This window comes from Microbulbifer zhoushanensis (assembly GCF_021729055.1).
GTDB classification, from domain to species: domain Bacteria; phylum Pseudomonadota; class Gammaproteobacteria; order Pseudomonadales; family Cellvibrionaceae; genus Microbulbifer; species Microbulbifer zhoushanensis.
This window is the reverse complement of sequence record NZ_JAJSAO010000003.1, coordinates 346,029-461,371: the sequence shown is the minus strand read 5'-3', so window position 1 is coordinate 461,371 and position 115,343 is coordinate 346,029. Positions and strand designations below refer to the sequence as shown.

The following is a 115,343-nucleotide window of genomic DNA, read 5'->3' as shown; positions in this document are numbered from 1 at the left end:
ACAAAAAAGGGGAGCCGGTTACCCGACTCCCCCTTTTGTACCGTCTTGCCGCTTCTATGGCTAGCCAAATACGCCCTTGAAGAAGAAGAAAAACAGGATGGCGATACCGGCGCCGGCGGGCAGGGTAACTACCCAGGACGCGGCGATCGTGGTGATCATGCGCAGGTTCAGCGCGCCGATACCCCGCGCCAGGCCAACGCCCAGCACCGCGCCCACCAGGGTGTGGGTGGTGGAAATCGGCAGGCCGGTACCCGAGGCCAGTACCACGGTGGCGGCGGCCCCCAGCTCGGCGGCGAAACCGCGGCTCGGGGTCAGCTCGGTGATCTTGCGGCCGATGGTGGCCATCACCTTGAAGCCATAGGTGGCCAGGCCCACCACGATACCCGCACCACCGAGCAGCAGGATCCAGGAGGGCATGGTGGCCTTGGCGGTGACCGCGCCCATCTGCACGGTATTGACCACCGCCGCCAGCGGGCCGACGGCATTGGCCACGTCGTTGGAGCCGTGCGCGAAGGCCATGGCACAGGCGGTGAAGATCATCAGGATGGCGAAGACCCGCTCCACGTTGGCGAAGCGGTTCTCGCGCTCGCGCTCCGGGTCGCGCTTGATGCGCTTGAGCATCACGATACCAAGGCCCATTACCACCAGGCCGACGAGGGCGGCGATGCCGGCGTCCTGCAGGAAGTTCAGCTCGATATTGAGATCCTTGAATACATGCTTCAGGCCCTTGGTCAGGGTGACCATGGCGATCATCCAGCCCACGGCGAACATGTAGATGGGGATATAGCGCTTGGCGTTGCCGAACGGGTCCTCGGTGTTGAGGATCAGGCGCTGCACACTGCGGAACAGCAGGAATGAGATGGTGCCGGCGAGTACCGGTGACACCACCCAGCTGGCGACGATGCTGCCCACCTTGCCCCAGGCCACGGCGTCTACCGAGATACCCACGGCGGAGAAACCGACAATGGCGCCGACGATGGAATGGGTGGTGGACACGGGCCAGCCCAGGATGCTGGCGATCAGCAACCAGGTGCCCGCGGCCAGCAGTGCCGAGAGCATGCCGTAAACCAGCAACTCCGGTTGCTCGGCGAAAATGTCCGAATCGATGATGCCCTTGCGGATGGTAGAGGTAACTTCTCCACCGGCCAGGTAGGCGCCGGCAAACTCGAACACCATGGCGATCAGGATCGCCTGTTTGATGGTCAGGGCGCGCGAGCCCACGGACGTGCCCATGGCATTGGCAACGTCGTTGGCACCTACGCCCCAGGCCATGAAGAACCCGAAAACGCAGGCGAGAATCAGCAGGATGCTGCCGTACTGGCTAATAACTTCCACGGTACTACCCCCCTTAGCGTGCTAACAGCAATTGCAGGCGATTACCCACGCTGTGGGATTTGTCGGCCAGGTCGCCAATCCACTCGATGACGCGATACAGGAAGATCACGTCCACCGGCGGCAGGTCTTTTTCGATATCGAACAGTGCGGCGCGGATTTCCACTTCTAGCTTGTCCGACTTGCGCTCCAGGTCATCCAGCTCCTCGGTCATGCGCTGGGCGATGTCCACCTCGCGCCCGGCAAAGCCGCTCTCCAGCAGCTCGTCGAGCTCGTTGATGGCGCGCAGGGCCTGGGCCGAGGTGGCCACGGCGCTGTCGACAAAGGTCTTCATCTGTACCTGCAGTGGCGCGGGAATCTGCATCTTGCGGCCGACGGCCAGCCCGGCGATGTCCTGGGCGGTATTGGCCACCTCGTCCTGGGCGTGCAACAGCTCCAGCAGGTCCGAGCGGGATACCGGCATAAACAGGCTGTCCGGCAGGTGCAGGCGCAGGTCGCGCTTGATGTCATCGGCCTGGTTCTCACTGGTGGAAATGCGCTTCTGCACTTCCTCCGCTTCGACCAGGTCGCCCTTCATCAGGGCCTCGAAGAAGGGAACCAGGTCTGCCGAGGCCTCGTGGGCCTTGGCCATGTGCTCCTTGATCGGCTTGATCGGGGAGCGGCCAAACAGGTTGGCGATATTGGACAGGGGCATGGGTAGCTCCTTGGCTCAGGGTGCGAAACGGGCGGCATGGTACCCCAACTTGGCCCGTGCGGGGTAATCCGGTACTTTCAGGGGGATTGGTGCACTGTCACGGCGGCGGCTTGCCGCTACAATGCGCGATCGGGCACAGACAAGAATATAGATGAAGGGGTTGTCCCATGGCGTCGGGAAAAGTGGCGGGAAAAATGGCGGACCGGATCCTGGACCTGCGGGGGTTGCTGGAGGACCTGGTGGAACAGGGGCTGGTGAGCCGCGAGGACGCCAACCGCCTGATCGGCACGCCGCGCAGCGCCGAGCAGGCCCAGATGCACCCGCTCAGCTATATCGCCAGCTGTGAACTGGAGAACCGCCAGGTCCCGGGCAAAGTGCTCTCGGCGACAGTGCTCACGGACTGGCTGGCGGAGAGTGCCGGCCACAGTGTCTACCATATCGACCCGCTCAAGATTAACGTGGCGTCGGTGACCGAGGTGATGAGCTTCCAGTTCGCCAAGCGCCACGAAATCCTCTGTGTGGAGGCAAACAAGGACAGCCTGCTGGTGGCCACGGCCCAGCCCTTCACCGCCGGCTGGGAGGACCAGCTGGAACACACCAGTGGTCGCAGCGTGCGCCGGGTGGTGGCAGACCCGGCGGACATCCAGCGCTACTGTGTGGAGTTCTATTCGCTGTCCCGCTCCATCTCCGGCGCCAGTGGCCTCAAGGGCAGCTCCGGCGCCGGCAACTTCGAGCAGCTGCTGGAACTGGGTAACCTCAAGGACCCCGAGGCCAACGACCAGCATATCGTCAATATCGTCGACTGGCTGCTGCAGCATGCCTTCGACCAGCGGGCCAGTGATATCCATATCGAGCCGCGCCGCGAGATGGCCCGTATCCGCTTCCGTATCGACGGGGTGCTGCACCCGATCCACGAGTTTCCCGACCAGGTGAATGCCGCCGTCACCAGCCGCCTGAAGATTCTCGGCCGGATGAATGTGGCGGAGAAACGCAAGCCCCAGGACGGCCGGATCAAGACCAAGCGCCCCGATGGCAGTGAGGTGGAGCTGCGCCTGTCCACCCTGCCCACGGCCTTCGGCGAGAAGCTGGTAATGCGGATCTTCGACCCCGAGGTGCTGGCCCGCTCCTACAGCGACCTGGGCCTGGGGGGCGAGGACCTGGCGCGCTGGCAGGCCATGCTGGGGCGCCCCAACGGCATCGTACTGGTTACCGGCCCCACCGGCTCGGGCAAGACCACCACCCTGTATACCGGCCTCAAGCAACTGGCCACCAGCGAGGTGAATGTCTCCACCATCGAGGACCCGATCGAGATGGTGGAGGAGACCTTCAACCAGACCCAGGTACACCACAGTATCGGCCTGGACTTTGCCGCCGGCATCCGCACGCTGATGCGCCAGGACCCGGATATCATCATGGTGGGTGAGATCCGTGACCTGGAGACTGCCCAGATGGCGGTACAGGCGGCCCTGACCGGGCACCTGGTGATTTCCACCCTGCATACCAACGACGCGCCCACCGCCGTTACGCGCCTGCTGGACCTGGGCCTGCCCCACTACCTGCTGAAGTCCACCGTGCTGGGGGTAATGGCGCAGCGCCTGGTGCGTACCCTGTGTCCCGCGTGCAAGCAGCCGGATACGGTGAGCGAGGAAGACTGGCTGGCGCTGACCCGCCCCTGGAAGGCGCCGCGCCCGGAAACCGTTTATCGTCCCGAAGGCTGCCTGGAGTGTCGCAATACCGGCTATCGCGGTCGCCAGGGCATCTACGAGATCCTGCCGTTCAGTGAAGCCATCCAGGCCCTGGTGACCCATGACTGCGACCTGCAGCAGGTACGCCATCGCGCCATGCGCGAGGGCATGAACAGCCTGCGACTCTCCGGGGCGCGCAAGGTGGCGGCGGGGATCACCACCGTTTCCGAGGTGCTGCGGGTGGCACCGCCGCCGGATATCGCCTTCTGATACATGCCCGCACAGGGATTTCTGCAAGACTTTCTACCTGAAGCATTCTAACGATGAGACTTCCCATGGCCGATGCCCGACTGTGCCCCGACGCCCTGCAGCCACTGTTTCGCGAGCGCTGGCAGCGCTGGGCCGACGCCGCCGGCGAGTCCGCCCTTGCCCGGGCCGAGGAGGCCATGGCGGACAGTGAGACCCTGCAGCAGGCAGTCTGCCGGGCCTTTGTGGGGTCCGACTTTTTCCTCGACCAGTGCTGCCGCGTACCCGAACTCCTGCCGGAGCTGCTGGGCCGGGACGACCTGGGCCTGGACGAATCCGGGCTGGATGACGCCGCCGACGACGCAGGGCTGGACCGGAACCTGCGCCGCCTGCGCAATCGCGTGATTGCCGAGGTGATCTGGCGTGACTTCGCCGGGGAGTGGGATATTCCCCGTGTCTGTGGCCGCCTGACCGACCTGGCAGAAACCTGCACCCGGGTGGGCCTGGCCTGGCACCACCGCCAGCTGGCGGCGCGCTATGGTGAACCGCGGGACGGCGACGGCAATGCGCAGTCGATGGTGGTGCTGGGGATGGGCAAGTTGGGGGCGCGGGAGCTCAACCTGTCCTCGGATATCGACCTGATTTTCGCCTACCCGGAGCCGGGGGAAACCGACGGTGAGCGCCCGGTGGAAAACCAGAAATTCTTCCAGCGCCTGGGCCAGAACCTGATCCGCTCCCTCGACGCGATCAGCGCCGATGGCTTTGTATTCCGGGTGGATATGCGCCTGCGCCCATACGGGGACAGTGGGCCGCTGGTGAGCCACTTCGCCGCACTGGAGGATTACTACCAGACCCAGGGGCGCGAGTGGGAGCGCTTCGCCATGGTGAAGGCTCGACCGATCGCCGGCGACGAGGAGATCGGCGCGGCACTGATGGAAATGCTGCGGCCGTTCACCTACCGGCGCTATATCGATTTCAGCGCCATCGACGCCCTGCGCGAGATGAAGGCGCTAATCCAGCGGCAGGTGCGCGCCCGCGGCCTGGCGGACAATATCAAGCTGGGGCGTGGCGGCATCCGCGAGGTTGAATTTATCGTGCAGTCGTTCCAGCTGATCCGTGGCGGTCGCGAGCCGGCATTGCGGGAGCGCAACCTGCTGCGCCTGCTGCCACTCCTGGAGAGCGAGGGGCACCTGGAGCAGGGGGTGGCGGAAGAGCTGGCGGATGCCTACCTGCTGCTGCGCCGGGTGGAGCACGGGCTGCAGGCGGAGCGCGACCAGCAGACGCAGACGCTACCGCGCGACGACGAGGCCCGTGCGCGGCTGGCATTCGCCCTGGGTTACGGCGACTGGGAGGGGCTGGAGCAGGCCCTGCTCGAAGCGCGCACAACCATCCAGCGCGAGTTCGACCAGGTGATCGCACCGCCCGAGGAAATTGCCGAGGCGGATGCCGCAGAGGAATGGCAGAGCCTCTGGGGAACCTGTACCGCCGACGACAGCGAGGAAGTGAACCTCGCCAGCCTGCGCGAGGCAGGCTTTACCCCGGAGCAAGAGGCCCTGGAGTTGCTGGCGGACCTGGGAGGTGCCCGTATCGTTGCGGCCCTGCCCACGGCGGCGCGGCAGCGCCTCGACCAGTTTATGCCGCTGTTGCTGGCGGCGGCAGCAGAGGAAGCCGAGCCGCTGCTGGCGCTGCGGCGGGTGCTGCCGCTGGTGCGTGCGGTGCTGCGCCGCAGCGCCTACCTGGTGCTGGTCAATGAAAACCCGCCGGTACTGGCCCAGCTGCTGCGCCTGTGTGCCGCCAGTCCCTGGATTGCCGAGCAGCTCGCCAGGCACCCGATCCTGCTGGACGAGCTGCTGGATTCCCGCCGGCTGCTGGCGCCTGCCTCGAAAGAGGATATTGCCGACGAGCTGCGCCGGGAAATGCTGCGCGTGGATCGCGATGATCTCGAGGCACAGATGGAGGCCCTGCGTCACTTCAAGCAGAGCCAGAGCCTGCGAATCGCCGCCCAGGAAGTGAGCGGCGCCCTGCCACTGATGAAGGTCAGCGATTCCCTGACCTGGCTGGCGGAGGCGATCCTGCAGCAGGCGCTGCAACAGGCGTGGCACCAGGTGACGGAAAAGCACGGTGTGCCCGCTGGTGCCTCGGTGGAGGACATGCGCTTTGCGATCATCGCCTATGGCAAGCTGGGTGGGCTGGAGCTTGGGCATGGGTCCGACCTGGATATCGTGTTCGTGCACGATGCCGACGGCCAGGGTATGACCGATGGTGAGCGCAGTATCGACAGCCTGAGCTTCTATACCCGCCTGGCCCAGCGCCTGATCCATATCCTGCAGACCCGCACCCTCAGTGGCCCGCTGTACGAGGTGGATACCCGCCTGCGGCCCTCCGGTAACTCCGGCCTGCTGGTGACCTCGCTGGCGGCGTTCGAGAAGTACCAGCGCGAGAGTGCCTGGACCTGGGAGCACCAGGCCCTGGTGCGGGCGCGCCCGGTGGCGGGCAGTGAACGGCTCTGCCATGACTTCGGGGAGCTGCGCAACGCGTTGCTTTGTGAGCGGCGCGATGAGCAGGAACTGCGTAAGGAAGTGGTGGCCATGCGCGATAAAATGCGCACCCATCTCGATAAGAGCAACGATCAGGAATTCGATCTCAAGCAGGGCCCGGGCGGTATTGTCGATATCGAGTTTTTGGTTCAATATTCCACATTGGCCTGGGCGCACAAGGCGCCCTCGATCGTGCGGTTCACCGATAATATCCGCATTCTCGAAAGCCTCATTGAGGCAGGCCTGATGTCGGCCCACCAAGCCGGACAAATGATCGACGCCTACAAAGCCTACCGATCTGAGGGTCATCGCCTGGCATTACAACAGCTGCCGGGAGTTGTTAACGGTGACCAGTTCGAAGCGGAAAGAAAGACCGTTCAAACAAGCTGGCAGCAAATTCTCGGCTGATTGTCCTCGCCGGGGCCCGTTGCTGCTGCGCAATGATTAAACTGTTTTTCAGCAATCCGGATTTTTGGATTTGTAGGAGTTACCCATGTCTTTTGCCGATCGCGACGGCCTTATCTGGTTCGATGGTGAGCTGGTTCCCTGGCGGGATGCCCGGGTCCATGTCCTCACCCACACACTGCACTACGGAATGGGGGTTTTCGAAGGTGTGCGCGCCTACCAGACCCCAGGTGCCCAGGCGGGGGGCGGCACCAGTATCTTCCGCCTGCACGACCACACCCGTCGCCTGTTCCGTTCTGCCAAGATCATGAACATGCCGATGCCCTTTGATGCGGAACAGCTCAATGAGGCGCAGCGCACTGTTGTGCGTGAGAACAACCTGCGCGAGGCCTACCTGCGCCCGATGGTGTTTTACGGCTCCGAGGGTATGGGGTTGCGCGCCGACGCGCTGCAGACCCACGTAATTGTCGCGGCCTGGGAATGGCCGAGTTACATGACACCGGAAGCGCGGGAGCTGGGGATCAAGGTCAATACCTCCTCGTACACGCGCCACCATGTGAATATCAGCATGTGCAAGGCCAAGGCCAACGGCAATTACATCAATTCCATGCTGGCCCTGCAGGAGGCGGTGCGCAACGGCTGTGAGGAGGCGCTGCTGCTGGACCCGGAGGGCTATGTGGCCGAGGGCAGCGGCGAGAATATCTTTATCGTCAGTGACGGTGTGCTCTACACCCCCGAGCTGACCTCCTGCCTGGATGGCATCACCCGCAGCTCGGTGATCGAGCTGGCCCACGAGTGCGGTTACCGGGTGGTGGAAAAGCGCATCACGCGGGATGAGGTGTATATCGCCGACGAGGCGTTCTTTACCGGCACCGCTGCTGAAGTGCTGCCCATCCGCATGCTGGATGGCCGCACCATCGGTGCGGGCCGGCGGGGGCCGATTACGCGGCAGCTGCAGGAACTTTACTTTGATGTGGTGCAGGGACGCAGCCCGGCCCACGCCGGCTGGCTTACCGATGTGGCTGATACGCCGGCGCCGCTTGAGGCAAGAATCGCCTGAAGCCAGCGGCGCGAATTGCCAAGAAGAGTGTGCTGCTGATTTCAGCGCAAAAAAAGCCCGGGATTGCCCGGGCTTTTTTTTGTCTGCGGGGTTGGCTTCGCTAAGACGTGGTGTCGGGCCTGCCGACACAGTAATAGTGGAAACCGGCAGCGCGCATATCTTGCGGTTCGTACTGGTTGCGGCCGTCGAAAATCACTGGCTCGTGCAGGGTGTCCCTTACCGTGGCGATATCCAGCGCCTTGAACTGCTGCCATTCGGTGGCCACGACCAGGGCATCGGCACCCTCGAGTACCGCATCGCGGGAATCACACAGCTCCAGGTCTTCCCGCTCGCCGTAGATGCGGCGGCATTCGTCCATGGCCTCCGGGTCGAAGGCGCGCACCCGCGCCCCGCGCTCCCACAGGCCCTCCATCAGGACGCGGCTGGGAGCCTCGCGCATATCGTCGGTATTGGGCTTGAACGAAAGGCCCCACAGGGCGAAGGTCCTGCCTTTCACATTGCCGCCGAAATGGGCGTCAATTTTGTCCAGCAGGTAATACTTCTGGCTGTTATTGCGGGATTCCACTGCCGACAGTATTTCGGTGGAGAGCCCCAGCTGCCCGGCGGAGTTGATCAGCGCCTTGACGTCCTTGGGAAAGCAGGAGCCGCCGTAGCCGATGCCGGCATAGATAAACTGGTAGCCGACACGGGGGTCCGAACCGATGCCGCGGCGCACTGCCTCGATATCCGCCCCGACCCGGTCGGCGATATTCGCCATCTCATTCATGAAGCTGATCTTGGTGGCCAGCATGCAGTTGGCCGCATACTTGGTCAGCTCGGCGCTCTTCACATCCATCACCAGGATCTTCTCGTGGTTGCGGTTAAAGGGCGCGTAGAGCTGGCGCAGCTTGTGTTCGGACTCTCTCTCGGAGGTGCCGATGATGATGCGGTCGGGGCGCATGCAGTCGGCGACCGCGGATCCTTCCTTGAGGAATTCCGGGTTGGAGATGACATCAAATTCCAGCTCGGCCAGTCCGCGCTCGGCGAGTACTTCGCTCACTGCGGCGCGGACCTTGTCCGCGGTGCCAACCGGCACGGTGGACTTGTTGATGATGTACTTCTTGCTGTCCATGTGGGTGGCGATAGTGCGGGCTACCGTGAGCACATGGCGCAGGTCGGCGGAACCGTCCTCATCGGGAGGGGTACCCACGGCGATAAAGATCAGCTCACCATGGGCAACACCCTCCGCGGCTTCAGTGGAAAAGGACAGGTTGCCATTGGCAATGCTCTCTTCCACCAGCGGTGCCAGTCCCGGCTCGTAAATCGGGATTTCACCCCGGCGCAGCCGCTCCACCTTGTCTGCATCGATATCAATGCAGGCCACGTTATTGCCGGACTCCGCCAGCACGGCGGCCTGCACCAGCCCGACATAGCCGGTGCCGAATACGGTTACTTTCATCCTCGAGACGGTGTCCTGTTCAGGTCAGTGTCATGGCAGCCCGGTGATTGGCAAGGTGCCTCAGGCTACCGCTGCGTCGGTAATATCCGGCCTGCTCACTTCCCGGTTGGCCCGGGTCCGGGCGTCGCACAGCTGGTGGCGTACCAGTACGATCGCCAGCGGAATCCAGTAGAAGAACCAGATGTAGCTGGGCTTCACCAGTGGCTGCTGGGCATAGATCAGCATAGCCAGCACGCCGAATCCAAACCACACCAGGTAGAGGCCGGGTACCCAGCTTAGCAGCTGCTCGCGGCGCAGGCCGGTCCAGGCCACTGCGACCAGCTGCCAGAGGCAGGCTGCCACGCCCAGCAGGCCGGCAAAGCGAGCCACGTCCAACAGGTAATTGTGCGGGTGCGGCAGCACCTCGTGCACCTCGATGAATTGCTTGTGCACCAGCCCGCTGCCGACCCAGGGAGATTGTAGGAAACCTTCCAGGCTCTTGGACCAGAGCTCCAGGCGGATGGAATAGGCGTTGCCGCGGTGCAACAGTGGCAGGTCGCCGTAAAGCAACAGGTAGGCGGCTGGCAGCGCTGCGAAGGCACCGAGCAGGACCAGTACCCGCAATACCACTGAGCGACTGACCACCGCTGCCAGGCAGATGGCAAAGACGGCCATAACGATGGGGATCTTGGTCTGCGACACGACGATATAGACACACCCTAGACCCAGGCCGGTCCAGGACAGCCAGCGCCAGCGGCGGGAATCCAGTGACAGGCCGTAGCAGCAGAACAGGACATGAAAGCCATACAGCATGGCTGTCTTGTCGATATTGTTCTGCATCGAGATACCGCCGATGCGATACAGCTTGCTGAAACCGCCATCGAGGCCGTAAACCACCAGCGACGCGGCGCAGGACACTGTGCCCAGCACGATCAGCCAGCGCAGCCACTGGTGCAGGAGTTCGTCCATCTGGTCACCACGCCGCTCCATTACCAGGTAGAGGGCGCAGTAAAAGAGCACAAAATAGACCAGCACCTTGAAATAAAAAGAGACCTCCCGCTCGACGGTGGCACTGGCGGGGTCGGCCCAGAGCGTCGACAGGGCCAGGACCAGCGGCACGCTGATAAAGCAGGCAAACTGCCAGGAGCGCAGGAAACGCCAGTCACGGCGCCAGGCCAGCAGCAGGATGGTTGTGGGTAACAGGGTCAGGTAGAAGATGGTCTGGATGCGCCCCACCTCGGGCAGCAGGTGAAAGCCCACCAGCATCAACAGCAGGCTGGCACCGGCGACATGGAGCAGCCCGGATACCCAGCGGGATTCGGGCTGGCGATAGAGTCCGTGGAGGGAAGGAATGGTATTACTTGATCCAGACATAGTTGTGGCTGTGTGGCAAATTCATGGCGGACTCGACAATGTACTGGGCGTACAGGGTGTTATTGATCTCGCGGTGAAAAAATTCCCGACAACGACTGGCCCATTGGCGGCGCTTGTCGTCGTCGGAGTGGAATTCGATAATTCGGTTGAGGAGGGATTCCTCACTGTCGAAATAGACCAGTGTTTCCGGGGGCATGAATTCGTCAAAGGCGCCGGCGGCATGGGTGAATACCAGTACGCCGTTGCCCGCCAGTTGTGCCATCCGTGCCGAGGAATACCACTGGTAACCCTCCTGGCGGTTCAGGTTCAGCCCCATCTTGCTGTTGGCCAGGATTCGGTCGTAGTCGCGCCCCCACAGGGTCGGCTCGCCGAACATGCCGGGCGTGCGAAACCTGAGGTCGGGCGGCAGGTGCTCTTTCAGGTACTGCGCAATCTTGCCGCGCTCCGTGTGCGCCTGTGACTTGCTGCAGAACAGCAGGTCCACTTCCAGGTCGCTCCGCTGGCTGCAGTCGGCCGTCTCGACCGAGGGGTCTACGGGATTGGGCATATGCCACAGGCTGGCCCGCCTGCCCTCATAGCGCTTCAGGTCATCGACGCCGGTGGAAACGAACATGGCGTCGGCGATTTCACAGCGTTTGGCGATATTGTCCGAATTGCGGGGCACGAACAGCGGATCGTTATTGCAGGCGGCGATCACTGTCTGCGGCCGCATACGGCGGATTTCGGCAAAGGTTTCATTGTCGATCAGGTCGCAGTGGCCGAGGATCACCAGGTCCGGCTCGAATCCCTCCACCGACTGCAACAGGCGCTGGTTCACCTTCTTGCGACTCACCAGCTCACGGATGCGCAGCGGCGCTTCGAATGCGGCGACGTCCCGGTCGCTGAAGGCGAGTACGTTATGGCCGGCCCTGACCAGGCCGGTATACAGTTTGAGGGCCCAGCTGACGGACGTATGGCCGTACTTGCGTTGCTGGTGATTGTCGACGTGAATAATACGCATAGGGGTGGATAGCCGTCGGCGTTGTGGCGAGCCGTTTTACGGTAATGGCGGCGCTCGAACCACGAGCGGGCCAGTCCGGGACCGGGACAATTGGCGAAATTCAGGGCAGCGATTATAACGGGCTGCCCGAGAGCAAGTCCACGCTGTGCCCGGCCTGTGCCTGGCTTCAATACGACGGGGGTATCGGTTAGCATGAGCGCCCGCGCCCGGTGCGGCGCAGTACCTATATTCATTAAGTCGGGGTTTCCCAATTGCGGCTGACAGTCTGGCGTTTTCTCGATGGTAACCGCGCGCACGAGAAGCAGAGTGCTGCCCTGGTCAGCGGCCTGCGCGACTGTGCCGGCGACGCGGTTGATTGCCACGAAATTGGCGCCGTCGGGGTGTTTTCGCTGTTGCGTCACGGGCTGCCCGCCCACCTGGCGGAATTGCCGCAGCCGGACCTGATCATCGGCGCAGGCCATCGCAGCCACCTGCCGATGCTGATGGCGCGTCGCCGGTTCGGCGGCCAGGTGGTGGTTATCATGCGCCCGTCACTGCCCCTGCGCTGGTTCGATTTTGCCATCATTCCCGAGCATGACCGGCCGCCACCACTGGCCAATGTGATTCTCAGCCAGGGGGCACTCACCGAGCCATTGCCCGGTGACCAGGTCCGCCCGGGGCGGGGGCTTATCCTGCTGGGTGGTCCCAGCAAGCACTTTGCCTGGGATGCAGGTGGTGTTCAGGCGACGGTGGAGCAGTTGCTGCAGGCCCCGCTGCAATGGGTAATTTCCGATAGCCGCCGCACGCCGGACGGCACGCTTGAGGGGCTCGCCGGTAGTGGGGCAGAACTCTGCCACTGGCGCGACTGCCCCCCGGGCTGGCTTGTGGAGCAACTGGCGCAGGCTGAGCGCATCTGGGTGACCGGCGACAGTGTGTCGATGCTGTTCGAGGCCTTGCAGAGTCAGGCGCAGGTGGGGGTAATCCCGCTGCCCAGCCGCCGGCGGGCCAACAAGGTCCGCGCCGCAGTGCAGCGGCTGCTCGACCAGGGCCTGGTAACCGACTGCACGGCCGATGCCGGCCAGCCAATTGAGAATGCACGCCCCCCCCTGGGCCAGCAGGTAACCTGTGCGCGCGCGTTGCTGAGGCGCCGCAGCCACCCGATTGATTGAGGCCGCCGCTGCCACCTGAAGACCAGACCAGCGATTCGAGCCGGCGGCACCGTCCCGGAGATAACATGATCCTGATTACAACCCAGTGCTTTCCGCCCCGTCGTGGGGGCATAGAGGTTCTTATGGAGGGCCTGGCGGACAATCTCGGTCGCGCGGGGCGGGAGGTGCTGGTGCTCGCCGACCGTGTCGAGGGCGGCGAGGTGCCGCGCAGCGACACTTACCAGCTGCGGGTCTATGGCGGCTGGAAGCTGTGGCGGCGACGTCGCAAGGCGCAGGCGGTCCGCTCCCTGGTCAGGAAAGGCGGCATCGAAGGGGTGTTTGCCGATTCCTGGAAGAGTGCCGAGCTCCTGTCTGGCCTGGGAGTGCCACTTGCGGTGTTGGCTCACGGCATGGAATTCCCTGCCAACCCCGATGCTGCCAAGCGCGCGCGTATTCGCAAGGCCCTCTCTGGGGCAGGTGTAGTGATCGCCAACTCCGCCTATACCGCCGACCTGGTCCGGCCCTATCTCAGTGCAAAGACGCGCCTGGTGGTGATCAATCCGCCAATTGGCCCGCAGCCCGCGGCCCTGCCCGACCAGCTCGAGACGGTGGACGCAGTCATTGGCGGGCGGGGGCCGGTCCTGCTGACACTTGCACGGCTGGAGCCACGCAAGGGCGTGGACGCGGTGATCCGCGCGCTGCCGGAACTGCTCCGCCGTCACCCGGACCTGCTCTACATTGTGGCCGGCAGGGGTGAGGATCGCGCGCGGCTCGAGGAGCTCGCGGTATCCGAGGGCGTTGCCGACAATGTCCACTTTGCCGGAGGCGTCAGTGATGAGGAAAAGGCGGCGCTGTTTTCCCGTGCCGACCTGTTTGTGATGCCGGCACGCCGGGAAGGTGATTCGGTAGAGGGCTTTGGCATTGTCTACCGTGAGGCCAACTGGTACGGCGTGCCGGTGCTGGCGGGGCGCGATGGGGGCGCTGCAGATGCGGTAGTTGATGGCGAGACGGGCCTGTTGTGCGATGCTGCTGACCAGGCTGACGTCACCGCCCATATCCTGTCCCTGCTGGAGGACGACGCTAAGCTTCGCCGGATGGGCGAAAATGCCGCAGGGTTGGCACGGGGTATTGCTCAGTGGCAGGCCTCGGTCCGGCGTTTTCTCGAGGCGCTGTAGCCGGGGCGATTAGTCGGCTCAGCTGCGGGAGTACTTGTCGGCGAAGCGGACAATGTCATCCTCGCCCAGGTAGGAGCCGGACTGCACCTCGATCAGCTCCAGGGGGATAGTGCCCGGGTTCTCCAGCCGGTGTTTCACTCCCAGCGGGATGTAGGTGGACTGGTTTTCGGTCACCAGTAACTCTTCCTCCCCGCAGGTCACCCTGGCAGTGCCGGATACGACGACCCAGTGCTCGGCGCGGTGATGGTGCATCTGCAGGCTTAGCTGTGCCCCCGGGTTAACCACGATCCGCTTTACCTGGAATCGCTGGCCCGAATCCACCGAATCGTAGAACCCCCAGGGCCGGTAGACCTTGCGGTGTATCCGGGCTTCCGGGCGGTTGCCTGCCTTGAGCCTCTCCACTACTTTCTTGACTTCCTGCACGCGATCCTTGGCGGCCACCATGATTGCATCGTCACTCTCGACCAGCACCACGTTGTCGAGACCGATCGCCGCGACCAGCTTACTGTCACTCTGGATAAAGCAGTTGCGGCTGTCCTCGATCATCACGTCACCCTTGATCGTGTTGCCGTTGCCGTCCTTGTCCGAGACCTCCCATAACGCCGACCAGGAGCCCACGTCGCTCCAGCCGCAGTCCATGGGAACTACCATGGCGTCGCGGGTTTTCTCCATTACCGCATAGTCGATCGATTCATCCGGGCATTCGAGGAACGCGGCGCGATCCGGCCGTACAAAATCCACATCCACATGGGCAGAGGCCATGGCCCGCTCACAGGCACTGAGAATATCCGGTCGATGTGCCTGCAGCTCCTCGATATAGCGGCGGGCGCGGAAAAGAAACATGCCACTGTTCCAGAAATAGTCCCCGCTGCGCACATAACCCTCTGCCGTTACCCGGTCCGGTTTCTCGACAAATTGCTCGACCGTGAATGCCCTCCCGCTGGCGGGGCCGCGGCGAATATAGCCGTAACCGGTCTCCGGCCCGGTGGGAACAATCCCGAATGTCACCAGTTGCCCGCGCTGGGCACAGGGGCGCGCGCGATCAATCGCCCCCTGGAAGGCGGGGATATCCCGGATGACATGGTCCGCTGCCAGCACCAGCAGCAGGGGGTCCTCGTTGCCCGCCGCCAGGCATTGCAGTGCCGCCAGCGCCACCGCCGGCGCCGTATTGCGGCCGACCGGTTCCAGCAGGATGCCACCGTGGGGCTGGCCCGCGGCGCGCAACTGTTCGGCCACCATAAAGCGGTGCTCTTCCCCGCATACCAGCAGCGGCGGTTCATGCTCCAGCCCGGCCAGCCTGGCACAGGTTTCCTGCAACATGGTCTGTTCGCCAAATAGTGGAAGAAACTGTTTCGGGTATAACTGGCGGGAGAGTGGCCACAGTCGTGAGCCCGAGCCTCCGGCCATGATTACTGGCACGATCATTTTCCGACCTGGTCCCTGCAAACGCACTGGACAGGAGGCGCCCGCACTGTTGCCGGGATCGCCACCCCTGAACTGGTAAGTATGGACTTGGCCGGGGGGAGGGGCCATCAGGGAGGCGGTGGGACCGGTCCCGGGGCCGGCAAGGAGGGGGGACCGTGTGGTCAGGGCCTAACTGTGGCGTTCCGCCTCTTTCCAGGACAGGGATTTGTCCGACACTTCCCAGTGTATGCGGCGCCACATACGCTGGATGCGCCGCTGGATGTAGTGCCTGTTGGAGAATTCAAACCACTCCGGGAAAGGCAGCAGGGTGGCCCGGCCGAGTCCGTCAATCAGGACCAGTTCCGGAGTCCCGTCCCGCATGCGCACCACCAGGTTGTGGGGCAGGATGTTCTTGGTCAGGACGCGGGTTTCCCACAGCCACTGGGCAAACTGCTCCAGGGCGGCGGTAATCGGTGCGTCCAGGCCGTGCTGCTGCAGGTAGCTTTCCAGCGTGGGGGCCGGATTGCCGCTGTCGTCGAGGATCAGCTGGGAAACGGCAGCGGTGCCCTCGCTGGTGTCCACCAGCCCGTACCAGCGGGCCAGGTGACGCCAGACCGGGCTGTTGTCGCCCACACGACGCAGGGCGCGCTGCCGGTAGCCCGCGAGTTCACGGAGGTTGTCGTCGAAGCGGTCGTTGCCGGCCAGGCGCTTGTACCACGGAGCGCGGTTGCGCAGTTCGTCGATACGACCGGTACGCATGACCTTGACGCACTTCCCGGCATCGGACGGATGGCGATAGCAGTGGCGGTTGCCGCCGCTGGCGAATGGCTTTTGGCCGCTGAGGTCAATCATGTTGCGTCCCGCCCCGATTCGGCCAGTAGTCCACGGTAGAGCGACAGGGTCTTCTCGGCCTGGGTAGCGAGGGTAAAGTCCCGTTGCAACACCGGCCGGGCGTCGCTTTCCAGTAGTTCCAGCGTCTTTTGCCGCAGTCCGGCGATGCTGCCGTTTGCCACCAGCCCTTCGGGGAAGCAGGCGCTCAGGGATTCCGCCGGGCCGCCGATGTCGTAGCCGATTATGGGGGTGCCAATCGCCGCCGCCTCGATAACGGTTCTTCCGAAGGGTTCGGGGCGTTTTGACAGGTTGTAGACCAGGTCAGCGGCGCTGTACCAGTAGCGGATATCGCTGCGCTGTCCCACAAATGACACCCGCCCATCGAGCCCCAGCGCCCGGGCTCGCTGGCGCAGCTCTTCCGCGTAATGTTGTTTGTTGGGCTCGGCGCCACCCAGGATTACCCCGTGCAGGTCGTGCCGGTCCAGCTCGGCCAGGAGCTGCAGGAAGTCTTCCTGGCCCTTCCAGCGGGTCAGGCGGCCAGGCAGCAACAGCCAGCGCCGGTCGCGCAATGCCGGGAACTCTGCCTCGACCGATTCGCGCCAGCCCTCGGGTGGCTGGAGGCCGGGGTGAAACTCAGCGGTGTCGACGCCGCGGTAGATAATTTCCGGGGGGCGCTGCAGGTAACGGCTGTAGTGCTCCACCAGGTAGTCGCGGACACACCCGGAGATAGCGATTACCTGTTCGCTGCGGGCCATAATGGCGCTGTACCGGTTGACGGAATAGAGACCGTGGGCCGTGCTTACCAGGCGCGGGCGGTTTCCGGCCGGCAGCTTCTTCCAGGCAAAATAAGTGAGCCAGGCGGGTATCCGGGAGCGCACGTGCAGTATGTCCGGCTGTTCGGCGCGGATCAGCTCCCGCAGCGGGCGCACTTCCCGCAGGCTGAGCAGGGACTTGCGGTGGATGGGGCGGGACAGGTGGCGGGAGCCCTCCAGTTCCAGCTGCTCCACCATCCGGCCGCCACTGGAAACCACGACGGATTCGTGCCCGGCCGCCACCAGTGCGCGCGCCAGGTCCAGGGTTCCCCGCTCAACGCCACCGGAATTCAGCGCTGGCAGCAACTGCATGACTTTCATCGGGGCCTCGTTATTCTGGGTGAGCAGGGCTGGCTGGCGTTTGCAGCCTGGCACTTCCCTGTCCGTACGGTCGGTACAGGGGGGGGATGCGCCGCCATCCGCAGTGCAAAGCCGGGTATTATAGACATCCCCGGCAATGGGGTATAGGCTGCCAACTTCCCGCCCGGCAGGTGCTGTCCCGGGGCATGGTCAGTGACTGGAGTTTACGTTGCATCCCCATCTCGATATCTGTATCTGCACTTGCCACAGGCCCGAGTTACTGCGCCGCGCGCTCGCCAGCCTGGCCGCGATGGAGCTGCCCGAGTCACTGGAGGTCTCGGTTACGGTAGTCGACAACGATCCCGCCGAGAGCGCCCGGCCGGTGGTGGAGGAAGTCGAGCCCTCTTTCCCGCTGCCACTTGTGTATGCCGCCGAGTCCCGTCGGGGAATTCCCTTTGCCCGCAACCGCTGCCTGGACGAGGCGCAGGCAAAGGGGGCCGATTACCTGGTATTTATCGACGACGATGAGTGGGTTGCCGGCGACTGGCTGCAGAAACTCTATGGTTTCGCCCACGACGCCGGTGGCAACACGGTGGTGTGTGGCAGCGTGATCAGCCTGATGCCCGCCGCGGCCCCCGATTACTATTCCATGTTCTTTTCCCGCAAGCGTCGCCGCACCGGTGAGCGCCTGCCGTACTGCGCCACCAATAACGTGTTGATGCCAATGGCTGAAATTGCCAGGCTGGGTCTGCGTTTCGATGAAAACCGGCCGTTTGCCGGCGGTGAGGATGTCCTGTTCTTTACCGAGGCCAACCTGCAGGGCATGTCGATATTTCACTGCGCCGAGGCGGTGGTGTACGAGGATGTGCCGGAATGCCGGGCCACCATCCGCTGGCTGTCGCGGCGCAAGTATTCGGTAGGTATTACGCTGGCGCGCCAGAAAGTGCTCGCCGGGCGCAGTCGCGGGATGGTTTTCGCATCAGCGATGGTGCAGCTGCTGAATGCCTCGCTGGTATGTGTGCTGGGTGTCGCTATCAGCCGGCAGCGTGCGCGCGCCTGGCTGCGTGCCTGCCGCTCCGCCGGTATGGCCTGCGGTGCCCTCGGGGCAGAATCGCAGTTTTACCGCGGCGTGAATTCCTGACTTCCCTCCCGGCCGGGGCAGTCCATCCCCCGGCCCTGTTCAAGTCTCAGCGGTAGGGTTCCCGCACGGCGTCTGTCGCGGTGGGCGACGTGCCGGTCGCGGACAGTTAAAATGCCGCTTTTCCAGCAAGTTCAACCCGGGATCCCGACACCTGCATGCAGTTCCTCTACACCTGGCTATTACGCCTCGCCCTGCCGTTTATCCTGCTGCGCCTCTGGTGGCGCGGGCGCACCATGCCCGCCTACCGGCAGCGCTGGCGCGAACGCCTGGGACGGGTGCCGCGCAGGGCCAGCCGGCGCCCGCTGGTATGGGTGCATTCGGTTTCCGTGGGGGAGACCCTCGCCGCGGTGCCGTTGATCGAGCAGCTGGCAGCCCGCCACCCTGACTGGCAGTGGCTGGTCACCACCACCACCCCGACCGGCTCCGAGCGGGTCGAGTCTGCGATGCGACCACTGCTGGGCGGACGCCTGCTGCATTACTACCTCCCCTACGACCTGCCCGAATATCACCGGCGCTTCCTGTCGGCGCTGCGGCCGCGGATGCTGGTGATCATGGAGACCGAGCTGTGGCCGAACCTGCTGTCGGCCTGTGCCAGGCGCAAGGTGCCGGTGGTGCTGGCCAATGCGCGCCTGAGCGACAAGTCGGCACAGGGCTACGCGCGCTTTGCCCGCCTGGCCGCAAAGATGCTGGGTCACCTGACCCGTGTGGTGGCCCAGTACCCGGAGGATGCGCGGCGCTTTGTCGAGCTGGGCCTGGATGAGGCGCGCATCGTTGCGGTGGGCAATATCAAGTTCGATCTCAATATCGACCTGGGCCTGTCCAGCGAGGCCCAGGCCCTCGCGCACCAGTGGCGCGCAGCCGGCCCGGGGGGCACGCGCCCGGTTTGGCTGGCGGCGAGCACCCACGATGGTGAGGAGGCCACGGTGCTGGACGCCTTCGCCGAAGTGCAACGGCGTTTTCCGGACCTGCTGCTGGTACTGGTACCGCGACACCCGCAGCGCTTCGACAGCGTGGCACAGCTGGTCCGTGATCGCGGTTTTTCCCTGGCGCGCCGCAGTGATGGTGGGGTGCCTGCCGGCTCGGACCAGGTGCTTCTGGGTGACACCATGGGAGAGTTGCTGCGGTTTTACGGTGCCTGTGACGTGGCATTTGTCGGTGGCAGCCTGGTGCCGGTGGGGGGGCACAACATGATCGAGCCGGCCGCCTGGGGCGTGCCGGTGATCTGTGGTCCGCACCTGCATAACTTCTCCCGCGTGGCTGCGATGCTGCGCGAGGCCCGGGCCCTGCAGGTGGCGGAAAACGCGCCGCAGATGGCTGCGCAGGTCGTAGCATGGCTGGAGGATGAAGAGGAAAGACGCGCTGCAGGCGCCCGCGGGCGGCAGGTGGCGGCGGAAAATACCGGGGCCCTGCAGCGGCTGGTCAATGAGGTGGATGCCGTCGCAGGTCCCTGATCAGGTCGGCGGCCGGGGAATGGCGCGCCGACCGGGTTTTAGTTGGGGGATGTGCCGGGCTCCTCGGCAGACTCCTCGATCGCGGCCGGGCTGGTCGGCTCTACGGTGTCCTGGCTGCCGCCCAGCGGCATGGAGGCGCCCTGGCGTGCGATGGCGCGCGAAACGGCGCTGCCCGGGTTCAGGCGGGTTTCCAGGTCCTGCAGGTCCTTGGGTGCCAGCAGGCCGGCAGCGCGCTTGAGACGCAGGGTATTGAGGATGTAGCTGTACAGCGAAGCGGAATAATCCCGGCGGGCCTGGAACAGGGTCTGCTGTGCCAGCAGCACGTCGACCACATTGCGCGTGCCCACCTCATAGCCGGCCTGGGTGGCGTCCAGGGCGCTGCGGGCGGAAATGATGGCCTGCTTGCGCGCGTTAACACGGGATACGTCGGTGACCACCGAGCGGTGCAGTGTGCGGGTATCCTGGATCGTACTGCGCTGGACGAGGTTGCGCAGGTCCTCGGCCTGGAAGGACAGGTTGCGCGCCTCGCGGCGGCTGGCGCTGATACGGCCACCGGAGAAGATCGGCACGTTCAGCGTCACCGCCGTGATCGTGGTCTCCCGAGTGGTGTCGATGGGCAGGTCGACGGTGGGTTCACCGGCGACGGTGGTCGAGGAATCCCCCTCACGGCGGAAATCCTGGTAGCTCACCGAGCCTGTGAGCGTGGGCAGGTGTTCGCTGGCTGCCGCGCGGGCATTGTAGCGCGCGGCTTCGGCGTTCAGGCGCGCCGCCTTCAGGTCGAAGTTGTTGGCCAGGGCGAAATCCACCCAGGCGCTGCGATCCACCGGCTCCGGCGGTGCCACCGAAAAGGTCTCGCTCAGCGGGGCGATATCGTCGTGGTGCTGGCCGGTCAGTACGGACAGGGCGTCGAAGGCGCTGAGCAGGATGTCCTGGGCGTCGTAGAGTCGGGCCACGGCGGAATCGTGGGCGGCGCGGGCATCGTAGACATCGGTAATCGCGGTCAGGCCCACCTCGAAACGCTGCTGGGTCTGCTCGAGCTGCTGGGCCAGGGCCTCCTCTTCGGCGCGGGCGGTTTCCAGGTCGTCCACTGCCCGCAACACATCGAAGTAAGCGTCTGAAACCCGTAGCATCATTGCCTGTTGGTTGGCACTGAATTCTGCAGCAGCCTGTTCGCTGACTTTCTTGCCCTGCTTGTAACCGAACCAGGCGCTGGCATCGAACAGGGCCTGGTCGAGGCGCGCCGAGTAGATGCGCTCGTCCACGTCCGTGTCGCTGCTGTTGGGAGTGGCGATGACCCCGGTAGGTCCAAAGGTGTAGTCAAACTGGGTGGCAGTGGTGTCGGTATTGTTGGCCTCTGCACTACCGTTGATCTGCGGCAGCAGTGCGGAGCGGCCCAGGTTCTTGGCCTCCAGCCCGGCTTCATAGGCGGCGCGGTCCGCGGCCAGCTGGGGGTCGTTTTCCAGCGCCAGCTGGTAGATCTCCCACAGGGTATCCGCCTGTGCCTGCATTGAACCGAAACTGATAATCGCTGCGGCGAGCACTTTTTTCAGCGGGCCCGCAACGCGGCCTGCCCTTGAGAATTCTTTCGTTTTCATCTGTCTCAACTTCCTGTGGCGGGTCTCAAAGCTGCAAACTCACTGCCAGTCTCCCCACTGGCGGGCGCATTTTGCGGGTGGTGCAGCGCCATGGGGAATGCCGAAAGCGCCTGTCTGTACGGCCCGCGAGCCCGGTTTTAGCAGTCGCGAGAGTGTACCTGTGCACAGAGTGAGCGTCGAGGCGACGCTGGCAGCATTTTGGTATATCTTCGTTAAACCGACGCGAATGTGCGGTCATCGGTGCAGCGGGGCGTTGCTGCGTCCCGGCATGATCGACAATGGCGTCGTTTTTTCAATAGACGCAGGCGGTGGCCATTCGGATGCAGCAATCATTCAAAAGAATTGGGCAAGGGGAGGCGCCGGATGGCGGATGCGCCTGACGTGCCCTGGAGCCGCCGGCAACGCGCCTGCCATGAGTGCGACCAGGTGCTGGGTGATGCGGTGGCGCCGCCCGGGAACAAACTGGAATGTCCGCGCTGCAATGCGACCCTGCACCGCAACCCCCGCGGTAGCGTCAACCATACGGCGGCCCTGAGCCTGACCGGCCTGCTGTTGTTCTTCCCTTCCCTTTCCCTGCCGCTGCTGAGTTTTTCCATTCTCGCATTCGGTGCGGAAAACACGCTGTTGAATGGTGTGCGTGCGCTGTTTGCCGAGGGCTACCTGTGGATGGCGGGGCTGGTATTGTTTTGCAGTGTGATCGCGCCGCTGGCCAAGTTCCTCCTGCTCGGGTTTATTTCCCTGGGTTGCCACTGGCGGTTACTGGACCGCCCGGTAACCTGGTCGGTGCGCTGGTACCAGCACCTGAAAGAGTGGGGCATGCTGGATGTCTACATGCTGGGCCTGCTGGTCGCGCTGATCAAGATGAGTGACCTGGGCAAGATGCAGGTGGAGCCGGGCCTGTACAGCTTTGTGGCAATGATGGTGATCTCGAACCTCACCACGTTGAGTTTCGACCAGCAGGCGGTCTGGTCGCGGCTGGAGCGGCGCAGGAAGCGCGCTCCCGGCCCGTCCCCGGGCGAGGGGCCGCTGGTGGGCTCCGGGGAGCAGTTATGAGTACTATGGACAGGGCCCTGTCACAGGGACGTACCTGCTGCCTGAGTTGCCACTGGCTGGTGACATTGCCGCGCGGTGGCGGCGGCTGCCGCTGCCCGCGCTGTGGCGGCAAGGTGCATGGGCGGATCGAGGGAAGTGTGATGCTGACCTGGGCCCTTACCATTACTGGCGCGCTATTGTTGATACCTGCCAATATCCTTCCGGTAATGACGGTGGTTTACCTGGGCTCCGGCGAGCCGGCCACGATCATCGGCGGGGTGATGCAGCTCTATACCGCAGGCTTGTGGGGCATCGCGCTGATTGTCTTTATTGCCAGTATCGCCGTGCCGGTGATGAAGCTGGTGGGGCTGGTACTGTTGCTGCTGCAGGTGCAGGGCAGATTGCCGATCAACCCCTCGCAGGCAATGACCACCTATCGTATCGTGTCGGCTATCGGGCGCTGGTCACTTCTGGACCTGTTCATGATTTCGATTCTGGTGGCGCTGGTGGATATGGGGGCTGTCGCCAGTGTGGCCGCCGGCCCCGGCGCCACCGCGTTTGCCTCGGTGGTGGTGATCACCATGCTGGCAGTGCGCTGTTTTGATCCGCGCCTGGTCTGGGATACCTATTACGGGAATCCGTACAGGAATGCGGGGCCCGATCATCGCGCGCCCGCCGCAGCCGGAAGCCGGCGGGGAGAGAAGAGCGACCCAACCATAAAAGAACCACCGGAAGAGGGAGTGGCCGGGGATGTCTGAGGAGTTTCCCCACGAACAGTCGCATCGTGAACAGCAGGCGGTCGTCAGGCGCAGCCGCGGCCTGCCATTAATCTGGTTGCTACCCCTGGTGGCGGCACTGATCGCCGGCTGGCTGGTTTACAAGGATTTTACCTCCGGTGATATCCGCACCGAGATACTGTTTACCTCCGGCGAGGGCCTGGTCAAGGGCAAGACCGTGGTCAAGTACGCGGGCGTGGATATCGGGGTGGTGCGCGATTTCCAGCTGGTGCCCAATGCGCCAGAGCTGGATGGCAAGGACGGTGTGCTGGCCCAGGTGGAATTCAATCGCAGCGCCGAGTACCTGCTGGTGCAGGGCACCAATTTCTGGTTGGTGAAGCCAGAGCTCTCGATCACCGGCGTGCGCGGCCTGGAAACCCTCGTATCGGGAAACTATATCGGCATGGAGCCGGGCAGTGGCGAACGCAAACGCGAGTTTGTCGCCCTCGAGCGACCGCCCGCCAGCGTGCGTGGCGAGGGGCTGCGGGTGGTGCTGAAGGCCCCGCGGCTCGGCTCGCTCAACCGCGGTTCACCGGTTTACTACCGCCAGCTGCGGGTTGGCCAGGTAGAGGACTACCGGCTCGCCGACGACGACTCCCAGGTGGAGGTGGACCTGTTTATCCGCCAGGAATACGCGCACCTGGTACACCGCGGCAGCCGTTTCTGGAATAGCTCGGGCCTGTCGGTGGAAGGCGGCATCAGTGGCATCACCGTGAACATGGAATCCCTGGCGGCACTGGTGGCCGGCGGGGTCAGCTTCCACACCCCGGAAACCCGGCGCCAGTCGCCGCTGGCGGTCAATGGCAGTGAATTCAAGCTATATCGCAGTTTTGCCGCAGCGGATGCCGGTATCGAGGTGACCCTGAATTTTGATCGCGGGGTCAATGTCACGCCCGGCAGCACCAACGTGGTCTACCAGGGGATCAAGGTGGGCGAGGTGAGCGAGGTCAAGGCCAGTCGCAATATCGATGGAATGGAAGTGCGGGTCCTGATGGACCCGATTACCGATGACCTGCTGAGTGAAAACACCCGTTTCTGGATGGCACCGCCGACCCTGGATATCTCCTCGGGGCTGGACGACCTGCTGTCCGGCAACCGTATCGAGGTGGACCTGCGCCGCGGCCAGCGCTCGCAGCGGACCTTTTCTGCCCAGGCGTCGGCGCCACCGCGGGACCCCCGCGTGCCGGGGTTACACCTGCGCCTCACTGCACGCTCGCCGGGCTCCCTGCAGCGCGGTGCCAGTGTCTATTACCGGCGCATTGAGGTGGGCAAAGTGCAGGGCATGGAGCTGAACCCCGAGGGCGATGGGGTGGAGGTCTATGTGGTAATCGACCCCCGCTATGCACACCTGGTGAACCACAGAACCCGTTTCTGGAACGTCAGTGGCGTGCGCGCCAAGGCAGGTCTCAGTGGTATCGAGGTGCAGGCCGATTCGCTACTGTCATTGCTGCGCGGGGGGATTGCGTTTGGCAGTGACCCGCGAGCGCGCGACGAAAAGGGGCCGGTGGAGGATGGCGACCGTTTCCATCTCTACCGCAGCCGCGAGTCGGCACTCGAGGCAGGCCTGCGCATTCGCATCACCCTGCCCTCGGCGGAGGGGTTCCGTGACGGAGCGCCAATCCGGCACAAGGGTGTGCAGGTGGGTGAGGTTACCCGCCTGCGCCTGGGGGACAGTGCGTCGGAAGTGATCGCCTATGCCAAGCTGTACCAGCGCGCCGAGCACTTTGCCCGCAGCGGCACCCGCATGTGGGTTGTGGGGCCGGAAATCGGCATCGACAAGGTGGCCAACCTGGACACCCTGGTGACCGGTCGTTACCTCGCCCTGGAGCCGGGCGAGGGCGAGGCGCAGACTGAATTTGTCGCGCTGGCGGAGCCGCCGCGGCCAGACCTGGCCGACACCATGATGCGACCGGGACTGACGGTTATCCTCAATGCGCCGCGGCGCGGCTCGCTGGTGCCCGGCAGCCCGGTGTACTACCGCCAGGTGCAGGTGGGTGAGGTGACCGGCTTCGAATTGGGGGAACTGGCAGACCGTGTATACATCTACGTATATATCGAGCCCCGTTACCAGACCCTGGTACGCGAGCACACGGTGTTCTGGAATGCCAGCGGTGTAGAGGTCAACTTTGGCCTGCAGACGGGGCTGAATGTGCACACCGAGTCCACGCAGGCACTACTGGCCGGCGGTGTTGCCTTCGCTACGCCGGAGGCCGGTGAGATGGGCCGCGAGGTGGTGTCGGGCAGCCACTATCCGCTATATCCGGAGGCGAAACCGGAGTGGCTGGGCTGGAGTCCCAAGATTGAACTGTATGACCCCGCATTGCCGGAAAAATAAACCGAAGTAAGGATTCACTATGCGTAAGATAATGACAGGACTTTTACTCACGTTGCTCCTCGCTGGGTGTGACGCGACCCTGGTAGAGCGGGTGCAGCCTGCGGAGGCGCCAGTTTCATTTTCCACCTATGCTTGGGGCGTGGCTCCACTCGTAGATGTCCCCGATGCCTCGGCCCAGCTGGTTGAGATGGATGACGAGTTGCGACAGATCGTCGAGGGGTACCTCCGCAACCGGGGTTACCGCCGGGTGGAGGACGCCGAGAATGCCGATATGCTGGTGAGCTACCAGGTTGCGGTGGTCGAGGGCGAGATCTCCACCGAGCAGAGCAATCCGGGCTGGGATGCACAGTTCGACAGCAATGCGACCCGGGGCGCGGTAGAGCTGCCCAGTGACACCGGTGCGCCGCGGCTGACCCTGAGCCTTGAGATCGGCCGCCCCCAGGGTGGGGCTATCTGGGGGGGCACCTCCAGTGAGGTATTGGGAAGGCCCGAAGACGCAACCGATCGCCAGCGGCTGCTTGCAAACATGATCAAGCAGCTGTTGAGCGACCTGCCCCCGGCCGCCAGCTACTGATCCCCGGGAAGCGGGGTTGAATTCCGGCATGGAAGCCAGATTTGTATAAAGACATACTGACACCATGGTTCGGGAGACACACATGAAAGTCGGATTGCGGGCATCGATGGTGATGCTCTTGTTACTGGTGCTCGGCGGCTGCGCCGCCGCCCCGCAGGTCGCGGTGGATTACGATCCCCAGGCCGATTTTGCCGGGATGCGCACCTATTACCTGCTGGACCCAGTCGCCACTGGCCCGGTAACGCCGCTGGAGATCAAGCGGGCGCGCCAGGCGGTGGAAGGCATCCTGCAAAATCGCTACCGGGCAGTGGATAACACGGACGACGCGGACTTCCTGGTACAAGTACAGTTCCAGGCCGTGGAGAAGGTAGCGGTTTACGAGGACAGCTTTGGCCTTTATGGCGGCTACCACTACTGGGGGTTTGGCTGGCGCTCGCCGGTCGAGGTGCGCCAGTACCGGCAGGATACACTGGTGGTGGATATCCTCTCACCCGAGAGCTCGCCCCTGTGGCGGGGCAGTATGCCCTCCAGCGCCGGGCGCTACCAGGATCCGGCGCAACGCCAGCAGCGGCTGCGCGAAGAGGCCGCGCTGCTGCTGAACCGTTTCCCGCCGGCCTACTGACAGCCCCCCACCCCCGGCGGGACCGGGGGTGCCACCCTACTATTCCCAGAGACCTGATTCATGACCGAAACCACCAGGGAGAGAAATACCGATCTTGTCCCCGAGTTCTCCACCGATGCGGTCGAGGTGGTCGAGCGTGAAACCGTCTTTGACGGTTTCTTCAAGATGCTGCGCCTGCGCCTGCGTCACCGGTTGTTCCGCGGGGGGTGGAGCGAGATCTTTACCCGCGAGCTGTTCGTCCGCGACAACGCCGTGGGCGTGCTGTTATTCGATCCCCGGCGCGAGCAGGTGGGCCTGATCGAGCAGTTCCGGGTGGGAGCCCTGGAGCGGCCCTACGGTCCCTGGTGCCTGGAAGTGGTGGCGGGCATGGTGGAGCGGGGGGAGAGCCTCGAAGAGGTCGCCCGTCGCGAGGTGCAGGAGGAGTCCGGGCTGGAGGTCGGCCGGCTGGAACCAATCCACAGCTATTTGCCGAGCCCCGGCGGCAGCTCGGAACGCCTGCACCTGTTCTGTGCCTGTGTCGACCTGGGTGGGGCAGGGGGCATCTTCGGGTTGCCGGAAGAGCAGGAGGATATCCGCCTGCGGGTCCTGCCGCTGGATACCCTGCTGGCGGCCCTGGCCGGGGACTCGCCCGACGCCGGCGCGGTGGACAACGCGGCCACGCTGATCTGCCTGCAGTGGCTGCAGTTGCATCGTGAGCGACTGACGGGCAGAAAAGGGGCGACCCATGGTTAACGGGTCATCGTATATATCCTGCGTTTACCGAGAAGGACCGCAAACTGAGATCCAAGTCACGGCGTGGATAGAATTGGAGTGTCGATAATGGCGGTTCAGAAACAGGCCCATCCTGGAAGCAAATTGCGACTGAAAAGTCGTCAAAAATCGGAATATCGGATGGACTTGCCGGCTTATCACGCCGACTGCGATGCCAACTACCTGCGCCTGAGCAAGCTGTTGCCGCAGCTGGGTGAGCGGGAGCGCTGGAGGTACAGCATGCCCCACGGCTCCCTGGAGCTGGAGGTGATCGAGCGCTCCCGTTACACCACCGAGGTGAGCCTGAGCGCGTCTTCCGCCAGCGAGCAGCGCTGGATGGCGCCGCCCAGGATTACGGTGCGGCTCTACCACGACGCGCGCATGGCCGAGGTGGTCGCGGTGGACGGCCGCGGTCCCCTGGGTGAGAAAGCCCCGGGTGTGCTGCACGCGGGGGCCCGCATGCAGGGGGCCGACGAACGACAGCAGGCCAACCGCTTCCTGGGGGAGTGGCTGGGGCATTGCCTCGCGAATGGCCGGGTGGATTTTGAACTGGTTTTAGATGGCCGACAGCTCTGACGCCGCTGTCGGTGGTCACATGGATGTGGTGACAGGGTAAGCAAGTGAGTGGAAGCGACGGAAGCAGGCAGGACAAGTTGAGCGGATCGAAACACCGGTTGGTGCAGTTTACAGATCCCCATATCGGGGGGCGACCGGACTACCAGCTCCTGGGGCTGGATACCGGTCGTACCCTGGATGATGTGCTGCGAGCCATCGAGCGGGACCAGTCGACAGCTGAAATGCTGCTGGCCACCGGCGACATCAGCGCCAATGGTGCCGAGGCGGCCTACGAGCGTTTCCTGCACAAAATGCGCAAGGTCAGCGCGCCCTGGTTCTGGTTGCCAGGCAACCATGACCAGGCCGAGCGAATGCATGAGGTGGCCCCGGGCAATACCGCCGAGCTGGTGGCCCTGGGCAACTGGCGGCTGTTGCTACTGGATACCAGTGTCGAGGGCGAGATCTGCGGCGGCATGACCGAAGCCCAGCTCGATCGTCTCGACGAGCTGTTGCAGGAGTGCCGCCATCACCCGGTGATGGTACTGATGCATCACCAACCCGTGCCGGTGGGCAGCAAGTGGATTGATGGCCATATGCTCAAGGAAGGCGCCGAGCGCTTCCTGCAGCTGGTGTCCGCGGCAGGTAATGTGAAGGCCCTGGTCTGGGGTCATGTACACCAGCAGTTTGACGGCGACCTGAATGGTATTGGCCTGCATGCTACCCCCTCCACCTCGGTGCAATTCACACCGGGCAGTGGTCCCTTCGCTGTGGATGACAAGCTGCCGGGTTACCGCTGGTTCGACCTCGACGACAGCGGCACCTACACCACCGCTGTCGAGCGTGTCCCGGTTTCTGACTACAACGTCGACCTCACTTCCTCCGGATACTGACCGTCCGGCACAGGAGCCAGTCCTGCCAATCCGTTGGTCCGGCCTTTCCCCGCTCCCTGTCGTATCCGCTGCCTTTCACCCTACAATGCCGGTATTGGGACCCGGGCCGGCCGGGTACCCGTTGGGCCCAAGCCGAGGTCCAGGCAGAGGCCTGTAGAAACAAATGACCAAAGCACCGAACCGGAAACAGAAAGCAGTGGGAGCCATGATGCAAATGTTATCGCGTGCCTGGCTGGGAGCCCTCGTCCTGGTCGTGGCGGGGTGTGCGCAGACCGATCCCTCCGGGTCGGCATTGGCTGTTGCCAACCCCGGGGCGGCTTCCGCCACGGGGTTGCAGCCGCGGGCCAGCGGGCTCGACAGTGTCGCCGCCGCTTTTGCCTTCGACCTGGCTAATGCCAGTGTCTACGTGGCGCCATTGCAGATTGGCTACCGCAAGCGCAGTGCCGATGTCCGTGAGCGGCTGAATGCCGGTGACTTCCAGCTGGATGCGCGGGAGCGTGAACGAATGCAGCAATTGATGGAGGAGGCGCTTGCCGAGCGCTTCTTGCAGCCGCGCAACAGTCGTTTGGCGGGCAGCCCGGCACAGGCGGATTACCGGCTGCAGTTGCGTCTAGAGAATTTCGCCCTGAGCGCCCCGCTGGAGGCGCCAACCTGGAGCCGGCGAACATTCACGGAGCAGAGTGCCTATGGCGTGCTGGCCGGTGAGCTGTACGACCGCGATGGCAACCTGGTCGTGCGGTTCCGGGACCGGCGGGATATCGGCGAGAATCCCGGCTCACTGGCCTCGGGAGGCCAGCTGCAACAGTTCAGTGGCCCCATCTTCTGGGCCGACATGCGGGTGGATATGCGCCGTGCCTTCTCCAGCCTGGACCGGTCGCTGCGGTGATCCCCCGGGCGGTCCGCAGATTACTCGCGGACTCGCCCTGCCGTAGAAGGGCGCTATAATCCCCGCCCATGTCAGAACTTCCGCAAAAAAATCATTCGCTATTACTGTACCTGCACGGTTTCCTCTCCTCCCCGCAGTCGTATAAGTGTCGCCTGATGGAGGAGTGGGTGGCGCGGCACAGGCCTCACATGAGCTTTCGTGCCCCGCTGATCTCCCCGCACCCGGCGCTTGCCTCCGCGGCACTGGAGGAAATCCTGGACCAGAACCGTGGCGCAAGCATCGGCCTGGTCGGAAGCTCCATGGGTGGCTTCTATGCGACCCTGCTGGCCGAGCGCCACGGGCTGCCCGCGGTGGTTGTGAATCCGGCGGTACACCCGGCCCGTTTTATGCCCGCCTATGTGGGGCAGCCACTGGCGCCGTACAGCGGTGAGCCGCACGAGTATCGCCTAAGTGGTGCCGACGTTGCTAACATGCGCAGTCTGGAGGCGGAGCTGCAAGGGTCGTTCAGGGGGCGCTACTGGCTGCTCGCGCAGCGCGGCGACGAGACTCTGGACTGCCGCGAGGCGGAGGGTTTCTATCGCGGGCAGCGCCAGACCGTTGAAGAAGGCGGGGACCACAGCTTCCAGGGCTTTGAGCAGTATTGTGAGCCCATTGTCGAATTCCTTTTCGGCCGGTAGGCACGGCAGATTGCCGGCTGCGGCTCGCGGCCGCTCCTACGGGACAATAGTTGTTAACGAGTAACCAATAAAAATATGGCCAAGTATTCCGCAGAAGATATCGAGGTACTCACGGGGCTGGACCCGGTGCGCAAGCGCCCGGGGATGTATACCGATACCACACGCCCCAACCACCTGGCCCAGGAAGTGATCGATAACAGCGTCGATGAGGCGCTGGCCGGGCATGCGAAGAAAATCGAAGTGGTCCTGCACAAGGATAACTCCCTGTCCGTCAGCGACGACGGGCGCGGCATGCCGGTGGATATCCATCCGGAGCAGGGCCGCCCCGGTGTTGAGGTCATCCTCTCCACGCTCCATGCCGGTGGCAAGTTCTCCAACAAGAATTACCAGTTCTCCGGTGGCCTGCACGGTGTGGGCGTGTCGGTGGTGAACGCTCTTTCCAAAGTCCTGGAGATCACCATCCAGCGGGATGGGCAGGTACACAGGATGGGCTTCCAGAACGGCAACAAGGCCTCGGACCTGGAGGTGATCGGCACCTGTGGCAAGCGCACCACCGGTACCAGCCTGCGCTTTATGCCGGACCCGCAGTATTTTGACTCCCCGAAGTTCTCGGTGCCGCGCCTGCGCCACCTGCTGCGCGCCAAGGCAGTGCTATGCCCGGGCCTGACCGTGGTCTTTATCAACGAGCAGGATGGCGAGTCGGACCAGTGGTTTTACGAGGACGGCCTCAAGGATTACCTGGCGGCCGCCAACCAGGGCTGGGAAGTACTGCCGGCAGAGCCATTCGTGGGCAGCTTCAGTGCCTCCACCGAAGCCGCAGACTGGGCGGTGCAGTGGTTGCCCGAGGGCGGCGAGGTCACCGCCGAGTCGTACGTCAACCTGATTCCCACTGCCCAGGGCGGCACACATGTGAACGGCCTGCGCTCCGGCCTGCTGGAAGCGATGCGCGAGTACTGCGAGATCCGTAACCTGGTACCGCGCGGGGTCAAGCTGGGGCCCGAGGATATCTGGGCGCAGTGCTCGTATGTGTTGTCCGCCAAACTGGCGGATCCACAGTTCTCCGGCCAGACCAAGGAGCGGTTGTCCTCGCGCGAGGCCACCGCGTTTGTTTCCGGCGTGGCCAAGGATGCCTTCAGCCTGTGGCTGAACCAGCATACCGAAGAGGGCGACCGGCTGGCGGAGTTGTGCATCGGCAATGCCCAGAAGCGACTGCGTTCGGCCAAGAAAGTGGCACGCAAGAAAGTCACTCAGGGGCCGGCACTGCCCGGCAAGCTGGCGGACTGTGCCAGTGGTGATACCAGCCGCTCCGAACTGTTCCTGGTGGAGGGCGACTCCGCCGGTGGTTCCGCCAAGCAGGCCCGCGACCGCGACTTCCAGGCCATCATGCCGCTGCGCGGCAAGATCCTGAATACCTGGGAGGTGGACTCCGGGGAGATCTTTTCCAACCAGGAAGTACACGATATTGCCGTGGCCCTGGGGGTGGACCCCAGCAGCGACAACCTGGACGGCCTGCGCTACAACAAGATCTGTATCCTGGCGGACGCCGACTCGGATGGCCTGCACATCGCCACACTGCTCTGCGCCCTGTTCCTGCGCCACTTCCGCCCGCTGGTAAAGAACGGCCATGTGTTTGTCGCCATGCCGCCGCTCTACCGGGTCGATATCGGCAAGGATACCTATTACGCACTGGACGAGGCGGAGAAGCAGGGCATTCTCGATCGCATCAGCGCCGAAAAGAAAAAGGGCAAGGTGCAGGTGACCCGGTTCAAGGGCCTGGGGGAAATGAACCCGCTGCAGTTGCGTGAAACCACCATGGACCCGGACACCCGCCGCCTGGTGCAGCTTTATGTGGAAGACGGTGATGACAGCAACCAGGTGATGGATATGCTGCTGGCCAAGAAGCGCGCGGGTGACCGCAAGCAGTGGCTGGAGAGCAAGGGGAACCTGGCCGAGGTCGTGAGCTGAGTGGCGATTTTACCAAAAGGTCATAAATACGCCCCGCTGAAATCTGGCAAATCCATCTACATTTATCATGAGTTTATAAAATAATTTATAGGATAAACTTGTCAAAATCGCGGGGCGTATAATATTGGCTCGCCAGTACTGAATCTGTGAGTGTACACAAAAGTTCTCGCGGCGGCCCAATTTGCGCTTTTGCAGGCGTTACCCCATGGTTGTGCTCATGGGGTTACTGCCAATTGTAGTAGGTCATCAGATAATGGCTGATGCCATAGCTTGCGTCAGCTATGGCGTCGTAGCCGACAGGCGGTACCCTCTCGCTGTTTGATCTGTGGAACAGCCTTTCCATCGGAGCATTATCCTATTAGTTCCAGGGGCGACCCATACCCTGTGTCATCCTGTAGCACCATAATCTCAGCCGGAATACGCAGCGGCCATACAGGTTCGACCTGGTCCTGGTGGAACATGACACTATTCGGTTTGCATCACTGCTCCAAGTGACTTCCAGTGCCTCTACTGTGAGTGCTTAATCTGGATACTCTTAGCTCACCCGGCCAGCCCCTGCGACGAGGATAAGGCTCGCTAATCATAGCAGGGCAGAACCAGTTGAGTCGCCCAGGATGTAGGTAATATCACCACGCCAAACCTGGTTTCGCTTTTCCACTTTGAATTGGCGTCAAGCGTGTTTGGGATATCTGGTCGCTCTACCCTTGGCTCTTTGTATATTGGACGGTCGGGCTGGTTGCAAGTCAGCGGAGCTTCAGACCAGCAGCCCCTACGGCAAGTTACCCGAAGAGTGGGCCGCCCCGGATAATGAGCACCCCTGATCCACGACCAAACGCACGGCATCTCGCATGAACTGCGTAGAGAGGAATCGCTGCTGTCTTCTCATTGAACACCTTTGTGCAAGGTGCAACTCTACCACCTAGACCGGTGTCCGGGATTAGTAGGCCAAAACATAAAAATTCTTTCCTGAATGAAAAAAAGCCCCCATACGGGGGCATTAAGTAACTACTTATCCTGTGAGGATCTCTTTCTTAATTTGAGGTCTTACAGCCTAGGTTAATAGTGGCAAGCGGTTCCCGATTTGGAGCCTGAGCAAAAACCAGAGTCTCGAAATTAAACGTACCGGGGGTGCTATTGTCTGCACCTCCCTTGGAGTAGAAGGGTTCACCCTTGAAGTTGTCGTGATAATAGGAATCCCCTGATAGCATTGTCAACATGTCTGCACTGGGAATGACCAAGCTATCACCCTGGCGAAATAGCCCAGTGCAAAGCGTATTGAGCTTACGAGGAGACTTGTCAATTCTAGATCTCAGTAAACTTTCTTTAGCAATGATTTCGTTGAAGGTGTTATCGTTTATAACCAGCAAGTCTTCAGTGGATCTATGATCCAAAATCAGCATCCCTGGTGCAACATCCTTAGTCATTACTAGATCAGATTCTCCAGAAAATACTCGAACAAGGAGGCGCTGCTTGGGTGGCTCTGAAAATTCGATCTTTATGGTGCTACCATCTTCAGATACGTACGCTGTCGCGTCGAAGGCTGTCAGGCTGAGGCCCTGGAGCTTCATTTTTCCATCGGTGGGATCGTCAGAAGAGTAAACCTTCACGTATAAATTACCATCGCGCCAGCCTTTTGTAAGAATTACCTCAGGTGGTACGCTCTCCACGGTTTGGGTGAAACCAAGCAGGTCAACGACATGATCCGTGGCGTAGTGTGGGAAGCCATAAGTAAATCCAGTTTTATGGCTGAAACCTAATGAATGGCCAAGTTCGTGCATATAGGTTCTATAGTTACCCTTGGTCAGGCTGTCAAGAAATCGCAAGCTCAAGAAGCCGGAGCGACCCGTTCCCCAAAACTGGCTCGGGGTCTTTCCACCGCCTAAGCCTACCCATCCTTTCTTATAGACCTCCATTGTCGATATATCCGACCGTTGGCCACTGGAAGCCAGACTAAAGAGGTAATACATGATGGATTCGCTGGGGGAACGGGTGGCTACGCACCCCTCCCATTCGTTGCAGGGGCGTCCTACCGAATATCCCATATATTCCCCCCCGAAAGCGAAAGCGTCGAGAGCCTCTGTGAAGTGATAGGTGTTCATAAACCATTTAATATTTGCCGAAAGAGCCTTCAGGGTATCCGCTTCTGCTGGAGTTGGATGCCGCAAGCAGTGCCAAGCGGTATCTCCAGTTCTCGGCTCATCACAACTTGCAACCTTTCCCCTATAAGAAATGTCGAGATTAAGCATTGGCGCGGTTTCTACATACTGCAGATTGCCGTCTGGAACACCGGAGTAAGTTGTACTGGAGAAGCCATTCAGCGTGCTATCAAATACAATCTTCAGCGGAGCAGATCCAGCATTCGTCGTATGCATGACAAGAATGGATGAAAAGCGCCTTGATGTATTGTTAGTAATCGATATCAGTCCATTGCCGAGGGGTTCAACCCGGATGTCATTTGCAAGGTATCTAGTCTCGATATTTGAGATGACTTCCTCACTGCTGACCTGGGTCACAACAATCGAGTCCAAACTTGAAGGCTTCATGGACAGCTCAGTCTGGGCATATGTCGACTTGCTGAAGTCCGAGCTCAGATTGGCACTCTGGCAATTTTCCCCACAGTCGAAATTCAGCCAAAATTCTTCGGAGTTAGTAGTGACATCTACTTCTGGGGGAATGTCACTGGATGGAGGGGCTGTGCCATCGGCCTCGTCAACTACCTCCTCGTCAACTACATCCTCTGAAGGGGGCTCCTCCTCTGAAGGGGTCTCGTCTTCTGAAGGGGTCTCGTCCTCGGAGGCTACAGGGGCAGGCTCGTCGACCTCCCGCTTCGCGTCATCTTTACACGCTACAAGTAGAAGCGAACAAAGGATAATTAAAATTTTAATATTCATATCTTTCTCTTTATGGGGTCAAAAGTCCAAACTGAATAAAAGTATTAGATTGTGGTTTCACCATCTAAGTGATAGTTGCCACCCAGGAAAGGACCTGGCAACAATTGCCTAGTTTCGTGCAGGGCTGAAAATTACTAAGCAGGAATGCACTCTAAGTGGCCAGGGGATGCCGACTTGTGATCTAGACGACATTTATCCTTTATGACAGCGATAATGAGCCGATATGACAAGGGTGGAGCTTTGTGATTTCAGTGGACACATTAAAATGCGTACTTTAGAGGTGGCTATAAATGTGAAATGGATCTCATAGGTCAATAAATGGATAACGTTATTTCCCGGATCAAAGTGGAAGCATTGATTAGAAGCGCCAATCGAATTGATCAGAACCATACCTACGCCAGCTTTATCGGCTCCTACAAGATACGGGAGGTTCGTCCGGGGTATGTTTCAATTTTTGATTACATTGGTATCTGGAAAAAGCTGATGGCCAATAGTGGTGACCCGCTGTTGCCCTGCAAGATTGGAGAGCATGTACACATATCTGACCTTGGTGTGCCTGGGCTAATTTCGATGCACTCAGAAAATCTCGGTCTTGCCTTGAAAAGTGCAGTGATGTACGACAGGCTGATGTCGGATTGCTTTCTTTTGACATCAGTCATTAATGGGTCGGAAGTAAAGGTTTCTCTTTCTGCAAAAAAACTGGATGTAGAGTTTGACTGGCACCACGTATTTCTCAAGCTATTTTCGCAGTTTGCTAAGATCGCTAACTTCCTGACAAACAATCTTTACTCCGAAGATATAGGGATTATTCGCGTAGGGTTCTCTCGCGATATAGAGGGCCTTGAAGATTTATATTCCGACTACTTTCGCTGTCCAGTGTATGGCTCTCAATCTGAAGACTATTTCGTCATTTCAGCCAGGGTGTTGGATCTTCCTGTGCATAACCCGCAAAAGGATCTTTTTGAGCTTTTTACAAATATTGCAAATCGATCCCTGGAATCCTTGAATCACAAGACCTATAGTGACAGAGTTCTCAGAATTCTTGAGGGTTATAAGCACCCAGCCATGGCTAGAGTTGATGCTGTATCTCAAGAGCTAAACTTAAGTGTTGCCACACTAAAGAGAAAGTTACAGTCCGAAGATACGTCCTTTTCTATGTTAAAGGATCTTTTCTTGTTGAGTGAGACCCAGAAAATACTGGACCTTGGTTATTCCAGTTCTTCCTATGTCGCTGAAAGGCTCGGGTATTCAGACGCAAGTTCTTTCTCGAAAGCTTTCAGGCGGTGGACCGGCGGGAAAGTCGAGGATTATATAAAATCTAAATCAAAAGAAGCTCCCCTCTCATCGGACTAGATATTTATGTTTTTTTACACGTAGAAGTGGGTGGGTGGAGAAAAGGAAGGCATGCATACTATAGTTGTCTGAAAATTTGACATAATCATATACGCTTCTTTCGGCGAGGCATGGTTTGCATACGTATTCCCCGTGTTTTTCGCTTACGCTATTTTCTTTCTGGCCTATGGCGTGAAACATATAAATATTGATAACTCCTTGGGTGATGTCTCGTATGGTGTTTATATTTATGCTTGGCCCGTCCAGCAAATAATTGCGCAGTTCTTCCCGGGACTGAATCCCTATACACATACACTCGTTGCTACCCCTCTGGTTTTCGGGTTGGCCTATGCTTCCTGGAACCTGGTTGAAAAGCCAGCGCTGGGCTTCAAGAAGACCCTGATGGCATTTGATATCAACTACTTGCGCACAAGACTTGCAGCGCTTTCCTGAACTGCCGGGCCCGCTACCGGGCCTGACTCCCCGCGGTGGGGGCCCTAACAAGAAGCTGCCGGCTATTTCTGCTGGTTGTTAGGGGGCGCCGGCTAGAAAGCGATCCAAGGATTCGTCACGGCCTCCTTCGCCCCTATCTTCCGTCTCTCGGTCTCTTTTCTCTTCCTGTTACGGTACCGGCTACCCTTCACCTTGCTCGATATACATGCCTGGCTAAATATCACACCACTCTTATCAGTGCCGGATACCATGTGCGAACGGCAATAGCAGCAATACCGATATCTATTTATCTATTTATCCATTTGCCAGAAATAAATGCGTTTACGGCAAGCTCCATCAAATAAAATATATTCGGTTAATAACCGGGGGTGAGCTCCTATACCATGTAAAACTAATTACAGCAATTACACGCTCTTACATCTTGGGGGCTCACCGATACCAAATCAGAAGCTGTCTAAAAATTGTACCGGGGTGAAAAAGATTTAGTTGTAAGCAGAAAAAGTGTGACGCTGTTCCGTCTGCAGGGTTACATTGGGTCAAATTTTCTTTATTATTTCGCCGGTACGCGACCCTTAAAAAAATAGAAGTGGCGGGTTTGGTGCTTTGGGGGAATTAGAAGTCTATGCGGTACGCAGTTCTTTGCGCGCTCTTGCTGTGCTCAGCTTGTTCCATTACTACACCCACAAGTGTGGTCCAGCCAGCTTTCTATACTCGAACCCCCTGGGTGGTTGAGGGGCAATTCTCTCCAGTCACGCGACATCTCCAGATTTTTATTGATGGGCAACCAGTAATGGCCGGAAATGGCGGTTGGTGTGCCCGAACAACGACTCTGCATGGTCGTTATATGGGGGCAAAGCTGACGGCCTTCTGCCATAGCGGAAATTTCTTTAGCAACCGAAATTCACACTGCGAATTAACAATAGATGGTGTGGAATCAGGTTTGATCCACTTCGATTAAGCATTCGCCTGCAAGTTTCAATTGGGATACTGCAATGAGCCAACTCACATCCGATGAGCTATTTCACCTCGGCCTACATTCCCTGGAGTCCGACGACGTGGAAAAGTCCCTGGACCTGTTCAAGCGCTGTGTTGAATCAGATCCAAACCATGCAAAGGCTACTTATATGATTGGTGCGTTGTATGCACAGATCCAGATGGTGGATAGTGCTGCAGAGTGGATGCAGCGTGCGATAGATATGGATGCTGGCGAGAAAACAGCAGTTTTCCAGCTCGGCCTGCTTTACTTGACCTCGGGCGAGGTGGAAAAGGCGAGAAGTACCTGGGAAGGCCTGTCAGGTTTGCCTGAAGACCACGCTTTCAGGCTGTTCAGTCAGGGGATGCTGGCACTTGTCGAGGATGACTTCGAAGGATGTATCAAGCATCTGGAGATGGGCATAGCAAGAAATGACTTCAATGCCCCACTGAATAACGATATGTCCAGGGTGATAGAGTCAGCTGCGGCGGCACTGGAGAGCCAGGCTGCGGGCGCTAACCTGGAACCGGCCGAAGCCCCTGCCACCCGGGCAGGAACGCACATTGCCCTCAGTGGTTACCGCCAGTCCCTCAAGAAGCACTAAATCTGGAGCAGGACCTTGGATCCCATTGATGGCGTAGGTGCGCTCTCACGCTTATTGCGAAGCAGGGTTTCCACAGAAAAGAGAGACACGAAGGTAGATGGTCGGGAAAAAACCGCATCGACCAATGCAAGAGTGTCATTGCCGGAGCTCGAAAAAGAACTCAAGACCAGATTGAAACAGATAGAGGCAGAATCAGGCGATACGGAGAAGAAAACAAAGGCCGTTCTCGAAAGCGTTCTTGCATGGGAATTCGGCGATAAAGTCCGGAATGAGCCAAAATTTAACCTTCTGGTAACCCGGATTCATCATCATCTCAATAATGATAAAAACCTCAGCCAGGCGTTGCACAACCTCATCGCACGGCTTGGTTCCTGAAGAGAGTATAGAAGATTGTCTGCGAACAACGATAGTGAACAGAGGCAGCGCCTCAAGCCAATCCTGGCGCTGGTAAAAGCAGAGAACTACGAAAATGCATTACCGCTGATGAAGGAATTTGTCGAAGAGTTTCCGGCAAATGAAGTTGCATTGGGCATGCTCTCCGCCACGTACCAACAGCTGGGCATGATCGAAGAGGCTCGCACGCATTTTCAGCAGATTTTGAAGCTGAACCAGGATAATGCACTGGCCCGCTTTCAGTTGGGGATGACATATTTCCAGGCGCGAGACTGGCATACGGCGCTGGAAGTATGGAAGCCACTGGTCGATTCAGATGACGATTACGCCGCGACTTTCTACAGTGCCGTCAGCCACATTAACCTGGGCAACCGCGAGTTAGCGGTTAAGCTATTCAAAGCCAGTAGCAAGAACATGTCTAAAAACCATCCCCTGTTCCAGCAGCTAGAGAAGATAGCTGCCGAACTGAACTTCCGCCTGCCGTAATCGAAAATGAATAATGTAAACGAAAAAATTTCCCAGTATCTCGGCTACCTGAAGCTGGATCCGGGTAATAGCATCCTGTGTGTACAGCTGGGCGACCTGTATCACAAGCTGGGGGACCTGGCGGAAGCGCGTAAATATTTTTCCCGGGCACTTGAGCAGGAACCCGAGAACAGTATCCACCATTCCAGGATGGGGAATGTCTGTCTTTCTGAACATAAATTTGAGGAAGCCATCAAATACTTTGAGGATGCACTAAAAATCGCTGATGAGGATCCAGGCCTCACGTACAACCTTGGTCTTGCGAAGTTTTACGCAAAGCAATTTGAAGAGGCCCTGTTGGCTTTTGAATCGCTGCAGGGCCAGTTGCAGGATTTGCCCGACCTTGGCTTCTACCTTGTTTCAAGCCTGCACAACCTGGGCAGGAAGAAAGATGCCATTGCCCAGGCGGAAGAGCTGCTCGTTAAGGCCCCTAGTAATAAGCTCCGTGGTTATCTTTCCCTTATTAGAATGGATGACTTCGATATGGCCGCCGCCGTCAGGGATGCGAATGAGGTCCTTATCAGCGATCCCGAGAATGTCGATGCTGCCACCGTGCTTGGTAACCACGCCATCGAAGAGCAGGAAATCACAAAAGCGAGAAAGCTGTTTGAGCTTGTGGCCGCGCGAGAGCCGGATAGTCCCCGGGGCTGGCAGGGTAAAGGGCTTGTCGCCTTGTTGGATAAGGACCTCGACTCAGCAGAGCACTATTTTCGGAAAACACTTGAGATCGACCCCCACCAGGTAGGTAATTACAACACCCTGGGATGGACCTACATTGTCAAGCACGACTTCCAGCGCGCTGAAGGGATTTTCCGCAAGGGTGTGGAGGCAAACAGGAATAACTCTGAAGTTCACGGTGGCCTGGCTGTAGCCCTGGTGTTCCAGAATAAGCTGGATGAGGGGCGTCGCGAGGCAGATACGGCGCTGAAACTCAATAAGTTTTCCTTCGGTGCTATTTATGCAAAGAGCATCATGCTGAAATTAAAAGGCAAGGATAAGGTTGCCTCGAAAGTGCTGGGGGGCATGCTGGATCAACCGCTGGGGGATGGAAAAGCTTCCCTGATGGATCACTTGAGAAAGTACGAGAGCCGAAATGGCGGCGAGACTGATAAGACGCTATGAGTGAAGACCTGGCTGTCTCGCTGCTTTCCCAGATGCTATGGGTTGCGATTAAGGTATCGGTGCCTGTTCTTGGTTTGACCCTGATTGTTGGTCTTGTTGTCAGCATTTTCCAGGTGGTCACCCAGCTTCAGGAAATGTCGTTAACATTTATTCCCAAGTTGTTGGTCGCAGGCTTGGCACTCATTGCTTTCGGCGGCTGGATAATTTCGCAGATAACGACATTTGCTGGTGGCCTTATCGGGCGTATACCAGAGATCCTGCAGGGACTCTAAGGTACTCGGCGATGGCTTTTCAATTTTCGAGTGAGTGGCTGCTGTCTGTATTGCTGGTTGCAACAAGGTTGTCACCACTTGTTTTCTTTAGCCCATTGTTTTCATTAAGTAAGGTCCCAGCCAGGATATCTGTGCTGCTTATTATTATTGCTGCAGTCGGTATATCGCCATTGATCAATACCGGTGGCATTGCGGGGATCGAGACAGCCGTTGAACTGGCTGTATTTGTCATGGGCGAGGTTGCCATCGGGCTACTGATGGCGTTCGGGGTGTTCGCCGCTTTCGCAGTGTTCAGCTTCGGCGGCAGGCTTCTGGATATGCAAATGGGTTTTGGTGTTGCCGCCGCAGTGGATCCGGCCAGCGGTGCGCAGTCACCTTTGATTGGTACGGCAATCCTCTCAACGGCGGTGCTGGTGTTCTTTCTTGCTGATTACCACCACGTTTTCCTGAAAGCCTTTATTTACAGCTTTTCGAGCTTACCCCTGGGGGGAGGGCTCGCAGGAATAAGTGGTAATGCTGTGATAGCGCAATTTGGCCTAATGTTTACATTAGGGCTAATTCTTGTGGCGCCAGTGGTGGTGGTCCTGCTATTCCTGGATGTTTCCATGGCATTAGCAGCAAGGTCGATGCCACAAATTAATATGTTCATGCTGAGCATACCTATAAAAATACTCGTCGGCCTCGTACTTTTGGCATTGCTTGCAGCAACCTTCGGGGAAATTTTTACCCAGGCCTATGAGTCGATATTTGGTTACTGGGGAGCGTTAGTCTAATGGCCTCGGATGAACAGGAACAGGACCGATCGGAACCGGCAACGCCTTACAAGCTTGAGCAGGCCAGGCAGCGTGGCCAGGTGGCAAAAAGTATAGAAGTTAATGCCTGGGTTATTCTCGCAATTTGTACGTTGGTCGTATTCGGTCTCTTTGACACGTTGGTAAGAAACTACCTGCACGCAAGTCGGTTCTATCTTGCCAACGCGGGAAGTATTCCGCTCAACGGAAATAATGCCGTTCTTTTGTTAGAAAAAGTATTTGATGACTTAACTTTTGTCTTTGCGCCAATAATTGCCGCAATTGTAATTGCCGCCATCTCAGCCAGTTTTATACAGATCGGGCCGGTCTTCAGTTTGCATCCGCTGAAGCCGGATTTTAAACGGCTGAATCCCGCTGAAGGATTCAAGCGGATTTTCAATAAAAAAATAATTTACGAGCTGATAAAGACCTCGATAAAAATTTCAATTGTTGCGGCCCTGGTTTGGACTGCCGCAGCCATGACCATCGACCAGATTTTTCAGCTCAGGGGCGCTGGCATAGGGCACCAGCTGCAAGAGCTATCAGGTATTGGTTTTATATGGGTCGCCATGGTGCTGTCTGGCCTGGGGGCAATCGCGATCGTTGACCTGGCGTATACGCGATGGGAATACAAGGACAATATGCGTATGAGCCGCCGCGAGATAAAGGAGGAGGTCAAGCGGCGTGACGGGGACCCGAAAGTCAAGGCAAAGATAAAGGAGCTTCAACGTGAAGCGGCGAAAAAGGGGCAATCCCTTGCGAATATCCCGGATTCGGATGTGTTAATCACAAACCCGACGCATATCAGTATCGCTATAAGGTATGACCGAGAAGTAATGCCCGCACCGATTGTTACTGCCAAGGGTGCTGGTGATCTTGCACTGAAGATGCGTATTAAGGCGTCGCAATCGGGAGTGCCAATAATTGAAAATAAGCAATTGGCGAGGTTGCTGTATCGTGAAAGCCAGCTGCAGGACTCGATCCCGCCGGAAACATTTCCCGACGTCGCAAAGATCCTTGTGGATGTAATAAGAAAGAAGGCAGAGGTGAAGAAGTAGGATGAAATGGAATAAAAGCCTTCTTTCAGGACACAGTGACCTGATGCTGGTGTTGGCAATGGTGGGGATCCTTATGGTCCTTTTTACGCCAATACCCGCAGTGTTGCTCGATTTTCTGCTGGTACTCAATATTGCATTCGCACTACTGATCCTTCTGCTGACCTTTTATGTAGAGAAGCCGACGAAATTCTCTACATTTCCCTCTTTGCTCCTGATGGCAACCCTCTTCAGGCTTTCCCTGAATATTGCTGCTACACGGCTAATTCTTGATGATGCCGATGCAGGGCAGGTAATCGGTGCCATCGGCGAGCATGTCGTATCAGGGAACTATGTGATTGGCCTGATCGTATTCCTCGTCCTTATCGTCGTGCAATATGTAGTTGTGACCAACGGTGCGCAGCGGGTGGCCGAAGTCTCGGCGCGCTTCACCCTGGACAGTATGCCAGGCAAGCAAATGAGCATTGATGCTGATCTCAATATCGGGTTGATCGACGAGCATGAGGCAAAGCGCCGTCGTGAAGAGATTGAGAAAGAGAGCAATTTCTACGGATCCATGGACGGTGCCAGTAAGTTTGTAAAGGGAGATGCAATCGCCGGAATTATTATCATACTGATCGATATTATTGGCGGGCTGACCATCGGTATCGCGCAAAAGGGTATGTCCTGGTCAGAAGCACTGCAGACCTTCACGCTACTGACTGTGGGTGATGGGATCGTGACCCAGATTCCAGCGCTGATAATCTCTACAGGCACGGGAATAATCGTTACCCGGGCCACCTCAGATGCGTCCCTGTCACAGGAGATCAGTCGCCAGATTACCTCTTTCCCCAAGATTCTGGTGTTGATTGGGCTGGCACTACTTTTAATACTGTTTCTTCCTGGTTTGCCGGCACTACCAGTATTAACAGCCCTCGCTATCGTTGGCGCGCTGACATACTTTGCCATTACCAAGGGCAAGGTGTCTGTTACAGATGAGCCAGAGAATGAGGCTGAAGAGCCAGACGTATACCAGTCACTCGGGGTGGATCCACTGGTAATCGAGATTGGCCCGGGCCTTACGGAGGCTTTCACCGATGGCGGATCCTTTAATGAGCGAATTGCCAGCTATCGAAAGAAGAGTGCCCGAGAAACTGGCTTTGTGATTCCATCAGTAAAAGTCATGGATGGCGAAGGCCTCACGGAGACGGAGTACCAGATATTGGTAAATGACGTCCCGATTTCTTCCGGACACCTGCATCTGGATAAATTGCTGGCCATCAACCCCGGTGATGCCGGTGAAGAGATAGAGGGAATAGAAACCAAAGAACCGACGTACGGTTTGCCGGCACGCTGGATTGATGAAGGCTCGCTACAGCTGGCCGAGTTAAACGGTTATACGATTGTCGATCCGGTTACTGTCTTGATCACCCACTTGAGTGAGATTCTGAAAAGTAGTGCGTCGGAGCTGTTAACGCGAAAAGAGGTCGAGCAACTCGTCAATCAGCTACGGCCCGATTATACAAGCGTGATCGACGAGCTGATTCCATCCCTGATGACCATGACAGATGTCCAGAAGGTGTTGCAAACCCTGCTTTCTGAACATGTTTCAATCAGGAACATGCCGATGATTCTTGAAGTTCTTGTAGACAAAGCCCGTATTAGCAAGGACACATCCTACCTTGCCGACCAGGTCAGGGAGCGGCTGGCTGGGCAGATATGTCGCCAGTTGGCTAATGACCAGAACGACTTGTATGTGATGGTCCTGGATCCGGCTGTTGAAAAAACCATCAATGAGTCGTTGCAGCGAATCCAGGAAGGTCGTGCACCGATGGACCCGAAATTCTCAGAGCAGCTATTAAAGCGTATTGCCGGCAATGTTGAAAAAATGATGTCTGCGAATATCAATCCGGTTTTGCTCTGTAATCACGGCATTCGTTCGTACCTGAGAGACTTCTCGTCCAAGGCAATACCGCAGCTGTCAGTATTGTCGATGAACGAAGTAAGTAAGAATGTGCAATTAAAATCTTTTGGTGTAGTCACCGTTTGAGGATTCAGTAACGATGGATAGTGTACTGGCAATCGCTGAGGCAAATATTTCTGCGCGCATGGAGCAGATCTCAGTAAGTAGTAATAATGTGGCGAATATGAGCACCACGGGGTATAGGAGCTCATTATTGGTAGAACCTTCTTTTGAGCGCGCCTATACAGAGGCCCAGGGTTCTATCCATAAAGGCCACTATACGCACGTGGATTTTACGCCAGGTAACATCCGTACTACTGGACGATCACTGGACTTTGCCCTCGCCGGTGACGGGTTCTTCAAGCTCGATACAACTTCAGGAACCTACCTGACCCGAAACGGCCAATTCAATATTGCAGAGGGTGGCCAGCTGGTCGGGGCCAATGGCTGGCCTGTGAGCCTTGTAGGGCAGCAGGCTCCGCTGGATCGCGATATTGAAGTGCGACAGGACGGCAGGATATTCAGTAAAGGTGAAGAGGTGGCCCGCTTCGATATCGTTATCTCTGATGGCAGCCAGATGGAGGAGGTCGCTCCAGGGCTATATAAGGTTGGGGAGTCTGGATTGGAGGGGCACGAAAATCCGCAACTGATCCAGTCGCACCTGGAGGCATCTAACGTCAACATGCTACATGAAATGCAGAAAATGATGTCCGCGGTCCGGAGTATTGAAAGCTCACAAAAGATACTCCGGAATTACGATGCGCTTATGGATACTGCAATTACCACTCTTGGTGAATTCTAGGAAAGATCATGATTGATTCATTTTTCATCGCAGCAACAGGCATGCATGCACAACAGAAGCAGATTGACTCGGTGTCGAATAACCTCGCCAATCTGAACACGCATAGCTACAAGAAAAGCCACGTAGCATTTGAATCACTGATGGCCACCCAATTAGAAAAGTCCTTTCATGCGCCTTATGTAAGGGAAGTTACGGTAAAAGGGGTTGGAGTGTCCGCTGTCAAGCAGAACACGGATTTCAGTGCTGGCGAGATGATACAGACAGGGCGGGCGCTTGACGTGGCTATCAATGGCGAGGGCTTTTTCGAAGTCCAGTTGCCGGATGGTAGCTATGCCTATACCCGAAACGGTCATTTTGAGGTGAATAGCGAAGGGGTTCTCGTAACCTCTGGCGGGGCAATGGTAAGCCCGGGCACCGAGATCCCATTCGATGCAACTGACGTTGTCATTGGCGGAGATGGCGCGGTACAGGTGAAATATGCGAATGCACAGGAATTTGTCCAGGTGGGAAGCCTGGAGATTGCCCGTTTCGAAAATGAGTCAACCCTGGTTCCAATTGGTAGCAGCATGTACCTGAAAACAGAGCAGTCAGGAGACCCTGTTTTCTCCCGACCTGATGAGTTTGGTGCAGGAAAAGTTCGCCAGGGATACCTCGAAAGCTCAAATGTTGAAATGGTTGAAGAGATTACAACGATGATGGTTGCGCAGAGGGCATACCAGGCAAACTCACGGGTACTGCAAATGTCAGACCAGGTCCTGGAAATTATCAATAACCTGAAAAGCTAAAGCTGATGCTGGCAGCGCATTTGCTTAGCCTGGTTCTCTCTGTCGGGTCGTCTTCAGTCATGACAATTGACCTTAAGACCACTGTGGTTATTGAGTCGGCCTACCCCGTTCTCGGGGACCTCGCTGTAATCTCGCAGAAAACAGCAGGCAGTGATGCTTTAGATCTCGCGGGTGTACCTATCGGTGGTCCACTACTACCTGGGCGGAAATACAGATATAGCAGGGCAGAGGTGGAATATCACCTGAGACAGGCTGGAGTTGATCTATCAGGTATTGAATGGGGTGGCCCAGCTCGGGTGACGGTGAATCGTAAGCTGGGCCAGCTGGGTGCCCACCGACTCGAGCAGCGAGTCAAGGAAGAAGTGGCTGCAAGATTCGCGGTACCTTTGGAGAGCCTTGAGATATCTATCGATGATGGCTTCTCGATTGGCGTTCCAGATGGAGAATTTGGTCTGGATGTGCAGATAGAACAGTCAGCCCCAGCCAAACAGATGTCGGCTCTTATTGCAGTCACATCAGCCGGAAGGTTGATACGGAAGGACAGAGTAAGGTTCTGTGTTTCTCTGTGGAAGCTGGCCATCACAGCAGCAACAGATATTCGCAGTAATACGGAGATCTCTCATAGCCTGGTTTCCAGGGAGTCTGTAGATGTACTGACCGCAAGAGGGGAGGTGGTTGAGTCACTGAGCGAATTGGCGGGAACAAGGGTGGTACGGCCGGTGCGTGCTGGACAGCCGATTGCCCTGGTCGATATAGAGCCGGTCCCTGCTGTACTGAAAAGTCGTGAAGTAGAAGTGATATATGCCAGCGGGAAGATAGCGATAAAAATGAAAGGGATGGCTCTTGAGGATGGGATTATAGGTGAAACTGTAATGGTCTCCATCCCGACATCAGATACACCTGTGACCATAAAAGTGACAGGAGAAAAACAGGGGAGGATAGAAAATGGCGTATGACGCAGGCAAAAAAGGTGTTTTATGCCTCATTCTGATGCTGGCGCCCGGGTTGGTTCTCGCTAATGGGGGACCTGGCTTTGAGGCCGAGCCAGAGGAAGAGTATCCCGAAGAGACCGGATCGCTCTATTCGGAAGAGACATATCAGTCCCTTGTCGAGGATCATCGCGCAAGATTTCTGGGTGATACGCTTACCGTGCTCATCCACGAGGCTGCAAGTGCAACAAGCAAAGCCGATACGGACACTGAAAAGAACTCCAAGATATCTGTCAGGGCCTCTGATACTCATAATACGGTTGGCGGTGACTTTCGGGGTTCCTCCGAGTTTGATGGTGGAGGTGTAGAACGGCGATCCGGGGAAGTGATCGGCAAGATCAGTACGACTGTTGAGGCAATCTTGCCCAACGGTGAACTCTTTGTGCGCGGCCAGCAGGTGATTTCGCTGAACAATGAAGCCCAGACGATTTTCGTCGAGGGACGGGTACGCCCAGAAGACATATCTGCCGATAACACCATTCTTTCTACACGACTGGCAGATTCAAATATCAAATTCCAGGGGGATGGTCTGCTCTCACGTAAAGAAACCCCTGGCCTGATATCTAGAGCGCTGGAGTGGCTATTTTAATGCGGTACGTTTATTCCTTTCTGAAGATTGCCGTGTTGATTTTCCTTGGGACCGGCTATTCATTGCATGTGAGTGCCGAAAGCGTTCGCCTGAAGGAGCTGGCCCGCCTCAAGGCCGATCGCGCGAATATGCTCGTTGGTTACGGTGTTGTGACTGGCCTGGCAGGCACCGGGGATAGCTACAATAACCGGCTTACCAAGCAGTCTATTAGCAACCTGGTCGAGAACCTTGGTCTCAATATCGATTCCCGAGACCTGAGGGCCAGGAACGTAGCTGCAGTAATGATCACGGCCTCGCTTCCTCCGTTCGCCCAGCCGGGTTCCAGTATTGACGTGACCGTAAGCTCTATGGGGGATGCGCGCTCCCTGCTCGGCGGAACACTCGTAACGACACCTCTGCTTGGTCCAGATCAAAGGATTTATGCCCTAGCACAGGGAGCTCTCTCGATCGGTGGTTATCGGTATGACCTCAACGGCAACCTTGTGCAGAAGAATCATCCGACCACAGGGACAATCGCCAATGGCGGTATTATTGAGCGTGCAGTTGCCAATGGACCAAGCGGGCGGGACAAGAGACTCACGTATGTCCTGAACACTCCTGACATTACAACTATCAGCCGAATTGTCGATACAGTGAACAGCCGGTTTGGTGGTGAGTTTGCAGCCGTGGTTGGTCCTGGCACATTCGAAGTCTATCCGCCACAGCAGGGTAATAATGGTCTGTACCAGTTCCTGGCGAAACTGGAGTCATTGACGATTAACCCGGATATCAGGGCGAGAGTTGTTCTCAATGAGCGCACGGGCACAGTGATTGCTGGTGGGGATGTCAGGATTTCACCTACCACTATTACACACGGCGATATGGTCGTCTCAATAAGCACAGATTTTTACGTATCCCAGCCAAATGTGTACTTCGGTCGAAATAATCTCCCGAATGTAAGCACTGAGGTTGTGCCGGATACGGAGATAAATGTAATAGAAGAAGAGTCCGTAATGATCAATATGCCAGAGGAAAGTAATGTGGCAGAGCTGGTAACTGCGTTGAGAAAAGTCAATGCCAGCAGCAGGGATATCATTACTGTATTACAGGGACTCAAGGCTGCCGGTGCGCTGCATGCGGAACTGGTGATTCAATAAGGGAGTTAGAAAAATGATAGATGAGTTATCAGGCTCAACATCTGCGCTGGTAAAGGTAATGTTGGATGCCAATCTGCAGTCCCAACGCTTATCTGCCAACAATATCGCAAATGTGAATAGTCGTGGATACAGCCCTATGGCCGTGGATTTTACCAGGCTCTACCAGGACGCGGAGGCCATCCTGCTTGGCAAGGGAGAGTCATCGGTCAATGAGCTGAATGCGGTCAAGGGGGCAGTCGGCTCAAGGGAATATACCCTGACACAGAATTCTGAAGTGTCTCTGGATATGGAGATGGTTCGTTTGAACCAGGCGGTAGTCCAATACCAGACATTACTTAAGGCGTTGGGAAAATATGGTGGCCTGGTGAAGATGGCCATTAACGGTGAGCAGGCGAAGTAAAATGAGCTATCTGGCAGTTTTTGATATCAGTGCTTCAGGCATGAGCATTGAGAAGTCACGTCTTGAGCTTGTCGCGACCAATCTCGCAAATGCGAATAAAACGCGGCCGGCGAGTGAGGCGCCATACAGTGCAAAGAGCCTGGTTTCTACTGCGGCATCAGCGTCATCCTTCTCCAGGGAGCTTGATGCGGCCGGACAGGTTCCGGCATACGGTGTTGAGCAAGCCATGATTCTCCAGAGCACAGAGCAGCACCGGGTCAGCTATGAACCGGCTCACCCTCACGCGGATAAGGATGGTTTCGTGAAGTACTCAAATGTTGACCTGCTTACGGAGATGATGTCGATGATGCGCTCTGTGCGGGCCTATGAGGCCAATGTAAAGGCGGTAAACGCCTATAAGGCCATGGTCCAGCAGGCATTGGAAATAGGAAGCTAAAACTATGGCGATAGAACCGATCAGTGAAATCGGCATTGAATCACTTGTCCCCTCAAGGCTGCAGCATTCTGAATCTGAAAACTTTTCATCCTGGTTTACCCAGCAACTGGGTGACCTCGATAACCAGATACAGAAATCCGAGGCGGCCCTGCAGGATCTGGCGTTGGGTAAGGCAGAGAACGTCCATGATGTTATGTTCGAGCTGGAAAAGAGTCGCACAGCGTTTCAGTTGACGTTACAAGTTCGTAACAAGGTGCTCGAGGGTTACCAGGAAATTATGCGAATGCAGGTTTAAGCCTGCATTTATAGGGGTTATTGATGAAGTTTTTAGAGGGAAAGCCGCTACTGTTTGGCGGCATCGCATTGATCGTGGTATTCCTGGTGGTTGCCTCGTACTGGATACTTTCCTCCGGTGAAGAGGTTCTGTTCAGGGAGCTCGCCCCAGAGGAGGTGGATAAGGTTTCCGCCGAGTTGAGCGTACGGTCGATAGAGCACAGTATTGACAGGGCCCAGGGCACAATCAGTGTGGCCAAGGCGGACCTGTCTCGTGCGAAGGAGACCGTAATGAACAGTGGCAATGCCTTTCGTGAAATCATTGGTTTCGAACTGTTCAATGAGTCAGATTTCGGCATCACCGATTTTGCCCAGAGGGTGAATTACCAGAGGGCATTGGAGGGTGAGCTATCCAGGACAATCGGTTCTCTAGATGATATCCGGCATGCCCGTGTTCATCTTGTGCTCCCGGAAAAGAAGCTCTTCTCTGAAGACGAGGAGAAAGTATCGGCCTCAATTACGGTATATCTCGATCCCGGAAAGGAAATCAGTGCTTCCCAGGTGGCAGGCATCAAGAAGCTGGTTGAGTCCTCGGTTCCCAAGATATTGCCCCAGGATATCTCCATTGTTGATCAGTCAGGCCGGGTACTTGAGGGCGGAGTGTCCAGCGGGGATGGTGTGGTTGGCGGCCAGCTACGCGAGAAGATCCGTACCGAAAAGTATTTGCAGGGCAAACTGTCGAATATTCTGGACGGAAGCCTTGGGCCGTCCAGCTATGTTGCCCATGTCGACGTATCTCTAGTGATGAATAATCGGACTGTCCAGACAGAGCGGTTGATATCGCCAGGGGACGGTGCCGGAATAAAGAAGATCAGGGAGACCGAAAGCCGCGGGGCGGGCGAGGATCAGGGCAGCCGTGACAAGTCCAGGGAGGTCAGTTACGAGTATGGCCGGGAAATCAGTAATACCGAGTACGCGGGATACGACATCGCGCGGGTGAGTGTAGGGGTAGTCATCGATACCGGGCTTGAGGGTGTGAAGACGGATGACGTCCGGGATCTTGTCTCTTCGGTTCTGGGTATGAAGCCGGACCGCGGTGACACAGTTACCGTGATCAGGAACAACATTGCACTCAAAAAAGCATTTGATAAATACAATCAACAACCGCTACCAGAGGCCCCTGAACAGGACCGGCCGGAACCCTCTCTCGCGGTTCCCTCACAGTATATCCTGATCGCAATCGCACTGTTGCTGGGTCTTGGTGCCATCCTTATGGCAGGCAGGATGATTACAGAGCGTTCCAGGGTACGCAGGGTTTCTAGGCAGCTTCAGCAATGGGCTGAGCTCCCCAGTAATGTGGTGGAATACAGTGATAGATGAGAAGCAATTGGCGATAGATATCTTTCTCCTGCCTCGAAGAAAGCGCGAGAAAATGCTATCCGGCCTACCGGAATCACGCAGGGAGATCCTTGAGAGCTATTTCGCCAAATTTAAGGCCGCGGCTGACGATAAGCCAGAGCCCGGAAAGCCCATGTTACCGGTAGACTTCAGCAGGTCGTCTATGGTGGCCGAGCAGTTGCCAGGTGGCTCCGCGGCACTTATCCGTCGTGTGGACAGGCTCCTGGCAGGCGATGACCAGGCTTTTCCAGAAGCCCTTGGAAAAGCGCTGCAGGACTACTGTCGCTCCTCCAATGAGGTGAAGAATGCCAACCAGCGTTAAGAGAAAGCTTCTTGGTGCCCTGTCCGAGGGAGATGTTACTCATGCACCAGAAACAGCATCAGCTGAGTCTGTTGCCCCTCCTGCGGAGAACATGGAAGAGATAAAGTCGCGCATGCACCAGATGGATGCAGAAATTTTGCGCTTGCGTGAAGAGCTGGCCCGGAGTAGGGCTGCGGCAGAGCAGCTCCAGGAATCTCTTGCAAGAGCCGATGAGGATGCTTACCAGGCGGCGATGGAAAGAGGTCGTGCAGATGGTGTGAAAGCCTATGAAGACAAGATCCAGGAGATTGAGTCTCGCCATGGCAGGGGGCTGGAGGAATTGATGCAGCTGGTTTCCTCAGCGATGCAGGAAGAGCGCCAGTTTATTCAGCAGAATATTGCCGATACCGTTGCCGTATCGGTAGCCAGGATCATTGGAGAGAGCCGAATCAACCCGAATTACCTGGCTGACAGCATCTGCAAAGTTGTTGAGGAGCTTCGCAGTCGAGGTAGAGCGGAGGTTATCCTGGGAGAGAAACTCCATAGTGCGCTCTCGAGGAGCCGTGCGACCTTCGAACGGGTTTCCCAGCTCGCATCTATCAGCTGCAAGCCTGAGCTGGAGCCCTTTGGAATCCTGGTTGACGTTGAGGATGAAGTAGTCGATGCCGGCTATGAGTCCCAGGTTCGCAAGGTCCACCAGCTGATCTCTGACTATCTGGGCTCGCGCAATGCTTGAGGAACTCAACCTCCGGATTCAATCCGCAAACTTGCTCGAGTCATACGGCAAGGTTGAGGAGTTTGTGGGCCTCAGTGTCAAGGCAAAAGTCCGGGATGCCTTTTACGGCGAGGTATGCACTATCTCCAGTAGCCGGGGCCATAGCCTGGATGCGGAGGTAAAGGGGTTTCGGGATGGCAAGGTCGTCCTTCTGCCCTATGGGGATCTTACGGGGCTAACCCCTGGCTGTTTTGTCAGGAGAACGCACTCTGTTCTCCAGGTCCCTGTCAGCGATGCCATGCTTGGCCGTGTACTTGATGGAATGGCGAGACCTATAGACAGTGGGCAGCCCGTTAGTAAAGGCGCAAGCAGGCCGCTTCGGGCCGGTTCTTTGTCGCCTATGGATCGGGGCCGTATCAATACCGTGCTGGAGACCGGGGTCAAGGCCGTTGACAGTATGCTCACGATCGGTGAGGGCCAGAGGATTGGTGTCTTCGCCGGAGCAGGTGTAGGGAAGTCCTCTCTCCTGGGTATGCTAACCAGTGGTGTAGATGCTGACATTACGGTAATTGCCCTGATTGGGGAGCGCGGCAGGGAGGTCAAGGATTTCCTCGAGGAGGTTATTACTCCCGAACAGCGCCAGAGAACGGTAATTATTGCCGCGACGGCGGATGAGCCGGCAGTTATGCGGGTGAATGCGGCTTTTACGGCGATGGCTATCTGTGAGTTCTTTCGCGATCAGGGTAAGCGGGTATTCCTCGCTATGGATTCGCTGACAAGGCTGGCAATGGCGCAACGGGAAGTCGGCCTGGCAGTCGGTGAGCCCCCCACTGCCAGGGGTTACACCCCCTCGGTGTTTGCCTTGCTGCCTGAACTGGTAGAGCGCGCCGGCAAGAAAGAGGGTGCCGGAAGTATCACTGGGGTGTACACCTTGCTGGTCGAAAACGAGGAGGCTGAGGATCCGGTGGCTGAGTGTGCCCGAGCCATACTGGATGGCCATATCGTGCTTAATCGCTCAATTGCGAATGAAGGGCGATATCCTGCGATTGACTATCTCTCAAGTATCAGCCGACTGGCAGGAAAGCTTCAGTCCCCACGTGAGCAGCAGCTTTGTAGAAAATCACGGAGTCTTATCAAGGCATATATTGAGGGGAAAGAATTAATCGGCTTGGGCGCCTACCAGGAAGGGCAGAATGCCGAGGTTGACCAGGCACTCGATCAGGTGCCAAGGCTGTATGCGCTTTTCCGGCAGGATGGAAGTGCAGATATGGATCGTGCCGGCGTTTACCTGCAGATGGCCAAGATCATGGGTGAAGCATGAGTGAACTGGCCCAGCTGAATAGTCTGCTGAAAATCAGTCGCGCGGAGATCGGGCAGATCATGGCAGATATTGCAGAGTTAAATTCCTCTATAGACCGGTTGGTGGCGGAGGATGCCCAGGCAGGGAAGGACATCTCCGCTGCCGAGTTGGCGTATCGGGCGATACTCAGGGACGACCTGACGGCGTTCAAGCTAGAACAGCTATCCCTGATACGGGAAAGAGTTGTGTATTTCGAGGCCCGCCAGGTACAGCTTCGTACCCAGTTGAAGGAATTGCGTGAACGCGCTGACTCACTAAAGGCCTCGGTTCAGGCTCGCGATGGAAAATGTAAGCGATATGAAGAGCGAATCGCAGAATTGAGAAGGGATATTGGACGACGTAATGAAAGACGGCGTGATCGTCTCTGTGAAGAGCACATCCTGACAAAGTGGGCTGCCTATGAAGGTCGTTGATTTGCCAACTACGGCTAACGTTGCGGGCGCCAACCTGGGGTCGAACAAAAGGGATCTTGGCTGGGAAAAAGAGTTCCTGCAACAGCAGTCACGTTATTCCGGTGGGGACTCCAGGGGCGGTGTCGAAAACCGCACAGCTGATAAGCCGGAGGTGGCGGCAACAGCTGGTCGACATCGACCCCCGGCCCCAGCGGGCAAGGTGGCGGAGCTGGCGCGGCAGCCCGGGCCGCTGGCCCGGCAGGGGCATGGCCTGCCCTCACCGGGGGAGAAGATGGCAATTGGTGCCTATAAACAGCTTGGTGCGCTCGGTTCCCGCCCTGAGGGGCAGCGTTTGGTGCAAAGTACGCTGAGCCGGTTGGGCACGCCCAATTTACCGCGGGCTTCCGGTCTCCAAACCTATCTGGCACGTCTCAGGGGACACCTGGTGGTGGATAGTAAGGGGGGCGTATCAATCTGGATCGGAAAAAAACTGGACAGTAACGAGAAGAAAGCAGTCATTGAGTACGTCAAGGCTGCGCTTCGGGAAAACGGGCTGGTGCTCAGGCAGTTAACTGTGGCCGGGGCGGTCGAGAAAGTTTAATAAATACAAAGGTGGGCAAGTAAATGGATATAGGCACGCTAGGGGCAGTAAATTCTACCTCCACACAGCAGCAACAGACTGCAACCGTGAACCAGGAGGACCTGTTCAACATCCTCCTGACACAGCTGAACTACCAGGACCCGCTTGAGCCGATCGATAATGCCGAGTTTATTTCCCAGCTGGCGCAATTTACCAGCCTGGAGCAGGCGCGCCAGACTAACGAGAGTATCCAGTCGCTGATCAAGATTGAAGCGGCAAACCAGGCGATCGGCATCCTCAGCAGGACGGTCGAGGTGGCAACTGAAACCAGTCGGGAGCTGGGGGATGTAATTTCCGTAAATTTCAATTCCGGGTCACCAGTTCTAACCATTGAGACCTCGGATGGCCGTTTCTTGACAGACATTCCTCTTTCCCAGGTACAGGCAGTAGGTAGCTAATTATGTTGAGTACTGTTTTTTCCAGCCTTGCAGGCTTGCAGACGTTCAGTAAGGGCCTTGACGTTATCAGCGGGAACGTGGCCAATGTGAATACACCGGGATACAAGGGTAACCAGGCGGTCTTTGCCGATGTTTACTATGGCTACCAGTACTCCGATGGTGACCGCCCATACCTGGAGAATGGCATTACCGGCGCAGGTTCCGAGGTTATCCAGACCACAATCAATTTTTCGCAGGGCGACCTGCGGGATACCGGTAATGACACCGACCTGGCGATCGATGGCGAAGGGTTCTTTATCCTGGAAGAGGATGGCAAACGTTTCTATTCCAGATTCGGGCAATTTTCATTTGATAACGACGATTACCTGGTATCGCCTTCGGGTGCAAAGGTAATGGCTCTCGATGACGCCGGAAACCTGGTGCCCCTGAGCCTTGATGGCTTGAAAACCATGCCGGCAAGGCCAACAGAAAACCTCACTTTCCTGGGCAACCTGTCACTGGGTTCAACCCAGCACGTGATTTCGGATGTCGAGGTAATCGACTCGCTGGGCTCTACACAGGTGCTGACCCTGACGTTTCGCAACAATAACGCGAATACACCCAGGAGCTGGTTTGTAGACGTTCGTGATGCTGATAACAACCTGGTGGCATCGGACCTGGAGATACGCTTCCAGGATAACGGGTCCCCGGCCGACGGCTTCAATACGGTGTCGTTCGACTTCCAGCCCCAGGATCGGGCCAACCAGAATATCACCCTCAATTTTGGCGATGTTGGGTCATTCGCTTTTGCCACCTCCTTCTCGGGCGCATCAGCCTCCGACCTGGCGCTTGAGGATAATGACGGCTACCAGCAGGGAGCCCTGCTTGGACTGTCCTTCAATGAGGATGGTGTGCTGGAAGCAAACTACAGCAATGAGGAAACCCAGCAGGGCCAGCAGATCGCTCTTGCGCATATCCATGACAAGCAGGCGCTTACCCAGCTGGGCCAGGGGCTATTCGAGGCCAATCCACAGCAAACAATCGAGATCGGGCAGCCAAACCAGGATATCTATGGCCTGGTACTCGGGCAGAAACTCGAGGCATCCAATGTTGAGCTGTCCCAGCAGTTTACGGACATGGTCGTGGTTCAGCGCGGCTACCAGGCATCCTCGCAGATGCTGACAGCGGTTAACGAGATGATGCAGCAGTTGCTGGAGGCATCCAAGTGACGATCGTGACAGACGTTATTCGTGATTTCGAGTTTGTCGGTAGCCAGCGTCTAAAACGACTGCGCGCAGAACTTGAGCGCCGTCTCGAGGCCTTTGAGGCGGGATGGTGGCATGGCGTAAATACCCTGAAGCTTGTGGATGTGTGCGAGTTCTACACAGAGTCGTCCCTTTACCATGACTATCGTATTTTCAGGAATATTCGCTTCGGTGATGAAAATATCATATTTGTTGGTGATTCGGCGGTCTGGCACGAACTGTTTTCCTCACTTTTTGAAGGTGAGTCGCTGGAGAGCGATGAACTGGAGCATCACATACTGCAACGGCTGTGCGAGGATTTCTGCCGCCGAATGGTGCCTGATGCGGATGGTGAAAGCATCAGTGTCGACGACCATGACGAGTCGGTAAACCGGTATGGAAGCGGTTGCGTTGCACTTGAAATGGACGTCCGCGGCATCCCGGTCTCGATATTGCTAACACGTGGAATATGGAAGGGGCTGCTTGGGCCTGTGAAAACTGAACCCAGCAAAGGCGTCCAGCCGTTAAACAGTGCGGTGGGTCCCCAGAATACGTTGCTCCGGGCATATTTCAAAGCCAGTGATATTCCATGTGAGTCAGTAATGGGTTTGAAGCCTGGTGACTTTATCCCGTTGGGCCAGGATTTTACCGGCGTGGTCAGCGTGTCTTGTGGCTCGCAGCCAGACCTGTTTGCGGCTGTCCTGGGTAAAACGGATGAAAACCGGGCTATTAAAATTACGTAACAGTTGAGAGGTAGTTGTTGTGGAAACTTTGGATGTGGAACTTCAGGAATTGACGCAGGACAGTGAGGGCGCGACCGTTGTTCCTCCATCAGTGGATATGATCCGGCATGTGCAAGTCGAGCTTCGCGTCTCCGTCGGTAGTGCCCGTATATCCGTGGAGGAGCTATTTAACCTGAAAAAAGGAGAGCTTCTTTCCCTGGATAAAAAGGTTGATGAGCCCGTGGATGTATTTGTTAACGGTGCATTGGTTGCCAGGGGTGTATTGGCCTCGCAGGGCGATTCACTGGGTGTCAGGATTACCGAGATTGATAATGCCAACAAAGCGGTATCCTGACAGGCATAAGGAGTCCCAGTGGTGAAATGTCGGGCAAATGGACTGCGGTTTGCAGCCGTGCTGTTAGTTTCCAATAGCCCTGTTGCTATGGCCCAGGCAGGGACTGATTTCCTTGTCTGGACCTTTGCCAAGGCGCTGCTTTCGGTGCTGGTGCTTCTGGGCCTGACTTTTGTTGCCCTAAAGGCCTATGTTCACTGGCGGGGGCAGGGCAGTAGTACTGGCGGTAACACTGCCGAAATAGGCCTGCAAGAGCGAAAGCGTGTCAGTAATAGCCTTACGCTGTATTCAATTTCCTGGAAAGGCAAGGAATACCTGGTAGCGGAAATGGGGAACAACCTCACCGTAGTAGATAAAACAGAAAAAGATGTAGAAGCATGAGGTCATTGTTGTTCATTCTCCTGGCTCTTTTGCCAGGGATTGTTGCCGCTGCCGATGTGTCATTCCCTGGTGTTGATATCCAGTTTGATGATGGGGGCGCGGATCTAAGCCTGGCGCTGAAGATTCTGCTGGGTATGACGGTGCTTAGCCTTGCGCCGGGCATCCTGATAGTCATGACCTCCTTCACCCGTATCATCCTGGTGCTGGCTATGTTGCGGCATGCGTTGGGCATGCAGCAGACACCGCCAAATATGGTGCTGGTCAGTCTTGCGCTGATACTCACCCTGTTCAGCATGAAGCCTGTCATCGAGGAGATTAACAGTCAGGCATACCAACCCTATACAAATGAGGAAATCGGCTCCGAAGCCGCCCTTGATCGGGGCGTGCAGCCCCTGCGGAGCTTCATGCTGCGGCAGACCAGGGAAGAAGACCTTGAGTTGATCTACGAGATAATGGCCGACGACCCTCCTGGCAAGGTTGATGATGTGGAACTCTCTGCACTGGTGCCCGCATTCCTCCTCAGCGAACTCAGGACCGCGTTCCAGATTGGCTTTATCATTTTTATCCCATTTCTGCTTGTGGATATTGTTGTGGCCAGCATGTTGATGTCACTGGGTATGATGATGGTCCCGCCGATGATGATTTCGCTTCCTATCAAGATCCTGGTGTTTGTCCTGATTGATGGCTGGAGTCTCGTAACCCTGTCATTGATGAACAGTTTTGTGTAGAGCGCGCCAATGGCAGGGATGCTCGATAGTTCCAGTCAAGAAGCAGCACTGTGGGATTCGTTCTCAGAGGGTGACCGTTCCGCAAGGGAAAAGTTGATTCTCATGCATCGCGGTCTCGCTGCGAAGATTGCGGGTAAATTTTATGCGGGCCGGATTGTCGATACGGTCTCATACGAGGATTACCTGCAGTTTGCCCTGCTCGGGCTGATTGAGGCTCTCGACCGCTTCGATATCCGCGAAGGGGTAAAGTTTTCGACGTTTGCCGGTTACCGGATCCGGGGTGCAATCCTTAACGGGCTCCCGAAAATGACCGAAAGCGCGAGCCAGTACGAGTTCTATAAAAGGGCCATGGAAGAAAGGAACGAATCGCTGATAGGTAATGGCGATGTCGATTTCGCAGGCTTTGTCGATGCGATCCTGAACCTGGCAGTGGGATTCCAGCTGGATGCAATCATGGCGGGTGAGCAGGCCCGTGACCATGGTGACCCCTATGCCAGCCATCATTACGACCAGCTTTTGCGCAGTATTTCAACGCTGGTGAAAAAATTGCCTGCCAAGCAGTATATGGTAGTGCGTGGCCACTATTTTGAATTCAAGTCCTTTTCCGATATCGGCCAGGAGCTGCAACTTTCCAAAGGGCGAATCTCCCAAATCCACAAGGAGGCCCTGACTCGCCTTCGTGAACTTCTCCGACAGCGGGACCATGTAAGCCTCGTCTAGCCCGCAGCCATTCACCTTGCCATTCCCTCGATAAAGCCAATCCAGTGCCCTGTGCTGTTCAGGACGTGTCTCTCTCCCAGTGGGTTGTGATTCGCGTCACATAAATGAATCGTGCGCCTAAACGTTAGTTCTCCCGACAGGAAAACCAGACAAATCAAGAAAAATCGCACGGCCGCGCTCGTGCCAATTGAATTCCTGGGGAACTCAAAATGTCTGTAACTCTTGTTGGCGGTAACGAACTGGGCCTGCTGGACTCTTCTTACGCACTCCTGAACGATAATAAACGCACGGCCAACAACCAGGTGGGCGGCGACGAGAAGCTGTACGTCAACGTCTCCAACGGCAACCTGCTCATCCAGCACCAGGACGCCTACCTGCCCAGCATGGGTGACGACTTCAACCTGGTGCGCACCTACAACGCCCGCGGGGCCGCCAGCGATGCCCACGGCCACGAGGACGCCCGCTGGTACTTCTCCACCGGCATCCGCCTGGACGTCAGGCAGGGTGGCCAGTACCTGGAGGTCCGCTACGGCGATGGCAGCCTGTACGATTATTTCTGGGATGAGGCCCGCCAGCTGTATGTGTCGGTGGACGGCGCCGGCGCCTACGAGACCATCCGCGACCTGGGGGCCATCGGCGATACCGATCCCGCCTTCGAGCTTACCCGTGCCGACCAGACCAGGCTGACCTTCTCCAAGCAGGGCGAACTGCTGGCCTGGGAGGACACCAACGGTGTGCGCATGGAGTACACCTACGAGTCCGATCGCCTGGTGCAGGTGCGCGACGACACCGGCCACGAGGTCAACTACACCTACCTCAACGGCCAGCTCTACCAGGTCACCGACGAGACCGGCGGCGTGCTGGTGGAGTACCGCTACGAGAGCGGCCGCCTTGTGGAAGTGGTGGACCGCATGGGCCACTCCACCAAGTACCACTACACCACCAACGGCTTTATCGAGCGCATCGAACTGCCCTCTGAGCAGGACGCCGATGGCGATGGCGTGGCCGAGACCTACGCCCAGCGCGATATCAGCATCACCTATGAAACCGTCAACTGGCGCGGGGATACCAAGGCAACCTCTCAGGCGGTAACGTCCATCACCGATACTGGATACGAGTGATTTTACGGTAAGCCAGCAGGCGGAGTCGTTTAGCGTGGTGGACTGGGCGGTTGGTGACCCGATAACTATCCAGAAGCGCAATCGCGCAGCGGAAATAACAATTACTGACCTGGTCGGGCAGTGATTTGCCCTGGGGCGGGAGAGACCTGCCCGCCCTTGTTCCGCGCCTAAAGGATGTTGCCCGAACGGTTGTCGCTGTTCGGGTACCCAGAATCCACTTGGGGCCGCGGGGTTGCTAGTCCGGGGGCTCCCGGGTCTGGCTGTGCAGCCGGCCCTCTCTTTCCCAGTCCCCTTCATATTTCTGCATTTCCCCTCCCTTGGTGGCATACCCCCTGCCGCTTGGCATGGTTCCCAGGTTTAGCCCTTTTGCTTGTTCCTGCCCTGCTCCCTGCCTGGGCGAGAATTAGATCAGAACCTCTCTGGCGCCTAATTCACTTGGTAATCGTGATCCGGTTCAAGTTTTTCGCGTGAAGTCCCTAAACTTTTGCCGCCAGCGGAGGATAGACAAGCAGATAACGAATTTTGGGGCGACAGGGTGTCGCCTATCCGGACTTTTTAGGGGACTTCTCGATGTCTGTAACGCTTGTTGGCGGTAACGAACTGGGCCTGCTGGATTCTTCTTACGCACTCCTGAACGATAATAAACGCACGGCCAACACCCAGGTGGGCGGCGACGAGAAGCTGTACGTCAACGTCTCCAACGGCAACCTGCTCATCCAGCACCAGGACGCCTACCTGCCCAGCATGGGTGACGACTTCAACCTGGTGCGCACCTACAACGCCCGCGGGGCCGCCAGCGATGCCCACGGCCACGAGGACGCCCGCTGGTACTTCTCCACCGGCATCCGCCTGGACGTCAGGCAGGGTGGCCAGTACCTGGAGGTCCGCTACGGCGATGGCAGCCTGTACGATTATTTCTGGGATGAGGCCCGCCAGCTGTATGTGTCGGTGGACGGCGCCGGCGCCTACGAGACCATCCGCGACCTGGGGGCCATCGGCGATACCGATCCCGCCTTCGAGCTTACCCGTGCCGACCAGACCAGGCTGACCTTCTCCAAGCAGGGCGAACTGCTGGCCTGGGAGGACACCAACGGTGTGCGCATGGAGTACACCTACGAGTCCGATCGCCTGGTGCAGGTGCGCGACGACACCGGCCACGAGGTCAACTACACCTACCTCAACGGCCAGCTCTACCAGGTCACCGACGAGACCGGCGGCGTGCTGGTGGAGTACCGCTACGAGAGCGGCCGCCTTGTGGAAGTGGTGGACCGCATGGGCCACTCCACCAAGTACCACTACACCACCAACGGCTTTATCGAGCGCATCGAACTGCCCTCTGAGCAGGACGCCGATGGCGATGGCGTGGCCGAGACCTACGCCCAGCGCGATATCAATATTACTTACGAGCAGGTGAGCTGGCGCGGCGAGAATAAGGCCGCGGCCCAGGTGGTGACCTCTATTACCGACGCCGAAGGCGGGGTTACCTCATTCGACTATGACTTCTCATTTCATAGTAACGGTGAAGGTAACGGTAATACCAAGGGCGACAAGATCAGCAAGGGCAAGGGTCACCGGGTGGATAACACCACCGACGAGACCAGCGTGACCTTCTCCTCCAAGTTCTTCGACGGCGGTTCCACCACCGTGGTGGACGCGCTCGGCAACGCCCGCGCCTACTCCAACGAACAGCAGTACGTCGACTGGCGGGTGGCCAACGGCTACTACGCCACCTACGACGCCGCGGTGGCGGCGACCGACACCAGCTACCAGGCGCAGGTGGATAACATCCGCCAGGGCCACAGCCTGCAGTACACCTACCTGTCCAACGGCTATATCACCGAGATCGTGGACCAGGAGGGTTACCACTCCACCTACGCCTACAACGACAACGGCGACCTGGTGTCGATGACCGACCGCAACGCCTGGGGCGCGGTGAACTCCGACAGCGCCTACTTCCGGCAGCTGCGCGCCGACCTGGGCTATACCGATGCGGCCGGCAACGGCAAGCTGGTGGCGAACCTGACCCAGGCCGAGCAGGATGCCCTGACCGAGCTGTACACCTCGCACTTCAACTACGACAGCAACGGCAACCTGCTGACGCTGGCGGACAACGACGGCTCCGAGACCCGCTTTACCTACACCAGCTTCAACAAGATCGCCTCGCGCACCTCCGCCACCGGCGTGGCGCTGACGGTCTCCGACGATGCCCACTACCAGGCCCTGCGCCAGGACCTGGGTTACGCGGCGCTGGTGGCGGACCTGACTGCCGCGGATGTGCAGGCGCTGCTGGACCTGTACACCACCTTCTACGAGTACGATGCCAACCAGAACCTGGTGGAAGAGCGCAGCCCCGGCGGTGACCTGACCCGTTACGAGTACGATGCCTACGGCAACCGCACCCGCCGCATCGTGTTCCTGGATGCCACCGACCTGGCCGACCCGGCCAAGCAGCAGGTGACCCAGTACTTCTACGATGCCTACGGCAACAACATCGAGACCATCGATGCCGAGGGCAACCGCACCTTCGCCGAGTACGACCACTTCGGCAACCTGACCCGGTTGATCGACGGCAACGGCGGAGTGACCACTTACACCTACGATAACGACAACCGCCTGCTGACGGTGATCGACCCGGAAGGCCACACCACCGTCAACACCTACGACGCGGTGGGCAACCGCATCAGCGTCACCGATGCCAACGGCAACACGGTGTACCGCTTCTTCGACAAGAACAACCGCCTGATCCAGACCATGGATCCGTCCAGCGTGGACCCGGCGCAGGACCGCGTGACCCAGTACCAGTACGACCTGGTGGGCAACCGCACCAGCATGACCGATGCCGAGGGCCGCACCACCGATTACGTGTTCAACAACCGGCGCGAGCTGCTGGAGGCCATCACCGCGGCGGTGGCCGGTGCGGACGGCAACAGCACCCGCTATGTGACCAGCTACGGCTACGACGGTGAGGGCAACCGGGTCACCATGACCAACCATCGCGGTGCCACCACCGAGATGCTGTACAACGCCGACGGCATCCTCTCCCAGCGCACCGACGCCAACGGCCATATCACCCGCTACAGCTACGACGCCAACAACAACCAGGTGATGGTTGTGGCCGGCCTGCAGCTGCCGGTGAGCCAGCGCCAGGTGCTGAAGTTCGGTTACGACGAGGAAGACCAGCTCGAAGAGCAGACCGATGCAGAGGGGGGCACCACCACCTTCTATCGCGATGCGGTGGGCAATGTGATTGCCGAGGTGGACGCGCGCGGACCCGAGTCCGGCGATGCAGAGGCCTACACCACCCGCTACGAGTTCGACCGCAACAACCGCATGATCCGCGAGACCACCCCGGAGGTGTACGACCCGGAGACCGGCGGACTCACCCGGCACGTGATCGAGCATCACTACGATGCCAACGGCAACGAAGTCAAAATGGTGGACGGCGACGGCAATGCCACCACCTTCGCCTACGACCTGGACAACCAGCTGGTGATGGTGACCGATGCCAACGGCATCAACACCGTCTACAGCTACGACGCCAACCACAACCGCACCCGCGTTGAAGTGGGTGTGGACGTGGACGCGAACGGTGTTGTGATCGGCCGCGACGATGCGCAGGTCACCACCTACACCTACGACGAGTTCAACCAGCTGGTGGCGCAGACCGACGGCCTGGGCAACGCCCTGGCCGGCAGCAACGACGCGCGCTACCAGCAGATGCGCGCGGAGCGCGGCTACGCCGCCGACGCCACCCTGCTCACCGACAGCGACAAGGCCGCCCTGCGCGCTCTCTACACCGAGCACTACAGCTACGACCGCGTCGGTAACCAGCTGACCCGCACCGATAACGAAGACCGTCTCACCACCTTCGACTACGACGCGCTGAACCGCCTGGTGACCACCACCGATGCCCACGGCAGCACCATCACCAGCAAGTACGACGGCAACGGCAACCTGGTCGAGCGCAAGGACCAGAACGGCAATATCACCACCTATGCCTACGACGCCCTCGACCGGCTGACCGACACCACCAACGCCATCGGCACCGTCACCCACAACGACTACGATGACTTCGGTAACGTCACCAGCACCACCGAGGCGTTCGGCACCGCGGAGGCGCGCGAGACCCAGTTCGTCTACAACCTCAACAACTGGGTAGTACAGCAGACCGATCCCGAACAGCACACCGTGGCCTACCGTTACGATGCGGTGGGCAACCGCGTGGAAGTGACCGACGGTCGCGGCAACCCCACCCAGACCGTCTACGACGCACTGGACCGGGTCATCAAGGTGATCGATGCCGAGGGCTTCGAGACCCAGTACGAATACGACGGTGCCAACAACCGCGTGGGCATCATCGACGCCCGCGGCGGCGTGACCCGCATCGACTACGACGGCGGCAACCGCCAGGTGGCCATGACCGATGCCGAGGGCCGTGTCACCCAGTACGATTACGACGTGCGCGGCAATCGCATTGCCATGCGCACCGCCGCCGGCACCGCCGACGAGCAGCTCACCGTGTTCGAGTACGATGCGGAGAACAACCTGCGCTCGGTCACCGACGGTGAGGGCAATGTCACCACCAACGACTACGACCGGGTCTACAACCGTATCAGCGTGGTGGACGGCAACGGCAACGAGACCACCAGCGCGTTCGATGCCCTCAATCGCCTGGTCAGTGTCACCAACGCCGAGAACGAGACCACCACCTACAGCTACGACGCGGTGGGCAACCGCCTGACCACCACCGACGCGCTGGGCCGCGTCACCAGCTGGGCCTACGACGCCGTCAACCGCGTCACCACCCAGACCGACGCCCACGGCGTGCAGACCACCTACACCTACGATGCGGTGGACAACCGCACCAGCATCACCGCCGCGGCCAACACCGCCCAGGCGGCCACCACCGTGTTCGAGTACGACCTGGACGATCGCCTGGTGCGCGAAGTGGATGCCATGGGTGGCGAGCGGCGGTACAGCTACGACCCCAACGACAACCGCACCACCGTCATCGACGAGAACGGCAACGCCACCGTCTACACCTACGACAGGAACAACCGGGTCACCGATATCCAGGACCCGGAAGGTGGTATCACCCACTACAGCTACGACGGCAACGGCAACCGCACCCAGGTGATCGACCCGCGCGGCAACGCCACCACCAGCTACTTCAATGCCAACAACGAAGTGGTGCTGGAAGTGGACGCCGAGGGCTATGCCACCAGCCGGGTGTATGACAACAACGGCAACGTCGCCAGCCAGACCCTGCACATGACCCCGGTCGGTGCCGTGACCCCGGGCACCGAGCCCACCGTGGTCGCTGGCGCGGACGACCAGACCGTTACCTTCGACTACGACCAGGTCAACCGCCTGACCGCCCGCGTCGACGGCGAGGGCAACACCACCACCTACAGCTACGACGGCGTCGGCAACCAGCTGACCGTCACCGACGGCAATGGCAACACCACCGTCAACACCTACGACATGGTCAACCGCCTGGTGACCGTCACCAACGCCGAGGACGAGACCACCGTCTACACCTACGACGACGTGGGCAACCGGGTGAGCATGGTGGATGGCAACGGCCATATCACCAGCTACACCTACGACGGCCTCAACCGCGTGGTGACCGAGACCAACGCGGAGAACGAGACCACCACCTACGCCTACGATGCGGTGGGCAACCGCATCGGCATGACCGACGCGCTGGGCCGCGAGACCGTTTACGTCTACGACCTCAACAACCGCATGGTCAAGCAGGTCAACGCCGACCTGGTGGAGACCACCTACGCCTACGACGAGGCCGGCAACCGCACCAGCGTCACCGCCGCGGCCAACACCGCCCAGGCGGCCACCACCCTCTACGCCTACGACGGCAACAACCGCGTCACCGACATGACCGACGCCGAGGGCGTGGTGACCCACTATGTGCTCGATGCCAACGGCAATGCGGTGGAAGAGCACCGCGCCTACGGTACCGCCGAAGCGCGCGTGAGCTTCACCACCTTCGACAAGAACAACCGCGCCACCCACGTCCAGGACCCGGAGGGCGGTGTCACCGAGTACCGCTACGATGCCGCCGACAACCGCGTGGCAGTGATCGATGCCCGCGGCAACGTCACCACCAACTACTTCGACCGCGCCAACCGCGGCGTGGCCACCGTGGATGCGGAAGGCTACCTGACCGAGCGCAGCTTCGACGGCGTCGGCAATGTCACCAGCCAGACCCTGTACGCCCAGCCGGTCTCCAGCGTCGATCCGTCCGTGGTCCCCACCCCGGTGGCGGACCCGGCACAGGACCAGACCGTCACCTTCGAGTACGACATGGTCGACCGCCTGACCGCGCGCACCGATGGCGAGGGCAACACCACCAGCTACACCTATGACGAAGTGGGCAACCAGCTGACCGTCACCGACGGCAACGGCAACACCACCGTCAACACCTACGACATGGTCGACCGCCTGCTGACCAGCACCAACGCGGAAGGCGAGACCACCGCCTATAGCTACGACGACGTGGGCAACCGCGTGACCATGGTGGACGGCAACAACCACACCACCACCTACGAGTACGACCTGCTCAACCAGCTGGTGGCCGAGACCAACGCCGAGAACGAGACCACCCGTTACGACTACGACGCGGTGGGCAACCGCATCTCCAGCACCGACGCGCTGGGCCGTGAGACCCGCTGGGAATACGACCTCAACAACCGGGTAACCAAAGAGATCAATGCGGACCTGGTGGAGACCACCTACGCCTACGACGAGCTGGGCAACCGCACCAGCATGACCGTCGCGGCCAACACCGCGCTGGCCCAGACCACTGCCTACAGCTACGACCTGAACAACCGCCTGGTGAGCAGCACCGACGCGCTGCAGCAGACCACCAGCTACGGCTACGACGCCAACGGCAACCGCGTGTCCGTCACCGATCCGCGCGGCAACACCGTGGTGAGCTACTTCGACAAGACCAACCAGCAGACCGCCCAGGTGGATGCCGAGGGCTATGTCACCACCTGGACCTACGACGCCGCCGGCAACCGGGTCGGGCAGACCCTGTTTATGGCACCGGTTACCGGTGCCGACCCGGCCGTGCCGCCGTCGCCGGTGGCCGGCGCCGACGACCAGGCGGTGGTCTACGAGTTCGACCGCGCCAACCGCCTCGCGGCGCAGGTCAACGGCGAGGGCGACCGCACCGAATATACCTATGACGGTGTCGGCAACCAGCTGACCGTCACCGACGGCAATGGCAACACCACCGTCAACACCTACGACGCGGCCAACCGCCTGCTGACCAGCACCAACGCCGAAGGCGAGACCACCAGCTACACCTATGACGAGGTGGGCAACCGCCTCGCCATGACCGACGGCAATGGTCACACCACCAGCTACGGCTACGACCAGGTCAATCGCCTGGTCACCGTCACCAATGCGGAAAACGAAACCACCCGCTACGGCTACGACGCCGTGGGCAACCGTATCTCCGAGACCGACGCGCTGCTGCGCGAGACCACCTGGGAGTACGATGTACTCAACCGCGTGGTGAAGGAGACCGCCGCCGACCTGGTGGAGACCACCTATGCCTACGACGAGGTAGGCAACCGCACCAGCATGACCGTCGCGGCCAACACCGCCGACGCGGTGACCACCAGCTACACCTACGACGACAACAACCAGCTGCGCAGCGAAACCAACGCGCTGAACCAGACGGTGTCCTACGACTACGACGCCAATGGCAACCGCGTTGCCATGACCGACGCGCGCGGCAATACCACCAGCTACACCTTCGACAAGAACAACCGCCTGACCCACGTCACCGACCCGGAGCTGCATACGGTCGAGTACCGCTACGATGCGGCCGACAACCAGGTGGAAATGATCGATGCCCGCGGCAACGTCACCACCAACTACTTCGACCGCGCCAACCGCCAGGTGGCGAGCGTGGATGCCGAAGGCTTCATGGTGCAGCGGAGTTACGACGACGCCGGCAACCTGCAGACCGAAACCCGCTACATGACCGCGCTGGGCAGCGTCGACCCGTCGGCACTGCCGACCCCGGTGGCCGGCCCGGACGACCAGGTCGTGACGTTCGAGTACGACAGGGCCGACCGCCTGACCGCGCGCATCAGCGGCGAGGGCTTCCGCACCGAATACAGCTACGACGAAGTGGGCAACCGCACCAGCGTGCGCCAGCACCGCGACCTGGCCGGCACCGACATCGCCGAGACACGCTTCTTCTTCGACAGCGTCAACCGCGAGGTGGCGCAGCTGAGCGCCGAGGGCTACCTGACCGAAACGGTGTACGACGACGTCGGCAACGTGAAGAGCGTGACCCTGTACAACGAGCGCGCCAGCGTGATCGATGGTGTACCGCAGGCGCAGGCCGGCGACACCGGCCGCACCACCAGTTACGACTACGACGCGATCAACCAGGTCGTGAGCGAGACCAGCGCGCTGGACGTGGTGACCGCGTACACATACGACGAGCGCGGCAACCGCACGGCGGTGATCGAGGCACAGGGCACGGCGGACGAGCGCAGCACCCTGTACACCTACGACCAGGCCAACCGGGTAACGGACATCACCGACGCCGAGGGCGTGGTGACCCACTTCGAGCTGGATGCCAATGGCAATATCGCCGAGGCGCATGAGGCCTTCGGCACTGCTGATGTGCGCGTGACCTATAACAGCTACGACAAGAACAACCGCATCACCCAGACGGTCGACCCGCTCGGGGTGGCCAGCACCTTCGCCTACGACGGCAACGGTAATCTCAGCAGCCAGACGCTGGCCGTGGGGCTGGCCGAGGCGCGCACCGAGTCCTTCGAGTACGACCGCAACAACCGCCAGACCGCCCAGGTCAACGGCGAGGGCGAGCGCACCGAGTTCACCTACGACGGTGCCGGCAACCGCACCGCTGTGATCGTCGCGCCGGGCCTGCCGGAACAGCAGTCCACCAGCTACGAGTACGACCTGGACAACCGCCAGGTGGCCCTGGTCGACGGCGAAGGCATGCGCGTGGAGTATGTCCTCGACGGCGCCGGCAACAAGCGCGAGACCATCCAGGCCGTGGGTGTCGCGGGCCTGGAGCGCCACACCTATTACGACTACGACCTGGACAACCGCATCACCCAGGTGCAGGACCCGATGGGTGGCGTCACCCAGTACGAGTACGATGTGCTGGGCAACCAGACCCGCATCATCGACGCCAACGGCGGCGAGCAGCTCAACACCTTCGACAAGCTGGGCCGCATGCTCACCAGCCTGTCCCCGGCGGGCACGCTGACCGTCAACACCTACGACCAGCGCGGTAATATCCTCACCGCCACGCAGAGCTTCGCCGATGGCAGCGACGCGCGCACCACCACCTACGCCTACGACCTGCTGGACCGCCAGGTGGCCATCACCGATGGCGAGGGCTTCACCACCAGCATCGACTACGACGCCTTCGGCAACCAGACCCTGGTCACCGTCGGCCAGTACCTGGTGGACCCGGCCGCGGCGGGGTACGACGCGGACAAGGCCGCCCGTGCCCACGTGCAGACCAACGGCTTCACCTACGACGCCGCCGACCGCATGCTGACCATGACCGACGGCGAGGGCAATGTCACCGCCTATGCCTACGACGCGGTGGGCAACCGCACCAGCATGACCGAGGCCGCCAACAGCCTCGACGGCACCGCGCCGCGCACCACCGAGTACTTCTACGACAAGGCCAACCGCCAGGTGCGGGTGGAGAACCCCGCGGGCGGCGTGACCGAGAACGTCTACGACGAGGCCGGCAACAAGCAGCTCGAGCGCGTGCTGCAGAGCAGCATCGGCGGCGTCGAGGTGTGGACCGAGACCGGGTACGAGTACGACGCCAACGGCCGCATGACGGCCATGATCGACGACTACGATACCCGTACCGAGTACCACCTCGATGCCATGGGCAACCAGGTGGAGATCCGCTACGCCGCCGGCACCGCCGAGCAGCGCAGCGTGTGGATGGAGTACGACCTCAACAACCGCAAGACCGCCGACATCGACGGCGAGCAGAACCGCACCGAGTACCGCTACGACGCGCTGGGCAACCGCACCCAGACCATCGACGCCCTCGGCCGCGTGGCCCGCTACTACTTCGACGGCGCCAACCGCCTGAGCGCGATCCTCGACCCGGAAGGCACCCTCAACACCTTTGCCTACGACAGCGTCGGCAACCAGGTGGAAGCGCGCCTGTACGCAAACCGCTACACCGGCCCGGTGGACGACTTCACCGCACCGGTGGGCACCGCCAGCAGCGACGACCGCGTCACCCTGACCGACTACGACCGCACCAGCCGTGCGGTCAGCGTCACCGAGGCCGACGGCAGCGTCACCCAGAACCGCTACGACGCCGCCGGCAACCTGCTGCAGGAAACGCTGTACGCCAACACCAGCGACCCGCGCACCCGCAGCTACACCTACGACCTCAACAACCGCATCGAGACCTTCACCGACGTGGACGGTACCGTCACCCACTTCAGCTGGGATGCGGCCAACAACAAGACCGGCGAGAAGATCGTCTCCGCCACCGACCCCAACGCGGTGCGCGAGACCGTCTACGCCTACGACCTCAACAACCGCCAGGTGCAGCAGGTGTTCGACCCGCAGGGCCTCAACCTGGTGCAGTCCACCGCCTACGACAAGGCGGGCAACATCATCACCCAGACCGATGCCAACGGTAACAGCCTGCATTACGCCTACGACCTGGCCAACCGCATCCTGTCCGAGACCAACGACCTGGGCGAGGCGACCGAGTACACCTACGACCGGGTGGGCAACATCAAGACGATGGAAGACCCGCGCAACGTGGTGACCGAGTACGAGTACGACGACAACAACCGCGTCACCCGCGAGCTGGGCGCCACCGTACAGGTATACACCCTGGGCATGGAAAACCCGGTGACCCAGCGCCTGGAGATCACCCGCAGCTACGACGCCTTCGGCAACGAAGTGCAGACCGTCGATGCCGCCGGCTACACCACCACCCGTTACTTCGACGCCAACGGCCGCCAGGTGGCGGAGCTGAGCGCGGACAACGTGCTGACCGAGTGGAGCTACAACGCCTTTGGCGAGAAGGCCAGCGAGACCCTGTACATGACCCGCCTGGCATCCGCCGCGCACACTGACCCGAGCGTGCGCCCGACCGGGCTGGGCGACACCCGCACCACCGACATGTCCTACGACCGCATGGGGCGCCTCACCCGTACCGTGTACCCGCAGGTGACAGTGACCTCCGTGGACACCAGCACCGGCGAGCCGGTAGCCACCACAGGAGAGGTGCGCCCGGAGGCAACCACCGTCTACGACGACTTCGGCAACGCCATCGAAGTCACCGACAAGAACGGCAACACCACCTACGCCTGGTACGACGACAAAGACCGCCTGCTGGCGCAGGTGGACCCGGAAGGCTACCTGGTGGAATGGGACTACGACGCCCAGGACAATGTGCTGGAGCAGCGCGTCTACACCCAGCCGCTGGATACCACCGGCATCACCTCAGCCACCCGCCCGGCGGCGCCGGCCGGTGAGGTGTACACCGTCAACAAGACCTACGACGCGGCCAACCGCGTGATCGAGGAACGCTCACCGCTGGTGGACGTACTCGACAACGACGGCGTACAGACCCGGGAGCGCGTGCTCACCCTGTACACCTACGACGGCAAGGGCAACCAGACCAGCCGCACCGTGGCGGCCGGCACCAGCCAGGAAGCCACCGAGTACAGCTACTACGATGCCGCCGACCGCAAGGTGGCGGTGATCAACAGCGACCGGGTACTGCACACCTACAGCTACGATGAAAACGGCAACCTGACCGAGCGCAAGCGTTACTACAACGCCGTGGCTGCGGGCGTGAACCTGGCGAGCCTGAGTGGCGACACCGCGTTCGCAACGCTGGTGGCAAGCCACACCAACGACCAGGCCACGACCATGGGCTACGACGCCGGCAACCGCCAGACGTCGGAGACCGACCTGATGGACGCGGCCAACGACGCCGACGACATCACCAAGACAATCCGCTACAACGCTCGCGGCGAGCAGACCTGGGCGCAGGACGGGGACGGGTTCGTCACCGAGATGGCCTACGACGCCGCCGGCCGCATCACCAAGAACATCTCCCCGGACGGTACCGGCTCCAGTATCCGTTACGACGCTGCGGGTAACCAGGTGGAGATGTACACCGGTGAAATCGAGAACAATGTCCAGCAGGTGGAAAACATTACCGCCGAGTTCGGCGACATGCTGGTGGTGCAGTGGGATATGCCCCAGGGCGTCGACCAGAAGAGCTGGGTAGTCTGGGGTTCCAGCAGCCAGGAACAGCCGGAGTCTTACAGCTCGCGCAGTGCGGAACTGGGCACCTGGTTCTCGGAGACCGGCGAGGTCTATATTCCCAGCGAGGAGTTCGGCGAGGGCGAGGCACTCTATTTCCGTGTGGTCACCGCCGACCGCGCCGGCAACCTGGCCTGGTCCGAGGAAAAAGTACTGCAGGTACCGCCACTGTTGGGCGATATCGAGGTAGAGCGCGTTGACAGTGACAGCGTCACGATCACTGTGCAGCCCGGCAGTACCGCCAGCAACCTGGTGCTGAATTACGGTGCCGCGGGCAGCACCGCCAACCAGGTGGCCATGACTGAAAACGCCGATGGCAGTTTCAGCGTTACCCTGGACAATGTCACCAACCTTGCCGAGCTTTCTTACCGTATCGGTTGGGAAGACGCTAGTGGCAGCAGTTTCCAGAGTGGTGAAAAAACTTTTGTCGCCGACTCCCAGCATGTCGGGGTGAACACCGGGCTGTCACAGACTTCTGTCGTCAGCGGCGAGAATACCAACTACATCATCAACCTCGACAGCAGGGTGCCGGCGGAAGTCGCGAGCCAGTTCTCCACCGTGGTGGCGAGCTGGACCGGCCCCGATGGCACGACTGGTACAGCCGCGGTTGAGGGTGTCGACAACGGCGACGGCACCTGGAGCTATGCCCTGGATCTTGGCACCAGCAGCAGCCCGCTGGCTGCCGGCAGTTACCAGGTCACGCTCGAGGGGGCCTACGCCGATGCCACCCTGTTCGGTGCCCAGGAGCTCCTGCTGGACCAGTTCACCGTCGAGGTTGGTGGCGCCGAGCCATTGTCTGGCTCACGCCAGGGACTGAGCTGGCAGGCTGCCGACGTCGGCGCCGAAGGCGCACGTTCCCAGCTGGTCCTGATCGACGGCCAGTGGGTGGAGAGCACCCGGGATGCCGACGGCCAGCTGGTGGTATCGGCTGAGTTGGCGGCCGGTACGCACAGCTATAACGCTTTCTATGGCGAGCAGGTGGGCACGGGCCACAGCCTGGATATCACCAGTACCGAAATCACTGAAGACGTGGAGGATCCCGATAACCCGGAGAATCCCCCTGTCACCAACGTACTGGGCTACGACCAGGACTTCAGCCTGACCCTGGACCCGGCGGAGGTGGCCAATATCAATGGCGACCTGACCCTGTCCTGGCGCGCGGCGGGCAGTGGCCTGGACTTCACAGACAGCACCGTGATGGCGTTCGACGGCACCAGCCACTCGGCCACCCTGGCACAGCTGCAGGAGGGTGCTTACGACGTCAAGCTCAGCTATACCGATGCCGATGGCAACGAAGTGATCGTGCAGTGGCTGCGGCTGGACAGTGACCAGGTCACCAGCGGCACCAGCCAGAACTACCAGGGCAGCAGTCTCACTGTGCTGGGCAGCGAGACCGGCGGCAACCTGGAGGTAACGGCGGCCGGCCACATCTCGTTTGCAACCGGCCTGTATTCCGGTCCCAGCAATGACGAGCGGAATTTTGTCAGCCTGGCAGTGGAGGACAGTGGCCTCGGGCAGGGCGGCCGTGCGGTCGATGGCAAGTCAGCGGGTTACTACACGCAGTATGTTTACAACGCGCTGGACCAGCTGGTTGCCAGCAACGAGGGCGATGGCGTCTGGCGGGAATACGGTGTCGATGCAAACGGCAACCGCGTCGTTACGGAGATTACCGGCGAAAGCGGCACCGCCACCGGACGTGACAGCTACGCGGTGTTCGACGGCCGCAACCGCATGGTGGCCGAGTACGGCGTGGCCACCGAAGTATTTGGCCAGGCTTCCTCACAGCGTGCATTCACCCAGTATGGCTACGATGTACAGGACAAACAGGTCTCTGTGACCGATGCCCGTGGCTATACCACCACACGTGAGTTCAATGCGCTGGGCATGATGACCTGGGAGGATGACAACCGCACCGGGCAATACAGCGGTGTGACACAGCATTTCTATGATCGCCTGGGCAACGAGACCCGGACCATCGACCAGCTGGGCAATGAGACCAGCATGCGTTACGACGACGCCGGTCGCCTGGTGGAGGAGATCAACGGCGAGGGCGAACTCAAGCGTTACACTTACGATGTCTTCGGGCGTCGCCTGTCCATGTCCCTCATCGATACGGTCGGTAACCTCGGGCAGCGCACCACCAGCTTTGAGTACGATCATCGCGATCGCCTGACCCGGCAAACCGATGCCGGTAACCGCAGCCTGGAGTTCGAGTACGACAATCGCGACAACCGCACCGGTAGCCGTGATATTGCCGGCGACTGGACATACCAGGAGTACGATGGCCTCAACCGGGTTGTGTCCACCTCTTATGAGGGCGTGAACGGCAACACCGTTACCGAGACCCGCCAGTACGATGCCTACGGCAACCTGGTTGCCGAAAAAGACGCCGCCGGCCGGGTAACCAGCCACGAGTATGGCGCCTTCAGTCGCAAGGTGGCGACGGTCGACCAGGGTGGTCGCAAGACCGCCTATGAGTATGACGACTTTGGCAACATGATCCGTGAGTTCCGGCCGGTCTCCAACAGTGCGATCAATACCGGCCTGTGGAACTTCGGTTTCGATCCGCTGGACGACAATTTCTATTACAACTTCTCACAGATATTCCGCACGCTGGAACTGGTCGGGGCGAGCAGCACCGGTACAGGTGGGCCGGACATCCGCAAGACCTACGACACATCGGGGAATCTCGAATCTGTCGAGGACATAAAAACCGGCATTTCCACTTTTTACCAGTACGACCTGATGGGCAACCGGATGTCCGAGGTCATTACCGGGGCCGGCGACCACAACCGCAATATCACCTATGGCTACGATGAGTCGGGGCAGATGGTCCGCTGGCATGACAGTGTCACCGGCCAGCACCTCAACTACCTGTGGGATGCGGCGGGCAACCAGAAACATGTCTTTACCGATGCGAGTTACACCGGTGAGGCGGTTGATCACTGGTATGAATATGACGGTGCCAATCGCGTTACTGAAATGCGTGACGGGATTGAGAACAAGGTAATCAGCCAGTTTGGTTATGACGGCCTGGGGCAGCGGGCCACCTGGAACAAGGGCGACGCCGTCGTCTCCTACCAGTACAACCAGAGCGGCTGGGTGACCCGGGCGGAGTGGACCGACCAGGACGGCGAGGATGCCGGTAACTGGTATAGCACCTGGCAATACGACGCCGACGGTAATGTAAGGCGTTACGAAACCTTCAAGGACGGCAGCCGCGAGACCTACAGCTATACAACATACAGCGCCAATGGAATCTCGACTTACAGCGACAGTGATGACCAGAAGACCTATAGCACCTATGACGACTCCGGTCGCCTGCTGAAAACCAAGCTCGTCACCGAGGACGCCACTTATACCTATACCTACTACTACCACGCCGATGGCCGTGAGCAGAAAATCGTGGGCAAGGGTGATGCCAATGGCACCAGCCGCTATACCTACAATGCCAACGACCAGCTGACGCGCCTGGACAAGGGGGAAGGCGACAACCAGGACCGCAGGGAATACCTGACCTTTGTTTACAACAACGACGGCCAGATCCTGTACCGCTACCACGACGAGGGTACCGATAACGACATCAGCGAGACCGAGTTCCAGTATGCCAACGGCCACGCCGTGGGCGAGAAGAAAACCTGGGCCAACGGTGATGTGGAAGAGCAGCTGGATACCGGTGACTACAACCTGATGCAGAACATCGGTGAGGATTACCCGTCCGGCTCCGTCACCACTGTCACTGCGGTTGAGGGTGACAGCCTGCAGTCCATCGCTGCCCGCGTTTACGGCAACCCCAGCCTGTGGTTTGTGCTGGCACAGGCCAACGGCCTGGATCCCAGCCAGCCGATCAAGGGCGGTGTCCGTATCACCGTGCCCAATAGCGTTGAGACCGGCCGTATCGATGCGGATACCCACAAGGTCTACAACGAAAACGACATTATCGGCTCCACGCTGCCGAACCTGAAAACCCCGCAGGACGACGACGATTGCGGCAACATCCTGATGATCATCATTGTGGTGGTCATTGCGGTAGTGGCCACCATCGTGACCGCCGGCCTGGCCGGTGCGCTGCTGGGAGCGGCCGGTACCTTCCTGGGTCTGAGCGGTACCGCGGCCTCGCTGGCCGCCTTCGCCGTGGCAGGCGCGGTGGTGGGTGCGGCGGCCGCCATTGTGCAGCAGGGGCTGTTTATCGCCCTTGGCTACCAGGAGAGCTTCAACTGGAAAGAAGTGGCTGCCGGCGCAGTGGCCGGTGCCTTCAGTGGTGCCGCCCAGGGGCTTGGCGCCGCCGTCAAGGCTGCGGATGTCAGCGCAAAAACCCTGAAGTACGCCAAAACCGCTGCTGCTGCCCTGAAGGTCGCGGGTGCGGCCTCCAAGCAGCTGATCACCAGCGGCAAGATCACCAGCTGGTCCAGCCTGGCTGCCGCCGCCCTGACACCCACAACCAGCCAGGATGGCAGCGTGGCGATCCAGGGCATTGGTGGCCTAAGCTCCAGCACGGTGCAGATGATTACGCCGTGGCTGGATGTGGCCGAAACCTATATCCGTGAGGGCGAGGTAACTACTGGTGACTGGGTCAACGCGGTTGGCAGCACGATCGGTGCAGCGGTAGGCAAGACGGATAAGTTCGAAATTGCCGGGAGTAACCTGGGCGCAGACCTGCTGATTGGCGGCGCTATGAGCCTCGTCGACCGGAATGCCGGTACATCGTACCTGCAGAATGCCATTGGCAACGAAATCGGCAAGTCGATCGGCAACGTGATTGCCAGCAAGAGCGGCCTGCAGCGCTGGGCCACTACACAGCAGAAGCGTGCCAGCAGCGGGCTTGCCGAATATTTCGAGGAGCAGGCCAGGAATACAGCCGCTGCCTCTGGCGCAGTGGCAGTAGGCCGCCCGATGATGGTGCCGGTACTCGAGGCTCCCAAGCTGGAGAACCCGCTCGAGACCCTGACTCCACTCGAGCCGCTGCCACTGGAGGAGCAGGCAGGGCCGGAGACCTATACCTTCCAGTCAGGTGACAACCCGAGCGCGGTTGCCCGGCAGGTGCTAGGCCCGGAGGCTTCCGAGCGTGATGTCCAGCTGTATGTCCAGCAGATGGTCAGCATCAACCCGGAGCTACAGGGTATCAATACCCGTGGTATCCAGGTGGGTACAGAAGTAATCCTGCCTTCGGGCTCCGAGGAGATTACCGCTGCTGCATTGAAGACCTATGGAGGTGATGTTGCTGTCACCGAGCTGGAGAAAATCGCCAATGGGGATCCACAAGCACTGGTCAACCGGGATGGCACACTGAACCTGGAGGCAATTGAGGCGGCGCAGGCGAATTTCCGGAATGCTGGCCTGGAGTTCAACCTGGACGTCAACAACACCCAGACAGAGGAAACCGTTGGCCAACTATCCCGTACAGAGATGGTCGCTGGCGGGCTCTACACCGTGGAGGGTGACCTGGTGCGCCGGGCCCAGGATCTCCAGATCGCCTTCAATGGCAATAACGCACGATTCCTGGATACCTGGGAGGGCGTAGAAAACGTCACTGAGACCTTTGAGCCGATCGCTGGCTCCGACGACGTTGACACTGACGATGCCGTTGAGGATATCGCTGTCCTTGCCAAAAGCGTCAAGGGAATCAATAACCGGCGTGTCTATGACGAAAACGGACGCTACCGCGATGTGGAAACCGGTCGGTTTGCCACTAACCCCTGGGATGACCGGGAAAGCATGGAGGACTACGCCCGCGAGAAGCGCTTTGAAAACGAAACCGATTTTTCCGTAGTCTTTGCCGAAGACAAGCTCTTTGACGAGGATCTTTCCGGACGTATTGATTTCGTCAGCGAGACCTGGGGCGACAGCGAGGACTTTGTAAGGATTGGTGTTGGCCTGGAAGGGTCTACTAATGCCGGGTATAAGTTCGAACTCAACAAGAGTGGTTTCCAGGGTGAGTTGTCAGCTCACGCGACTGCAGAGTTGTCATATCTGGATGCGAAGGGAGACTACGTTTTGCCGAGCGAATACGGCAACACCACATTTGCGGGAAGCGGGTCGATTGGATCTGTCGCCCAGGCGGACGGCCAGTTGAAAGCGGTATTCTCCCGCGGTAGCGGCATTGTTCCCAAGGTGGATGTAAATGCACAGGGTTCCCTGGAGGCAGTTGCCCTGAAGTTCCAGGGCCAGGGCGAAGTGAAATATGAATCCATGTGGGGCATTACCGTATCGGTAAAAACGGAAGGTGACTTCAATGTCGGGGCTATCGGGGTTTCCGGCGAAGCCGGTTTCAAGACTTATGAAACCAAGCCCGGCTTCTCTGCGACCCTTGGTGGCGGTGTCTCTGCGCTGATAGGCGGCAAGCTAAAAACCACTGTAGGAGTACAGTTTGACTATGATAAGCTAACCGAAACAATCGACAGCGCAATTCCCGCGATTGAATCGGCTATCGACACCGGTATTAACACAGTGTCAGACGGCATTGATGAGGTCTCTGAATACTTTGATTTCGATTGGTGGGATGATTAAGCCGGTCGTAACGGGTTGAGAGCGGTTAACACTATGAAATTTCTAGCTTTTTTGTTCGGGTTGTTATTTATGCAACATGTCTATGCTGACAATTGTCGGGAAGTCGTTGACTCGGTGCTGCACCGGGATGCCACGGATGGTGAAAAACTGAACATGTTGCTGGAGAAGGAAAAGCAGTGTTCAGGTGATGCATACTATGAGCTGATCAAAGCCCAGTTTTACGCCAAGAACCGCGATTTCAACAAGGCGATCGAACTGGTCGCCGCTGTTGAAGACACCGGTAAATACCGATATGAGTTTGTTGTTCTGGATGCGAAGGCGCATACGATGATCGGCAAGACTGATACCGCAATCGCAAAGGTCAGGGCGTATCTCCAGGAGGAGCCGGATAACTTCAGGGCGCACCTGTTCCTGGGCGAAATGCTGGTGACTGAAAGCGAGTTCGATGAAGCGGTACGGAGTTTTATCAGCTCCATCAAGTTGAAGCCGACTCCCAAGGCGTATGTTGAGCTGGCCAAGGCTCTGTATATCGTCGACAACTGTGGTGAGGCAATTGTCGCGATAGAGCAGGCTGCGTCGCTCGATAAGGCTACCTACGGTAATACGCAAGCCATGGTGGTTGCATCCCGGTGTTATGCCAAGCAGGGTAAGTTTTTAGTGGCTCGTAACCTGTTAGGTGTGCTGTCCGAGAACAATCCCGAGGCTGAGAATGACAAGCAGTTTCGCCAGGCTGTCGCAATGCTGCGAAGGGATATCAAGGCGGCACAGGAGTCCGGGGACAAGACAACTGATGCGGACAAGCTGAACGTAGAGGATATCTAAAGCCTTCCCGGTTTCCGGGAAGAGCTGACCAGGATGGGATAACCCCGCACTCACTGCGGGGTTTTTTTATATCGTTGCATTGGTGCGGCTGGTTGAGCCATATGCTGCGGCAGCCATCAAAAGACAGGGCGAGGTGGATGATTCGATGTCCACTTTCGCACGCTGGGTTCACTATCAATTCATGTTGCTTTTTGGGGGGATTATGAGGATTAAAGGTGTAATTGTTTTACTGCTTGTTTTGCTTTGTTCCGGATGTGTCAATGATGGCTATTACTATTCACGCAACCCGGACTTCCGCTTTTACCAGGACGAAGCGGTCATGTTGCTCGGGGTTGTCGGCAGTTATGACCTCAATGTCGTCAAGGGCAAGAATGCCGACGGCAAGCGCTATTCCCTGGTCGTGCATCCCCGCAATCACTCGTCGGAAATAGTCGACGTCTATGCGCTTGCGTTTCCCGCAGGTGAAAGCCTGGCCATCGAATATATACAATTTGAAACCCTGCCCGGTTCCAATGCTGTGCAGGCCAGGTTCCCCTATCTCGATGTCAAGGATCCCAGGTTGATGCGCTTCGATAATGAGGGAGTGTTCTATTACGGGACCGTGGTTACCTCGGACAAGGGTGTCGGCCTCACCGATGAATACCGTGACCAGATGATTGCCCTGGCGAAGAGGAAGTATCCCTCGCTGTTCAGCGGTGCAGAGCCCCGCGAAATCATCTTTCCCTAGGCTCCAATAACCGCCTGCCAGGGCGGGCCGGCAGACCTGGGTGGTGGTCCCCTGGCGGGACCGCCCGCTTCCCTTCCTCTCTACTCTTGCCAGTTCTCCTCTCAATTCAACAATCTCGCCAAAAATGAGACGGGGGTCACATTTTTGACGCTTCGGGTTAAACATCCGTGCCACTTGCTGGATACCACGCGTGATAGGGAGATTTCCACTATTCGACGTGGAATAGGACTCGCAGGGATGTGTAGTTAACGAGAATCTGGATCTTTCGGGTTAGTGCTGGCCGGGCGCACCTGTGCCGTATGCATACCGCAGGATCGGGATAAACACTTTGGGATGCCTGTGAGCGCAGTATGAAATACGCGATTGTTTTGTCTTTGTTTATGGTCCTGGCCGGTTGTGGCGGGGGCGGGTCCGGCGGTGGTGGCGACAGCACCGATCCGGTGCCCAGTGGTTCTGACAGCGGTTCCGGTGACGGCGGGACCTCTGATGGTGGTGGCACCGGGGACAGTGGTTCCGGTAGCGGTGACACTGGTGGCGATGGCTCCGGGACCGGTGGTGATAGTTCCGGGGACACGACTACGGAGCCGGATCCCGTAAACGCACCAGCCGAGCTGGCCGTGACCGGGGTCAATGGCAACAGCATAACCCTCCAGTGGGTGGATATGTCCGATAACGAACAAGAGTTCGTTATTGAGCGAAAGCTGGATGGGGGCACTTTCAGCCGTGTCACAGCCGTCACAGCGGATGTGGAGCAGTACACGGATTCGGGGCTCGCCTACGAAACCACCTACATTTACCGAATTTACGCCGCCAATAGCGATGTGGTGTCGGAGTATTCCAACCAGGTCACTGTCACCACGGGAGAGCAGTTTGCTGCGAACGCATGGATCAGGACATACCCGGGGGCTAGCGGGGCGATTACGCCGAAGGAGTTGCTGGCACTCGGTGGCGGCGAGTACCTGGTCGTAGGTGAGTCGAATTTCCAGACCCAGTACTTCAGGCTGGACCAGTATGGGCAGGTGGTCTGGGCAAAGGAGTTCACCCAGGCTGAAAATGGCGGGAAAGTGGAGTTTGGCGGTGTAGTAGCGGCCTCAGACGGTAATCCGGTATTCCTGCTCAATGTCCGTCGCTACACGGACATTTACCAGAAGAAGTTGATCAAGGTAAATGCCGCTGATGGTTCCAAATTGTGGGAGAAACACCTTGAGGACGATGCTTATACCAGTGAGCCGACCTTCAGCGAGCTGGAAGCGCTGGATGAGGATCGCGACGGGGTAACCGATGGCTTTGTGGCGGTGGCCCGCCAGAATGCCGTTGAGGATTTCTTTGATATCGTAAAAGTATCCAGCCAGGGGGAGCTGGTCTGGTCGAAGCGCTATACCGTGGACGTGCTCGGCGTCCCGGCCGATGTGCTGCAGGTTGCTGATGGCAGCATTTATGTGGCCTTTGATCGCGCTGAATCCAGCAAGCTGCCGCAGCTGTTCAAGCTGGATGCCTATGGCAACCTGCTCTACCAGCGGAAGTACCCGGTGCTGGATGCCAATTACCACTTCTCCGCCCGCCTGGCCGAGGTCACCGATCCGGATAACCCCGCAGAAGTGCTGTTGGTGGGCACCGCTGATTTTGATCCCGAGGCGGCCGTTGACCTGCGCCCGGTAGTGGTTGCCCTGGATAGCCTGGGCAATATCAGTAGCAGCTATCGTTACACACAGTCAGTCGCCTATGGCGATGTAAGGCGAGTGATACCCACGCCGGGAGGGGATATCTGGATGCTGGGCTCGGGTGCCGGCGGATACTGGGTATCGAAAATGGGACCGGATGGGCTGATCCAGCAGCATCTCAGTGTCGCCGTAAGCGCAGAGTTTTACGGGGAGAGTATTGCAGTGGCCGCGGACGGTGAGCCGGTGGTGTTGAGCAAGAATGGTTTTACCGAGCACAATTCCATGCCGGAACGCGGTGACCTGGCCGTCTGGCGTTTTGCGCCGGTGCAGAGTTTTGCCTTCAGGGACGGGTACAGCGGGACCATTACTGACGAACCGGCAGAACAGGAAAGCGCAACCCTGCAGATGCCCCAGGAAACGACCCTCGTGGGTGAGACTGGTCCTTACTCCAGCAAGGCCCTGGATCTCACGCCGGCGGTAGACTACGCGGTTGACGTGATCACAATCGCCAACGGCACCATGTAGCGATTTGTTGGCAGAGATCGGGTAACAGGTTATCCGGATACGAGTAACCGGCTGGGAAAGCTCCTGGCCGGTTGGCGATTACGGGATTACGACTGCCCCATCGACAGGGCCGGTCGTCCCCGGGGCTACCCCGGGGGCGACCGGCCCTTTTTTCATCTGTTTCCAGCCTGAGTCGGTTCACCGCTAGTGCCTCCGCACTGCGGTATTTGCCGCTTCCTTGCTCACCAGGTAATCCGGATGCAGGTACTTGGTGTAAGTCAGCAACGTATAGTCGTGCGGGTCCGCATGGGCCTGGAACCCCATGGCCCTTGCCAGTCGTTCACCGTGGTGGTTCTCCGCGGATTCAATCGAGTAGATCTCATCGAGACCGTGGCCACTGGCGATTTGGGTCAGTCGATCGAGCAGGGTGCTGCCCAGCCCCTGGTGTTGCCAGTCGTCCGCAACCACGACTGCACATTCGCAGGCATGACCACTGGCGTCACAGGCATAATGGGCCACGCCCACCGCCCTGGGATCGGAATCGGCATCGGCGATAGCGATCAATGCTTCGTGGATATGGTGGTCGTTGTCAGTAAGCAGGGACAGCAGCTTGTCACTGACCTTGCAGCTCCCCCCGAGGAAGCGGTCGCGGCGGAGTTCCGGTGACAGGCCTTCAAACAGTTGTTTCTCCAGGTCACCGTCAGTGCTGCATACGGCGCGGATTTGCACAACGCGACCGTCGTCGAGGGTGACAGTTTCCGGCTGGAAGTTTTCACAATAATAGGCAGACATGGCCATAACCTCCCGCTGCCCAGCACAGCATTATTAATGTGTTACATCGTAAATTTCGCTTATACAATACCTTCGCCGCTACCGGCCTTTCCCGTAGGCTAGGGTGGCACCAGCTGCCCGCAAATACCCGCTAGTCCTATGGGGGCAGCTGTAAATAGGCGTTGTCTATTACCTGCGCGAGCAGGGAGGCAGGGTGGGATGCGCCGGCAGCGGGGCAGATTGCAGCGCCCCAAAAAAAGAACTTACCGGTCAGTTCATGTGTGGTATAGTGCCCGCGCTGGTGACATGCCAGCAGCGTCATCTGTAGGCCGCTCGACCTCCCTGCGGCACCCCTCCTGGAACACTTTCCCAAAAGTCCCCCTGGAACTCACTACTGAATGCCGCACCGAACCGGTCGAACAATTCCCGGTCACATGACGGCAGAGCGAAACGATCCTCTTCGTGATCTCTGGTTTTCCCCGATGTAACCGCCTGGGGCGGGCATCTGTGCGGTCGCGCGCGACGCGACCTGAGGACTGATATGTTATTTGAAGAACTGGGCCTGGCCGATGAGCTGGCCCGCGCGGTAGCTGAACAGGGCTACGAAAAACCCACCCCGATCCAGTCGCAGGCCATTCCTGCGGTGATGCGTGGTGGCGACATTATGGCGGCGGCGCAGACCGGTACCGGCAAGACTGCCGGATTTACCCTGCCGCTGCTGCATCGCCTGATGCAGGGCGACAAGGCCCGCAACAAGCAGGTGCGCGCGCTGGTGCTGACACCGACCCGCGAGCTGGCTGCGCAGGTATTCGACAATGTGCAGCTGTACAGTAAATACCTGCCGATGAAACACGCCTGTGTGTTCGGCGGGGTGAAAATCAACCCGCAGATCTCCCGGCTGCGCGGCGGTGCGGATATCCTCGTAGCCACTCCCGGACGACTGCTGGACCTGCACGGCCAGGGCGCCATCCGCTTTGACGAGCTGGAGGCGCTGGTACTGGACGAGGCCGACCGCATGCTGGACATGGGCTTTATCCACGATATCAAGCGCGTGCTGCGACTGCTGCCGGAACGCCGCCAGAACCTGCTGTTCTCGGCCACCTTCTCTCCGGAGATCCGCCAGCTGGCCCGGGGTCTGGTGCACGACCCGGTGGAAATCGACGTGAGCCCGCGCAACAGCACAGTCGAGTCTGTTCGCCAGACGCTGCACCCGGTGGACAAGGCGCGCAAGCAGAAGCTGCTGAGCCACCTGATCCACGAGAACGGCTGGCACCAGGCGCTGGTATTCAGCCGCACCAAGCACGGTGCCAACCGCCTGGTGAAGCAGCTTGAGGGTGATGATATCCGCGCGGCTGCGATCCATGGCAATAAGAGCCAGAATGCCCGTACCAAGGCCCTGGCGGATTTCAAGAACGGCAAGGTGCAGATCCTGGTGGCGACGGATATCGCTGCCCGCGGTATCGATATCGACCAACTGCCGCAGGTGGTCAACTTCGACCTGCCCAATGTGCCTGAAGATTACGTCCACCGTATCGGCCGTACCGGCCGTGCCGGTGCGCGCGGCCAGGCCGTGTCGCTGGTGAGTGCGGACGAGATCAAGCAGCTGCGGGATATCGAGCGCCTGATCAAGAACCCGATCAAGCGCGAGGAGATCGAGGGCTTCGAGCCTGACCATGCGCTGCCGGAGTCCGGTCGCGCGCCGCGCGGCGGGAACCAGGGCAACAGGAAGCCCGGTAACGGCAAGCCCGGCAATGGCGGTGGTGGGAACCGGCGCGGCAACGGTGGACGTGGTAACGGTGGCAATCGTTCCGATGCCCCGCGCAGCGACAGCCAGCGCCCGCGCCGTCGTCGTCGCCCGTCCCGGTCGACAGAATCGGCCTGACGTTCGTGTTGAGGGCGAACCCGGTGTTCGCCCTCAGTCGATCAGGGCCCGGTAAAGGATCTTGAGGGCGTCGTCGGCAACTGACTGCTGGACGCCGATATGGAAACAGATTTGCGACGGGCTCTGGTCGATCATCTCGATGGGGATATGCGACTTGCCCAGCGCACTCAGCGCATCGACGATCGGGTAGGAGTTGCCCTGCAGGCCCAGCCCCACGGCCGTCAGTATCGACAGGTTGTAAACCACGTCCATAAAGTCCGGTTTCAGCTGCTGCTCGATACGCCGGCGCAGGTCGTTGATGGCCCCGGTCAAATCATCCTGGTTGACCACCACAGCGATATCATCCTTGTCCGTCGGAAAGTGATAAGTCTGGATACCGAACTCCCGCAGGATACCCAGTAGGTCGGCGGTAAATCCCACTTCCTCCCCAAGCATGTCCTTTTCCAGGTAGAGATAAGCCACACTGTCCAGGCGCGCAACACCAACCACTCCCTCTTCCGGCACGCGCTCGAACAGGATGACGGTGCCGGGATCGTCAGGGGCATTGGTATTGCGAATATGAATGGGGATCTTCAGTTCCTTGCAGGGCAGCATGGCGTTCAGGTGGAAAACGTTGAAGCCCTTGCTGGACAGTAACCTTATCTCCTTGAAGGTGAGCCTGGGAATGGCCCTGGCCTCTGGCACCAGGCGCGGGTCGGCCTCGAAAACACCGCTCACATCGGTCCAGTTTTCATAGCTGCCCGCGTAGACACCCTTGGCGATCTCGCCGCCGGTCAGGTCGGAGCCGCCGCGGGAAAACACTGCCACCTCCCCGCTTTTGGTGACGCCGTAAAATCCCGGCACTACCGTAATTTTTTCACTGGCCGCCAGTTTCCGGATATTGACGTAGGCTTCTTCCAGGAGCTTTGCGTTCAGGAACTGCTCGCTGACCAGCATGCCGAAATCCTCCGGCAGGCCGACCTCTGCGTCCATATCCGATTGCTGGAAATACCTGGCAATCACCCGCGCGTTGTAGTGCTCGCCCCGCGAAGCCAGGAATGCCACCCGCCGGTCGCCCCTGAGTTTGCAGTCCAGGTCCTGTTTCAGTGACTCGACCAGGTCGTTGTCGGTGATTTCCAGCTCGTGCATGATTTTGGTGAAGCGCTCGATGACGGCGAGTTTGCTGTCAGCCACCGGGATATTGATGCGCTGTTCGCGGAAATGTGTGCCGTCGGTGGCGATATTAATCAGGTGGTCGGTGAGCTTCTGTTCTCCCGGCTGGCTGCGACCGGGCGCCGACACCACCACGATGCGCCGGCGCTTGTCGCCGGCGACGATCTGGCGGACTTTCTCGATTTGCCCGGCGCTGGCCACCGAGCTGCCGCCGAATTTACTGACGATAATATCTGACATGCTCAACTGCCCTGGCCGCCGACGGTTTTCTGTCGCTGCTCGACAATGGCACCGAGTGCCTCATCCACGATACCCAGTCCCTCCCGCAGCAGCTCTTCCTCGATCAACAGTGACGGCAGGAATTTCAGTACCTGGTCGCGATCGCCGGCAGTCTCGATCAGCAGCTTGCGCTCGAAGGCCTCTCTTGAGGCTGCGCCGGCGACACCGGTCTGCGGCAGCTCCAGGCCCCACACCATACCGATACCGCGCACGCTGGCATCCAGCTGCGGATACTTTTCCACAATGCGCTGCAACTCTTCCTGCATCAGTTCGCCGTTGCGCTTCACCGCCGCGGACAGGTCGTCATTGTCCCAGTAGCCCAGGGCTTCGGTGGCGGCGACAAATGCCAGGTTGTTGCCGCGGAATGTGCCGGTGTGCTCACCCGGCTGCCACTGGTCCACGTCCGGACGCATCAGCAGCAGGGCCATGGGCAGGCCCGCACCAATGGACTTCGACAGGGTCACCATGTCGGGATAAATCCCGGCGCGCTCGAAACTGAAAAAAGTACCCGTGCGGCCGTTGCCTACCTGGATATCGTCAACGATCAGCAGGATATCGAATTCGCGGCACAGGGCCTCCAGTTTCTGCAGCCATTCCACACTGGCGATATTGATACCGCCCTCGCCCTGTACTGTCTCCAGGATAATCGCTGCCGGCAGGTCGACGCCGCTGCTACCGTCCTCGAGGAAGCGGCGCATGTAGTCGATGGTATCCACGCCGGGGCCGAGGAAGCCGTCGTAGGGCATAAACGCCGTATTGCTGCGGGAGCCGTAGGTTTCGTCCTTGTAATCGTAGTTACCGGTAACAGCCAGCGAGCCCAGGGTCAGGCCGTGATAGCCATTGGTGAAGGTGATGATGTTGGAACGCTTCTTCACCAGGCGCGCGAGCTTCATCGCGGTCTCTACCGCGTTGGTGCCGGTAGGGCCGGTGAACTGCACTTTGTAGTGCAGGTTGCGGGGTGCCAGGATGGTATCCCGCAGCTTGGTCAGGAATGCGCGCTTGGCCACCGTGGCCTTGTCCAGGCCATGCACGATGCCACCCCTTTCCAGGTAGTCGATCATCGCACGGGTGACCTTCGGGTTGTTGTGGCCGTAATTCAGGGTTCCGGCGCCGGCAAAAAAGTCCAGGTAGCGGGTGCCCTGTTCATCGAACATCTCCGAGCCGTGCGCGGTGTCGAAGATCGTGGGGAAGGAGCGCACATAGCCGCGCACCTCGGATTCCATTTCTTCAAAGATTCGCATGGGGTTGCTCCTTCTTGCTTTGTGCCGGCATTAAATCAGTGTGTGTCCGGCCTGTTTCAGGGCGCCGGGATCGAACGGGCCCAGCCGCAACAGGGGTTCCGATTCGTGCTCGCCCTCCGATCCGGGGAACAGGGAAGCGTCGAACAGCGGGCTTTCCTCCAGCCGGGTTTCAAACTGCCGGGCGATACTTTTAAACAGTGCGCGGGATGCTGTGTTGGAGGGGGATACAGTGGTCTCCAGGTAGCGCACCTCACCGGGCACCAGTGCGCCCAGCGCGAAGGTGACCATGCGCTTGGCGAGTCCCTGGCCCCGCGCCTCTGCCGCCACACCCACCTGCCACAGGAACCAGGTATCGGGACGTGCCGCCGCACGATAGCCGGTGGTAAAGCCGAGCAGGGATGTGCCCCGTTCCGCCACCACGCAGCAGTCGGGGAAGTCCCGGCACAGCAGCAGGTACAGGTAGCTGGAGTTGCGGTCCAGCGTCCCGGCGTCTACCACCAGTTGCCAGATAGCTGCGCCGTCGGCCACAGTTGGGTGGCGAAAATGGATACTGCTTTCTTCTTCACCGGGCGTCATACAGGTACCTCAATGGCGCCAATAGCCGTTCTGTCCTGGCGTGCAGCCGGGATCAATGACGCAACTAAAAGTCACGCGTCACTGGCTCAGGGTAGTTTGCAATGTGCCCATCGACCAATCGGGGAGGGCGGGCCAGCGTCAGGGGGGGGGCGAGCAGGGGAAAGGGGGCAAGTGGTGGGAGACCGGTAGGGGTGACCGGAAGGGGGCTGGAGAGCCGGCCCGGGGCGCTGTGATCGCGGCACCGGACCGGTTGGCCACCCGATGGGGGAGTTAACCGTCGCTGTGCTGTTCCATATAGTCCAGCGCCAGCCGGGTCAGGGCCTCGGTGCCTACCTGCAGGGCCGCCTCATCCACGAAGAAACGCGGAGAATGGTTACTGGGGGCCTGGGCCGGGTCCTGGCCCGCGGGGGTTACACCCAGGAAGTAGTAGAAGCCCGGTACCTCGTTGGCGAAGAAGGAAAAATCCTCGGCGCCGGTGATCTTGGGAATCTCGATCACTTTCTTTTCCCCGGCAGCCTCGCGCAGGGTCGGCAGTGCCGCCTTGGTCAGTTCCGGGTTGTTGACGGTTACCGGATACCCCTCGTAGATGGTGACATCTGCCTCGGCCCCGGCGCTTCTGGCGATGTTCTCGGCGGTGATGGGCAGCCGCTCGAAAATCCGCTGGCGATTGTCCATGTCGAAATTGCGGATGGTGCCCACCAGCTCCACGTTATCCGGGATGATGTTGTTGCGCACCCCGCCGTCGATCTTGCCGAAAGACACCACCGCGGGTTCCTTGGTAATGTCGATCTGGCGGCTGACAATGGTCTGGGTGCCCATGACGATCTGTGCCGCCGTGGTGATGGGGTCGACGCCGCCCCAGGGACGGGAGCCGTGGGTCTGGCGGCCCTTGACCATAATGCGGAACTTGTCCGAGCTCGCCATCAGCGGGCCGGAGCGGTATCCGATCACGCCGGTGGGCAGGTTGGAGGTCACATGCTGGCCAAAGGCCACGTCCGGCTTGTACTTCTTGAACAGGCCTTCCTTGAGCATCAGCTCGGCACCACCTTCCTCTCCCTCGGGGGCGCCCTCCTCGGCGGGCTGGAACACGAACAGCACATTGCCCTGCAGCTCGTCGCGCATGCCCGCAAGCACTTCCGCAGCGCCCATAAGCATGGCCACATGGGTGTCGTGGCCGCAGGCGTGCATCACGCCGACTTCCTCACCGTTGAAGGTGGTGGTGGCTTTGGAGGCAAACGGCAGGTCGACCTGTTCGGTGACCGGCAGTGCGTCCATATCCGCCCGCAGTGCCACGGTGGGACCGGGTTTTCCACCCTTGAGCAGGCCCACCACGCCGGTGTGGGCAATACCGGTTTCCACTTCCAGGCCCAGTTGCTCCAGGTGCTTCTCGATGTAGCTGGCGGTCTCGACTTCGCGATTGCCCAGCTCCGGGTTCTGGTGGATGTGGCGGCGCCACTCGATCACCTTGTCTTCGGTTTTCTGCAGCAGTTGTTCCGGGTCCGCGGCGGCCGCGGCAGGATTGGTGGCGGCCAGTGCGGCGCCGACCGCCAGTGACAGAAGCGCTCTTTTCACGGTGGTGTCCCCTGATTATTGTTACGTGACCACAAATTCTAACCCGGGGGAAAACCGAGCACCCATGACCAATCCGATCATCCAGCGCCTGCGGGCGCAACTCGAGGAGGGGCGGGACTCGCCGCTGCTGCGCTTTGGCCTCGGCAGTGCGCTGTTCAATGCCGGGGACTATGCCGAGGCCGCCGACCACCTGCAGCGGTGCACCGAGCAGATGCCGGAGCACTCCGCGGCCTGGAAGCTACTGGGCCGCAGCCGCATGGCGCTAGAGGACAGGCCGGGCGCGAAACAGGCATTCGAGCGTGGACTGGAGGTGGCGCGAGAGCGCGGGGATGTGCAGGTGGAACGCGAAATCGGCGTATTCCTGAAAAAGCTGTCTAAAAATTGACCTTTCCGGGCTGTTCAATTAATGTTCAGCGCTTTGGCTGCTGTCATTCGCGGTTGCCAGCCGGGTAGCCGCCGACCCCGTGGTTCGTGCTGTCTGGCCCCATCCCTACGCCCTTGGCGGGGTGGATGCCGTGGCGGACCTGAAGGTCAAGAATACCCGGCTGTGCTGCAGGTGAATGCATGGCAGTATTGTGCGCGATACAGAACAAGACGAAGTTGTGCGTCGATGACTAATCCCAGCTCCCAGTTTCCCACCGGCGATCGCGCCATTGCGAGGTATCGCCGTGGCCGGCATTGAATTCAAGCGCGTAGCCAAGCAGTACCCGGGCAGCCAGCCAACGGTGCCGGGCCTGGACCTGTCCGTGCGGGACGGGGAGTTTATGGTACTGGTAGGGCCCTCCGGCTGCGGCAAGTCCACCACCCTGCGCATGATTGCCGGCCTGGAGTCGGTGAGCGGTGGCGAGCTGTGGATCGGCGATCGGCTGGTCAATGACGTGGCGCCCGGCGAGCGCGACGTGGCAATGGTGTTCCAGAATTACGCCCTCTACCCGCACATGACCGTGTTCGAGAACATGGCCTTCGGCCTGCGGGTGCGCCGGGAGCCGGAAGCGGTTATCCGCGAAAAAATCGAGCGCGCCGCCCAGACCCTGGGGCTCGCCGAGCTGCTGGGGCGCAAGCCCGGGCAGCTGTCCGGGGGGCAGTGCCAGCGTGTGGCCCTGGGGCGCGCCATGGTGCGCGACCCGCAGGTATTCCTGTTCGACGAGCCTCTGTCCAACCTCGACGCCGAGCTGCGGGTGCAGATGCGGGCCAATATCGCCCGGCTGCACCGGGAGTTTGCCACCACTTCCGTCTACGTGACCCACGACCAGGTTGAGGCCATGACCCTCGGCCAGCGTATCGCCATCCTCAACCGGGGCGAGCTGATGCAGGTGGGGAGCCCGATGGAGCTGTACGGTGACCCGGAAAACGTATTCGTGGCCGGGTTCATGGGCTCGCCGCCGATGAATATCGTTGCGGTGCAAAACCTGGGGCGGACGCTGAGGAATGCTGTACTGGAGGTGCCCCTGGCGGGTCTCGAGGGCTTGCCCGGCGAACTCCTGCTGGGACTGCGCCCGGAAAAGCTCGAGTACGCCGCGGCTGCACCGGCCCATTGGCCGCGCCTGCGCGCCGCCATCGAAATGGTGGAGACCCTGGGTGCCGAGATGCTGGTGCACCTCGGCGAGGGTGATACGCGCATGGTCGCGCGCCTGCCCGGCCTGCGGCCGCTGGCGGCCGGTGAAACCATCGAGCTCGCCTTTGATCCGCGTGCGGCCTACCTGTTTGATGCTGACAGCCAGCGGCGCATCCGCTTGTCCCAGCCGGTGGAGAGCGCGGAGCCGGCGCTGTGATCGCGACTTCGGCCACCAGGCTGTTGGGCCAGGTGTTCCTGCTGTTGCTCGCCATGGTGGCCCAGCTGGTGTACGCCCAGCCTCGCGACGAGTTGCTGCTGTGGCACGGTTACCGCGGCGAGGAGCGACGGGCCCTGGAGCAGCTGCTGGAAGACTACAACCGCAACCAGCCGGATGCCCGCGTGAAAGCCTTGGCGGTTCCCTTCGGCAGTTTTGCCGACAAACTCTCCGCTGCAGTCCCGCGCGGACAGGGGCCGGACCTGTTCATCTTTGGCCATGACCGCATCGGCGGCTGGGCCCGCGCCGGTAACACCGTTGCCCCGGTGGATGACCTGGTTTCCGCAGAAGTCCTGCGGCGCTTCCCCGCCAGCCTGGTGGAGGCGATGCGCTTCGAGGGCCGCCTCTACGGCCTGCCATTCAACTTCAAGAGCACCGCGCTGATCTATAACCGGGCGCTGGTGGACTCCCCTCCCGGGACCACGGACGAGCTGGTGGCCCTGGCCCGCAGCCACACCGACCGCCAGCGTGGCCGCTTCGGACTCGCCTACAACTACACCGAACCCTTCTTTCACGGCGCCCTGCTGAACAGTTTCGGCAGCGGGCCATTCGATCGCTCCGGTCGGCTGGCGCTGGACAGTGACGGCAATATTCGCTCGCTGGAGCAGCTGCTGGGCTGGGTGCGCGAAGAGCGCATCCTGCCGGAAGAGCCCAACAGCACCCTGGTGACCAACCTGTTCAACCAGGGGCGGGCGGCCATGGTAATCAGTGGCCCCTGGATGCTGGGGGAAATCAGCCCGGATATGGATTACGGGGTGGCCCCGCTGCCCTACAACAATGCCAGCGGTGCGCCGCTGGCGCCCTGGATGGCGGTGGAGGGCATTTTCCTGTCCCCGTGGAGCCAGGAGCGGCAGGCGGCCTATGGCCTGATGCGCTACCTGACCGGCGAGGAGGCCGGGTTGCGCATGGCGGTCGCCGGTGGCCAGTTGCCGGCCAACCTGGCCGTTTTCTCCCATCCTGAAGTGATGGCCGACGCCAGTGCCCAGGCATTCCGTCGCCAGCTGGATACCGCGGTCGCTATCCCCAACCTGCCGCAGATGACATTGCTGTGGAAGCCGCTGGAAAACGCCCTGAAAAAAGTGGTGAAGGGCGCGGCCCGGCCGGCGGAGGAAATGCAGCGATTGCAGGGCGAGGTACAGCGGGATGTGGCAGCCCTGGAGCTGGCGCAGCAAAGAAGTGACACACCCCGGTCGGTACCGGGCTGGGTCTGGCTGGCCATCGCACTGTGCCTGTCCGGGCTCGCTGTGCTGCTGTGGCGGCGGCGTCGGCGAATTGCGGCCAGCTGGCGCACCCATCGCACCGCCTACCTGTATATCCTGCCGGCCATGCTGGGCATGCTGCTGCTGGTGTTCTTCCCGCTGCTGTATGGCCTGCTGCTGTCTTTCACGGACACCACCCTGCTGAACGAAAACACCCCGTTTGCCTCCCGTTGGCTGGGACTGGATAACTACGCCAGTATCCTCGGCGACTGGAACCTCTGGTACGGCGAGGGCGACGGGCGCAGCATCAATTACGACAACTTCTACTGGACCCTGCTGGTGACCATTGCCTGGACCGCCAGCAATGTGATCCTGGCCGTGGGGCTGGCCCTGGTACTGGCGCTGGCGCTGGACCGGCCCATTTTCGGGCGTACCTGGTTCAGGGTGCTGTTGATCCTGCCGTGGGCGATTCCCAATTACATCACTGCGCTGGTGTGGAAGGGCATGTTCCACCCGCAATTTGGTGTCATCAACCAGGCGCTGCAGGTGGTGGGGCTGGCGCCGGTGGCCTGGTTCGACTCGGTGGGCACCAGCTTCTTTACCGGGCTGGTGACCAATGTCTGGCTGAGCATCCCGTTTATGATGGTGGTGATCCTGGGCGGCCTGCAGTCGATTCCCCGCGACCTTTATGAGGCGGCGCGGGTAGAGGGTGCCAGTCGCTGGATCCAGTTCCGCCGGATTACCCTGCCGCTGCTGAAACCGGTGCTGGTGCCGGCGGTGATCCTGTCGGTGGTGTGGACGTTCAACATGTTCAATGTGATTTACCTGGTGAGTGACGGGGCGCCGGCGGGCGCCAACGATATCCTGATTACCCGGGCGTTCCGTATCGGGTTCGAGAAATACCAGTACGCTTATGCGGCGGCCTATTCCATGGTGATCCTGGTGTTGCTGCTGTGCTATGCCATGTGGCAGATGCGGGTGTCGCGCACACTGGAGGCGGGCCGATGAGCAGTTCGCGGATCGCCACGGGAGTCCTGGCCGCGGCGGCCGGGCCGGGAGCCACTGCGCGTATTAAAGCCGTGCTGGGTGATATCTTCAGCTGGCGATTTGCCCTGCTGCTGTTTGCCGGCGCCGTGGTCGTCTACCCCCTGCTGTGGGTGGTGAGCCTGGCTTTTTCCGGGCAGCAGTCGCTGCAGCTGGTGGAGCTGCCGGATGATGCCGGCTTCTGGCAGCAGCTGGTGGCGCTGGTACCGCTGCCGCAGCAGTGGTCCCTGGAAAACTTTCGCGCGGTGCTTACTGAGCAGCCGTTTATGCGCTGGCTGCTGAACAGCCTGGTGGTCTCACTGTCCACCACGGTGGTGGGGCTGGCGCTGTCCTGTTCTGCCGCTTACGCGTTTTCCCGTTTCCGTTTCCCCGGTCGCGACCGGGGACTGGTGCTGTTCCTGATTTCCCAGATGTTTCCCGCGGTGCTGATGCTGATTCCGCTCTACGTGATCGTGGTGCAGTGGCTGGGGCTGGGGAACAGCTGGCTGGGGCTGATCCTGGTCTATGCCATTACGGCGCTGCCGTTCTGTGTCTGGATGCTGAAAGGGTACTTCGACACCTTGCCGTACGAGATCGAGGAATCGGCCCTGCTGGAAGGGGCGTCACGGTTCACGATTTTTTACCGGATCATCCTGCCGCTGGCGCGACCGGCGATTGCCGTGACCGGGCTCTTCTCATTTATGACGGCCTGGAACGAGTTCATCCTCGCGTCCATCTTCATGGATGATGAGGCGCTCTACACGGTCCCGGTGGGGCTGCGTTTTTTCGTCAGCGACTATGCGTCGGAATGGGGTTACTTCGCCGCCGGGGCCATCCTGGTGTCGTTGCCGGTGATTGCCCTGTTTATGGCGCTGCAGAGATTCCTGGTATCCGGGTTGTCCGCCGGCGCGGTCAAGGGTTAGGAAGACCGGGACCACTGACCACAGCAGGAATCGAATTCACCTCTTACAATTTCTGGATGCCCGGGTGGGAAGGTGACGCCCGGTTCACTAAAAAAGCTGGTGAAAAATCATCCAGAAAACTGGATTTATCGGGGCGGGGCCCGTAACTTACGCGCCCGCCGACCCCGGGGGAAGATAACAGGAAGACCAATGACAAGTATCGTCGCGGATATCGGTGGCACTAACGCCCGATTTGCCATTGCCAATCCAACCGACACCGGTTACTCGCTGGATGCGCTCAAAGTGGTGAACTGCCGCGAATTCGGCGGTTTTGACGCCGCACTGGAGCACTGGCTTGAGGGGCTGGAACAGCCGGTACCTGAGCGGGCGTGTATCGCCTGTGCCGGACCGGTGGAAAAAAATGACACCGGTGGGCGGGTCTACATGACCAACCTGGGGTGGCATATCGATGCCTCGGGGCTGCGGGCCCGACACGGGCTGGCCGAGGCGCAGCTGATGAATGACTTTGCCGCACTGGCACTGTCCCTGCCCCTGCTGGGAGAGCATGAATATAAGGTATTGCGCGCCGCGCCCCGGATCGAGGACGCCACCATGGCGGTACTGGGGCCAGGTACCGGGCTGGGGGTCGCCGGCCTGATCCGCGAGGACGGGCGCCATTACGTGGTGGCGGGCGAGGGCGGGCATGCCAACCTGCCAGTGGCGAGCCAGCGGGAAATGGAGCTGCTGCAGATCCTGGTGCGGGAACAGCAGCCGGTGTTCAACGAGTGGATCCTGTCCGGCAGCGGGCTGGTTAACCTCTACCGCGCGGTCTGTGCGCTCAACGGCCGTGAGGCCGAAGAACTCACGCCGCCGGATGTCAGCGGTCGCGGGCTGGAGGGGACTGACCCCATGTGTCGCGAAACACTGATCGATTTTCTCAACTTCCTGGGCAGCACTGCCGGGGATGTAGCCGCCTATTTCGCTGCCCGCGGTGGCGTCTTCCTGGGCGGGGGGATCCTGCCGCGGATCGAGAGCCTGCTCCCCGAGAGCGAGTTCGAACAGCGCTTCCTGGCCAAGGGGCGCCTGCGGGAATGGATGCAGACGGTGCCGGTATACACACTGAATGCCGGTTTCCAGGCCCTGTTGGGGGCGGCGGCCCAGCTGGACCGCTGAGCAACGGGCCATTTGAAGCACTTTTAACCAGAAAACCAGACAAGTGATGGTGCGATCTGACGCCCCAAGAAGGGGCGCCGTGATCTCTCCCCCCTCCTCCCCCCTCGGGGGAGGAGGTCAAGGACGATGGGTAAACCTAGGATTAGGGTACTCACCATAACGATAAGTCCAGGGAGATGATGATGAGTTCTAACAACAAGCGGTTCCGGCCAGCCCTGCTGTCCGCAGCCATCGCAGCCTCTGTGGCCACTTCCATTGGCGCCTACGCACAGGAAGAGGGCGCGAGTTCGCTGGAAGAGGTAACCGTTACCGGTTTCCGCAAGAGTGTGATGGATTCCATCGACACCAAGCGCGATGCCAAGGCCGTTGTTGAGGCCATTTCTGCAGAAGATATCGGCAAACTGCCGGACTCCTCCATTGCCGAATCCATTGCCCGCCTGCCAGGCCTGGCCGCGCAGCGCCTCGATGGCCGCGCCAGCCGGGTGTCTATCCGTGGTTTCGGTGAAAACGAGAGTGCCACCACCTTCAATGGTCGTGAGCAGGTTTCCATCAGCGATAACCGCGGTGTGGAATTCGACCTGTACCCCTCCGAGATCATGAGCGGCGTGACCGTCTACAAGACGCCCACCGCCAGCCTCGAGGCCGAGGGTATCGCCGGTGTCATCGACATGCAGACCGTCAAGCCGCTGGAGCGTGGCGAGCGTGTCGTCAAGGTGAACACCCAGTACGAGATGACCAGCTTCGACAAGCTGAACCCCGATGGTGAGGACGACGGCCATCGCGCGACTTTCTCTTACATCGACCAGTTCGCCGATGACAAGATTGGTGTGGCTTTCGCCTACAACACCATGAGCTCCCCGAACCAGGAAGAGCGCTGGAATTCCTGGGGCTACCCGGAATTCACCGCGGATGATGGCAATACCTACTCCATCCTGGGCGGTGCCAAGCCGTTTGTACGTTCCTCTGTCCTGGATCGCGACAGCACCATGCTGGTGGTCGAGGCGCAGCCGAACGAAAAACTGAACATGACCTTCGATGCCCTGTATGTGGACTTCACTGACGAGAAGATCCTGCGCGGTATCGAGATTCCCTTTGCCTGGGGCCAGGGTTCCATCAGCCCGGAAAGCGCCACCGTGGACCCGTCCAGCGGTTTTATCACCGGTGCCACTACCGAGGGCCAGCGCGTTGTTGTGCGTAACGACCTGGAAACCCGCGCTGCGGACCTGAAGTCTTTCGGCTTCAACACCAAGTACGACCTCACCGATACCCTGCAGATCGAATTCGACGCTGCCCACTCCGCAGTCAAGCGTGATATCTGGAGCTTCGAGAGCTATTCCGGTACCGGACGTGGCGACAGCGAGGGTGTCGCGGACAACCTGTCCTACACCTTTGACGGTGGTAATACCGGCGCCAAGTTTGATCACGACCTGGATTACAGCGACTGGAACCTGATCCAGCTGGGCGGCCCGCTGACCTGGGGTTACAGTGCAGCGCTGAACAGTGAATACGGCCTGGTAGATGGCGACCCCTACGTCAACGCGGCGCAGGACGGCTTCCTGAATACCCCGGAAATCGACGACGAGCTGACCTCCCTCAAGCTGGCTGCCAGCCAGATGGTGGAAGTGGGTATCGTTAACGAAATCTCCTACGGCGTTTCCTACCGTGACCGCGAGAAGTCCAAGAAGTCGGAGGGTTTCTACATGACCCTGTCCAACTTCCCGGGCACCCTGGAAGTTCCGGAAGAGTACCGCCTGGGGACCGCTTCCCTGGATTTCATCGGCATGGGCGACATGATTGCCTATGACGCTGCTGGCCTGCTCAATGATGGTTATTACAACCTGCTGGCCGAATCCCTGACGGACATCAAGCACCTGACCGGCTCCTGGACTGTGGGTGAGGAAATTACCTCTGCCTTCGCCCAGGCCAACTTCGAGACCCAGGTCGCGGGCCTGCCGCTGACCGGTAACGCCGGCCTGCGTTATGTCTACACCGAGCAGAACTCCCAGGGTTTCGCGGCTGAAGCGATTGACGGCCTGGTAGTGGCTACCCCGACCGACATCAGCCACGATTACAGCCACTTCCTGCCGAGCCTGAACCTGGCCCTGGAACTGGACGAGCGCCAGACCCTGCGCTTCGGTGCAGCCCAGACCATCTCCCGTGCCCGCCTGGATGAGATGAACGCTTCTGTCTCGGTTAACTACAACCAGCAGCCGGACGACAACGGCAACTTCTGGAGCATCAGCGGTGGTAACCCGCAGCTGGAGCCGAAAGAAGCGCTGGGCGTGGACCTCTCCTACGAGAACTACTTCAGCGAAGAAGGTTACTTCTCTGTGGCGCTGTTCTGGAAAGACCTGGACCAGTGGACTTTCGACGGCAACTACCAGGTTGAGCTGGCTGGCGTCGCGGATCCGGCTACTGGTGAAGTGCCCGAGTTCTCCACTGCCACCGGCACCGGTAAAGTGAATGGCGGCGGCGGCACCCTGAGTGGCTACGAGCTGGCGGTTACCCTGCCGTTCAACATTTTCTCCGAGAGCCTGGACGGTTTCGGCCTGCTGGCCAGCCATACCGGCCTGGAGTCTGACATCCAGGACCCGAGCGGCAACGACTACCAGCTGCCGGGCCTGTCCGACAGCATCCAGACGCTCACTGCCTACTACGAGAACTACGGTTTCTCCGCCAGGGCCAGCATGCGCAAGCGTGATGACTTCAAGGGCGAGGTATACGGCCTGGGCTTCAGCACCCAGCAGGTTGACGTTGTCGGCGAGACCATTGTCGATGTCCAGCTGGGCTACGACTTTGCCGATGCCGGCATCAGCGGCCTGGAAGGGCTGTCTGTGTACCTGCAGGGTCAGAACCTGACCGATGAACCGTTCACCACCCTGAGTGGTGACAACTCTCTGCAGGTTCGTGACTACCAGAGCTATGGCAGCATCTACCTGCTGGGCTTCAGCTACGAGCTGTAATCCCCGCGGTTAGAGGTTGAGCCAACCAAAGCCCTTGTAATAGTTTTATTACAAGGGCTTTTTTGTTTCTGAAAATCACTACCCATCCCGATTTCAGGTGTACACAGTGAACGACAAAATAATAAGAGAGGTGGTCATACTGGGTGGCGGTACCGCCGGCTGGATGACCGCGGCGCTGCTGGTCAAGATGCTCGGCAAGTCCATCAATATCACCCTGGTGGAGTCCGAAAGGATCGGTACAGTCGGCGTCGGTGAGGCGACCATTCCGCCAATCCTCAATTACAACCAGGCCCTGGGGCTGGATGAGCAGGACTTCCTGCGGGAGACAAAGGGCACGATCAAACTGGGCATCCAGTTTGAGGACTGGTTTCGCCGCGGCGAGAGCTACATGCATGCCTTCGGCTCCATCGGCAAGAACTTCCCCTTCTGCGACTTCCACCATTTCTGGAAGAGAAGCCGCGAGCGGGGTGATGACTCCAGTCTCTGGGATTACTCCCTCAACTACCAGGCTGCAAAGCAAAACAAGTTTGGCCACCTGGCGCAGATCCCGGGAACCAGCCTCCCCGGGATTTCCTATGCCTATCATTTCGATGCGGGCCTGTATGCACAGTACCTGCGCCGTTACGCCGAGAGTAAAGGTGTAAAGCGAATTGAAGGCACGGTGAGTGAGGTCGACGTGAAGCCCGACAATGGGTTCATTGACAGCCTGGTCCTGGAAGGCGGCCAGCGAGTCGGGGGAGATCTCTACGTGGACTGCTCTGGCATGGCGGCGTTACTGATTGAGAAAAAGCTGGGTACCGGGTACGAAGACTGGTCCCACTGGCTGCCGTGCGATCGGGCGCTGGCCGTGCCGAGTGCTGCAGTGAAGCCCATTATTCCCTACACACGCTCCATTGCCCACGAGGCGGGCTGGCAGTGGCGTATACCGCTGCAGCACCGCACGGGCAATGGGATGGTGTATTCCAGCCGTCACTGGAGTGACGACCAGGCCCGTGATGCCCTGCTGGCCAGCCTGGATGCAGAGCCGCTGGATGAGCCGCGTGAGATCCGCTTCCGGACCGGCCGCCGCCGTAAGCAGTGGAACAAGAATGTGGTCAGTATCGGCCTGTCGAGCGGTTTCCTGGAACCGCTGGAGTCCACCAGTATCCACCTGGTGCAGTCGGCGGCAATTCGCCTGGTCAAAAGTTTTCCCCACGCAGGTGTATGCCCGGCGGAGGTGGCCGAGTTCAACCGGCAGTCGCGGGTGGAGTTGGAGCGTATCCGTGACTTTATCATCCTCCATTACAAGGCCAACCAGCGACGGGACAGCCACTTCTGGCGGGAGTGCGAGCGCATGGATATTCCCGCGACACTCGGTGACAAGATTGAGCTATTCCGCAAGACCGGCAAGGTGTTTCGGGACTACGACGACCTGTTTACCGAGGTGGCCTGGCAACAGGTGATGATCGGCCAGGGCATCATTCCGGAGGACCACCACACCATCGCCGATTCGCTGTCGGAGGCCCAGCTGGCGGACCTGATGTCCAGCCTCAGGACGCTGATCGGGGGGACTGTGCAGAAGCTGCCCGACCACGAGGCCTTCCTGCCGGGTAAGCCGGGTAAATAGTGCCGCAGTGACACCACACTGACGTGTAAATATAAAAAAGATGGAGACTGACAATGATCCGCTACCTGCTTCCGGGCCTTGCCGTTTTGTTGCTGGCAGCCTGCCAGGACAATGCCGAACCCGGTCCGGATTCTTCTGCAATCACCTATGAGCCTCGGTCCTATGTCAAGGTCGAGCACCCGGCATGGTCCCGCAATGCATCTATCTACCAGCTGAATACCCGCCAGTTTACCGAAGAGGGCACGTTCAGCGCTGCGCAGGAACAGTTGCCGCGTATCAAGGCCCTGGGTACCGATATTATCTGGTTGATGCCGATTCACCCGATCGGTGAGGAGAACCGCAAGGGGAAGCTTGGAAGCCCTTATTCGGTGAAGGATTACTACGGCGTTAACCCTGAATTCGGGTCACTGGATGACCTCAGGCAATTTATCGATGCGGCCCATGCACTGGATATGTATGTCATCCTGGACTGGGTAGCCAACCATACCGCCTGGGACAACGGGATGCGTTACCAGCACCCGGAGTGGTATGAGCGGGATCACAATGGCGATTTTCGGCCGACGCCCTGGTGGGACTGGAGCGATATCATCGACCTCGACTACAGCAAGCCGGGCCTGCGCAAGTATATGACGGACGCCATGGCCTATTGGGTCGAGGAGGTCGGCGTTGACGGCTTCCGCGCTGACGTGGCCGGTTTTGTGCCGCTGGATTTCTGGAACACGGTGCGCAGGCGCTTGGACCGGGTCAAACCGGTGTTCATGCTGGCGGAGTGGGAGTCCCGCGACCTGCACGAGCATGCGTTTGATATGACCTATGCCTGGAGCTGGTGGGATACCATGCATGCCATTACCCATGGCAAGGCCGACCTGGGCCGCCTGTTCACGTACTACTCCTGGAATGAAAGCGCCTTTCCGGAAGATTCCTACCGCATGGTGTTTGTCTCCAACCACGACAAGAATTCCTGGGAGGCGACCCAGTACGAAGCCTTTGGTGAGGGCCTTGAGGCAACAATCGTGTTGTCCGTGGTGGGTGAGGGTATGCCGCTGGTCTACAACGGCCAGGAGGCCGGCAACCGCAAGCGCCTGGAGTTTTTTGAGAAGGACCCGATCGAGTGGAAGGCCGATCCCATCGGGGATCTTTACCAGCAGTTACTGCACCTGAAAAAAGAAAATACTGCACTCTGGAACGGTGCTGCCGGCGCAACCATGGTACGGGTGCCGAACTCCCAGCCCCAGCAGGTTTTCAGTTTTGTCCGGGAGAATGACCGGGACAAGGTATTTGCAGTGATGAACTTTTCCGGGGAGCCACGACAGGTGAGCTTTTCCGACACACTCTTTCCGGGTGCTTACACGGAACTGTTCTCACAGCAGGTGGTTGAGCTCGATAAAGGGTTTACCCTGGCCCTGCAGCCCTGGGAGTATCGCGTTTACGTGCGATGAAAAATGTGTGTATCTGCCCGGGGCCAGCCGGCGCTCCCCCGGGCAGTCACGGGAATTTACTGCGGAGGCTGGAACTGCTCCAGCTCGCTCTTGAGCGCCCGGAGTTTCTCCTGCACCCGCGCGGCATTGTCCGGCCCCATGCGGATCATCAGCTTGTGTACGCCGGGTAACCTTTCCATCTTGGGGTCGGCAAACTTGAAGTACACCGATGGGCGCACCAGCTGGATCGGCTGGTCGGCTTCAGGTGCATCGAGGGCCACATCGATGGCTTTCAATACCTGGCTGTGGAAGGTCTTGTCCGGCATCCCCAGCTCGCCGAATGCCTCGGCCAGGCGCGGGTACCAGAACCTGTACAGCGCCATCGCGGCATCGTTGTCCATGTTGGCCAGCAGGCGCACCGGGGTATCGTAGCGCCGGTAATTATCCTCGGAGAGTGTCATTCCGGTGGCGCCTTGCTCCTCAACCGCCAGCGAGCCCCTGGGCGATTTGTATGGGCGGTTCTTGGCCATCATCTGGCCGGAGGAGGCCGCGTTTACAGCGGCAACCCACTTGCGGATGACCTCGTCGGATACCAGCCAGCGTCCCAGGGCGCCATCCGGGGCCAGGCTCAGCAGGTCCTTGCGCACCTCCTCATCACTCTCGTTGAGCGGTGGCAGCTCCCGCTCTGGCTCGGGGGCGGGCTCGGGTTCGGAGGTGTCGGCGACCTCGGGTTCAGGTTCAGGCTCAAGTTCCAGGCCCGGCTCAGGCTCCGGTTCCGGCTCGCTCACGGTGGGGGGCGGCGCCTCGGGTTCAGGGGCGGATGTAAGGTAGAAATAGGCGCCAAGCGCCACCAGGACTACTACCGCAAGCCCGATGATCCAGCCGCGGCTCGAATTCTCTTCTGACATACTCTGGGTCCCCTGTCCTTGAATGGAATGTCTGTCCGGCGTTTTGCGAACACCCGATCTGTAATGTGCCTATAAGGGAGCATAAAACTTCAGACAGCGGGTGCAAGGCGCAGTTTCGTTCCAGGTGGGTGCCCGGGCGGAGTTCCGGCCAGCTCACTGTCTCTACTGCCTCTATATGGCTCTGGAAAAGGTATCCTCGACGCCGGGTCGTCACAATGGCGCTTCAGGATTCCCGCGCTGCGAACAGCCAGCGCACGGCGCGAGCGAACTCCTCCCGCCAGAATGCCTCATTATGCCCGGCGCCCTCTACCAGGCGGGCGCGCCAGCTTCCGGCCGGTCGCTGCTGCCCGAGCAGCCTTTCCATATCGCGGTAGCCCTGCACCATCTCATCACCCTCGGCGCCGCCAACCAGCAGGTACAGGCGTGTGTCATCCCCCCTGGCTGTGTCCCTGGCAAGGGCGTGGAATTGCGGCGCGATCCAGTAGGCGGGGGAGAAAACACCGGCACGGGAGAAGGTTTCGGGGTGCTGCAGCAGGGCATAGTGGGACATCAGGCCGCCCAGTGAGCTGCCCATGATGGCAGTGTGTAGCCGGTCGGGCAGGGTGCGGAAACGGGCATCCACCAGGGGTTTTAGCTGGTTCACTATGAACTCCAGGTAAGCCTGTCCCTCGGCGGGGCCGTATTCAGGGTGGTCGAAGGGGACCAGTTCGTGGATGCGGCGCTCATTACCATGGTCAATGCCCACCACGATCAGTTCCAGCCCGGTTTCTGCAGCGAGGCGATTGAGGGTTTCGTCCACGCCCCATTCCCGTGCATAGGCGGTGGCGTTGTCGAACAGGTTCTGGCCGTCGTGCATATACAGAACCGGGTAGCGCCTGTCCCCATCGCTATACCCCGGTGGCAGGTAAAGACGGATGGTGCGCTGGCGACCGAGGCTGTCCATGGTCACTGGCGACAGTATCTGGACATTGCCTGCGACGGTGTGCGCTGGCATGTCACTTTCACCGGTTGCCGCAGCGGGAAGTGCTGCGAGGGTCGCGGCCGCAACGCCGGCCAGCAGCGTGGCAAGCCGGGAAAAAGCTCGGATGGGGGGCATGGTGCCTCCAGCGACGGGAATCATGTCGATTCTGCCACAGATTCCGGCCCGCCACCCACAGTGCAGCCCCCGGCCCCGGCTACGCCCCCGATGCGGGGGAGGTAAGCTCACGGCCGGGCGCTAGAGTAACGGGATAAATTACGACAACTGAGTTCGGACAAGCAGCATTGCTGACAGTGAGCGGAGAGATGATGAAGAAAAGAATTGCAGGTGTGCTGGCAGGCCTGGGCCTGCTGGCGGGCTGTGGCCCGGCGGTCGATACGGCGGTGGCCAAAGATGGCGTGGACCCTTTCTGGCGCAATGCAACCGTGTACTTCATGCTGCCCGACCGCTTTGCCAACGGCAATCCTGGCAACGACCTGGCCTACGGCCGCAGGGATGACGCTGCCCCCTTGCGCGGCTTCATGGGGGGCGACCTGCAGGGGGTAATCGACAAGCTCGAGGCCGGTTATTTCAATGACCTCGGGGTCAACGCCATCTGGATGTCCCCCCTGTACGAGCAGATACAGGGCGCTACCGATGAGGGTACCGGCCGCACTTATGCATATCACGGCTACTGGCCCAGGGACTGGACCGCTGTTGACCGCAATTTCGGTACCGAAGCCGAGCTGGCGCAACTGATTGAGACGGCACGAAGCAAGGGTATTCGTGTGTTGCTGGACGTGGTTATCAATCACACCGGGCCCGTCACCGAGCAGGACCCGCTGGCTCCGCAATCCTGGGTCCGGCCGGCCCCGACCTGTGACTGGCAGGGCTTTTCCGGCACAGTGAGCTGCACACTGGTCGAGAACCTGCCGGATATCCTCACCGAGAGTGAAGAACCGGTGGAGCTGCCGCCGCAGCTGCTGGACAAGTGGCAGCGTGAAGGCCGGCTGGAGCAGGAGCTGGCGGAACTCGATGCCTTCTTCGACCGCACCGGATATCCCCGTGCGCCCAAGTACTACCTGGTGAAGTGGGCCACCGACTGGGTGCGCGACTACGGTGTGGACGGGTTCCGCGTGGACACCACCAAGCATGTGGAGCCGGAGGTCTGGGCTCTACTGAAAAAGGAAGCGCGCCAGGCACTGGCTGAGTGGCGGGCAGAAAACCCGCACAAGGCTCCCGGGGATCGTGACTTTTTCATGGTGGGGGAAGTTTACGGTTTCGGCGCCAACGATTTTGGTGTGACCCGTGGGCGCAATTACGATTTCGGCGACCGGCAGGTGGATTTTTACAATTATGGCTTCGACAGCCTGATCAATTTCGACTTCTCCCAGCGCGCCGGTGAAGACTGGGAGACCCTGTTCTCTACCTACGGGGAAAACCTGCACGGCGGTCCGCTCGACGGTGTTGGCGTGCTCAACTACCTGACTTCCCACGACGACATGAATTCCTTCGACCGCAAGCGCCAGCGCGCGCGGGAAGCCGCAACCAAACTGATGCTCGCACCGGGCGCGGTACAGATCTATTACGGTGATGAGCTGGCACGGCCGCTGCACGCTCCTGAAGCCAAGGGGGATGCCCAGTTGCGTAGCGCCATGAACTGGGAAGACCTGGAGCGACAGGATACCCGCGAACTGCTCGAACACTGGCAGAAACTTGGCCAGTTCCGCCGCGCTCACCTGGCCGTTGGTGCGGGCGAGCACCACAAGCTGGCGGACCAACCCTACACCTTCGCCCGCACCCTGGACGGGAAGCCGTCAGTGGTCGTTGCGCTGGACCTGGGCGCCGGTGAGAAACAGGTACCGGTGGGCGACGTCTTTGCCGAAGGCTCGGTATTGAAGGACTTCTATTCGGGCCAGGAGGCCAGGGTGAAGGATGGCGCCGTCACCATCGACAGCGCTTTCGATATGTTGCTGCTGGGACCCGCCAACAAGGGCTGAGTGGCCTGTTGGCATTTACGCGGGCCGGTGGCCCGCGTAAAGCCGCCACCATCCAGGCGGTGGCGGCCAGCCCGGTTCAGCTGCTTGCTTCCGCGGGTTCAGCTGCCGGCGTGGTCACTTCTTCGCTGTCCGTGGAAGTGAACTCGTTACACACCATCACATCCACATCCAGTCCACCGATTACCCGCTCGGCGGTATTGCCGCGCAGCAGGGTGCCGGTGGCCCCGTACTGGTTGAGGGTGCCCATCACCACTACATCCGCATCGATTTCCCCGGCGACGCTGGCCACCACATCGCTGGTATAGCCGCGCCGCACGTGAATACGGCTGGCGGGCACGCCGGTCTTGGACGCCAGCTTCGCCAGTGCGCCACGGTCCGGGTAGAGCATGGAATCCAGGTAGGCATTGACCAGGTGCAGTTCCGCATCATAGCAGCCGGCAATATAGCGGGCGCGCTCGGTGATCTGGCGATTCAGCTGGCGCTGTTTGGCGGTCTTGGCCTGGTAATTGACCGTGGCCAGGACCACCTTGCGCTGGTCTTTGGCACCGGGACGGATCAGTACTACCGGGCAGCGGGCGCCCTTGAGCACCTGCCACTTGGACTCGGCGAAGGTAAAGCGGCGGCTGGTCTTGGCGTGCGCGGGCAGGTAGACCATCTCGGCATTGCAGCGCTTGGACTCCTGGATGATGGCGCCCTGCCAGTCGCTGGACCAGCACACCTGTATTTCGCACTCCAGTCCGGCAGCAGCCACCGGTTCGCGAATTGCCTCGCGGAACCAGTGCTCGTCGCGGAACAGGTGATCGTTGACCGCCCGGGTATCGACGGCCTCGCCGTCCACGGCGACAAAAACCGCCAGCCGGGGCTGCGGAGAACGCAGGCGGGCGGTAGCCAGTGCGCGTTCCAGCGCCACGTGTTGATCGTCATTGGGGTCGACGACGACGAATATGGTTTTCTGTTGCATTTTCTCTCCTTGATATCGCTGGTTTCTGCCGTGCCAAACCTCTGACCGGTAAGTCAAACTTTACCATGGGACAGGGTCCGGTTTGCAGGGGCGATTATCAGTGGTCTTCATGAAAACTGGTGTGTCGAATACTGCCGGCGATCGCCGTGGGCGTGTTTGAGCTAAATCAAGTGGCAGGTCGAGGAGGGGCGCGAGAGAAGCGGGATGACGAGAAAAGGGGAGAGCGGGCGGCATGGTAACGACGCCCGCTGATGGTCTGAGACCTATTGGCCGATACGGAAAATATGCGCGGCCATCGGCGGTAACCGGAGGTTTACCCGGCCGGCGCCATCCTGCACCTGCAGTTCTGCAGTGCTCGACGGGTCAAGCTGGCCGGCCAGCCCGTAAGTGCCGTCGGCGAGCTGCCACTGTTCAATCAGCGCTGCCGGCACCTGCAGGGCAATGTCGGTGGCCTCGCGGTTGAAACTGGTTACTACCAGCAGCTGCTCGTCGCCGGCCCAGCGGGCAAAGGCGTAGTGCTTGTCGCCATAGCCGTTATCGGTGTCGCGATTGGCAGCATGCAGGTCCATGAATTCACCCTGCAGCGCTTTGCTGTCGGTAGAGAAGTTCAGCAGGCGACGGTAGAAGTCCTGCAGGTCCTTTTCGTACTGCGCCAGGCGGCCGCCATCGAAGCTGCCTCCATCCACCCAGCGGCGCACACTCGGCACTGACCAGTAGTCGAAGATGGTGGTGCGGCTGGCCTTGCCAAAGCCGGCATCCTCACTGGCGGGCTCACCGAACTCCTGGCCGAAGTAGTGCAGGGTGGGCGCCGCGGAGACCGTGGCGGAGACCACCATGGCCGGTTTGCCCATGCGCGCATCGCCGGCAAACTCCGGGCTGGCAATGCGCTGTTCGTCATGGTTTTCCATAAAGCGCAGCATGTGGGGCGCAATGTCCCGCAGTTCGGCCTGGACTGCCGCAACCGTGTCGGTGCCGCCCTTACCCTCCATCACCGCGCGGATGGCATCGTAGGTGCCGACCTTGTCATAGAGGTAATCCATCTTGCCCAGGTAAATGTAGTCGCGGTAGCGCTCCGGGGTATAGATCTCGGCCAGCAGCAGGGTATCCGGGGCTTTCATTTTGATGGACGAGTTCAGGTAGCTCCAGAATTCCACCGGCACCATGCCGGCCATATCGTAGCGGAAGCCGTCGACACCGAAATCGAGCCAGTAGTGGGTGATATCCCGGAATTTTTCCCAGGAGTCCGGCACGTCCTTGTCCGCCCAGAATTCCGCATGGGCCCGATAATTTTTTTCCGCATAGTCCGCCGGTAATTCGGGGAAGTCCTTGCTGTCGTCAGGGCGCACACCGAAGTTGATCTTGACGGTTTCGTACCAGTCATTGATGTCCGGCTGTGCCGCGCGGGCACCGTTGCCGGTCCACTTGGCCGGGCTCTCTGCGAATTTGCCGTCCGCCAGGGGGTGCGGTTCGCCGTCCAGCGGCTGGTAGTCATCGGCTTGCGGGACTTTGAAGTCCTCGCCCACCACATAGTAAAAGTTGTTGTCGCGGGTGTAGGTCACCGAGGTGTCGTCTTCGCGACCAAAGTCCTTCACCCCTTCCGGCTTGTCCAATGATTCATAGGCGCGCGCCACATGGTTGGGCACGATATCGATAATCACCTTGAGGCCGGCGTCATGGCTGCGCTGGATCAGCTGGCGGAATTCCTCCAGTCGCCGGGCCGGATCCTGTGCCAGGTCCGGGTTCACGCTGTAGTAGTCCTTGATCGCATAGGGCGAGCCGGCACGGCCCTTGACCACGTCCGGGTCGTCGTTGCTGATGCCGTACTCGGTGTAGTCACCTACCAGGGCATGGTGCAGGGAGCCGGTATACCAGATATGGGTGGCGCCCAGCTCACTGATTTTGTCCAGGGCCTTGGGGGTGAAGTCATTGAACTTGCCGACACCGTTCTCCTCGATGGTGCCCCAGGGCTTGTTGGTTTCGGTGGTATTGCCGAACAGGCGCGGCAGGGTCTGGTAGATCACCGCTTTTTGTGGGTGGCTGTTTTCCGCTGTGGCATCCGTTGCTGGTGCATCCGGTTTTTCCCCGGCGCAGCCGGCGGTTGCGGTGAGGAGCGCGGTGGCGATCAGTTTATTGAATGTTTTCATCAAATCCCGTATTCCCGGTTTGGTGTCTGTTAAGTACGGCCTGTCGATGCCTGGGGGCGTGGCCGCGCGCCCGCGAGGCAAGCGCCTGCGGGCAGCGTTGCTAATTGTTCAGTGCTCGACGGTCAGTTGCAGGGGCTCCCGGCCCCAGTTGAACTTCACCCGCAGCTGGTTGGTGCGCCGGTCCAGCCAGGCCCCTTCGCCGGCCTGCTCCAGCGCGCGTTCACTGTCCAGCACGGGGATCGCCGTGCCGGCGGCCAGAACCTGTGACGGCTGCAAATCCCAGTTGTGGATGTTCAGCTCCACGCTGCGTTGCTGCGGCTCGCCCCGGTAACCACCGCCGTCCCGGCGGAACCCGAAGCGAATGCCGTCGGCACTGCGCTCGGCCTGGAAATGCAGCCTGGCATAGCGATCGCGCGCAAAGGCGTCGACGGTTTTGCCATCATCCTCGTAGATGTAGCCGCTGGACTCCAGGGATGTCGGGTGGGCGTAGTAGTCCAGTGTCAGGTTTTCACTGGAATAGTCCCGGGTGGTGTCCATGTCGTCCACGGTGGGGATAAAGGCACCGGCGCGCACCAATACCGGTATGGTCTCCAGCTCCACGTCGATGGTCGCCTTCTCGCCACTGTACTGGTCGTCAGTCCAGTAATCGAACCAGACACCACCGGGCGGCAGGCGCAGCTCCACCTCGTCGACACCGGCTTCGGTCACCGGGGCCACCAGGAAGTCATTGCCCCACAGGTAGGCATCCTTGTAATCCATCAGCGCCGGATCGCTTTCATCGGTGAAGAACAGAGGCCGCATCAGGGGTATGCCCGTCTGGCTGTTCTCGAATGCCAGGGTGTAGTTGTACGGCAGCAGGCGGTAACGCAGCTTGATATATTCGCGGGTGATGTTGCGGGTGGTGCGGTCGTGGAATACCGGTTCCGGGGCGATATTTTCCTGTGCATGGGGCCGGTAAACCGGCTGGAACACACCGTACTGCAGCCAGCGGATATACAGCTCGCGGTCAAATTCCTCACCGCCGGCAAAGCCGCCCAGGTCCGAGTGGGTATAACCGAAGCCCAGCAGGCCCATCGACAGCGCCAGTTCCACCTGCGGTTTCAGGCCGCCCCATTCGCGGGCAACGTCGCCGGTCCAGGGAATCATGCCGTAGCGCTGTGAGCCGGGGAAGCCGGCGCGCATCATGATAAAGGGGCGGCGTTCCGGGTATGCGGCAGTCTGCTTTTCAAACAGCGTCTGCGCCCAGCGATGGCCGTAGGCGTTGTGCACCTCGTCTGCCATGCCGATGGCATGGACGGTATCGGACGGGTGCACTTCCGGTTCGCCCAGGTCACCCCACCAGCCACTGACCCCCTGTTGCAGCAGTCCGTCGTAGATATTCCAGAACCAGTCGCGCCCGTTCTCGTCGAACACGTCGACCAGCCCGGTATTGCCGAAATAGAAATCAAAACGCTTGGGTTCACCGGCCAGGTTCTTCGCCAGCGCATCAGCGGCCACCGCCTCATCCCAGCGCCCGGAGCTGGTGAGCACGAACGGTTCGGTCACCAGGATGGTCTCGATACCGCGCTCGCTGAAGTCGGCCATCATTTTTTCCGGCTGCGGGAAAGCTTTCCGGTCCCAGGCCAGGTTGCCCATATGCCCCTGGATGTCGGGACCGAACCAGAACAGGTCCAGTACCACGGCATCCAGCGGGAAATCCTCCTCGGCGAATTTATCCACAGTCGCGCGGACTTCCGCCTCGGTGTGATAGCCGAAGCGGGAGGCAAAGTTGCCCAGGGCCCAGCGCGGCGGCAGCGGTTGGCGACCGGTGACATCGACATAGTTTTCGACCAGTTCCGGATAGCTGCCACCGCTGGCGACAATATAGGAGGTGCGGCCGCCGACGGCCTCGAACTGCAGTACATCCTCCTCACTGGCACCCAGGTCCAGGGTGCCGGTGGCGGAGTTATCGAACATCAGGATGTACTTGTTGCTGGACATCACTGCCGGCAGGCTGAAATACATCTGCTCGGACTCGGTGGTGTAGCCATAGTGGGCGCGGTTGTAGAGCGGCAGGCGCTTGCCGCGCCGGTCCATGCCCAGCACACGCTCACCGCCACCCAGCAGTTTCTCGCCGTCTTCCAGCGCGAAGCGGAAACCGCGTATGGTCTCGGTGGCAAAGAACCCGGTTTCCTCGCTCAGCAGCTTCTCGCCATCGCGGTGGTAGCTGATAGCGAAGGGTGACTTGTGGATTACCGCGTGCAGGTCCCCGAGGTCGTAGGTCAGCTGGTCTTCGCTTTCCTCGATACGGGCTTCCACCGCCGCGCGTTGCGCGTCGGCGAGGGCAAAGGAGGGTAATTGCTTAACGCCCTCGCGCCGATAATGCACGGCTATCGCATCGTCATTGATCGGCGTCAGGGTGACTTCACCATCGCTGGTTTCAATGGTGAGTGCGTCCCCGTCCAGGTGGTGGTCCAGGTACTGGCGTGATTCCAGTGCAGCGGCGCTGTGGCTGGCAATGGCGCCGGCGAGGGCGCACAGTTGCAGGGTCTGTCTAAACTTCATCATCATCTCTGTCTGGGCCCGGGGCCGATAGGCCGCCGTATTGCCGATCGTTATTGTATTTCCATCACCAGGACGTCGCGGGGCGGGATTTCCAGGCCGTCCAGCGGGTACTGGCGGCCGCTGACGACGTCCACTGCACGCCTGCGATCGCCGAGTACCTCTGCGAAGCGCGCCCGGTTGAAGGGTACCGCGTCCTCCCCCTTGTTCATTGCCACCATCACGACATCATCGGCGTCGTGGCGGAAGTAAACGTAGGTACCGTCGACCGGGGCGAAGTGCGTGACATCGCCGCGGTGGATCACCGGCTGGGTGCGGCGCCAGCGGAACAGCGCGCGGACATAGTCCTGCGCCTGCCGCTGTTGCGCGGTGAGCCCCGCACCGGTAAAGCCATTGGCTTTATCGCCGTCCCAGCCGCCCGGGAAATCGCTGCGCACGATACCGTCGGCGCGGTGGCGGGGGCTGGTCATCAGCAGTTCGTCGCCATAGAAGAACTGCGGGATACCCCGCATGGTGGCAAGGTAGGCCACCGCCATGCGGAACAGGGCCGGCTCGTCATGCAGCTGGCTGAACAGCCGGCTGGTGTCATGGTTGCCACCAAATATCACCAGGCGCTGCGGGTTGGGGTACTGGAAATCGTTGGCGAGTCCCTCATAGAGCTGGATCAGGCCGCTGCTCCAGCTCTCTTCCGCGGTCAGTGCTTCCCGCAATGAATAATGCAGGGGGAAGTCCATCATGCTCTTCAGGCGCCCGCCGGTTGCCGGCTCGCTCTCGCTGCGCTGCCAGTGGGCCACCAGCGCGGCGTTGCGGGTCCACTCCTCGCCGACGATATTGAAGTGCGGGTATTCACGGCGGATGCGCTCTGCCCATTGCTCCAGGAAGCCCGGGTCAGAGTAGGCGTAAGTATCGGCACGGATACCGCTCAGGCCCGCGTACTCGATCCACCACAGGGTATTCTGGATCAGGTAGTTGGCCAGCAGTGGGTGGCGCTGGTTCATGTCGGGCATGGAATCCACAAACCATCCCTCCAGGAACAGGCGCCGGTCGGCGTCGCTCGCGTGGGGGTCGACCGGGGTGAAGCGGCTGTGGTTGGTAATCGCAAACTCACCCCTGCGAGTGCCGGCACCGTTCAGCCAGTCGCTGTCGGGCAGGTCGTCCATCCACCAGTGGCCATCGCCAATATGGTTCAGTACCACGTCCTGGATAACGCCAATGCCTTTCTTGCCGGCGGACGCGACAAATGCACGGAACTCCGCATTGCTGCCGAAGCGCGGGTCGATGCGGTAGTGGTCGGTGGCTGAGTAGCCGTGGTAGGAATAGCCGGGCTGGTCATTTTCCAGCAGCGGGTTGGGCCAGATCGCGGTGAAGCCCAGACCCTCGATGTAGTCCAGCGCCGCCCGCATGCCGGCGATATCCCCGCCGTGGCGCCCCCCGGGCGCGTCGCGGTCGAGGCCCTCCTGTACGCCCTCCGCCGTATCGTTGCCGGGGTCGCCATTGGCAAAGCGGTCCGGCGTGACCAGGTAGATGGCGTCACTGCTGTCGAAGCCACGCTCGCCGCGGGGAGGGGCGGTGCGGGTGCGCAGTTCGTAGTCGAACGAACTGTGGGGGATGCCGTCCTCCTGCAGCCGGATCGCAACCGTGCCCGGCTCGACATCGCTGGCCAGGCGCAGGTTGATAAAAAGGTAGTTGGGATTGTCGGTGGATTCGGTGCCGAGGACTGTCACCCCGGGATGATCCACGGTTGCGGTGAGATCGCCGATATCCTTGCCGTGGAGCATCAGCTGGAGACCGGGTTCCTGCATACCGGCCCACCAGAAGGGAGGCTCTACGCGATCGGGCGCCGCGGCCATGGTGTACTGGCCCGCCGCCAGGGCCAGTACCTGCACCAGTGTGAGTAAGCGCTTCATCACCGTTTCCTCCGGTCGCAAATGGAACTAGACGCCCCATTGTGCGGCACCTGGTGGCGGCAAAGATCCCCCTCCCCGGCAGGGGGAGAGCGCTGGAGCGTGTGCATTCTTGCGAAGGTGACAGCATCCCGTCGACTGCCGGGTCATTCCCCGGGTGTCCGCCATGATGCAGGCCGGCCGCCTACTCCCCCGGCGGGGGAGGATGGAGGGCCACCCCCGCCGTGCCATGATCCGGCAAAATCCTATAAAGGGAAGCTCCGGACCGGGGGCTCCCGCGCAGTCAGCGATGAGTCTTTGCCCCGCCGGCACTGCCCGGCCAGGGGAGCCCTGCACGGTTTCGTGCGCCGATGCCTCGCTGGCTAATGGCCCCGGCCCGTTGTGCGAACCGAGATTCTTCCCACAACGATAACGAAACTCGCAGAGATGAAGATGAAACAGCCCAAGTTACCCTTCTGGCAGGTCTGGAATGTCAGCCTCGGCTTCCTCGGTGTGCAGTTTGGCTTTGCCCTGCAGAATGCCAACGCCAGCCGGATCCTCTCCGACCTGGGCGCGGACCTGCACTCGCTGTCCCTGTTCTGGATCGTCGCGCCCCTGATGGGACTGATTGTGCAGCCGATCGTGGGCTCCGCCTCGGACCGTACCTGGAGCCGCTTCGGTCGCCGCAACCCCTATATCCTGTTCGGTGCCATCGCCGCGGCGGTGGGGATGGCCTTTATGCCCAATGCGGGGATCGTGGTGGCTTTCGTGGCACCGATCCTGTTCGGCGGGGTGATGCTGGCGCTGATGGATGCCGCCTTCAATGTCACCATGCAGCCGTTCCGCGCCCTGGTATCCGATATGGTGCCCTCCGAGCAGCGCACCCTGGGCTACTCGGTGCAGTCGCTGCTGATCAACATTGGCGCCG

At 59.9% G+C, this 115,343-nt stretch carries 86 protein-coding genes (1 of these 86 only partly in view); 65 read left to right on the top strand and 21 right to left on the bottom strand.

Annotation, left to right across the window (positions count from 1 at the left end; genetic code table 11):
- Positions 1-60: 60 nt before the first annotated feature.
- Both LVD10_RS08165 and LVD10_RS08160 read right to left on the bottom strand, forming a co-directional pair.
- Positions 61-1,335, bottom strand: coding sequence for an inorganic phosphate transporter (locus LVD10_RS08165; protein WP_233006539.1), 1,275 nt, complete (start codon positions 1,333-1,335; stop codon positions 61-63).
- Positions 1,336-1,348: 13 nt separating this feature from the next.
- A complete protein-coding gene (locus tag LVD10_RS08160; protein WP_233006538.1) occupies positions 1,349-2,026 on the bottom strand; it encodes a TIGR00153 family protein in 678 nt (225 codons plus the stop codon).
- 167 nt (positions 2,027-2,193) lie between these two features.
- Between LVD10_RS08160 and tfpB the strand changes: the two genes are divergently transcribed.
- The 3 genes from tfpB (at position 2,194) to LVD10_RS08145 (ending at position 7,959) form a co-directional block, all read left to right on the top strand.
- Positions 2,194-3,981, top strand: a complete 1,788-nt coding sequence (gene tfpB / locus LVD10_RS08155; RefSeq protein ID WP_237062941.1) for a type IV pilus assembly ATPase TfpB — start codon at positions 2,194-2,196, stop codon at positions 3,979-3,981.
- Between the two features lie 65 nt (positions 3,982-4,046).
- The gene (gene glnE, locus LVD10_RS08150) at positions 4,047-6,902 is read left to right on the top strand and encodes a bifunctional [glutamate--ammonia ligase]-adenylyl-L-tyrosine phosphorylase/[glutamate--ammonia-ligase] adenylyltransferase (protein WP_237062939.1); all 2,856 of its coding nucleotides are present in this window, start codon (positions 4,047-4,049) and stop codon (positions 6,900-6,902) included.
- An 85-nt stretch (positions 6,903-6,987) separates the two neighbouring features.
- Entirely contained in the window at positions 6,988-7,959 is a 972-nt protein-coding gene (locus tag LVD10_RS08145) for a branched-chain amino acid transaminase (RefSeq protein ID WP_233006535.1), read from the top strand.
- Positions 7,960-8,059: 100 nt separating this feature from the next.
- Here the strand turns inward: LVD10_RS08145 and LVD10_RS08140 are convergent, their stop codons facing one another.
- From LVD10_RS08140 to LVD10_RS08130, 3 genes are read right to left on the bottom strand one after another with little or no spacing between them, the layout of a single operon-like run.
- Positions 8,060-9,397 carry a UDP-glucose dehydrogenase family protein gene (locus LVD10_RS08140; protein WP_237062937.1) on the bottom strand — a complete coding sequence of 446 codons (1,338 nt, stop codon included), beginning with the start codon at positions 9,395-9,397 and terminating at the stop codon, positions 8,060-8,062.
- A gap of 60 nt (positions 9,398-9,457) precedes the next feature.
- Entirely contained in the window at positions 9,458-10,750 is a 1,293-nt protein-coding gene (locus LVD10_RS08135; protein WP_237062935.1) for an O-antigen ligase family protein, read from the bottom strand.
- Positions 10,734-11,750 (bottom strand): glycosyltransferase family protein, encoded by a 1,017-nt coding sequence (locus LVD10_RS08130; protein ID WP_237062933.1) that lies wholly within the window; start codon positions 11,748-11,750, stop codon positions 10,734-10,736. The genes LVD10_RS08135 and LVD10_RS08130 overlap by 17 nt, the downstream gene beginning before the upstream one ends.
- Before the next feature lie 251 nt (positions 11,751-12,001).
- Between LVD10_RS08130 and LVD10_RS08125 the strand changes: the two genes are divergently transcribed.
- Both LVD10_RS08125 and LVD10_RS08120 read left to right on the top strand, forming a co-directional pair.
- Positions 12,002-12,898 (top strand): mitochondrial fission ELM1 family protein, encoded by an 897-nt coding sequence (locus tag LVD10_RS08125; protein WP_233006531.1) that lies wholly within the window; start codon positions 12,002-12,004, stop codon positions 12,896-12,898.
- 65 nt (positions 12,899-12,963) lie between these two features.
- Complete coding sequence (locus tag LVD10_RS08120) at positions 12,964-14,052, top strand: glycosyltransferase family 4 protein (protein WP_237062932.1); 1,089 nt, start codon at positions 12,964-12,966, stop codon at positions 14,050-14,052.
- Positions 14,053-14,070: 18 nt separating this feature from the next.
- On the opposite strand, the gene LVD10_RS08115 is transcribed toward LVD10_RS08120, so the two are convergent.
- From LVD10_RS08115 to LVD10_RS08105, 3 genes are all read right to left on the bottom strand, one after another.
- Positions 14,071-15,477 (bottom strand): mannose-1-phosphate guanylyltransferase/mannose-6-phosphate isomerase, encoded by a 1,407-nt coding sequence (locus LVD10_RS08115; RefSeq protein WP_237062931.1) that lies wholly within the window; start codon positions 15,475-15,477, stop codon positions 14,071-14,073.
- A 168-nt stretch (positions 15,478-15,645) separates the two neighbouring features.
- Positions 15,646-16,308, bottom strand: coding sequence for a YrbL family protein (locus tag LVD10_RS08110; protein WP_237062920.1), 663 nt, complete (start codon positions 16,306-16,308; stop codon positions 15,646-15,648).
- Positions 16,305-17,474 carry a glycosyltransferase family 4 protein gene (locus tag LVD10_RS08105; RefSeq protein WP_237062919.1) on the bottom strand — a complete coding sequence of 390 codons (1,170 nt, stop codon included), beginning with the start codon at positions 17,472-17,474 and terminating at the stop codon, positions 16,305-16,307. Before LVD10_RS08105 ends, LVD10_RS08110 begins: the two co-directional genes overlap by 4 nt.
- A 154-nt stretch (positions 17,475-17,628) precedes the next feature.
- Between LVD10_RS08105 and LVD10_RS08100 the strand changes: the two genes are divergently transcribed.
- Both LVD10_RS08100 and waaA read left to right on the top strand, forming a co-directional pair.
- Positions 17,629-18,540: a glycosyltransferase family 2 protein gene (locus LVD10_RS08100; protein WP_233006526.1), complete on the top strand. Its 912-nt coding sequence runs from the start codon at positions 17,629-17,631 to the stop codon at positions 18,538-18,540.
- 155 nt (positions 18,541-18,695) lie between these two features.
- Positions 18,696-19,991, top strand: a complete 1,296-nt coding sequence (gene waaA, locus LVD10_RS08095; RefSeq protein WP_237062917.1) for a lipid IV(A) 3-deoxy-D-manno-octulosonic acid transferase — start codon at positions 18,696-18,698, stop codon at positions 19,989-19,991.
- A 38-nt stretch (positions 19,992-20,029) separates the two neighbouring features.
- Here the strand turns inward: waaA and LVD10_RS08090 are convergent, their stop codons facing one another.
- Entirely contained in the window at positions 20,030-21,586 is a 1,557-nt protein-coding gene (locus LVD10_RS08090) for a TolC family outer membrane protein (RefSeq protein ID WP_233006524.1), read from the bottom strand.
- A 363-nt stretch (positions 21,587-21,949) separates the two neighbouring features.
- Between LVD10_RS08090 and LVD10_RS08085 the strand changes: the two genes are divergently transcribed.
- From LVD10_RS08085 to parE, 11 genes are all read left to right on the top strand, one after another.
- On the top strand, positions 21,950-22,639 hold the full coding sequence (locus LVD10_RS08085) for a paraquat-inducible protein A (protein WP_233006523.1): 690 nt from the start codon (positions 21,950-21,952) through the stop codon (positions 22,637-22,639).
- Entirely contained in the window at positions 22,636-23,376 is a 741-nt protein-coding gene (locus LVD10_RS08080) for a paraquat-inducible protein A (RefSeq protein ID WP_237062915.1), read from the top strand. The genes LVD10_RS08085 and LVD10_RS08080 overlap by 4 nt, the downstream gene beginning before the upstream one ends.
- On the top strand, positions 23,369-25,729 hold the full coding sequence (locus LVD10_RS08075) for a PqiB family protein (protein ID WP_233006521.1): 2,361 nt from the start codon (positions 23,369-23,371) through the stop codon (positions 25,727-25,729). Before LVD10_RS08080 ends, LVD10_RS08075 begins: the two co-directional genes overlap by 8 nt.
- A gap of 19 nt (positions 25,730-25,748) precedes the next feature.
- Complete coding sequence (locus tag LVD10_RS08070; RefSeq protein WP_233006520.1) at positions 25,749-26,303, top strand: DUF4136 domain-containing protein; 555 nt, start codon at positions 25,749-25,751, stop codon at positions 26,301-26,303.
- Between the two features lie 82 nt (positions 26,304-26,385).
- On the top strand, positions 26,386-26,925 hold the full coding sequence (locus LVD10_RS08065) for a DUF4136 domain-containing protein (RefSeq protein WP_237062905.1): 540 nt from the start codon (positions 26,386-26,388) through the stop codon (positions 26,923-26,925).
- A 60-nt stretch (positions 26,926-26,985) separates the two neighbouring features.
- Positions 26,986-27,657 carry an NUDIX domain-containing protein gene (locus LVD10_RS08060; protein WP_237062903.1) on the top strand — a complete coding sequence of 224 codons (672 nt, stop codon included), beginning with the start codon at positions 26,986-26,988 and terminating at the stop codon, positions 27,655-27,657.
- Positions 27,658-27,816: 159 nt separating this feature from the next.
- Positions 27,817-28,251 (top strand): DUF1249 domain-containing protein, encoded by a 435-nt coding sequence (locus tag LVD10_RS08055; RefSeq protein ID WP_233006517.1) that lies wholly within the window; start codon positions 27,817-27,819, stop codon positions 28,249-28,251.
- A 77-nt stretch (positions 28,252-28,328) separates the two neighbouring features.
- The gene (locus LVD10_RS08050) at positions 28,329-29,120 is read left to right on the top strand and encodes a metallophosphoesterase (protein WP_233006516.1); all 792 of its coding nucleotides are present in this window, start codon (positions 28,329-28,331) and stop codon (positions 29,118-29,120) included.
- 208 nt (positions 29,121-29,328) lie between these two features.
- Entirely contained in the window at positions 29,329-30,006 is a 678-nt protein-coding gene (locus LVD10_RS08045) for a hypothetical protein (protein WP_237062901.1), read from the top strand.
- Positions 30,007-30,074: 68 nt separating this feature from the next.
- Positions 30,075-30,683: a YqiA/YcfP family alpha/beta fold hydrolase gene (locus tag LVD10_RS08040; RefSeq protein ID WP_255774602.1), complete on the top strand. Its 609-nt coding sequence runs from the start codon at positions 30,075-30,077 to the stop codon at positions 30,681-30,683.
- Positions 30,684-30,758: 75 nt separating this feature from the next.
- Positions 30,759-32,648: a DNA topoisomerase IV subunit B gene (gene parE, locus LVD10_RS08035; RefSeq protein ID WP_233006513.1), complete on the top strand. Its 1,890-nt coding sequence runs from the start codon at positions 30,759-30,761 to the stop codon at positions 32,646-32,648.
- A 1,031-nt stretch (positions 32,649-33,679) separates the two neighbouring features.
- Here the strand turns inward: parE and LVD10_RS08030 are convergent.
- On the bottom strand, positions 33,680-35,539 hold the full coding sequence (locus LVD10_RS08030; protein ID WP_237062897.1) for a zinc metalloprotease: 1,860 nt from the start codon (positions 35,537-35,539) through the stop codon (positions 33,680-33,682).
- 318 nt (positions 35,540-35,857) lie between these two features.
- On the opposite strand from LVD10_RS08030, the gene LVD10_RS08025 reads away from it, so the two are divergent.
- The 36 genes from LVD10_RS08025 to LVD10_RS07850 all read left to right on the top strand — a co-directional run bounded on the left by LVD10_RS08025 (position 35,858) and on the right by LVD10_RS07850 (position 83,455).
- Positions 35,858-36,892 carry an AraC family transcriptional regulator gene (locus tag LVD10_RS08025; RefSeq protein WP_237062894.1) on the top strand — a complete coding sequence of 345 codons (1,035 nt, stop codon included), beginning with the start codon at positions 35,858-35,860 and terminating at the stop codon, positions 36,890-36,892.
- A 132-nt stretch (positions 36,893-37,024) separates the two neighbouring features.
- Positions 37,025-37,324 (top strand): acyltransferase family protein, encoded by a 300-nt coding sequence (locus LVD10_RS08020; RefSeq protein WP_233006509.1) that lies wholly within the window; start codon positions 37,025-37,027, stop codon positions 37,322-37,324.
- 992 nt (positions 37,325-38,316) lie between these two features.
- On the top strand, positions 38,317-38,901 hold the full coding sequence (locus LVD10_RS08015) for a tetratricopeptide repeat protein (protein ID WP_233006508.1): 585 nt from the start codon (positions 38,317-38,319) through the stop codon (positions 38,899-38,901).
- Between the two features lie 15 nt (positions 38,902-38,916).
- On the top strand, positions 38,917-39,276 hold the full coding sequence (locus LVD10_RS08010; RefSeq protein WP_233006507.1) for a hypothetical protein: 360 nt from the start codon (positions 38,917-38,919) through the stop codon (positions 39,274-39,276).
- 15 nt (positions 39,277-39,291) lie between these two features.
- Positions 39,292-39,780, top strand: a complete 489-nt coding sequence (locus LVD10_RS08005; RefSeq protein ID WP_237062892.1) for a tetratricopeptide repeat protein — start codon at positions 39,292-39,294, stop codon at positions 39,778-39,780.
- 6 nt (positions 39,781-39,786) lie between these two features.
- Entirely contained in the window at positions 39,787-40,941 is a 1,155-nt protein-coding gene (locus tag LVD10_RS08000; protein WP_237062890.1) for a tetratricopeptide repeat protein, read from the top strand.
- Positions 40,938-41,213, top strand: a complete 276-nt coding sequence (locus LVD10_RS07995; RefSeq protein WP_233006504.1) for a flagellar biosynthetic protein FliQ — start codon at positions 40,938-40,940, stop codon at positions 41,211-41,213. Before LVD10_RS08000 ends, LVD10_RS07995 begins: the two co-directional genes overlap by 4 nt.
- Before the next feature lie 11 nt (positions 41,214-41,224).
- Positions 41,225-41,986, top strand: a complete 762-nt coding sequence (locus tag LVD10_RS07990; protein WP_237062888.1) for a flagellar biosynthetic protein FliR — start codon at positions 41,225-41,227, stop codon at positions 41,984-41,986.
- Positions 41,986-43,062 carry an EscU/YscU/HrcU family type III secretion system export apparatus switch protein gene (locus LVD10_RS07985; RefSeq protein WP_233006502.1) on the top strand — a complete coding sequence of 359 codons (1,077 nt, stop codon included), beginning with the start codon at positions 41,986-41,988 and terminating at the stop codon, positions 43,060-43,062. Before LVD10_RS07990 ends, LVD10_RS07985 begins: the two co-directional genes overlap by 1 nt.
- 1 nt (position 43,063) lies before the next feature.
- The gene (flhA, locus tag LVD10_RS07980) at positions 43,064-45,088 is read left to right on the top strand and encodes a flagellar biosynthesis protein FlhA (RefSeq protein ID WP_233006501.1); all 2,025 of its coding nucleotides are present in this window, start codon (positions 43,064-43,066) and stop codon (positions 45,086-45,088) included.
- Between the two features lie 13 nt (positions 45,089-45,101).
- Positions 45,102-45,803, top strand: coding sequence for a flagellar hook-basal body protein (locus LVD10_RS07975; RefSeq protein WP_237062886.1), 702 nt, complete (start codon positions 45,102-45,104; stop codon positions 45,801-45,803).
- An 8-nt stretch (positions 45,804-45,811) separates the two neighbouring features.
- Positions 45,812-46,588, top strand: a complete 777-nt coding sequence (gene flgG / locus LVD10_RS07970; RefSeq protein WP_233006499.1) for a flagellar basal-body rod protein FlgG — start codon at positions 45,812-45,814, stop codon at positions 46,586-46,588.
- 59 nt (positions 46,589-46,647) lie between these two features.
- Positions 46,648-47,544, top strand: coding sequence for a flagellar basal body P-ring formation chaperone FlgA (flgA, locus tag LVD10_RS07965; RefSeq protein ID WP_233006498.1), 897 nt, complete (start codon positions 46,648-46,650; stop codon positions 47,542-47,544).
- Positions 47,534-48,166 (top strand): flagellar basal body L-ring protein FlgH, encoded by a 633-nt coding sequence (locus LVD10_RS07960; RefSeq protein ID WP_233006497.1) that lies wholly within the window; start codon positions 47,534-47,536, stop codon positions 48,164-48,166. Before flgA ends, LVD10_RS07960 begins: the two co-directional genes overlap by 11 nt.
- Positions 48,154-49,302 (top strand): flagellar basal body P-ring protein FlgI, encoded by a 1,149-nt coding sequence (locus tag LVD10_RS07955; RefSeq protein ID WP_233006496.1) that lies wholly within the window; start codon positions 48,154-48,156, stop codon positions 49,300-49,302. Before LVD10_RS07960 ends, LVD10_RS07955 begins: the two co-directional genes overlap by 13 nt.
- 13 nt (positions 49,303-49,315) lie before the next feature.
- Positions 49,316-49,702 carry a flagellar basal body rod protein FlgB gene (locus LVD10_RS07950; RefSeq protein WP_233006495.1) on the top strand — a complete coding sequence of 129 codons (387 nt, stop codon included), beginning with the start codon at positions 49,316-49,318 and terminating at the stop codon, positions 49,700-49,702.
- Between the two features lies 1 nt (position 49,703).
- Positions 49,704-50,138, top strand: coding sequence for a flagellar basal body rod protein FlgC (gene flgC, locus LVD10_RS07945; RefSeq protein WP_237062883.1), 435 nt, complete (start codon positions 49,704-49,706; stop codon positions 50,136-50,138).
- 4 nt (positions 50,139-50,142) lie between these two features.
- On the top strand, positions 50,143-50,433 hold the full coding sequence (fliE, locus tag LVD10_RS07940; protein WP_237062881.1) for a flagellar hook-basal body complex protein FliE: 291 nt from the start codon (positions 50,143-50,145) through the stop codon (positions 50,431-50,433).
- A 23-nt stretch (positions 50,434-50,456) separates the two neighbouring features.
- Positions 50,457-51,791 carry a flagellar basal-body MS-ring/collar protein FliF gene (gene fliF / locus LVD10_RS07935; protein WP_233006492.1) on the top strand — a complete coding sequence of 445 codons (1,335 nt, stop codon included), beginning with the start codon at positions 50,457-50,459 and terminating at the stop codon, positions 51,789-51,791.
- 151 nt (positions 51,792-51,942) lie between these two features.
- A complete protein-coding gene (locus LVD10_RS07930) occupies positions 51,943-52,131 on the top strand; it encodes a hypothetical protein (RefSeq protein ID WP_233006491.1) in 189 nt (62 codons plus the stop codon).
- A 91-nt stretch (positions 52,132-52,222) separates the two neighbouring features.
- Positions 52,223-52,846: a FliH/SctL family protein gene (locus LVD10_RS07925; RefSeq protein WP_233006490.1), complete on the top strand. Its 624-nt coding sequence runs from the start codon at positions 52,223-52,225 to the stop codon at positions 52,844-52,846.
- The gene (locus LVD10_RS07920) at positions 52,839-54,146 is read left to right on the top strand and encodes a FliI/YscN family ATPase (RefSeq protein ID WP_237062879.1); all 1,308 of its coding nucleotides are present in this window, start codon (positions 52,839-52,841) and stop codon (positions 54,144-54,146) included. Before LVD10_RS07925 ends, LVD10_RS07920 begins: the two co-directional genes overlap by 8 nt.
- Entirely contained in the window at positions 54,143-54,598 is a 456-nt protein-coding gene (locus tag LVD10_RS07915) for a hypothetical protein (RefSeq protein WP_237062877.1), read from the top strand. Before LVD10_RS07920 ends, LVD10_RS07915 begins: the two co-directional genes overlap by 4 nt.
- Positions 54,585-55,178 (top strand): hypothetical protein, encoded by a 594-nt coding sequence (locus LVD10_RS07910; RefSeq protein ID WP_237062876.1) that lies wholly within the window; start codon positions 54,585-54,587, stop codon positions 55,176-55,178. The genes LVD10_RS07915 and LVD10_RS07910 overlap by 14 nt, the downstream gene beginning before the upstream one ends.
- Positions 55,179-55,201: 23 nt before the next feature.
- On the top strand, positions 55,202-55,615 hold the full coding sequence (locus LVD10_RS07905; protein WP_237062874.1) for a flagellar hook assembly protein FlgD: 414 nt from the start codon (positions 55,202-55,204) through the stop codon (positions 55,613-55,615).
- 2 nt (positions 55,616-55,617) lie between these two features.
- Positions 55,618-56,823: a flagellar basal-body rod protein FlgF gene (gene flgF, locus LVD10_RS07900; RefSeq protein ID WP_233006485.1), complete on the top strand. Its 1,206-nt coding sequence runs from the start codon at positions 55,618-55,620 to the stop codon at positions 56,821-56,823.
- Positions 56,820-57,581 (top strand): FliM/FliN family flagellar motor switch protein, encoded by a 762-nt coding sequence (locus tag LVD10_RS18045; RefSeq protein ID WP_237062872.1) that lies wholly within the window; start codon positions 56,820-56,822, stop codon positions 57,579-57,581. Before flgF ends, LVD10_RS18045 begins: the two co-directional genes overlap by 4 nt.
- A 19-nt stretch (positions 57,582-57,600) precedes the next feature.
- The gene (locus LVD10_RS07890; protein WP_233006483.1) at positions 57,601-57,915 is read left to right on the top strand and encodes a FliM/FliN family flagellar motor switch protein; all 315 of its coding nucleotides are present in this window, start codon (positions 57,601-57,603) and stop codon (positions 57,913-57,915) included.
- Positions 57,916-57,936: 21 nt separating this feature from the next.
- On the top strand, positions 57,937-58,293 hold the full coding sequence (locus LVD10_RS07885; protein ID WP_233006482.1) for a hypothetical protein: 357 nt from the start codon (positions 57,937-57,939) through the stop codon (positions 58,291-58,293).
- 8 nt (positions 58,294-58,301) lie between these two features.
- Complete coding sequence (fliP, locus tag LVD10_RS07880; RefSeq protein WP_233006481.1) at positions 58,302-59,021, top strand: flagellar type III secretion system pore protein FliP; 720 nt, start codon at positions 58,302-58,304, stop codon at positions 59,019-59,021.
- A gap of 9 nt (positions 59,022-59,030) precedes the next feature.
- Positions 59,031-59,741: a sigma-70 family RNA polymerase sigma factor gene (locus tag LVD10_RS07875; protein ID WP_233006480.1), complete on the top strand. Its 711-nt coding sequence runs from the start codon at positions 59,031-59,033 to the stop codon at positions 59,739-59,741.
- Positions 59,742-59,950: 209 nt separating this feature from the next.
- On the top strand, positions 59,951-60,862 hold the full coding sequence (locus LVD10_RS07870; protein WP_237062870.1) for a DUF6531 domain-containing protein: 912 nt from the start codon (positions 59,951-59,953) through the stop codon (positions 60,860-60,862).
- Positions 60,863-61,432: 570 nt separating this feature from the next.
- Positions 61,433-79,720 (top strand): DUF6531 domain-containing protein, encoded by an 18,288-nt coding sequence (locus LVD10_RS07865; protein WP_237062868.1) that lies wholly within the window; start codon positions 61,433-61,435, stop codon positions 79,718-79,720.
- A 69-nt stretch (positions 79,721-79,789) separates the two neighbouring features.
- Entirely contained in the window at positions 79,790-80,542 is a 753-nt protein-coding gene (locus LVD10_RS07860; protein WP_237062866.1) for a tetratricopeptide repeat protein, read from the top strand.
- A 202-nt stretch (positions 80,543-80,744) separates the two neighbouring features.
- Positions 80,745-81,269, top strand: a complete 525-nt coding sequence (locus LVD10_RS07855; RefSeq protein WP_233006467.1) for a hypothetical protein — start codon at positions 80,745-80,747, stop codon at positions 81,267-81,269.
- Positions 81,270-81,619: 350 nt separating this feature from the next.
- Positions 81,620-83,455 (top strand): fibronectin type III domain-containing protein, encoded by a 1,836-nt coding sequence (locus LVD10_RS07850; RefSeq protein ID WP_237062864.1) that lies wholly within the window; start codon positions 81,620-81,622, stop codon positions 83,453-83,455.
- Between the two features lie 183 nt (positions 83,456-83,638).
- On the opposite strand, the gene LVD10_RS07845 is transcribed toward LVD10_RS07850, so the two are convergent.
- A complete protein-coding gene (locus tag LVD10_RS07845; RefSeq protein WP_233006465.1) occupies positions 83,639-84,226 on the bottom strand; it encodes a GNAT family N-acetyltransferase in 588 nt (195 codons plus the stop codon).
- A gap of 520 nt (positions 84,227-84,746) precedes the next feature.
- Between LVD10_RS07845 and LVD10_RS07840 the strand changes: the two genes are divergently transcribed.
- The gene (locus LVD10_RS07840; RefSeq protein ID WP_233006464.1) at positions 84,747-86,087 is read left to right on the top strand and encodes a DEAD/DEAH box helicase; all 1,341 of its coding nucleotides are present in this window, start codon (positions 84,747-84,749) and stop codon (positions 86,085-86,087) included.
- A gap of 33 nt (positions 86,088-86,120) precedes the next feature.
- Here the strand turns inward: LVD10_RS07840 and LVD10_RS07835 are convergent, their stop codons facing one another.
- The 4 genes from LVD10_RS07835 to LVD10_RS07820 all read right to left on the bottom strand — a co-directional run bounded on the left by LVD10_RS07835 (position 86,121) and on the right by LVD10_RS07820 (position 90,907).
- Positions 86,121-87,479, bottom strand: coding sequence for an aspartate kinase (locus LVD10_RS07835; protein WP_233006463.1), 1,359 nt, complete (start codon positions 87,477-87,479; stop codon positions 86,121-86,123).
- Positions 87,480-87,481: 2 nt separating this feature from the next.
- Positions 87,482-88,759, bottom strand: coding sequence for a diaminobutyrate--2-oxoglutarate transaminase (gene ectB / locus LVD10_RS07830; protein ID WP_233006462.1), 1,278 nt, complete (start codon positions 88,757-88,759; stop codon positions 87,482-87,484).
- 30 nt (positions 88,760-88,789) lie between these two features.
- The gene (ectA, locus tag LVD10_RS07825) at positions 88,790-89,335 is read right to left on the bottom strand and encodes a diaminobutyrate acetyltransferase (protein ID WP_233006461.1); all 546 of its coding nucleotides are present in this window, start codon (positions 89,333-89,335) and stop codon (positions 88,790-88,792) included.
- A 270-nt stretch (positions 89,336-89,605) separates the two neighbouring features.
- Entirely contained in the window at positions 89,606-90,907 is a 1,302-nt protein-coding gene (locus LVD10_RS07820) for an amidohydrolase (protein WP_237062862.1), read from the bottom strand.
- Positions 90,908-90,971: 64 nt separating this feature from the next.
- On the opposite strand from LVD10_RS07820, the gene LVD10_RS07815 reads away from it, so the two are divergent.
- The 8 genes from LVD10_RS07815 to LVD10_RS07780 all read left to right on the top strand — a co-directional run bounded on the left by LVD10_RS07815 (position 90,972) and on the right by LVD10_RS07780 (position 103,041).
- Entirely contained in the window at positions 90,972-91,292 is a 321-nt protein-coding gene (locus LVD10_RS07815; protein ID WP_233006459.1) for a tetratricopeptide repeat protein, read from the top strand.
- A 283-nt stretch (positions 91,293-91,575) separates the two neighbouring features.
- Entirely contained in the window at positions 91,576-92,679 is a 1,104-nt protein-coding gene (locus LVD10_RS07810; protein ID WP_237062860.1) for an ABC transporter ATP-binding protein, read from the top strand.
- On the top strand, positions 92,676-94,943 hold the full coding sequence (locus tag LVD10_RS07805) for an extracellular solute-binding protein (RefSeq protein ID WP_237062858.1): 2,268 nt from the start codon (positions 92,676-92,678) through the stop codon (positions 94,941-94,943). The genes LVD10_RS07810 and LVD10_RS07805 overlap by 4 nt, the downstream gene beginning before the upstream one ends.
- Entirely contained in the window at positions 94,940-95,881 is a 942-nt protein-coding gene (locus LVD10_RS07800) for a sugar ABC transporter permease (protein WP_233006456.1), read from the top strand. Before LVD10_RS07805 ends, LVD10_RS07800 begins: the two co-directional genes overlap by 4 nt.
- A 189-nt stretch (positions 95,882-96,070) precedes the next feature.
- Complete coding sequence (gene glk, locus LVD10_RS07795; protein ID WP_237062856.1) at positions 96,071-97,033, top strand: glucokinase; 963 nt, start codon at positions 96,071-96,073, stop codon at positions 97,031-97,033.
- A gap of 182 nt (positions 97,034-97,215) precedes the next feature.
- Positions 97,216-99,996 (top strand): TonB-dependent receptor, encoded by a 2,781-nt coding sequence (locus tag LVD10_RS07790; protein WP_233006454.1) that lies wholly within the window; start codon positions 97,216-97,218, stop codon positions 99,994-99,996.
- 106 nt (positions 99,997-100,102) lie between these two features.
- On the top strand, positions 100,103-101,602 hold the full coding sequence (locus LVD10_RS07785) for a tryptophan halogenase family protein (RefSeq protein ID WP_237062844.1): 1,500 nt from the start codon (positions 100,103-100,105) through the stop codon (positions 101,600-101,602).
- Between the two features lie 53 nt (positions 101,603-101,655).
- Positions 101,656-103,041 carry an alpha-amylase family glycosyl hydrolase gene (locus LVD10_RS07780; protein ID WP_237062842.1) on the top strand — a complete coding sequence of 462 codons (1,386 nt, stop codon included), beginning with the start codon at positions 101,656-101,658 and terminating at the stop codon, positions 103,039-103,041.
- Positions 103,042-103,097: 56 nt separating this feature from the next.
- Here LVD10_RS07780 and LVD10_RS07775 read toward each other — a convergent pair whose 3' ends face one another.
- On the bottom strand, positions 103,098-103,928 hold the full coding sequence (locus tag LVD10_RS07775) for a DUF3014 domain-containing protein (RefSeq protein ID WP_237062831.1): 831 nt from the start codon (positions 103,926-103,928) through the stop codon (positions 103,098-103,100).
- A 223-nt stretch (positions 103,929-104,151) separates the two neighbouring features.
- Complete coding sequence (locus LVD10_RS07770; RefSeq protein ID WP_233006450.1) at positions 104,152-105,024, bottom strand: alpha/beta hydrolase; 873 nt, start codon at positions 105,022-105,024, stop codon at positions 104,152-104,154.
- A gap of 191 nt (positions 105,025-105,215) precedes the next feature.
- Between LVD10_RS07770 and LVD10_RS07765 the strand changes: the two genes are divergently transcribed.
- A complete protein-coding gene (locus LVD10_RS07765; RefSeq protein WP_233006449.1) occupies positions 105,216-106,886 on the top strand; it encodes an alpha-amylase family glycosyl hydrolase in 1,671 nt (556 codons plus the stop codon).
- A gap of 76 nt (positions 106,887-106,962) precedes the next feature.
- Here LVD10_RS07765 and LVD10_RS07760 read toward each other — a convergent pair whose 3' ends face one another.
- The 4 genes from LVD10_RS07760 to LVD10_RS07745 all read right to left on the bottom strand — a co-directional run bounded on the left by LVD10_RS07760 (position 106,963) and on the right by LVD10_RS07745 (position 114,439).
- Positions 106,963-107,847 carry a universal stress protein gene (locus LVD10_RS07760; protein WP_233006448.1) on the bottom strand — a complete coding sequence of 295 codons (885 nt, stop codon included), beginning with the start codon at positions 107,845-107,847 and terminating at the stop codon, positions 106,963-106,965.
- Positions 107,848-108,110: 263 nt separating this feature from the next.
- Complete coding sequence (locus tag LVD10_RS07755; RefSeq protein WP_237062829.1) at positions 108,111-109,991, bottom strand: alpha-amylase family protein; 1,881 nt, start codon at positions 109,989-109,991, stop codon at positions 108,111-108,113.
- 108 nt (positions 109,992-110,099) lie between these two features.
- Entirely contained in the window at positions 110,100-112,535 is a 2,436-nt protein-coding gene (locus LVD10_RS07750; protein WP_233006446.1) for a glycoside hydrolase family 31 protein, read from the bottom strand.
- Between the two features lie 50 nt (positions 112,536-112,585).
- Positions 112,586-114,439 carry a glycoside hydrolase family 13 protein gene (locus LVD10_RS07745; protein WP_237062827.1) on the bottom strand — a complete coding sequence of 618 codons (1,854 nt, stop codon included), beginning with the start codon at positions 114,437-114,439 and terminating at the stop codon, positions 112,586-112,588.
- Positions 114,440-114,868: 429 nt separating this feature from the next.
- Between LVD10_RS07745 and LVD10_RS07740 the strand changes: the two genes are divergently transcribed.
- Positions 114,869-115,343: the start of an MFS transporter gene (locus LVD10_RS07740; RefSeq protein WP_370636813.1), read on the top strand. 1,010 nt of this gene lie beyond the right edge of the window; only the first 475 of its 1,485 coding nucleotides appear in the window; the start codon lies at positions 114,869-114,871; the stop codon falls past the right edge of the window.

Excerpts from the sequence above, each read along its gene's own strand:
- LVD10_RS07745 (WP_237062827.1), bottom strand. The coding sequence starts at position 114,439 with ATGAAGCGCTTACTCACACTGGTGCAGGTACTGGCCCTGGCGGCGGGC.
- LVD10_RS08025 (WP_237062894.1), top strand. The coding sequence starts at position 35,858 with ATGGATAACGTTATTTCCCGGATCAAAGTGGAAGCATTGATTAGAAGC.
- LVD10_RS07855 (WP_233006467.1), top strand. The coding sequence starts at position 80,745 with ATGAGGATTAAAGGTGTAATTGTTTTACTGCTTGTTTTGCTTTGTTCC.
- LVD10_RS07910 (WP_237062876.1), top strand. The coding sequence starts at position 54,585 with ATGAAGGTCGTTGATTTGCCAACTACGGCTAACGTTGCGGGCGCCAAC.
- LVD10_RS08055 (WP_233006517.1), top strand. The coding sequence starts at position 27,817 with ATGGACTTGCCGGCTTATCACGCCGACTGCGATGCCAACTACCTGCGC.
- LVD10_RS07860 (WP_237062866.1), top strand. The coding sequence starts at position 79,790 with ATGCAACATGTCTATGCTGACAATTGTCGGGAAGTCGTTGACTCGGTG.
- LVD10_RS07750 (WP_233006446.1), bottom strand. The coding sequence starts at position 112,535 with ATGAAGTTTAGACAGACCCTGCAACTGTGCGCCCTCGCCGGCGCCATT.
- flgG (WP_233006499.1), top strand. The coding sequence starts at position 45,812 with ATGATTGATTCATTTTTCATCGCAGCAACAGGCATGCATGCACAACAG.
- LVD10_RS07950 (WP_233006495.1), top strand. The coding sequence starts at position 49,316 with ATGATAGATGAGTTATCAGGCTCAACATCTGCGCTGGTAAAGGTAATG.
- parE (WP_233006513.1), top strand. The coding sequence starts at position 30,759 with ATGGCCAAGTATTCCGCAGAAGATATCGAGGTACTCACGGGGCTGGAC.
- ectB (WP_233006462.1), bottom strand. The coding sequence starts at position 88,759 with ATGCGAATCTTTGAAGAAATGGAATCCGAGGTGCGCGGCTATGTGCGC.
- LVD10_RS07990 (WP_237062888.1), top strand. The coding sequence starts at position 41,225 with ATGGCTTTTCAATTTTCGAGTGAGTGGCTGCTGTCTGTATTGCTGGTT.
- LVD10_RS08140 (WP_237062937.1), bottom strand. The coding sequence starts at position 9,397 with ATGAAAGTAACCGTATTCGGCACCGGCTATGTCGGGCTGGTGCAGGCC.
- LVD10_RS08160 (WP_233006538.1), bottom strand. The coding sequence starts at position 2,026 with ATGCCCCTGTCCAATATCGCCAACCTGTTTGGCCGCTCCCCGATCAAG.
- LVD10_RS07850 (WP_237062864.1), top strand. The coding sequence starts at position 81,620 with ATGAAATACGCGATTGTTTTGTCTTTGTTTATGGTCCTGGCCGGTTGT.
- LVD10_RS07920 (WP_237062879.1), top strand. The coding sequence starts at position 52,839 with ATGCTTGAGGAACTCAACCTCCGGATTCAATCCGCAAACTTGCTCGAG.
- LVD10_RS08015 (WP_233006508.1), top strand. The coding sequence starts at position 38,317 with ATGAGCCAACTCACATCCGATGAGCTATTTCACCTCGGCCTACATTCC.
- LVD10_RS07870 (WP_237062870.1), top strand. The coding sequence starts at position 59,951 with ATGTCTGTAACTCTTGTTGGCGGTAACGAACTGGGCCTGCTGGACTCT.
- LVD10_RS07780 (WP_237062842.1), top strand. The coding sequence starts at position 101,656 with ATGATCCGCTACCTGCTTCCGGGCCTTGCCGTTTTGTTGCTGGCAGCC.
- LVD10_RS07770 (WP_233006450.1), bottom strand. The coding sequence starts at position 105,024 with ATGCCCCCCATCCGAGCTTTTTCCCGGCTTGCCACGCTGCTGGCCGGC.
- LVD10_RS08110 (WP_237062920.1), bottom strand. The coding sequence starts at position 16,308 with ATGATTGACCTCAGCGGCCAAAAGCCATTCGCCAGCGGCGGCAACCGC.
- LVD10_RS07960 (WP_233006497.1), top strand. The coding sequence starts at position 47,534 with ATGGCGTATGACGCAGGCAAAAAAGGTGTTTTATGCCTCATTCTGATG.
- LVD10_RS07790 (WP_233006454.1), top strand. The coding sequence starts at position 97,216 with ATGAGTTCTAACAACAAGCGGTTCCGGCCAGCCCTGCTGTCCGCAGCC.
- LVD10_RS08075 (WP_233006521.1), top strand. The coding sequence starts at position 23,369 with ATGTCTGAGGAGTTTCCCCACGAACAGTCGCATCGTGAACAGCAGGCG.
- LVD10_RS08115 (WP_237062931.1), bottom strand. The coding sequence starts at position 15,477 with ATGATCGTGCCAGTAATCATGGCCGGAGGCTCGGGCTCACGACTGTGG.
- LVD10_RS07995 (WP_233006504.1), top strand. The coding sequence starts at position 40,938 with ATGAGTGAAGACCTGGCTGTCTCGCTGCTTTCCCAGATGCTATGGGTT.
- LVD10_RS08065 (WP_237062905.1), top strand. The coding sequence starts at position 26,386 with ATGAAAGTCGGATTGCGGGCATCGATGGTGATGCTCTTGTTACTGGTG.
- tfpB (WP_237062941.1), top strand. The coding sequence starts at position 2,194 with ATGGCGTCGGGAAAAGTGGCGGGAAAAATGGCGGACCGGATCCTGGAC.
- LVD10_RS07800 (WP_233006456.1), top strand. The coding sequence starts at position 94,940 with ATGAGCAGTTCGCGGATCGCCACGGGAGTCCTGGCCGCGGCGGCCGGG.
- LVD10_RS07765 (WP_233006449.1), top strand. The coding sequence starts at position 105,216 with ATGAAGAAAAGAATTGCAGGTGTGCTGGCAGGCCTGGGCCTGCTGGCG.
- glnE (WP_237062939.1), top strand. The coding sequence starts at position 4,047 with ATGGCCGATGCCCGACTGTGCCCCGACGCCCTGCAGCCACTGTTTCGC.
- fliE (WP_237062881.1), top strand. The coding sequence starts at position 50,143 with ATGGCGATAGAACCGATCAGTGAAATCGGCATTGAATCACTTGTCCCC.
- glk (WP_237062856.1), top strand. The coding sequence starts at position 96,071 with ATGACAAGTATCGTCGCGGATATCGGTGGCACTAACGCCCGATTTGCC.
- fliF (WP_233006492.1), top strand. The coding sequence starts at position 50,457 with ATGAAGTTTTTAGAGGGAAAGCCGCTACTGTTTGGCGGCATCGCATTG.
- LVD10_RS07775 (WP_237062831.1), bottom strand. The coding sequence starts at position 103,928 with ATGTCAGAAGAGAATTCGAGCCGCGGCTGGATCATCGGGCTTGCGGTA.
- LVD10_RS08045 (WP_237062901.1), top strand. The coding sequence starts at position 29,329 with ATGCAAATGTTATCGCGTGCCTGGCTGGGAGCCCTCGTCCTGGTCGTG.
- LVD10_RS07835 (WP_233006463.1), bottom strand. The coding sequence starts at position 87,479 with ATGTCAGATATTATCGTCAGTAAATTCGGCGGCAGCTCGGTGGCCAGC.
- LVD10_RS07925 (WP_233006490.1), top strand. The coding sequence starts at position 52,223 with ATGGAAGAGATAAAGTCGCGCATGCACCAGATGGATGCAGAAATTTTG.
- LVD10_RS08120 (WP_237062932.1), top strand. The coding sequence starts at position 12,964 with ATGATCCTGATTACAACCCAGTGCTTTCCGCCCCGTCGTGGGGGCATA.
- flgF (WP_233006485.1), top strand. The coding sequence starts at position 55,618 with ATGTTGAGTACTGTTTTTTCCAGCCTTGCAGGCTTGCAGACGTTCAGT.
- LVD10_RS08145 (WP_233006535.1), top strand. The coding sequence starts at position 6,988 with ATGTCTTTTGCCGATCGCGACGGCCTTATCTGGTTCGATGGTGAGCTG.
- LVD10_RS08000 (WP_237062890.1), top strand. The coding sequence starts at position 39,787 with ATGAATAATGTAAACGAAAAAATTTCCCAGTATCTCGGCTACCTGAAG.
- LVD10_RS07845 (WP_233006465.1), bottom strand. The coding sequence starts at position 84,226 with ATGTCTGCCTATTATTGTGAAAACTTCCAGCCGGAAACTGTCACCCTC.
- LVD10_RS07865 (WP_237062868.1), top strand. The coding sequence starts at position 61,433 with ATGTCTGTAACGCTTGTTGGCGGTAACGAACTGGGCCTGCTGGATTCT.
- flgA (WP_233006498.1), top strand. The coding sequence starts at position 46,648 with ATGACAATTGACCTTAAGACCACTGTGGTTATTGAGTCGGCCTACCCC.
- LVD10_RS08085 (WP_233006523.1), top strand. The coding sequence starts at position 21,950 with ATGGCGGATGCGCCTGACGTGCCCTGGAGCCGCCGGCAACGCGCCTGC.
- LVD10_RS07985 (WP_233006502.1), top strand. The coding sequence starts at position 41,986 with ATGGCCTCGGATGAACAGGAACAGGACCGATCGGAACCGGCAACGCCT.
- LVD10_RS08060 (WP_237062903.1), top strand. The coding sequence starts at position 26,986 with ATGACCGAAACCACCAGGGAGAGAAATACCGATCTTGTCCCCGAGTTC.
- LVD10_RS08070 (WP_233006520.1), top strand. The coding sequence starts at position 25,749 with ATGCGTAAGATAATGACAGGACTTTTACTCACGTTGCTCCTCGCTGGG.
- ectA (WP_233006461.1), bottom strand. The coding sequence starts at position 89,335 with ATGACGCCCGGTGAAGAAGAAAGCAGTATCCATTTTCGCCACCCAACT.
- LVD10_RS08080 (WP_237062915.1), top strand. The coding sequence starts at position 22,636 with ATGAGTACTATGGACAGGGCCCTGTCACAGGGACGTACCTGCTGCCTG.
- LVD10_RS08040 (WP_255774602.1), top strand. The coding sequence starts at position 30,075 with ATGTCAGAACTTCCGCAAAAAAATCATTCGCTATTACTGTACCTGCAC.
- LVD10_RS07840 (WP_233006464.1), top strand. The coding sequence starts at position 84,747 with ATGTTATTTGAAGAACTGGGCCTGGCCGATGAGCTGGCCCGCGCGGTA.
- LVD10_RS08090 (WP_233006524.1), bottom strand. The coding sequence starts at position 21,586 with ATGAAAACGAAAGAATTCTCAAGGGCAGGCCGCGTTGCGGGCCCGCTG.
- LVD10_RS08135 (WP_237062935.1), bottom strand. The coding sequence starts at position 10,750 with ATGTCTGGATCAAGTAATACCATTCCTTCCCTCCACGGACTCTATCGC.
- waaA (WP_237062917.1), top strand. The coding sequence starts at position 18,696 with ATGCAGTTCCTCTACACCTGGCTATTACGCCTCGCCCTGCCGTTTATC.
- LVD10_RS07875 (WP_233006480.1), top strand. The coding sequence starts at position 59,031 with ATGGCAGGGATGCTCGATAGTTCCAGTCAAGAAGCAGCACTGTGGGAT.
- LVD10_RS07975 (WP_237062886.1), top strand. The coding sequence starts at position 45,102 with ATGGATAGTGTACTGGCAATCGCTGAGGCAAATATTTCTGCGCGCATG.
- LVD10_RS08030 (WP_237062897.1), bottom strand. The coding sequence starts at position 35,539 with ATGAATATTAAAATTTTAATTATCCTTTGTTCGCTTCTACTTGTAGCG.
- LVD10_RS08130 (WP_237062933.1), bottom strand. The coding sequence starts at position 11,750 with ATGCGTATTATTCACGTCGACAATCACCAGCAACGCAAGTACGGCCAT.
- LVD10_RS07905 (WP_237062874.1), top strand. The coding sequence starts at position 55,202 with ATGGATATAGGCACGCTAGGGGCAGTAAATTCTACCTCCACACAGCAG.
- LVD10_RS07930 (WP_233006491.1), top strand. The coding sequence starts at position 51,943 with ATGTTACCGGTAGACTTCAGCAGGTCGTCTATGGTGGCCGAGCAGTTG.
- LVD10_RS07915 (WP_237062877.1), top strand. The coding sequence starts at position 54,143 with ATGAGTGAACTGGCCCAGCTGAATAGTCTGCTGAAAATCAGTCGCGCG.
- LVD10_RS07760 (WP_233006448.1), bottom strand. The coding sequence starts at position 107,847 with ATGCAACAGAAAACCATATTCGTCGTCGTCGACCCCAATGACGATCAA.
- LVD10_RS07815 (WP_233006459.1), top strand. The coding sequence starts at position 90,972 with ATGACCAATCCGATCATCCAGCGCCTGCGGGCGCAACTCGAGGAGGGG.
- flhA (WP_233006501.1), top strand. The coding sequence starts at position 43,064 with ATGAAATGGAATAAAAGCCTTCTTTCAGGACACAGTGACCTGATGCTG.
- flgC (WP_237062883.1), top strand. The coding sequence starts at position 49,704 with ATGAGCTATCTGGCAGTTTTTGATATCAGTGCTTCAGGCATGAGCATT.
- LVD10_RS07755 (WP_237062829.1), bottom strand. The coding sequence starts at position 109,991 with ATGAAAACATTCAATAAACTGATCGCCACCGCGCTCCTCACCGCAACC.